110 protein-coding genes are annotated in these 99062 nt (G+C 26.2%); 91 read left to right on the forward strand and 19 right to left on the reverse strand.

The annotated features are described in order from the left end of the window. From D3Z33_RS16575 to D3Z33_RS13525, 3 genes are all read left to right on the forward strand, one after another. A partial coding sequence (locus tag D3Z33_RS16575) for a hypothetical protein (RefSeq protein ID WP_207708354.1) occupies window positions 1–202 on the forward strand: 202 nt, incomplete at its 5' end. Between the two features lie 404 nt (window positions 203–606). Continuing rightward, on the forward strand, window positions 607–1122 hold the full coding sequence (locus tag D3Z33_RS13520) for a hypothetical protein (protein WP_160198311.1): 516 nt from the start codon (window positions 607–609) through the stop codon (window positions 1120–1122). A gap of 109 nt (window positions 1123–1231) precedes the next feature. After that, window positions 1232–1762 carry a hypothetical protein gene (locus D3Z33_RS13525; protein WP_160198312.1) on the forward strand — a complete coding sequence of 177 codons (531 nt, stop codon included), beginning with the start codon at window positions 1232–1234 and terminating at the stop codon, window positions 1760–1762. A gap of 169 nt (window positions 1763–1931) precedes the next feature. On the opposite strand, the gene D3Z33_RS13530 is transcribed toward D3Z33_RS13525, so the two are convergent. Beyond that, on the reverse strand, window positions 1932–2123 hold the full coding sequence (locus tag D3Z33_RS13530; RefSeq protein ID WP_160198313.1) for a hypothetical protein: 192 nt from the start codon (window positions 2121–2123) through the stop codon (window positions 1932–1934). Between the two features lie 358 nt (window positions 2124–2481). On the opposite strand from D3Z33_RS13530, the gene D3Z33_RS13535 reads away from it, so the two are divergent. Beyond that, window positions 2482–3495, forward strand: a complete 1014-nt coding sequence (locus D3Z33_RS13535) for an alpha/beta hydrolase family protein (RefSeq protein WP_160198314.1) — start codon at window positions 2482–2484, stop codon at window positions 3493–3495. A 195-nt stretch (window positions 3496–3690) separates the two neighbouring features. Here the strand turns inward: D3Z33_RS13535 and D3Z33_RS17125 are convergent, their stop codons facing one another. After that, entirely contained in the window at window positions 3691–4161 is a 471-nt protein-coding gene (locus tag D3Z33_RS17125; RefSeq protein WP_431768841.1) for a helix-turn-helix domain-containing protein, read from the reverse strand. Here D3Z33_RS17125 and D3Z33_RS17195 point away from each other — a divergent pair. The 85 genes from D3Z33_RS17195 to D3Z33_RS13960 all read left to right on the forward strand — a co-directional run bounded on the left by D3Z33_RS17195 (window position 4110) and on the right by D3Z33_RS13960 (window position 83878). After that, window positions 4110–4220, forward strand: a complete 111-nt coding sequence (locus D3Z33_RS17195) for an ATP-binding protein (RefSeq protein ID WP_243153517.1) — start codon at window positions 4110–4112, stop codon at window positions 4218–4220. The two genes, D3Z33_RS17125 and D3Z33_RS17195, sit on opposite strands and share 52 nt — an antisense overlap. Window positions 4221–4252: 32 nt before the next feature. Beyond that, window positions 4253–4609, forward strand: coding sequence for a hypothetical protein (locus D3Z33_RS16805; protein WP_347561282.1), 357 nt, complete (start codon window positions 4253–4255; stop codon window positions 4607–4609). Window positions 4610–4643: 34 nt separating this feature from the next. Next, window positions 4644–5729, forward strand: a complete 1086-nt coding sequence (gene dprA, locus D3Z33_RS13550; protein WP_201750540.1) for a DNA-processing protein DprA — start codon at window positions 4644–4646, stop codon at window positions 5727–5729. 15 nt (window positions 5730–5744) lie between these two features. Then, the gene (gene topA / locus D3Z33_RS13555) at window positions 5745–7817 is read left to right on the forward strand and encodes a type I DNA topoisomerase (RefSeq protein WP_160198316.1); all 2073 of its coding nucleotides are present in this window, start codon (window positions 5745–5747) and stop codon (window positions 7815–7817) included. A gap of 15 nt (window positions 7818–7832) precedes the next feature. Next, a complete protein-coding gene (hslV, locus tag D3Z33_RS13560; RefSeq protein ID WP_160198317.1) occupies window positions 7833–8363 on the forward strand; it encodes an HslVU peptidase proteolytic subunit in 531 nt (176 codons plus the stop codon). Between the two features lie 11 nt (window positions 8364–8374). Next, window positions 8375–9754, forward strand: a complete 1380-nt coding sequence (hslU, locus tag D3Z33_RS13565) for an ATP-dependent protease ATPase subunit HslU (RefSeq protein WP_160198318.1) — start codon at window positions 8375–8377, stop codon at window positions 9752–9754. A 219-nt stretch (window positions 9755–9973) separates the two neighbouring features. Then, a complete protein-coding gene (flgB, locus tag D3Z33_RS13570) occupies window positions 9974–10381 on the forward strand; it encodes a flagellar basal body rod protein FlgB (protein ID WP_243153518.1) in 408 nt (135 codons plus the stop codon). A gap of 2 nt (window positions 10382–10383) precedes the next feature. Next, window positions 10384–10821 (forward strand): flagellar basal body rod protein FlgC, encoded by a 438-nt coding sequence (flgC, locus tag D3Z33_RS13575; RefSeq protein WP_160198319.1) that lies wholly within the window; start codon window positions 10384–10386, stop codon window positions 10819–10821. Between the two features lie 10 nt (window positions 10822–10831). Beyond that, window positions 10832–11122 carry a flagellar hook-basal body complex protein FliE gene (gene fliE, locus D3Z33_RS13580; protein ID WP_160198320.1) on the forward strand — a complete coding sequence of 97 codons (291 nt, stop codon included), beginning with the start codon at window positions 10832–10834 and terminating at the stop codon, window positions 11120–11122. A 26-nt stretch (window positions 11123–11148) separates the two neighbouring features. Then, window positions 11149–12687 carry a flagellar basal-body MS-ring/collar protein FliF gene (gene fliF / locus D3Z33_RS13585; protein ID WP_160198321.1) on the forward strand — a complete coding sequence of 513 codons (1539 nt, stop codon included), beginning with the start codon at window positions 11149–11151 and terminating at the stop codon, window positions 12685–12687. An 11-nt stretch (window positions 12688–12698) separates the two neighbouring features. Beyond that, on the forward strand, window positions 12699–13706 hold the full coding sequence (gene fliG, locus D3Z33_RS13590; RefSeq protein WP_160198322.1) for a flagellar motor switch protein FliG: 1008 nt from the start codon (window positions 12699–12701) through the stop codon (window positions 13704–13706). Further along, complete coding sequence (locus tag D3Z33_RS13595; RefSeq protein ID WP_160198323.1) at window positions 13699–14454, forward strand: FliH/SctL family protein; 756 nt, start codon at window positions 13699–13701, stop codon at window positions 14452–14454. The genes fliG and D3Z33_RS13595 overlap by 8 nt, the downstream gene beginning before the upstream one ends. Window positions 14455–14460: 6 nt before the next feature. Then, entirely contained in the window at window positions 14461–15771 is a 1311-nt protein-coding gene (fliI, locus tag D3Z33_RS13600) for a flagellar protein export ATPase FliI (protein ID WP_160198324.1), read from the forward strand. Window positions 15772–15787: 16 nt separating this feature from the next. Beyond that, the gene (gene fliJ / locus D3Z33_RS13605; RefSeq protein WP_160198325.1) at window positions 15788–16225 is read left to right on the forward strand and encodes a flagellar export protein FliJ; all 438 of its coding nucleotides are present in this window, start codon (window positions 15788–15790) and stop codon (window positions 16223–16225) included. A gap of 11 nt (window positions 16226–16236) precedes the next feature. Continuing rightward, window positions 16237–17400 (forward strand): MotE family protein, encoded by a 1164-nt coding sequence (locus D3Z33_RS13610; protein WP_160198326.1) that lies wholly within the window; start codon window positions 16237–16239, stop codon window positions 17398–17400. Window positions 17401–17418: 18 nt separating this feature from the next. Beyond that, window positions 17419–18693: a flagellar hook-length control protein FliK gene (locus D3Z33_RS17130; RefSeq protein ID WP_160198327.1), complete on the forward strand. Its 1275-nt coding sequence runs from the start codon at window positions 17419–17421 to the stop codon at window positions 18691–18693. 10 nt (window positions 18694–18703) lie between these two features. After that, window positions 18704–19069 carry a flagellar hook assembly protein FlgD gene (locus D3Z33_RS17200; RefSeq protein ID WP_160198328.1) on the forward strand — a complete coding sequence of 122 codons (366 nt, stop codon included), beginning with the start codon at window positions 18704–18706 and terminating at the stop codon, window positions 19067–19069. A 14-nt stretch (window positions 19070–19083) separates the two neighbouring features. Further along, entirely contained in the window at window positions 19084–19440 is a 357-nt protein-coding gene (locus D3Z33_RS13625) for a TIGR02530 family flagellar biosynthesis protein (RefSeq protein ID WP_160198329.1), read from the forward strand. A 75-nt stretch (window positions 19441–19515) separates the two neighbouring features. After that, complete coding sequence (locus D3Z33_RS13630) at window positions 19516–20799, forward strand: flagellar hook protein FlgE (protein ID WP_160198330.1); 1284 nt, start codon at window positions 19516–19518, stop codon at window positions 20797–20799. Between the two features lie 46 nt (window positions 20800–20845). Continuing rightward, a complete protein-coding gene (locus D3Z33_RS13635; protein ID WP_130806982.1) occupies window positions 20846–21034 on the forward strand; it encodes a flagellar FlbD family protein in 189 nt (62 codons plus the stop codon). A 19-nt stretch (window positions 21035–21053) separates the two neighbouring features. Then, window positions 21054–21839: a flagellar motor protein gene (locus D3Z33_RS13640; RefSeq protein ID WP_160198331.1), complete on the forward strand. Its 786-nt coding sequence runs from the start codon at window positions 21054–21056 to the stop codon at window positions 21837–21839. Then, window positions 21839–22561, forward strand: a complete 723-nt coding sequence (locus tag D3Z33_RS13645) for a flagellar motor protein MotB (protein ID WP_160198332.1) — start codon at window positions 21839–21841, stop codon at window positions 22559–22561. The genes D3Z33_RS13640 and D3Z33_RS13645 overlap by 1 nt, the downstream gene beginning before the upstream one ends. A gap of 13 nt (window positions 22562–22574) precedes the next feature. Next, window positions 22575–22988 (forward strand): flagellar basal body-associated FliL family protein, encoded by a 414-nt coding sequence (locus D3Z33_RS13650; protein WP_160198333.1) that lies wholly within the window; start codon window positions 22575–22577, stop codon window positions 22986–22988. 13 nt (window positions 22989–23001) lie between these two features. Then, on the forward strand, window positions 23002–24000 hold the full coding sequence (gene fliM, locus D3Z33_RS13655) for a flagellar motor switch protein FliM (protein WP_160198334.1): 999 nt from the start codon (window positions 23002–23004) through the stop codon (window positions 23998–24000). Continuing rightward, complete coding sequence (gene fliY, locus D3Z33_RS13660) at window positions 23993–25123, forward strand: flagellar motor switch phosphatase FliY (RefSeq protein ID WP_160198335.1); 1131 nt, start codon at window positions 23993–23995, stop codon at window positions 25121–25123. The genes fliM and fliY overlap by 8 nt, the downstream gene beginning before the upstream one ends. A 12-nt stretch (window positions 25124–25135) precedes the next feature. Continuing rightward, window positions 25136–25498 carry a response regulator gene (locus tag D3Z33_RS13665; RefSeq protein ID WP_160198336.1) on the forward strand — a complete coding sequence of 121 codons (363 nt, stop codon included), beginning with the start codon at window positions 25136–25138 and terminating at the stop codon, window positions 25496–25498. 8 nt (window positions 25499–25506) lie between these two features. Next, entirely contained in the window at window positions 25507–25962 is a 456-nt protein-coding gene (locus D3Z33_RS13670) for a flagellar biosynthetic protein FliO (RefSeq protein WP_160198337.1), read from the forward strand. A gap of 3 nt (window positions 25963–25965) precedes the next feature. After that, complete coding sequence (fliP, locus tag D3Z33_RS13675; protein WP_160198338.1) at window positions 25966–26724, forward strand: flagellar type III secretion system pore protein FliP; 759 nt, start codon at window positions 25966–25968, stop codon at window positions 26722–26724. A 10-nt stretch (window positions 26725–26734) separates the two neighbouring features. Beyond that, window positions 26735–27004, forward strand: a complete 270-nt coding sequence (gene fliQ, locus D3Z33_RS13680; RefSeq protein ID WP_130807002.1) for a flagellar biosynthesis protein FliQ — start codon at window positions 26735–26737, stop codon at window positions 27002–27004. 10 nt (window positions 27005–27014) lie between these two features. After that, window positions 27015–27797, forward strand: a complete 783-nt coding sequence (gene fliR / locus D3Z33_RS13685) for a flagellar biosynthetic protein FliR (protein ID WP_160198339.1) — start codon at window positions 27015–27017, stop codon at window positions 27795–27797. A 6-nt stretch (window positions 27798–27803) separates the two neighbouring features. Then, the gene (gene flhB, locus D3Z33_RS13690) at window positions 27804–28901 is read left to right on the forward strand and encodes a flagellar biosynthesis protein FlhB (protein ID WP_160198340.1); all 1098 of its coding nucleotides are present in this window, start codon (window positions 27804–27806) and stop codon (window positions 28899–28901) included. Beyond that, window positions 28901–30934 carry a flagellar biosynthesis protein FlhA gene (flhA, locus tag D3Z33_RS13695; RefSeq protein ID WP_431768840.1) on the forward strand — a complete coding sequence of 678 codons (2034 nt, stop codon included), beginning with the start codon at window positions 28901–28903 and terminating at the stop codon, window positions 30932–30934. Before flhB ends, flhA begins: the two co-directional genes overlap by 1 nt. Beyond that, window positions 30934–32016, forward strand: a complete 1083-nt coding sequence (locus D3Z33_RS13700) for a flagellar biosynthesis protein FlhF (protein WP_160198342.1) — start codon at window positions 30934–30936, stop codon at window positions 32014–32016. Before flhA ends, D3Z33_RS13700 begins: the two co-directional genes overlap by 1 nt. Next, the gene (locus tag D3Z33_RS13705; RefSeq protein ID WP_160198343.1) at window positions 32017–32892 is read left to right on the forward strand and encodes a MinD/ParA family protein; all 876 of its coding nucleotides are present in this window, start codon (window positions 32017–32019) and stop codon (window positions 32890–32892) included. Between the two features lies 1 nt (window position 32893). Beyond that, complete coding sequence (locus tag D3Z33_RS13710; RefSeq protein WP_160198344.1) at window positions 32894–33523, forward strand: flagellar brake protein; 630 nt, start codon at window positions 32894–32896, stop codon at window positions 33521–33523. 2 nt (window positions 33524–33525) lie between these two features. Further along, the gene (locus tag D3Z33_RS13715) at window positions 33526–34569 is read left to right on the forward strand and encodes a protein-glutamate methylesterase/protein-glutamine glutaminase (RefSeq protein WP_160198345.1); all 1044 of its coding nucleotides are present in this window, start codon (window positions 33526–33528) and stop codon (window positions 34567–34569) included. A gap of 1 nt (window position 34570) precedes the next feature. Continuing rightward, window positions 34571–36544 carry a chemotaxis protein CheA gene (locus tag D3Z33_RS13720; protein ID WP_160198346.1) on the forward strand — a complete coding sequence of 658 codons (1974 nt, stop codon included), beginning with the start codon at window positions 34571–34573 and terminating at the stop codon, window positions 36542–36544. A gap of 11 nt (window positions 36545–36555) precedes the next feature. Beyond that, window positions 36556–36993: a chemotaxis protein CheW gene (locus D3Z33_RS13725; RefSeq protein ID WP_160198347.1), complete on the forward strand. Its 438-nt coding sequence runs from the start codon at window positions 36556–36558 to the stop codon at window positions 36991–36993. Then, entirely contained in the window at window positions 36993–37607 is a 615-nt protein-coding gene (locus D3Z33_RS13730; RefSeq protein WP_160198348.1) for a chemotaxis protein CheC, read from the forward strand. Before D3Z33_RS13725 ends, D3Z33_RS13730 begins: the two co-directional genes overlap by 1 nt. Before the next feature lies 1 nt (window position 37608). After that, entirely contained in the window at window positions 37609–38088 is a 480-nt protein-coding gene (locus D3Z33_RS13735; protein ID WP_160198349.1) for a chemotaxis protein CheD, read from the forward strand. Window positions 38089–38113: 25 nt separating this feature from the next. Further along, window positions 38114–38830: a FliA/WhiG family RNA polymerase sigma factor gene (locus D3Z33_RS13740; RefSeq protein ID WP_160198350.1), complete on the forward strand. Its 717-nt coding sequence runs from the start codon at window positions 38114–38116 to the stop codon at window positions 38828–38830. A gap of 22 nt (window positions 38831–38852) precedes the next feature. After that, the gene (locus D3Z33_RS13745) at window positions 38853–40214 is read left to right on the forward strand and encodes a DUF342 domain-containing protein (protein ID WP_160198351.1); all 1362 of its coding nucleotides are present in this window, start codon (window positions 38853–38855) and stop codon (window positions 40212–40214) included. Between the two features lie 19 nt (window positions 40215–40233). Further along, window positions 40234–40629, forward strand: a complete 396-nt coding sequence (locus tag D3Z33_RS13750) for a DUF6115 domain-containing protein (RefSeq protein WP_160198352.1) — start codon at window positions 40234–40236, stop codon at window positions 40627–40629. 142 nt (window positions 40630–40771) lie between these two features. Further along, entirely contained in the window at window positions 40772–41476 is a 705-nt protein-coding gene (rpsB, locus tag D3Z33_RS13755; RefSeq protein ID WP_160198409.1) for a 30S ribosomal protein S2, read from the forward strand. Between the two features lie 86 nt (window positions 41477–41562). Further along, window positions 41563–42210: a translation elongation factor Ts gene (tsf, locus tag D3Z33_RS13760; RefSeq protein ID WP_160198353.1), complete on the forward strand. Its 648-nt coding sequence runs from the start codon at window positions 41563–41565 to the stop codon at window positions 42208–42210. A gap of 104 nt (window positions 42211–42314) precedes the next feature. Further along, a complete protein-coding gene (gene pyrH / locus D3Z33_RS13765) occupies window positions 42315–43031 on the forward strand; it encodes a UMP kinase (protein WP_160198354.1) in 717 nt (238 codons plus the stop codon). 2 nt (window positions 43032–43033) lie between these two features. Continuing rightward, the gene (frr, locus tag D3Z33_RS13770; protein ID WP_160198355.1) at window positions 43034–43591 is read left to right on the forward strand and encodes a ribosome recycling factor; all 558 of its coding nucleotides are present in this window, start codon (window positions 43034–43036) and stop codon (window positions 43589–43591) included. Between the two features lie 3 nt (window positions 43592–43594). Continuing rightward, the gene (locus D3Z33_RS13775; protein WP_160198356.1) at window positions 43595–43783 is read left to right on the forward strand and encodes a hypothetical protein; all 189 of its coding nucleotides are present in this window, start codon (window positions 43595–43597) and stop codon (window positions 43781–43783) included. A gap of 48 nt (window positions 43784–43831) precedes the next feature. Beyond that, window positions 43832–44584: an isoprenyl transferase gene (locus D3Z33_RS13780; protein ID WP_160198357.1), complete on the forward strand. Its 753-nt coding sequence runs from the start codon at window positions 43832–43834 to the stop codon at window positions 44582–44584. 18 nt (window positions 44585–44602) lie between these two features. Beyond that, window positions 44603–45367 carry a phosphatidate cytidylyltransferase gene (locus tag D3Z33_RS13785; protein ID WP_160198358.1) on the forward strand — a complete coding sequence of 255 codons (765 nt, stop codon included), beginning with the start codon at window positions 44603–44605 and terminating at the stop codon, window positions 45365–45367. 38 nt (window positions 45368–45405) lie between these two features. Continuing rightward, window positions 45406–46557 carry a 1-deoxy-D-xylulose-5-phosphate reductoisomerase gene (locus tag D3Z33_RS13790; protein ID WP_160198359.1) on the forward strand — a complete coding sequence of 384 codons (1152 nt, stop codon included), beginning with the start codon at window positions 45406–45408 and terminating at the stop codon, window positions 46555–46557. Window positions 46558–46573: 16 nt separating this feature from the next. Continuing rightward, a complete protein-coding gene (gene rseP, locus D3Z33_RS13795; RefSeq protein WP_160198360.1) occupies window positions 46574–47575 on the forward strand; it encodes an RIP metalloprotease RseP in 1002 nt (333 codons plus the stop codon). 8 nt (window positions 47576–47583) lie between these two features. Continuing rightward, window positions 47584–48633, forward strand: a complete 1050-nt coding sequence (ispG, locus tag D3Z33_RS13800) for a flavodoxin-dependent (E)-4-hydroxy-3-methylbut-2-enyl-diphosphate synthase (protein WP_431768842.1) — start codon at window positions 47584–47586, stop codon at window positions 48631–48633. Window positions 48634–48667: 34 nt separating this feature from the next. Then, on the forward strand, window positions 48668–49315 hold the full coding sequence (locus tag D3Z33_RS13805; protein WP_160198362.1) for an MgtC/SapB family protein: 648 nt from the start codon (window positions 48668–48670) through the stop codon (window positions 49313–49315). Window positions 49316–49334: 19 nt separating this feature from the next. Next, the gene (locus D3Z33_RS13810) at window positions 49335–53618 is read left to right on the forward strand and encodes a PolC-type DNA polymerase III (protein ID WP_160198363.1); all 4284 of its coding nucleotides are present in this window, start codon (window positions 49335–49337) and stop codon (window positions 53616–53618) included. A 148-nt stretch (window positions 53619–53766) separates the two neighbouring features. Then, a complete protein-coding gene (gene rimP, locus D3Z33_RS13815; RefSeq protein WP_160198364.1) occupies window positions 53767–54228 on the forward strand; it encodes a ribosome maturation factor RimP in 462 nt (153 codons plus the stop codon). 15 nt (window positions 54229–54243) lie between these two features. Further along, window positions 54244–55302 (forward strand): transcription termination factor NusA, encoded by a 1059-nt coding sequence (gene nusA, locus D3Z33_RS13820; RefSeq protein ID WP_160198365.1) that lies wholly within the window; start codon window positions 54244–54246, stop codon window positions 55300–55302. A gap of 12 nt (window positions 55303–55314) precedes the next feature. Further along, window positions 55315–55584, forward strand: a complete 270-nt coding sequence (rnpM, locus tag D3Z33_RS13825) for an RNase P modulator RnpM (protein ID WP_160198366.1) — start codon at window positions 55315–55317, stop codon at window positions 55582–55584. Next, window positions 55577–55870, forward strand: coding sequence for a L7Ae/L30e/S12e/Gadd45 family ribosomal protein (locus tag D3Z33_RS13830; RefSeq protein ID WP_160198367.1), 294 nt, complete (start codon window positions 55577–55579; stop codon window positions 55868–55870). Before rnpM ends, D3Z33_RS13830 begins: the two co-directional genes overlap by 8 nt. 35 nt (window positions 55871–55905) lie before the next feature. Continuing rightward, the gene (gene infB / locus D3Z33_RS13835; RefSeq protein ID WP_160198368.1) at window positions 55906–57906 is read left to right on the forward strand and encodes a translation initiation factor IF-2; all 2001 of its coding nucleotides are present in this window, start codon (window positions 55906–55908) and stop codon (window positions 57904–57906) included. Between the two features lie 21 nt (window positions 57907–57927). Continuing rightward, a complete protein-coding gene (gene rbfA, locus D3Z33_RS13840) occupies window positions 57928–58293 on the forward strand; it encodes a 30S ribosome-binding factor RbfA (protein WP_160198369.1) in 366 nt (121 codons plus the stop codon). Then, window positions 58283–59248, forward strand: a complete 966-nt coding sequence (locus tag D3Z33_RS13845; protein WP_160198370.1) for a DHH family phosphoesterase — start codon at window positions 58283–58285, stop codon at window positions 59246–59248. Before rbfA ends, D3Z33_RS13845 begins: the two co-directional genes overlap by 11 nt. Before the next feature lie 5 nt (window positions 59249–59253). After that, window positions 59254–60144, forward strand: coding sequence for a tRNA pseudouridine(55) synthase TruB (gene truB, locus D3Z33_RS13850; protein WP_160198371.1), 891 nt, complete (start codon window positions 59254–59256; stop codon window positions 60142–60144). Window positions 60145–60155: 11 nt separating this feature from the next. Beyond that, a complete protein-coding gene (locus tag D3Z33_RS13855) occupies window positions 60156–61067 on the forward strand; it encodes a bifunctional riboflavin kinase/FAD synthetase (protein WP_160198372.1) in 912 nt (303 codons plus the stop codon). Window positions 61068–61185: 118 nt separating this feature from the next. Next, window positions 61186–61452, forward strand: coding sequence for a 30S ribosomal protein S15 (gene rpsO / locus D3Z33_RS13860; RefSeq protein ID WP_130807050.1), 267 nt, complete (start codon window positions 61186–61188; stop codon window positions 61450–61452). An 80-nt stretch (window positions 61453–61532) separates the two neighbouring features. Beyond that, on the forward strand, window positions 61533–63626 hold the full coding sequence (pnp, locus tag D3Z33_RS13865) for a polyribonucleotide nucleotidyltransferase (protein WP_160198373.1): 2094 nt from the start codon (window positions 61533–61535) through the stop codon (window positions 63624–63626). A 93-nt stretch (window positions 63627–63719) separates the two neighbouring features. Further along, window positions 63720–64427 (forward strand): polysaccharide deacetylase family protein, encoded by a 708-nt coding sequence (locus D3Z33_RS13870; RefSeq protein ID WP_160198374.1) that lies wholly within the window; start codon window positions 63720–63722, stop codon window positions 64425–64427. A 54-nt stretch (window positions 64428–64481) separates the two neighbouring features. After that, the gene (locus tag D3Z33_RS13875; protein ID WP_160198375.1) at window positions 64482–65753 is read left to right on the forward strand and encodes a M16 family metallopeptidase; all 1272 of its coding nucleotides are present in this window, start codon (window positions 64482–64484) and stop codon (window positions 65751–65753) included. A gap of 105 nt (window positions 65754–65858) precedes the next feature. Beyond that, the gene (locus D3Z33_RS13880) at window positions 65859–66131 is read left to right on the forward strand and encodes a YlmC/YmxH family sporulation protein (protein WP_160198376.1); all 273 of its coding nucleotides are present in this window, start codon (window positions 65859–65861) and stop codon (window positions 66129–66131) included. Between the two features lie 87 nt (window positions 66132–66218). Then, complete coding sequence (locus D3Z33_RS13885) at window positions 66219–66905, forward strand: ClpP family protease (protein WP_347561283.1); 687 nt, start codon at window positions 66219–66221, stop codon at window positions 66903–66905. Between the two features lie 94 nt (window positions 66906–66999). Then, window positions 67000–69270 (forward strand): FtsK/SpoIIIE family DNA translocase, encoded by a 2271-nt coding sequence (locus D3Z33_RS13890; protein ID WP_160198377.1) that lies wholly within the window; start codon window positions 67000–67002, stop codon window positions 69268–69270. Between the two features lie 19 nt (window positions 69271–69289). Then, window positions 69290–70336, forward strand: coding sequence for a tRNA 2-selenouridine(34) synthase MnmH (gene mnmH, locus D3Z33_RS13895; protein WP_160198378.1), 1047 nt, complete (start codon window positions 69290–69292; stop codon window positions 70334–70336). Window positions 70337–70341: 5 nt separating this feature from the next. Further along, window positions 70342–71688: a 30S ribosomal protein S12 methylthiotransferase RimO gene (gene rimO / locus D3Z33_RS13900; protein WP_160198379.1), complete on the forward strand. Its 1347-nt coding sequence runs from the start codon at window positions 70342–70344 to the stop codon at window positions 71686–71688. Next, window positions 71672–72217, forward strand: a complete 546-nt coding sequence (pgsA, locus tag D3Z33_RS13905; protein WP_160198380.1) for a CDP-diacylglycerol--glycerol-3-phosphate 3-phosphatidyltransferase — start codon at window positions 71672–71674, stop codon at window positions 72215–72217. Before rimO ends, pgsA begins: the two co-directional genes overlap by 17 nt. Before the next feature lie 11 nt (window positions 72218–72228). Beyond that, entirely contained in the window at window positions 72229–73458 is a 1230-nt protein-coding gene (locus D3Z33_RS13910; RefSeq protein ID WP_160198381.1) for a competence/damage-inducible protein A, read from the forward strand. 92 nt (window positions 73459–73550) lie between these two features. Further along, complete coding sequence (gene recA / locus D3Z33_RS13915; RefSeq protein WP_160198382.1) at window positions 73551–74597, forward strand: recombinase RecA; 1047 nt, start codon at window positions 73551–73553, stop codon at window positions 74595–74597. 71 nt (window positions 74598–74668) lie between these two features. Beyond that, window positions 74669–75658, forward strand: a complete 990-nt coding sequence (locus D3Z33_RS13920) for a metallophosphoesterase family protein (RefSeq protein WP_160198383.1) — start codon at window positions 74669–74671, stop codon at window positions 75656–75658. After that, complete coding sequence (locus D3Z33_RS13925) at window positions 75659–77101, forward strand: AAA family ATPase (protein WP_160198384.1); 1443 nt, start codon at window positions 75659–75661, stop codon at window positions 77099–77101. A 16-nt stretch (window positions 77102–77117) separates the two neighbouring features. Further along, entirely contained in the window at window positions 77118–77375 is a 258-nt protein-coding gene (locus D3Z33_RS13930) for a hypothetical protein (protein ID WP_160198385.1), read from the forward strand. 14 nt (window positions 77376–77389) lie between these two features. After that, a complete protein-coding gene (locus tag D3Z33_RS13935; protein WP_160198386.1) occupies window positions 77390–78037 on the forward strand; it encodes an ATPase in 648 nt (215 codons plus the stop codon). 158 nt (window positions 78038–78195) lie between these two features. Next, entirely contained in the window at window positions 78196–79740 is a 1545-nt protein-coding gene (rny, locus tag D3Z33_RS13940) for a ribonuclease Y (RefSeq protein WP_160198411.1), read from the forward strand. Between the two features lie 103 nt (window positions 79741–79843). Continuing rightward, window positions 79844–80665, forward strand: coding sequence for a PHP domain-containing protein (locus tag D3Z33_RS13945; protein ID WP_160198387.1), 822 nt, complete (start codon window positions 79844–79846; stop codon window positions 80663–80665). A 13-nt stretch (window positions 80666–80678) separates the two neighbouring features. Beyond that, entirely contained in the window at window positions 80679–81050 is a 372-nt protein-coding gene (locus tag D3Z33_RS13950) for a PadR family transcriptional regulator (protein WP_130807067.1), read from the forward strand. 106 nt (window positions 81051–81156) lie between these two features. After that, entirely contained in the window at window positions 81157–82347 is a 1191-nt protein-coding gene (locus D3Z33_RS13955; protein ID WP_160198388.1) for a pyridoxal phosphate-dependent aminotransferase, read from the forward strand. 571 nt (window positions 82348–82918) lie between these two features. Further along, the gene (locus tag D3Z33_RS13960) at window positions 82919–83878 is read left to right on the forward strand and encodes a tyrosine recombinase XerC (protein WP_160198389.1); all 960 of its coding nucleotides are present in this window, start codon (window positions 82919–82921) and stop codon (window positions 83876–83878) included. Here the strand turns inward: D3Z33_RS13960 and D3Z33_RS13965 are convergent. Next, window positions 83875–84174 carry a LysM peptidoglycan-binding domain-containing protein gene (locus tag D3Z33_RS13965; protein ID WP_160198390.1) on the reverse strand — a complete coding sequence of 100 codons (300 nt, stop codon included), beginning with the start codon at window positions 84172–84174 and terminating at the stop codon, window positions 83875–83877. The genes D3Z33_RS13960 and D3Z33_RS13965 overlap by 4 nt on opposite strands. Before the next feature lie 150 nt (window positions 84175–84324). Here D3Z33_RS13965 and lexA point away from each other — a divergent pair, with 150 nt between their 5' ends. Beyond that, entirely contained in the window at window positions 84325–84945 is a 621-nt protein-coding gene (gene lexA, locus D3Z33_RS13970) for a transcriptional repressor LexA (protein ID WP_160198391.1), read from the forward strand. A 20-nt stretch (window positions 84946–84965) separates the two neighbouring features. Here the strand turns inward: lexA and D3Z33_RS13975 are convergent, their stop codons facing one another. From D3Z33_RS13975 to D3Z33_RS14030, 12 genes are all read right to left on the reverse strand, one after another. Continuing rightward, window positions 84966–86252 carry an aminotransferase class I/II-fold pyridoxal phosphate-dependent enzyme gene (locus D3Z33_RS13975; RefSeq protein WP_201750541.1) on the reverse strand — a complete coding sequence of 429 codons (1287 nt, stop codon included), beginning with the start codon at window positions 86250–86252 and terminating at the stop codon, window positions 84966–84968. A gap of 73 nt (window positions 86253–86325) precedes the next feature. Further along, the gene (hfq, locus tag D3Z33_RS13980) at window positions 86326–86553 is read right to left on the reverse strand and encodes an RNA chaperone Hfq (protein ID WP_278044697.1); all 228 of its coding nucleotides are present in this window, start codon (window positions 86551–86553) and stop codon (window positions 86326–86328) included. Then, window positions 86553–87497, reverse strand: coding sequence for a tRNA (adenosine(37)-N6)-dimethylallyltransferase MiaA (gene miaA / locus D3Z33_RS13985; RefSeq protein WP_160198392.1), 945 nt, complete (start codon window positions 87495–87497; stop codon window positions 86553–86555). Before miaA ends, hfq begins: the two co-directional genes overlap by 1 nt. Window positions 87498–87512: 15 nt before the next feature. Next, window positions 87513–89336, reverse strand: a complete 1824-nt coding sequence (mutL, locus tag D3Z33_RS13990) for a DNA mismatch repair endonuclease MutL (RefSeq protein ID WP_160198393.1) — start codon at window positions 89334–89336, stop codon at window positions 87513–87515. 12 nt (window positions 89337–89348) lie between these two features. After that, window positions 89349–91979 (reverse strand): DNA mismatch repair protein MutS, encoded by a 2631-nt coding sequence (gene mutS / locus D3Z33_RS13995; protein ID WP_160198394.1) that lies wholly within the window; start codon window positions 91977–91979, stop codon window positions 89349–89351. Between the two features lie 62 nt (window positions 91980–92041). Continuing rightward, a complete protein-coding gene (locus D3Z33_RS14000; RefSeq protein ID WP_160198395.1) occupies window positions 92042–92410 on the reverse strand; it encodes a YlbF family regulator in 369 nt (122 codons plus the stop codon). Further along, on the reverse strand, window positions 92403–93737 hold the full coding sequence (gene miaB, locus D3Z33_RS14005; RefSeq protein ID WP_160198396.1) for a tRNA (N6-isopentenyl adenosine(37)-C2)-methylthiotransferase MiaB: 1335 nt from the start codon (window positions 93735–93737) through the stop codon (window positions 92403–92405). Before miaB ends, D3Z33_RS14000 begins: the two co-directional genes overlap by 8 nt. A gap of 683 nt (window positions 93738–94420) precedes the next feature. Then, on the reverse strand, window positions 94421–94705 hold the full coding sequence (locus D3Z33_RS14010) for a hypothetical protein (protein ID WP_160198397.1): 285 nt from the start codon (window positions 94703–94705) through the stop codon (window positions 94421–94423). A 2-nt stretch (window positions 94706–94707) separates the two neighbouring features. Further along, window positions 94708–94917 carry a hypothetical protein gene (locus D3Z33_RS14015; RefSeq protein ID WP_160198398.1) on the reverse strand — a complete coding sequence of 70 codons (210 nt, stop codon included), beginning with the start codon at window positions 94915–94917 and terminating at the stop codon, window positions 94708–94710. A 124-nt stretch (window positions 94918–95041) separates the two neighbouring features. Next, a complete protein-coding gene (locus D3Z33_RS14020; protein WP_160198399.1) occupies window positions 95042–95497 on the reverse strand; it encodes a hypothetical protein in 456 nt (151 codons plus the stop codon). A 171-nt stretch (window positions 95498–95668) separates the two neighbouring features. After that, window positions 95669–95848 (reverse strand): hypothetical protein, encoded by a 180-nt coding sequence (locus D3Z33_RS14025; protein ID WP_160198400.1) that lies wholly within the window; start codon window positions 95846–95848, stop codon window positions 95669–95671. A gap of 183 nt (window positions 95849–96031) precedes the next feature. Beyond that, window positions 96032–96238, reverse strand: a complete 207-nt coding sequence (locus D3Z33_RS14030; RefSeq protein ID WP_160198401.1) for a zinc ribbon domain-containing protein — start codon at window positions 96236–96238, stop codon at window positions 96032–96034. A gap of 107 nt (window positions 96239–96345) precedes the next feature. On the opposite strand from D3Z33_RS14030, the gene D3Z33_RS14035 reads away from it, so the two are divergent. After that, window positions 96346–96633, forward strand: coding sequence for an ImmA/IrrE family metallo-endopeptidase (locus tag D3Z33_RS14035; protein ID WP_160198402.1), 288 nt, complete (start codon window positions 96346–96348; stop codon window positions 96631–96633). Window positions 96634–97012: 379 nt separating this feature from the next. Here the strand turns inward: D3Z33_RS14035 and D3Z33_RS14040 are convergent, their stop codons facing one another. The 4 genes from D3Z33_RS14040 to D3Z33_RS14055 all read right to left on the reverse strand — a co-directional run bounded on the left by D3Z33_RS14040 (window position 97013) and on the right by D3Z33_RS14055 (window position 98694). After that, window positions 97013–97363 (reverse strand): hypothetical protein, encoded by a 351-nt coding sequence (locus D3Z33_RS14040; protein ID WP_160198403.1) that lies wholly within the window; start codon window positions 97361–97363, stop codon window positions 97013–97015. 84 nt (window positions 97364–97447) lie between these two features. Further along, a complete protein-coding gene (locus tag D3Z33_RS14045; protein WP_160198404.1) occupies window positions 97448–97603 on the reverse strand; it encodes a hypothetical protein in 156 nt (51 codons plus the stop codon). A 481-nt stretch (window positions 97604–98084) separates the two neighbouring features. After that, entirely contained in the window at window positions 98085–98261 is a 177-nt protein-coding gene (locus tag D3Z33_RS14050; protein WP_160198405.1) for a hypothetical protein, read from the reverse strand. A 175-nt stretch (window positions 98262–98436) separates the two neighbouring features. Next, window positions 98437–98694 (reverse strand): hypothetical protein, encoded by a 258-nt coding sequence (locus D3Z33_RS14055; RefSeq protein WP_160198406.1) that lies wholly within the window; start codon window positions 98692–98694, stop codon window positions 98437–98439. Window positions 98695–99062 lie beyond the last annotated feature (368 nt).

The following is a 99062-nucleotide window of genomic DNA, read 5'->3' on the forward strand; positions in this document are numbered from 1 at the left end:
GAATAGTAAAAATGTAATTGATTTATCTCCTAAGATATTTAGAATAGTGTCTATAATATCTATAATAACGATTTTAATTCATATTATAATAGATATTATATATGTAGGTAATATTAAACACGATGATATTGTTCCATCAGTATTACTTATAATTTTCTGTGAATTTTGTAGAGGGAAGAGCTTAGCCGAAAAAAACAGTTAAGATTCAATATTTCTTTAATAAATCTCATTTGTAGAAGACTATCATTAAAATTATAAATATTTATAATTTCAATGATAGATCAAATAAAAAATTTAAATATGGTATTAATTAAAAAGAAAAGAGGTATAAAGTGGATTTATGGAACAAGCAATGATAATTAGCAATTTAATTATAATCGTGGTCAGCATAATAGCAATAATTTTGCCGAGATATATACCAGAACACCTTTTTATTATAACTAAAACAGAACAAAAATTAAAAACGATGTATTTAGTGAGTGTTTAGATTAACTTAGGTTGATTTGAAGTATATTATATGAATTTAAAATTTTCTAATAGATAATTCTTTGTAAAATCATGTGGTGAAATAAACATTATTTATATAATTTATAAAGGGAGTAAGACATGCGAAAAATATATTTGAATGCTTTCATACTTATTACTATTATTTTTATAACTGCTTGCTCTTCAAGTGATTTAACAAAAGAAATTTCATTAACTACAGGCATAAATTTTTTGGATGGAAGGATATTGAAAAATGTAGATTCTCATGGTGGATTTCATGGTGATGGTACTACTTATATTGAAATTATGTTTTCTGATAAAGAAAACGAAAGTATTATTAGATCAATTGAGAATAATGACAGATGGGGCAAATTACCCTTAACTGACGATTTAAATATTGCTTTATATGGTAAAGGGAGTTCATCACAATTTATAGGTCCACTTGTTACAAATGATGAGGGGAAAGGATTTTTTCCAACTGTAGAAAATGGATACTACTTTTTTATTGATAGATACAGTGAGAGTAAAGATAAAAAGGATGATACAAGTATAATAAATCGAAATTCATTTAATTTTACAATTGCTATCTATGATAAAGATAGTAAAACACTGTATTACTGTGAGTTAGATACATAAGTAAATTAAGTTTACTTTAAACTTATAGCCTTATTTTTTATTATATGGTAAAATATAGATGGCTAAATAGAAAATAATATATTATAAAAAGAAAAAGGGGGATGTATTTATGGAGATGCTATGTTCATTAAAATCTTATTATCAAGAAAACAAGTTAAGTCGTATTTTAGTTAATGTATTTTTCTTTATTATTATTTTAATTTATTTATTCCCATTTTGGGGATTTAAGATATTTGGATTTAATACAGAGGAGGTTATTTTTGATTATCTTTTTAAAATATTTCAATTTGACTTTGTAGTAACAGGAGCACTTACTGTAATATTTATAATGATGTATTCTTATTTAATGTCTAATAGTATCATTATAAAAGCTATATATACTATAATTTTTGTTTTAAATTTATGGTACTCTATTATGGGAATAGGAATGTTTTCAAATCCATTTTCGTATAAAGATTTTTTAGCATTATTACCTCAAATTATCTTATTAATTATTTTTGGATTAATTAATATTAAATTTAAAAAATACAAGTGTGTAGAAGATCATAAGGTAAATGGTTTAACTATATTCTTATCAGTAATTATACCACTATTTTTAATAAATATACTTGGTAGATTAATATTTCATTTTATTTCATAAATGAAACTATGAATACTATACATAAGATATTCTTGTAAAACAATTTATTAAAATATATAGTAGAATAAATTATTTTAAGGCTAGAGGGAAATCTCTAGCCTTATTTTTTATGAATAATTTATCCTTTTACTCAACATATATAATGTTAATGGATTTATATATATTATATTTACTTTCTTTTAATAAATTGACGTATTGAAATAAACGACATAATTAAAATTATAGGTATTATGAAAAGTAAATCAATTCTTATAATTGCTCCAATTTCATCTTTTGCCCATATTGAAACACGATACTCCCATATAATCCAAGAAATAATTAATAATAGAGTTACTATTTGAGTTTTAGTAATTTTTTTCACTTTATCCACCACCTTATTGGTATCATAAATTATGTTAAATTAAATTTTATCATATCTAATAACTTAAATCTAATGTCATTTATATTAAAAAGATATATATAAAGAGTGACCATTGCACCTCAATAAATTAATAAAATATCAATTTAAAAGGGGGTGGAAATGCTTCAAAAAATGCTTTGAAAAACAGGTTTAATATACCTAGCAAGTAGATGCAAGAAATGGGCATAGATAGAGATGAGATAGAAGGTAATATTACTTTTGATAGAGAAAAAATTATTAACTCTAAACTGCTTATGTATAATTAGACAGTAAAAATTCGTACATGATATAATAAATAAAATTGAATTGGAGGATGATAATGAAAAAGAAAATAATTATATTCATTTTAATATCAGTTTTATTTATGCTTATGGTGATTGATAGACTTGAAAATTTTGAAATTGATTACGATGAAGAGATGGAAATTAATTTTGTCAATTCAGGCATAAATCTTTCAGGTTCTTTATATTTACCTGATACACCACCGCCTTATGATCTTGTGTTTTTAATTCATGGTGATGGACCTCAAGATAGGACTTTGAACGGAGGATATGCCTTAATTATGAATCATTTACTAGATCAGGGGATCGCTTGTTTTTCATATGATAAAGCTGGTGTTTCTAAATCTGAGGGGAATTGGCTTGAACAAACAATGAAAGAACGCAGTGATGAAGTTGAATCAGCTCTTAAGATTCTAGAAAATAAGATACCGATAAGAAAGAAAGGCGTATTGGGTTTTTCTCAGGGAGGATGGGTCATATCAGAACTTTCTAAGTCAATGGCACCCATAGATTTTATTGTTATTGTTGGTGGAGCCATTGACTGGATGGATCAACATATATATTATGAAACAAAAGTAGCTGAAAGAACACATTATACAGAAAAGCAAAAAAAAGACTATTTGTCTTATGTAAGAACTTATGATGAATTAATTGTTAAAAATGATTATGAAGGATATGTAGATTTTGTTTTAAATCACGACTATGAAAAACCTATGACTAAAGAGCGATTTCACTTTTCATATTTAAATGCAGAATCCAATGCTATTGAAGGTATAAAAAATATGACAGTTCCTTTTTTAGGTTTATTTGGGGAAGAAGATCAAAATGTAGATGTTTATGAGAGTTATAAAGTATATGATGATACATTTAAAGATATGGGTAAGGAAAACTATGAACTTTATATTTTTTCAGATGCTACTCATGAACTATTAAAAAGCAAGTATCAAGATAATGAAACCCTTCTTTTGATCCATAGCTTTATTATTGGAGATAAAATATATACAAGTGAGTTTTTAGATACTTTAAGCAATTGGATACAAGATCTGCCTTAGAAAGAAGTATTAGTAAAAGAGCATAAAGCTAATAAATAGAGACGATTAAATCAAAATAATACTAAGGGGAACAGTGGGGAGTTTTAGAGGTGAGTACTTTACCTGAATAAACTCTCTTTTTTATGCTCTAAAAAGTTTCTACATTATATAAAGGAATTTGCAACTTAATGTAGAATAATATATTTATGAATTTTTTTACAAAATGTTACATAAGTTATTTAATATATTTTTATTTGTTTTAATTTTACCACTTTCATAATCTGTTAAAGTAGATTGATGAATTCCTAAAAGAGAAGCAAGTTCTCTTTGTGTATAACCTTTTTCAAGTCTAAATTTTTTAATTTTATTATAGTTACAATTATTTAAGTTTAATAAGTACTTATTTGTAGTACATAACATAGTAGAGATTTTATTTATAGTTTTAATAGAAGGATTTTTTATTCTTTCACTTTCAATATTGCAAATAGTATCAGATGAAAGTTTACATTTAGAAGCAAGATCCTTTTGAGTCATGTTTTTTTGTAATCTGACTTTCCTTATACGTTTCCCTAAGGTATTTTCAGAAAGGTCAGAATAGTTGTTTATATACCATTCTATATTTAGTATTTTGTGTTTTGCTAATAAACGCTTGTCCTTGTGGATACTATGGGGATCCTTTACATGAATGCAGTTGTAATCCACGTGATATAGATAGATACTTAAAAAAATTAGTGGACCTTTACTAGATAGAATAGATATACATATAGAAGTTAGTCCGGTGAAATTTGATGATTTAAGAGAAAAAGATATTACTTCTGAATCCTCTGATGAAATTCTAAAAAGGGTAAATAAATGTAGAAATAAACAAATAGAGAGATACTCAGAACAAGATATTTATTCTAATTCAGAACTTGAAGGAAGAAATATAAATAAATATTGTCAAATTAACAAAGATGCACAAGATATATTGAAAACAGCATTTGATAAATTAGGTTTTAGTGCTAGAGCATATAATAAAATATTGAAAGTTGCTAGGACTATTGCAGATTTAGAAAATACTGAAAAAATTGAAAGTACACATATACTTGAGGCTATTCAATATAGAAGTATGGATAGAAAATATTTTTCAATTTAATTATGAAGAATAAATTGAAATTTGGAGGATAAATATGACTAATAGAGATATATTAATATGGCTTAATAGTATAAGTGGTATAGGAAATAAAACTATAAATAAACTATATAATTATTTTGAAAACTTGACAGATTTATGGAACTTAAGTAATAATGATATAATGAAATTAAGTTTTTTAAGAAGCAATGTTAAAAGTAATATAATTAAATTTAAGAATTCAATTTATTATGATGATATTATTAATAAAGCTAATGATAATAATATAGAAATTATAACAATATTAGATAGTAATTATCCATTAAAATTGAAGAATATTTATGATCCACCAAATGTATTATATTGTAAGGGTAATATTGAATTATTAAATAAGCTTTCTATAGCAATAGTTGGTTCTAGAAAAGCTACGTATTATGGCAAATGGGTTGCAGAAAAGTTATCAAAGGAACTTTCTGAATATAGTATTTGTATAGTAAGTGGTATGGCTCTTGGTATTGATGCAATAGCTCATAAAGGTGCTATTGATAAAAATGGTAGTACAATAGCAGTATTAGGTTCTGGAGTAGATAAAGCATACCCTAAAACAAATACTATGCTATATGATAATATTTGTGAAAAAGGACTTGTAATATCAGAGTTTCCCATAGGAATGAAACCAGTTGCAGGAAATTTTCCACTTAGAAATAGAATAATAAGTGGATTGTCTAGTGGAATATTAGTAATAGAAGCAAAAGAGAGAAGTGGTTCATTAATAACAGCTTATCATGCACTAGATCAGGGTAAAGATGTTTTTGCAGTGCCAGGAAATATAAATAGTATATATAGCAAAGGAACAAATCTTTTAATAAAAGATGGTGCAAAAATAATTACATGCTTAGAAGATATATTGGAAGAAATAATTGAAATTAATTCTATATCTAAAGAGAAAAAGATGAATTATGATAATTTAAGTGATAAAGAAATAATGGTTTTAAAATCTATAGAAAATGGACCTATCCATTCTGATATGATAGCATATAATACTGAGATAAATATAATAGAACTTACAAGTATACTTACAATACTAGAGATGAAAAATAAAATAAAGGCTTTACCAGGTAAAATATTTACAGTAGTTAATTAATCGGAGGCGAGTATTTTGGGAAAGACATTAGTAATAGTTGAGTCGCCTGCAAAGGCTAAAACTATAGGAAAATTTTTAGGAAGAAAATATAAAATTAAAGCATCGGTAGGTCACGTTATTGATTTGCCAAAAAGTAAATTGGGAATAGATATTGAAAATGATTTTGAACCAAGATATATAACAATAAGGGGAAAAGGACCTATACTTAGTGAATTAAAAAAAGAGGCTAAAAAGGCAGATAAAGTATATCTTGCTACTGACCCTGATAGAGAAGGGGAAGCTATCTCTTGGCATTTAGCTAAAGCACTTAAATTAGATGACAAAGAAAAGAATAGAATTGAGTTTAATGAAATAACTAAAAACACAATAAAGAATGCAATTAAAAATCCTAGAAGTATTGATATGGATTTAGTAGATGCACAACAAGCTAGAAGAGTTTTAGATAGATTAGTTGGTTATAAAATTAGTCCTTTACTTTGGAAAAAAGTAAGAAAAGGGCTAAGTGCAGGTAGAGTACAGTCTGTCGCTACTAAGTTAATAGTAGATAGAGAAAGAGAAATTGATAAATTTAAACCAGAAGAATATTGGAGTATTGAATTTATATTACTTAAAGATAAAAAAGAGTTTGAATCATTATTAAATGGAAAAGTAATAGATGGCAAGTTAGAAAAAATTAAAATTTCTAACAAAGAAGAATCTGAAGTTATAATTAATGAAATTTCTAACTCAAGTTTGATAGTAGAAAATGTTAAAAGAGGTAAAAAGAAAAGAAAACCATATCCTTCTTACACTACTAGTAGTCTTCAACAGGATGCATCTAATCGTTTAGGTTTTTCTACTAAGAAAACAATGAAGTTAGCACAGGATTTATATCAAGGTATTGATATAAAAGGAGAAGGGACTGTAGGACTTGTAACATATATAAGAACAGATTCTACTAGGATATCTAGTGAAGCTAGAAATAAAGTGGAAAGCTATATTTTAGATAGTTTTGGAGATAAGTATTTATCTAAAAATAAAAATTCTAAAGGTAAAAAAAATATACAAGATGCACATGAAGCAATAAGACCAACAGATGTATTTAAGACCCCTGAAAAAATAAAAGATTCTTTAAGTAAAGATCAATACAAGTTATATAATTTGATATGGCAAAGATTTGTAGCTAGTCAAATGTCAAGTGCAGTATATGACACTTTAACTATAGATATAAAGGCTTCTGATTATAGACTAAGGACTAGTGGTTCTCAAATAAGTTTTGATGGATTTATGAAAGTATATCCTATAAAAAGTAAAGATAAAAATATTAATATACCTGATATGAAAGCAGGAGATATATTAGATATAAAAGATGTTTTGCCAAAACAACATTTTACTCAGCCGCCTGCTAGATTTACAGAAGCTAGTTTAGTTAAAACTATGGAAGAGTTAGGAATAGGAAGACCAGCTACTTATTCACCAACTATAAGCACTATATTAAGTAGAGGATATGTTTTAATCGAAAATAAATCTTTTAAACCTACGGAATTAGGATTTATAGTAACTGATTTATTAATAGAGTATTTTAAAAATATAATAAATGAAGAATTTACAGCAGAAATGGAAAATAAGTTAGATAAAGTTGAAGAAGGTAAAATTATTTGGAAAAATGTAATTTCAGATTTTTATGATGATTTTAAAGGTGTATTGAAAGTAGCAGAAGATGAAATAGAAGAAATTGATATGGATGAAGAAACTGATATTGAATGTGAAAAATGTGGAAGAAATATGGTGATTAAGCATGGTAGATATGGAAGATTTCTTGCTTGTCCTGGTTATCCAGATTGTAAAAACACGAAACCAATACTTAATAAATTAAATATTGATTGTCCTAAATGTAAAGATGGTGAAATTATAGAAAGAAAATCTAAAAAAGGAAGAAAATTTTATGGATGTACTAATTATCCTGAATGTGATTTTGTTTCTTGGGATATGCCAATAAATGAAAAATGTCCTGAATGTAATAATATTCTTACTAAAAAGACTACTAAAAAAGGAACTACTATAAAATGTATAGAATGTGATTACAAAAAAACCACAAAAAATAAATAGGCAGGTGTTTATAAAATGTTAAGAGCTACTACAATTATAGCTGTAAGAAAAGATGGTAAATTAGCATTTGCAGGTGATGGTCAAGTAACAATGGGTGATAAGACTATAATGAAAAGTACTGCAAAGAAAATAAGAAAATTATATAATGATAATGTAATAGTTGGATTTGCAGGTTCAGTAGCAGATGCTATAACATTATCTGATAAATTAGAAGAAAAACTTCAACAATTTAATGGAAATTTGACTAGGGCTGCTGTTGACTTAGCCCAAGAATGGCGTGGGGATAAGGTTTTAAGGAAATTAGAAGCGATGCTAATAGCAGGTGATAGTGAAAATCTTTTGGTTATATCTGGTGGTGGAGAGGTTATAGAACCAGATCAAGGTTTAGTTGCAATAGGATCAGGAGGAAATTATGCATTTGCTGCTGGCAAAGCTTTAATGGATAACACTGACCTTAGTTCAAAAGAAATAGCTTACAAATCTATAAAAATAGCTTCACAAATTTGTGTATTTACTAATGATAATATTATAACAGAAGAGTTTTAGGAGGTAATTATATGAAGGAATATACACCTATTGAGATAGTAGAAAAATTAGATAATTACATTATAGGTCAAAAGAAAGCTAAACGTTCAGTAGCAGTTGCACTTAGAAATAGATATAGAAGAAACAAATTAAATGATGAGTTTAAAGAAGAAGTTAAACCTAAGAATATAATTATGGAAGGACCAACTGGAGTTGGAAAAACTGAAATAGCTAGAAGACTTGCAAAATTAGTAAATGCACCCTTTGTAAAAGTTGAAGCTACTAAATTTACTGAAGTTGGATATGTAGGAAGAGATGTAGAATCTATGGTGAGAGATTTAGTAGAAACATCAATACGACTAGTTAAAAACGAAAAAATTTCTGAAGTATATAATAAAGCAGAAGAATTAGCAGAAAAAAGAATTTTAAAGATATTAATAAATGGTCCTGAAAAAAAGAAGGAAAAAAACCAAAATCCTTTTGAAGCTTTCTTTGGTTCAACTAATGATGAAGAAGATAATGAGATTGATAGAAAAGATGATATAGGAGATAAGAAAACTATAAAAAACAAATTAAAAAATAAAGAAATAGAAGATCAATATGTAGAAATATTAGTGGAAGAGACCCATTCTCAACCTATAGGAATGATGGGAGCAATGGGAATGGATGATATGAATATGAATGATATATTTTCAGGAATATTACCGAAGAAAAAGAAGAATAGAAAAGTAACTATTAAAGAAGCTAGAAAAATTCTTGCTAATGAGGAAGCACAAAAAATGATTGATATAGATGATATTAATTCTATAGCCATAGAAAAAGCAGAAAATAGTGGTATTATATTTATTGATGAAATTGATAAAATTGCAGCTAGAAATGGATCAGGGCCTGATGTTTCTAGAGAAGGAGTCCAAAGGGACATATTGCCAATAATAGAGGGTTCTACTGTTATGAGTAAATATGGACCTATAAAAACGGATCATATTTTATTTATTGCTGCAGGTGCATTTCATGTTTCTAAGGTTACTGATTTAATTCCTGAAATCCAAGGAAGATTCCCTATAAGAGTAAAACTTGATAATCTTACACAAGATAATTTCAAAGAAATATTAACAAAACCTCAAAATGCTTTAATTAAACAATATAAGCATTTATTGAAAACAGAAGGAGTAGATTTAATATTTACTGATGATGGAATTTCAGAGATAGCAAAGATAGCATTCTTAGTAAATGATCAAACAGAAAATATTGGAGCAAGAAGATTGTATACTATACTTGAAGAATTATTAGAAGAAATTTCTTTTGATGCATCTTTATATCAAGGTAAAGAATTTACTATTGATAGAAAATATGTAAATGAAAAATTAAAACATGATATAGAGCAAATTGATTTATCAAAATATATACTATAAAAAGTAGCCTAAAGGCTACTTTTTTAATGTAGGACTTAACTACTATTTTTATGTGTAATCTTTTTACTTTTTGTCATAAAATCTGGTATTTATGCCATTTGCAAAAAAAATATGTCATAGTTATATAATAACCTACAATATAAAACAAGAAAAACTATTTATTTTACACTGGATTTATATTACAATAGTAAAGAAGCATCAAGGTGGGAGGTGAATATTTTGTTAAATGGTGTTTTTAATAATATGAATTTAATGAATACAGCTTTAGATGGATATTCAAAAAGAAATGAAGCCATAAACAATAATATATCTAATGTAAATACTCCTGGATATAAAAAAAACAAAGTGAGTTTTGAAGAAAATTTAAAAGAACAATTAAATATGAGTAATAGTTTAAAATTAAACACAACAAATAGTAGGCATATAGGTTTTAAAAATAAACAAATAAATACAGATATAAAAATAACAAAAGATAATTCTTATTCAACTAGAAATGATGATAACAATGTAAATATTGATGTTGAAATGGCTAATCTTACGAAAAATACTATGTTATATAATGCTATTGCAAGACAAGTTTCAAATGAATCTAAAAAAATTAGAAATATTATAAGAGAGGGGAGATAATAATGAGCTTATTTAGTTCAATAAACATTAGTGCTACTGGTATGACTGCTGAAAGAACTAGAATGGATGTTATATCAGAGAATATTTCAAATGCAAATACTACAAGAACTAGTAGTGGCACTCCTTATAAAAGAAAATTAGTAGTTTTCAGTGAAAGTAAACCTAAATTTTCTGATGTTTTAAATAATACATTGAGTAAATCAAATGAAAGTAATGGAGTTAAAATAACAGCAATAAAAGAGGATGATTCTCCATATAAGGTTGTTTATGAACCAGGTCATCCAGATGCTAACGAAAATGGTTATGTAGAAATGCCAAATGTAGATGTTACTAAAGAGATGGTGGATATGATATCAGCTACACGTGCCTATGAAGCTAATATAACTGCACTAAATTCTTCTAAATCTATGTTTATGAAGGCATTAGATATAGGAAGATAAGGAGGAAGTTATGAAAATACAAGGTTTATCAAACATAGTTAGTCAATCAATTAACAAATTAGATGATAATTCTAAAAATAAAATTAATTTTGGTGAGTTCTTAGATCAACAGTTAAGTAAAGTAAATTCATTGCAAAAACAAGATGAAGATTATAAAAAGATGCTTGCAATTGGAGAAGTTGATAATATACATAATGCTATGATAGCAACAGAAAAAGCGGATTTAGCCTTACAATTAACTCTAAGTATAGAAAATAAGCTTATGGATGCTTATAAAGAAATTATGAGAATGCAAATATAAGTATTTTGGGAATGGAGTGAATTTAATTGGCTGAAACTATAGAAAAAGCCAAAAATCAATTACTAGATTTTTGGTCTAATTTGGAAAAAAAGAATAAATACAAATTAATAATTGGAATACTTTTATTATTAATAGTTTTTACAGGAATAATCTTTTTTATTACAAGAACAGAATATGAAATATTATATAGTGATCTTTCTAAAAAAGATGCAGGTATTATAACAACTAAGTTAGATGAACAATCTATGGATTGGAAATTTGGTGAAAATGAAACTACAATACTTGTTCCTAAAGAGAATAAGTCTAAAATAATGATTGATTTAGCATCAGAAGGATTGCCAAAAGAAGGATATAGTATACTTGATGCTTTGAATGAAACAAGTTGGACTATGACAGAGTATGAGAAAAAAGAAAGAGTAAAGTATGCTGTAGAAAGTCAGATTTCTTCTACTATTTCTCAAATTGAAGGTATTGAAGAATCAAATGTAATTGTAGATATTCCAGAGGATACTAATTTTATGAATGAAAATGAAATATCTACTGCTTCTGTTTTTGTTACATTGACTGATACTACACCATTAAATAACGAAAAAGTTGTAGCAATTCAAACTTTAGTTTCAAGTTCCTTTAAAGATATGACAATTGAAAATGTAAATATAATAGATGATTCTGGTAGATCATATTCAGATACTGAAGAAAATATGGAAAATTATGATGTAACTGATCAACTTGGAATGAAACAAGGGTTTGAAAGTAAATTAAATAATAGTATAACTAGATTTTTAGAAAATCTTTTTGGAAATTCTAATGTTGATGTTAGAGCAAATGTAAATATGAATTTTGATAGTGAAATTACTAATATTGTAGAATTTACCCCACCTATTGAAGATCAAACAGAAGGATTAATTAGAAGTATGGAAAAAATAGAAGAACATACTGTAGGTGGAATTTCTGAAGACCCAGTTGGCACTGAATCTAATGTAGAAGATACTACTGATTATGCGACTGATGATAATGCTTCTTCAAAATATGATAAAGCAAGTGAAGTTATTAACTATGAATTAAATGAAATAAATAGAGAAATAAAAAAATCTCCAGGTAAGGTGGAGTCAGTTACTGTTGCAATACTTATAAACGAAAATGCTATAGATGGTGAGTTGACAGGTGAAAGACAAAAAGAAATAGAAGAATTAATATATGCAGCTACAGGAATTAATACACAAGAAGTTGTAGTTAGCACAGGTGAATTTAATAAACCAGAAGTTGTTAATACTCCTAATTCAAATAATAATCTAGCAAGTTTACCTTCATGGTCATATGTTTTAATTGGTGCTTTAGTTTTAGGTATGATTATTATTGGGATTTTAGTATATAGACGTAGAAATAAAAAAGATTCATTAGAAGAAAGTATGTCTATTGATAGTCAAATTGATAGTAACGAATATATTGAAGATATAGATTTTGAAACAGAAAAGTCACAATATAAATCTAAAATAAATGACTTTGTAAAGAAAAAACCAGATGCTGTTGCTCAATTATTGAGAAGTTGGCTCAATGAAGAATAGAGGTGGTAGATATGAGTCCAAAGCAATATTTATCAGGTAAAGAAAAGGCAGCCATATTATTAATAAGTTTGGGACCTGAAAAATCAGCAGAAATATTTAAACATTTAAATGAAGAAGAAATTGAAGAATTAACATTAGAGATAGCAAATATGAGGAAAGTATCCCCTGAAGATAAAGAGAAAACTGTAGAAGACTTTTATCAAATGTGTTTAGCTCAAGAATATATATCTGAAGGTGGAATTAATTATGCTAAAGATGTTTTAGAAAGAGCACTTGGGGGACAACAAGCGTTAAATATTATAAATAAATTAACAACTTCCCTCCAAGTTAGACCTTTTGAATTTATTAGAAAGGCTGATGCTGGACAACTATTAAATTATATTCAGAATGAGCATCCTCAGACAATAGCTTTGATTCTTTCTTATTTATCTCCAAATCAATCAGGGCAAATATTATCTAATTTAAGTAGTAATAAGCAATCAGAAGTAGCAAAAAGAATTGCACTTATGGATAGAACATCTCCTGAGATTATAAAAGAAGTAGAAAGAATACTTGAAAGTAAGTTTTCTAATATGGTTAGTCAAGATTATACTTCTGCAGGTGGAATAGAGTCAATTGTTTCTATTTTAAATTCTGTTGATAGAGGTACAGAAAAATATATAATGGAAGAATTAGAGTTAGATGATGTAGAGTTGTCTGAAGAAATAAGAAAAAGAATGTTTGTGTTTGAGGATATAGTTAATTTAGATAGTAAATCTATTCAAAGATTTATTAGAGAAATTGATAATAGTGAATGGTCTATAGCTTTAAAAGGTGCTAGTGAAGAAGTGAAAGAAGTTATTTTTGCTAATATGTCTAAAAGGTTAGTTGAAATTATAAAGGAAGATATGGAATTTATGGGTCCTGTAAGACTTAAAGATATAGAAGAATCTCAGCAAAATATTGTTAGTGTAATTAGGAAACTTGAAGATGCGGGAGAAATTATCACTCCAAGGGGAGGAGATGAAGTAATTGTCTAGAATTATAAAATCTCCGTTAGTATCAGAAATTTATAGTCATGGAGCGAATAAAAAAAATACTGAAAATGAAATAAAAGATCTAGAGAATTTCAAGAAAAATATTATAAAAGATACATTACTTAAACAAAAGAACATATTAGAAGAAGCTAATACTAATGCTCAAGATATTATTAATAAAGCTGAAGAACAGTCAAAAAATATATCAGAAGAAAACAATAAAAAAGGAATTCAATTGTTAGAGGATTATAAAAACAAAGGGTATAATGAGGGTTTTGAACAAGGATATAAAGAAGGTTATGAGGAAGGTAATGAACAGTCAAATTTATTGATTCAAGAAGCTTTAGGTATTAAAAACGAAAACTTGAATCGAAGGAAAGAATTATTATCAGATTTGGAAAAAGATATAGTGGACCTTGTAATAGACTCTTGTTATAAAATTGTCAATAGATTATATGATGATGATAAAGAAATTATTTTATCAATTATTCAAAGGGGACTTGATAATCTAACTAATACAAAAAGATTAATAATTAAAACTAGCAGTGATGACTTTGATTTCTTAGATATGTATAAGGAAAAGATTCTTTCTATGGCACACAATGTAGAAGAAATTGATATTGTATTAGACAAGAATTTAGAAAAAGGTGGTATGATTTTAGAAACCTTGAATGGGAGTGTAGATGTAAGTATAGATACACAGCTAGAAAAATTAAAGTTAATTTTAAAAGATCTATTAGATAGTGAGTGATGTTTTATGATAAATCTTGAAAAGTATAAAAGAGAAATACATAGAAGTGAATTTATAAAATATAGAGGTGAAGTAACTAAAATTACTGGTCTTACTGTTGAGGCTAATGGGCCTTTATCTAAAATTGGTGAGCTATGTTATATTTACCCTTATAATAAAACTATACCAATAATGAGTGAAGTTGTAGGGTTTAAAGAAGAGAGGATATTATTAATGCCTCTTGGGGAAATGGAAGGTATTGGACCAGGAAGTACTGTAGTTGCTACTGGAGATTCATTAAAAGTTGGAGTATCTTATGAGTTAGTTGGAAGAGTATTAGATGGGATGGGTAACCCAATAGATGGTAAAGGTCCATTAAAAATTAAAACTAAATATCCAGTTTCAAATCTTCCTCCTAATCCATTAGATAGGAACAAAATAACTGAAGTATTACCTTTAGGAATAAAGGCAATAGATGGAATGTTAACTTGTGGTAAAGGTCAAAGGATAGGGATATTTGCAGGTAGTGGAGTTGGAAAGAGTACTTTAATGGGAATGATTGCAAGAAATGCTTCATCTGATGTGAATGTTATAGGTTTAATTGGTGAAAGAGGAAGAGAAGTAAGAGAGTTTATTGAGAATGATTTAAAGGAAGAAGGATTAGAAAGAACAGTATTAGTAGTAGCAACATCTGATCAACCTGCTTTAGTAAGGATGAAGGGTGCTCTTTTAACAACTGCTATTGCTGAATACTTTAGAGATAATGGTGAAAATGTAATGTTGCTAATGGATTCTCTTACAAGATTTGCTATGGCACAAAGGGAAGTTGGACTAGCTATAGGAGAACCTCCAGTAACTAGAGGATTTACTCCTTCAGTTTTTGCTGTATTACCTAGATTACTTGAAAGAGCAGGAAATTCTGATAAAGGGACAATTACAGCTTTATATACTGTGTTAGTAGATGGAGATGATATGAACGAACCTATAACAGATACTGTAAGGGGTATATTAGATGGACATATTGTACTTTCACGAGACTTCGCAAATAAAAATCATTATCCAGCAATAGATGTATTAGCAAGTATAAGTAGGGTTATGCCTAATATTGTCAATGAAGATCATAAAAATATTTCTAATGAATTAAAAGATATATTGGCAACTTATAAATCATCGGAAGATTTAATAAATATAGGTGCTTATAAATCAGGTTCAAATGGGAAAATTGATAGATCTATAAAATTAATAGACAATATAAATTCGTTTTTAAAGCAGGATGTTATGGAGAATTGTTCTTATGATTATGTTATAGATATGATGAGAAATATTATAAATGAGTAAAGTAGGTGACTAAAATATGGGGAATTATAATTATAAGTTGCAAACTGTTTTAGATTTTAAGTCTTCTATACAAGATCAAATGATGTTAAAGTATAGTAATGCTAAAAAAGAGCTAGAAAATTCTGAGAAAAGATTAAACGAATTTCTAGAAGATAAAAGGAAAATTGAAAACGAAAAAGATGATTTGAATTATATTAAGACTATAAAAGATTTGAAAAATTATAATTCATATATAGAACAATCAAATTATAAAATAAATAATCAAAAGAAAATGATCAATGAAGTAAAAAAGGAAGTAAATGAAGCAAAAGATAATTTAATAACGGCATCAAAAGATAAGAAGGTTTTTGAGAAATTAAAGGAGAATGATTATAAAAAACATTTAAATTTAATGAAAAAAAAGGAATCTATTACAGTTGATGAAATTGTAACGTTTATTAGTTGTAATAATTAATGGGTGATTATATGAAAAATGAAGGTATAAAAAAAGGATTTAAAATATTAATAGTTATAGTTATTGTTTTTATAGTTATACCTATTACATCATTAGCAATTTTATATAGCACTAATAGAGATTTTAAGATGGAAGCTAATAAATATCTAAGAATAATCCCTGGACCTATAGGCAATTATTTTAATCAATATCCTACCACAGCTGAAGCTAATGACAAAGTTTTTTATATTGCAGAATACTACAATGCAATCAGTGAAGAAAGTGCTGCAGACAAATTGTTTATAATAAAAAAAGATAATGAAGAACTATATTATCAAATAGTTCAAGCTATGAATAAAATTTCACCAGAAAAAACAGAAGAAACTATAAAGAAAGTTAGAAATATTGAATTAAGAAAAGATCCTTTAATATCTGTCTATGATGAAATAGACTCTGAAAAAAAAGATGAATTAAAAGAAGATATTAAAAAGATTGAAAGTAAAGAGTTACTAGTTGCTAAAAAGATAATATTAGAGTATTATAATGATCAAAATTTTCAAAGGGTAAATGATATATTTGAAAATATTTCAACATCTAAAACCATAGATTTATTATATTATTTTAATGAAGATATTTATGATTATGTACTTAACAACTTAGAAAAAAATAAAGCTATAGAAGTGAATATTGGATTGACAGAGAAAGAGTTAGAATATGAAAAATTACTTAGACAAAGTGAAATTTATCAGGTAAACAAAGTAAGTGATACAATCAAGGAAATTGGAAATGATGATAACTATAATTTAAATCAACTAGCTATTATTTATTTGAATCTTACTATTGATAAAGCAGCTAACGTACTTGTAGAAATAGATGATGATGAGTTTCAAAAGGAACTTTTTACAGAAATGAGAAATATTGAATTGCTTAATGAGGAATTAGATTCAAGAATTGTGAAATTGGCTAGTAAGATTGAAGATATTAAAAAGTATAAAACTAAAATTGAAGATTTAGTTAAAGTATATCAAAAAATGGATAGTGAATCTCTTTCTGTAATAATTGAAGATTTATTTAAAGAAAATAGTAAATTAGTAGTTGATGTATTAGATAAAATGAATGAGAAAAAGGTGGCTGAAATACTTAGTTTTATTGATTCAGATACTGCAAATCAGATATCTAAACAATTAACTACATAATTAATATATTGAAAGGGGGTGAATAGAATAGAGGGTGTTAATTTAATTCCAAATAAAAATTTAGTAAGAACTGATGGAGGTAAACAAAAAAAATCAGAAGAAAAGGATTCTAATTTTTATAACTTATTAAATGATCAAGTAGATCCTAAAGAAAATAATAAATTTAAAAAATATGAATTCAAACTTGATGAGAAAAAGAATAATAAAGAAAAAGATGAAATTAAAAATACAGATATCTTTTTTGTTACTAATTTTAATGCTCAGAAAGAAGATTTTTTAGAATTTAATTTTCAAAGTGAAGACAAAGTGATTGTACCAAAGGAAATATTAGAAGAAATTAATATGTTAATGGAAAACTTAAATTTAAAAGAAACTAACAACGATAAAATGAATATCATAAAAAAAATAAAAGAGTTAGTTTCTAATATGGAAACAATTAATCTTGATGATACTTCGATTTCTAAAGAAATAAAATCACTTTTAAAACAATTAGATGGAAAAATATCAGTAACAGAAGAATCAAATGATGCTTTATTTATTGAAAGTGAATTAAATAAAATATTAAAAGAATTAAATACTAAATTCAACTTAGAACAAAATAAAATTAATAAAAGAGAAGAAAGTGTTAAAAGAGAAGTTGAAAATTATAATTTAGTAAATAATGAACTTAATGAAAAAGAGCAGCCAAAATCTAATACTTATTCTTTTGAAAAAGAGATAAACTTAGATGAGCAACCTAAAGTTCAAAAAGATATTATCGATGAAAATATTGTTTTGAAACAAGACAATATTGATCTAAACAAAAATATTATGAATGTAACTAAGGTTATAAACAAAGATACTTTTTCATCTAACATTATGGAAAAATATAATATACTAGAACAGATTAATTCAAATATTAAATTCATTGATAATGAAGGTGTCAAAATAGCAAAAATAAGTTTGAATCCAGAATCATTAGGAAAAATAATGATAAAATTAGATATGGATGAAGGTAATATTATAGGGAAAATATTAGTTGAGAATACAGATGTTAAAAATTTATTAGAAAATAATATAGATAGTTTAAAAGAAACTTTTTCTTCAAAAGGTATCTTATTAAAAGAAATGAATGTGACAGTTGGACAAGAAAGTTTTTCTAATGGAGATCAACAGAATTTTTTCAAAAAATATTACTCTAAAAGAAAAAACAAATCTAATTTGGAGAAAGATGAAAGTGAGTATGAAGAATTAATATTTAATAATTATGGTAGAGATTATATTGTAAATGGTTCTTTAGATATAAAAGCATAAGGAGGAAATCATGAGTGTAAATAGTACAAACAATTATGTAAACAATACAAGTAATTATAGTAACAATACTAAAAATGCTAAAAATACTTTAAATAATAGTAGTATGTTGGGAAAAGATTCTTTTTTACAACTATTAGTTACACAAATTAAGAATCAAGATCCTTTAAAACCATTGGAAGATAAAGAATTTATAGCACAGATGGCTCAATTTAGTGCTTTAGAACAAACACAGAATTTAAATATAACAATGCAACATTCACAAAATAATATTATTCAAGAAATCAAAGAAATAAAAGAAGCATTAGAAGAAATAAAAGATGGATATGAAAATGTAGATGAAGATGTAGATGGAGACGGAGATGAAGATACCATCTAATATGGAGTGAAAAAATGAAAACATACAATATACATCATGTTAATCAAAAAGTTCATCAAAAAAATAATAAAAATTTTAAAAGTAATATTTCTTTTGGTGATGTATTAGATAATATAAACAACATAAAATTTTCAAAACATGCTATGAAAAGAATAGATGATAGAAATATATCTATAGATAAGAAAGATGTAGAAAAAATTAATACTGCTATAAATAATGCAAGAGAAAAAGGTATAGATCAAGCTTTGATTTTAATGGATAATAAAGCATTTATAGCTAGTGTTACTAAAAATACAATAATTACAACTATTAATAGAGATAATTTAAAAGATAATGTTTTTACAAATATTGATGGAGCCGTGATTATATAGCTGGACCTTAAAGGAAGCTAATAATATCTGATATATGGAGGATGTTACACGGATAAAAAAGGAGGAAGTTTTAAAATGATGAGTTCAATGTATTCAGGTGTATCAGGTTTAAAGATGCATCAGAAAAAAATGGATGTTATAGGAAATAATATTGCAAATGTAAATACTTTAGGATATAAAAAAGGACAAGTTACTTTCAAAGAAGTATTTAGTCAAACAGTAAAAGGAGCAGGTGGTGCTCAAGGTGGAAAAGGTGGTACAAATCCTCAACAAGTTGGATTAGGAGGTCAGTTAGGGTCTATTAATACAATACATACCCAAGGTGCAGTACAAAGAACTGATAATCCTACAGATTTAATGATAGATCGTGATGGCTATTTTATTATTTCTGATGATGCAAGTTTAAATAATAAATATTATACAAGAGCAGGAAACTTTGATGTAGATTATAATGGAAATCTTGTCACTTCAGATGGCTTTAAGGTATTAGGATATGATAATGGTGAATTATCTCCTATACAAATTAATCTTACTGAAACTGTAGAACCAAAAGCATCAAGTTATATAGAAATAATAGGGAATTTAGATTCTAGACAAGAAATAAGCACTGGCACAGATCCAGATAATGATGAAATTTACTATACTGATACAATTATAAAAGATAGTTTAGGAAATTCTTACAAGGTTAATATGGAATTTAGTAAAGAGAGTGATAATAACTGGAGCTTAAATATAAAAGGTGTAGAAAATATTGACAGTGGAGATATGGTACCTATATCAAATGATGTAAGTGATATAAAGTTGAACTTTGATAATAATGGTAAACTAACATCAGCTGATAGTTTTGATATTGAATTTGATAATGCTAATGGAATCATATTTGGTACACCAGGTGACAATAAAGTGTCTATTGATTTATCAGGAATAAATCAATATGCAAATGAAAACTCTGCTAAAGGATTTGATGGAGGTAAAGATGGAAGTTTAGCTGGATATTCATCTGGAGTTCTAAAGGGGTTTTCAATTGATAACTTTGGTATTATCACAGGAACATTTACAAATGGTATAAATAAAAGTTTAGCTCAAATTGGACTAGCAAAATTCGACAATAATGCTGGTCTTGAGAAAATTGGTAATAACGCCTATAAAACTACTGCAAATTCTGGAGAAGCTCAAATTGGTACAGCTTCTAGTAATGGTTTTGGTTCAATTAATGCTGGAGCTCTAGAAATGTCAAATGTAGATTTATCTTTAGAATTTACTGAAATGATAACTACACAAAGAGGATTTCAAGCTAATTCTAGAATAATAACTACTTCTGATGAAATGCTTCAAGAATTGGTTAATCTTAAAAGATAATATATTGGCCTAGATTAATTTCTAGGCCAAATAAAAGAGGTGAAGTATGATAGAGTTATCTAGAATAAATGGAGAGATCATTTTTATTAACATTGATCTTATTGAAATAGTTGAAGAAACTCCAAATACAGTTATTAAGTTAACAAATGGAAATAAATACATAGTTAGAGAAAGTGGAAAAGAAATCATAAATAAGATAATAGCTTTTAAACAAAAGGTTAAAAAGTTATTATAAGTAAAGTGAGGTGTTAAATTTGGATTTAGGAACAGCTATTGGATTTATACTAGGAATTGCATTTATTATATATGGAATATTACTTTCAGGAGATATAATTACATTTTTAAATCTTGCATCTATATTGATTGTTTTAGGTGGTACCATAGCAGCTACTTTTATAAGTTTTCCTTTAAAAAAGGTAACAGCATCTATTAAAGTTGTTAAAAATGCTTTTACAGATAAAAAAAGTGAGCAAGTAGAAATAATAAAGGAAATAATTAATTTAGCAAATATTGCAAGAAAAGAGGGATTACTTGCTTTAGAGGACGCCAGTGAAGATTTATCAGATGACTTCTTGAAAAAGGGTATTCTTTTAATAATTGATGGTACAGATCCAGAACTCGTTAAAAATATTTTGGAGACTGAATTAATATTCATAGAGGATAGACATTTAGAAGGACAAAACATATTTGAAACTATGGCAACTTTTTCACCAGCATTTGGTATGATAGGTACACTTATTGGGCTAATAAACATGTTACAAGAACTTGATGATCCATCAACTGTAGGACCAAATATGGCAGTTGCACTTATTACAACTTTTTATGGTACAGTTTTAGCGAATCTTATATTTCAACCTATAGCTAATAAGTTAAAAGGTAGAAGTAAAAAAGAATTAGCTATAAAAGAAATGATAATTGAAGGACTATTGTCTATTCAAGCAGGAGAAAATCCACGTATTATTGAAGAAAAATTAAATACATTTATAGCCCCAAATATGAGAAAGAATATTAATGAATTAGGTGAAAGTGAGGTTGCATAATGAGAAGGAGAAATAAAAGTTCTTCTAATGGTTCTAATTGGCTTGCAACTTATTCTGATCTTGTAACATTATTGTTATGTTTTTTTGTATTATTGTTTAGTTTTTCAACTGTAGATGCTAAGAAGTTTAGAGAAATAATGAATTCATTTCAAGGTAGTACAGGAGTATTAAACGGAGGTCAAACATTAGAAGAAATGGATTATGATAATCCTCAAGCTGATGAACTAGAATCTGAAAATGAAGAATTAAAAGAAATAAAAGAATATCTTGAAGATTATACAACTGATAATAACCTAAAGGGTAAAGTTACTATGACTCTTAATGAAAGAGGGTTATTAATTAGGACAATGGATAATGTGCTTTTTGATTCAGGTAAAGCAGAAATCAAGCCTGAATCAAAAGAAATACTAATATTTATTGGCGATTTATTAAATAAGGAAGAGTTAAGGGAAAAACAAGTTAAGGTTGAAGGGCATACAGATGATGTAATAATAAATTCAGAAAAATTCCCTTCTAATTGGGAACTCTCAGTAATAAGAGCAACTAATGTATTAAGACTTTTCGTGGAACAAATTGGAATTTCACCTGATAGGATATCTGCTTCAGGATATGGCCCTAATAGACCTATTGTTAAGAATCACAGTACACTTAATAGATCTAGAAATAGAAGAGTGGATATAATAATTTTAAAGTCAAAAGAAAATAAATTAGAACCAAAGTAAAAGGTGGGATAAAATGTCTTTTAAAAAAATATTAATTATAGTAATTATTGTTTTTATGTTATTAATCATTGTATCTGGTACGGTTTTTGGAATATTGTTTATGAAAAGTGATGATGAATCTAAAGCATCAGAAGAGTATTATTTTAATGTAGGAGAGATTTATAGTAATATAGCAGATTCTAGGAGAATAATGAAACTAAACTTAACTATTTCAGTTACAGATGAAAAGTTAATAGAGGAATTTAATGAAAAATCTTTTTTGATAAAAGATGAGTTATATAAAATATTAACAAATAAGAAAATAAATGATATACAAGGAAAAGAAAGTCAAGCTTTATTAAAGAAAGAGATTATGGAAAATCTTGAAAAAAAATTTGCAACTGATAAAATATCAAATATTTATTTTGATGAAATAATTGTACAATAAGGGGGTAGATAGTTTGTCAGAAGTATTATCCCAAAATGAAATTGATGCACTATTGAATGCGTTAGATACTGGAGAAGTAGATGTATCTGATATGAAAGAAGATACAAGTGAAAAAAAGGTTAAAGTATATGATTTTAGGAATCCAAAAAAAATTGCAAAAGATCAGCTTAGAACATTAGAAATAATAAATGAAAACTTTGGGAGATTATTCCAAACTTTTTTATCAGGTCATTTAAGGTCACCTGTGCAAATATCTGTTTTAACAGTAGATCAATATGCCTATAGTGAATTTAGCAATGCAATAGTTAATCCTGCATTTTTATCCATCATTGATTTTAATCCACTACCAGGAGAAATAATAATTGACATTTCATCTAATATAGCATTTACTGTAGTAGATAGACTTTTAGGTGGGGTTGGAGAAAAAGTAGATGAAAAAAGAAACTTCACTGAGATAGAACAAACATTATTACAAAATTTAATGTCTAAAAGCATGAGTTTATTATCTAAAGCATGGGAAAATGTAATAGAAATAAATCCTATTTTTAAAAAAATAGAAACAAATCCTCAATTTGCACAAATTGTATCGCCAAATGAAACAATTGCTCTTATAACTCTTAGTATAAGCATTGGTAAAGTTGAAGGTATGATAAATTTTTGTATTCCTCATGTAGTCTTAGAACCTATTTTAGAAAAACTTAGTACTAAATTATGGTTTTCTAGAAATGAAAGAAAAGGTACAGATAATAATAATATTAATTTGATAGAAAAAAGTTTGAAATCTGCTAAAGTAGAATTAAAAGCTGAAATTGGAAAATCAATTTTGAGTGTTGCAGAAATTCAAGGGTTATCTCAAGGTGATGTAATTGAATTAGATAATTTCGATGGTAACAATTCTAGAATAAAAATTGGAACAAATTTAAAGTTTTATTGTGAACCTGGAAGTATTGGTAATAATATAGCAGTTAAAATAACATCAGTAAAAAGAGAGGGTGACGAAGAAGATGAATAACAATATGCTTTCTCAAGAAGAAATAGATGCATTATTAAATGGTAATTCAGATAATGATGTGTCAGATTCACAAATAGATGAAAGTAACAATAACAATATTATGTTAACTGAAGAAGAAGTAGATGCTTTGGGGGAAATTGGAAATATAAGCATGGGGACTGCTGCTACAACACTTTTTACCTTATTAGGTCAAAGAGTCACCATAACTACACCAAAGGTATCTACTACTAATATGAAAGAGTTAGCTAAGAATTATCCTAGTCCATATATAGCTGTAGATGTGAAATATAAAGTAGGATTAGAAGGTTCTAATTTACTTATATTAAAGACTAATGATGTTAAAGTTATAACAGACTTAATGATGGGTGGAGACGGAAAAAATGTTAATAGAGAATTAAATGATATGGACTTTAGTGCAATAAGTGAAGCAATGAATCAAATGGTAGGCTCATCTAGTACTTCTTTATCAGAGATGTTTAATCAAAAAATAGATATTGATCCTCCAAGAGCATTCAAAATTGAATTTGATAAAGATGTAGATGGTATTGAAACATTAAGTAAAGAAACACAACTAGTGAAAATATCTTTCAGAATGATAATAGGAGATATTATTGACAGTGAAATAATGCAATTATTACCATTGAATTTTGCAAAAGATCTGTTTACGTCTTTATTTGATAAGGATATAGAAGAAAGTGAATCATTAGAATATAATAATCAAGAAAATGCAGGGTATGATGTAAATATTAAAACAGAATATGATACTTATAAGAATGATAATGTAATGGAAGTAAAAAGTAATGATAAAGTGGAAGTTGAAAAATTTAACTTTAAAAACTTTGAATCAAACAATGATAAAAGATATAATGAAAGTATTGATTTAATACAAGATATACCAATAGAAATAACTGTAGAGTTAGGGAGGACTATAAAAAAGATTAGTGAAGTTTTAGAATATGGTCCTGGAACTATAATTGAGTTGGACAAGTTAGTTGGAGAACCATTAGATATAAAAGCTAATGGTCGTATAATAGCAAAAGGTGAAGTTGTTGTTATTGATGATAATTTTGGTATTAGAGTTACTGATATATTAAGTTCATCTAAAACAATAAAAAAATTATAGGGAGGAAATAAAATGTCAAAAAGAATTTTAATAGTTGATGATGCTGCATTTATGAGAATGATGATAAAAGATATATTAAGTAAAAATGGTTATGAAATAGTTGGTGAGGCTGATAATGGTCAAAAAGCAATTGAGAAATTTAAAGAATTAAATCCTGATTTAGTTATAATGGATATAACTATGCCAGAAGTTGATGGAATTCAGGCAGTTAAAGAAATAAAAAAAATAGATAATAATTCAAAGATTGTAATGTGTTCTGCTATGGGACAACAAGCTATGGTAATAGAAGCAATACAAGCAGGTGCTAAAGATTTTATTGTAAAACCATTTCAAGCTGATAGAGTTATTGAAGCTGTAAATAAAGCAATAGGATAGTGTAAAAAATGAATGATTTTATAAATATATTATTTGCAATATTTTCTTTTGGAGTAATTTTAGTACTTGCTTATTTTACAACTAAAATGGTAGCAATGAAAAGCACAAATATGAATAATGGAAAGAATATGGAAATAATTGATGTTTTAAATTTAGGTAATCATAAGAAAATATTATTGGTGAAAATATTAGGTAAGATATATATTATTGGCACTTCAAATAATGGTGGTTTTAATAAAATAGATGAAATTCAAGATGAAAAAATAATTAATAATGTATCTGAATCTGATTATTATAAATCAGATTTTGATAATTTACTAAAAAGTAAATTATCTTTTATTAATTCAAAAAAAGATTCAAGTGAAGAGCTGTCATATAATAATCTTAATAAGCTAGATAAATTAAGAGATAAACTAAAAGAACTAAAATCAAGCAATAGTTTTGATACAACAAAGGATGAGTAGCAAATGAAGATAAAAACTGTATTTCTCTTAGTAATTTTAATTATATTTCTAACTGGAAATGTTTATGCTGAACCTGAAATATCTTTATTTGGAAAAGATATAAGTATAAATGATAGTGAAAATCCAGAGGATTATGTTGTAGGTTTGCAAATATTACTTGTATTAGCAGTACTTACATTAGCCCCTGCTATACTTATAATGATGAGTAGCTTTACTAGGATCATAATAGTTTTATCATTTATAAGAAATGCATTGGGAACACAACAAACGCCACCTAATCAAGTCTTATTAGGACTAGCCTTGTTTTTAACTTTTTTTGTTATGGCTCCCATAGCAAGTGATATAAATGAAAATTCACTTCAACCATATTTAAATGAGGAAATAGAGCAGTCTGAAGCAATTCAAAAAGCTATAAATCCTTTGAGAAGTTTCATGTATAATCAAACTAGAGACAAAGATTTAGCTCTTTTTATGGAACTTTCAAATTTAGATAGTGAAGACATATCTGGAAAATCAGACATACCTACTACAACATTGATTCCTGCATTTATAATAAGTGAATTGAAAACTGCTTTTCAAATTAGTTTCATATTATTCATACCATTTTTAATAATTGATATGGTTGTAGCAAGTACTCTTATGTCTATGGGGATGATGATGCTTCCACCAGTTATGATATCTTTACCATTTAAAATTCTGTTATTTATAATGGTAGATGGTTGGAATCTTGTTATTAGATCATTAATAAGTGGGTTTAATTAGGAGTGATTAAATGAGTCAAGGAGATGTGATTAAGTTAGCTCAAGATGCTATGTTTTCAATATTAATATTATCTGCACCAATGCTAGGATTTGGGTTATTAGTAGGTTTATTAGTTAGTATATTTCAAGCTACTACTCAAATTCAAGAAGCAACACTTGCATTTATACCTAAAATTATAGCAGTATTAGTTGCTTTTATAGTATTTGGACCTTGGATACTTACATATATAGTAGAGTTTACTGAAGATCTTTTTAATAATATAAATGTTTATATAAAATAGGATGATATATATGGATTCAACACAATTAATTTTTTCTGAATACAATTTATTTTTATTAATATTTGTAAGGATGACAGGGATATTTATAATAACTCCTATATTTAGTAGAAATAATATACCAAAAATATTAAAAGTTTCATTTGCATTTATTGTATCATTAATAGCATTTAATACTTTAGTTCAACAAGGTATAGAAGTAGATAACAGCATAAGTTTTATTATTCAAATTGCTAAAGAATTGAGTATAGGATTAATAATAGGGTTTATTTCCTATCTGTTTTTTATCTCACTATTTATAGCTGGTCAAATAATTGATACTCAAGTAGGTTTTGGAATGGTGAATGTATTTGATCCAGCACATAATACTCAAGTTCCTATTACTGGAAACTTTTATTATATATTAGCATTATTGGTTTTCTTTACTATAAATGGACATCATTGGTTTTTAGAAGCTATAGTTAAGTCTTATTCAATATTGCCACTAGGAAGTATTAATATGACAAAAGATATATTATATCAAATAATAGATATTTTTACTGAAATATTTAATATTGGATTTAAAATAAGTAGTCCTATACTTGCAACTGTATTTTTAATAAATGTATTATTAGGAGTCCTAGCAAAAACTGTTCCGCAGATGAATGTTTTTGTTGTTGGTATGCCTCTTAAAATATTGATAGGTATTATTACAATATTTCTTACTTTACCTATTTACTTAATTGCATTAGAACATATTTTTGATAATATGTCAGGAGAAATTTTTAATTTTTTTAAATTACTTAAGAGAGGTTAATTTTCTATGAAAGAATATAAATTAGATTTACAGCTGTTTTCTTCAGAAGAAAAAACTGAAAAACCTACTCCTAAAAAGAGAAAAGAAGCTCGTGAAAAAGGACAAGTATTACAGAGTAAAGAGTTAAGTACTGCAATATTATTATTAGTCGCATTTTTAGGTTTGAAAATTTTTGGAGAATATATACTTGAACAATTAACAATATTTTCAACAAAAATTTTTTCTGATCTTAGTATACATGAAAATCTTTATAAACAAGATAATTTATCAATATTTTTTATGGAGATTATATCAATAACTGCTAAAATTGTAATACCATTATTGGCAACAATATTTTTGACAGCTTTAATAGTTAGTTATATGCAAGTTGGATTTTTATTTACTACAAAGACCTTAAGCTTTAAATTAAACAGGTTGAATCCTATAGAGGGATTCAAAAAAATATTTTCCACAAAATCCCTTGTAGAATTAGTGAAATCTAGTGTGAAGATTTTTATAATAGGGTATGTGGTTGCAAAGTATATTTATGACAATTTTAATATAATTTATGAATTGTTTAATTTAAATGTGATGGAGATAACAAAAAGTATATCTTCATTATCATTTGGAATAGTAATTAGAGCTGGAGGCATTTTACTTTTGTTAGCTGCTTTTGATTATTGGTACCAATGGTTTCAACATGAAAAGAACTTAAAGATGTCAAAACAAGAAGTTAAACAAGAAAGCAAACAGTCAGATGGAGATCCACTTATTAAATCTAAAATTAAAGAAAAACAGAGACAAATGGCTATGAGTAGAATGATGCAAGATATTCCTGAAGCAGATGTTATCATAACTAACCCTACTCATTATGCAATTGCTTTAAAATATGATAAAAATAAGTATGAAGCTCCATATGTTTTAGCAAAAGGTAAGGATTTAATAGCAAAAAAGATAAAAGAAATAGCATATGAAGTAGAAGTTCCTACAATAGAAAACAAACCTCTTGCTAGAAGCTTGTTTTCATCTTGTGAAATTGGAGATTGTGTTCCTGAAGAATTGTATCAAGCTGTAGCTGAAGTACTTGCATATGTGTATAATTTAAATAACGTTGGAAGGAGTTAATGATGAAATTCGGAGATATAATTGTAGCATTAGGTGTAATTGCAATCATAATTATTATAATAATTCCAGTAAATGAAAGTATATTAGATATATTATTAAGTTTAAATATCTCATTAGCTTTATTAATACTACTTATTGCAATGTATATTGATAATACATTAAGTTTCTCAATATTTCCTTCTCTACTATTGATTACAACTATGTTTAGACTGTCCCTTAATATATCAAGTACTAGAATGATACTTTCAAAGGGAGATGCAGGAAGTGTTATTGAGTCTTTCGGTGGTATAGTAATACAGGGAAATCCTGTTGTAGGTTTTATAATATTTTTAATTATTGTTATAATACAATTTATTGTAATAACAAAAGGTTCTGAGAGAGTTGCTGAAGTAGCTGCTAGATTTACACTTGATGCAATGCCAGGTAAACAAATGGCAATCGATGCAGACTTAAATTCAGGGTTAATTAATGATATAGAAGCTAGAGATAGAAGAAAAAATATTCAAAAAGAAGCAGATTTTTATGGTGCTATGGATGGAGCAAGTAAATTTGTCAAAGGAGATGCAATAGCAGGTATTATAATTACTGTATTAAACATAGCAGCTGGCTTTGCTATAGGAATGATAACATTAGATTTAACACTAACAGAATCCCTTGCAAAATTTACTACTTTAACTGTTGGCGATGGGCTTGTAAGTCAAATACCTGCATTATTGATTTCAACAGCTACAGGTATTGTAGTTACTCGAGCAGCATCTGATTCTAATTTAGGAAATGATATAATAAGCCAATTATTTTCATCACATCCTAGAGTAATGTTTTTAGTATCTGGTGTCCTATATTTTTTCGGGTTAGTAGGTCTTCCAACTATTCCATTTTTCTTATTAGGAACAGTCTTTTTAGTATTAGGACTTGTTATGAGAAAAAATATTAAAAATGCTTTGGAATTAGAGGACGAACAAGAAGAAGAGATAGATCAAGAAGAAATAAGAAAGCCTGAAAATGTAAAATCATTATTAAAGGTTGAAGACATAGAACTAGAATTTGGATATGGAATAATACCATTAGCTGATTCAAATCAAGGAGGAGATCTTCTTGATAGAGTAGTAATGATTAGAAGACAAATTGCTCTTGAACTTGGTATTGTGGTACCAATGATAAGATTAAGAGATAATATACAATTAAATCCAAATCAATATGCAATAAAAATAAAAGGAGTAGAAGTGTCTAATGGGGAGTTAATGTTTGATCACTATCTTGCTATGAATCCAGGAACAGCAAGTGGAGAAATAGATGGTATAGACACAGTTGAACCTGCATTTGGTCTTCCTGCTAAGTGGATAAATCAAGAACAAAAAGAGAGAGCTGAAATTTTAGGTTATACTGTAGTTGATCCGCCTTCAGTAATATCTACCCACCTAACTGAGATTATCAAGCAAAATATTGATGAATTATTAGGTCGCCAAGATGTAAAAAATTTAGTTGATAATATAAAAGAAGAACATCCCGCATTAGTTGAGGAAGTTATACCTAATATTATGACTATAGGAGAAATACAAAAGGTATTATCTAATTTACTTAAAGAGCAACTTTCAATTAGAGACATGGTAACAATATTAGAAACATTAGCTGACTATGGAACAATAACTAAAGATACTGATATGCTTACAGAATATGTTAGACAAAGATTTTCTAGATATATTACAAAAAAATATGTTGATGGCAAGAATCTAAATGTAATTACTTTAGATTCTCAACTTGAGCAACTGATAATGGATTCTATAAATCAAACTAACACTGGTTCTTATTTATCATTAGAGCCACAAATGATTCAAAAAATACTTAATAATTTATCAAATAATATAAAGAAGTTAACATCAATTGGAGAGCAACCAATAATACTTACTGCACCTATTGTAAGATTATACTTTAAACAATTAACAGAACAAATTACTAATGATTTCATTGTTTTATCTTACAATGAGATTGATCCTTCTATTGAGATAAAGTCATTAGGGATGGTGAAATTATAATGAATATAAAGAGATATATTGGTAAAACCAACTATGAAGCTATGACTAAATTAAAAAGCGAACTAGGTAATGATGCTGTAATTCTTCATACAAGAAGAATTAAATCTAAAGGAATATTAGGTTTTTTCAAAAAGCCTCTTATAGAAATTGTAGCTGCTAAAGAAGAAAATGTAGATTTTAAAAAGGAGATTAAGAAAAAACAAAGTTATAATAATGAAATATCAAAACTAAATATTGAAATCTCTAAACTAAGGGAAACCGTAGAAAATAATTTAGTTCTATCAAATGAAAATAAAAATACTAATAATGGTGAATTAGAATATGTAAAAAAAATATTAACTAATAATGGTGTTTTGGAGCAATATGCAATAAAAATATTAGAAGATATATCTAACAATTTTAATTTGAAAAATAAATCTAAAAAAGAAATAATAGATATATTAAAGAAAAACATTAAAGTTATTTTAGGTGAACCTAAACCAATAGAAATTGAGAATAAGTCAAAAGTTTTCTTTGTTGGAACTACTGGAGTTGGAAAAACAACAACTCTTGCGAAAATAGCTGCTGACTTATCCTTAAATAAAAATAAAAGTATAGGGTTAGTGACATCTGATACTTATAGAATAGCAGCAGTGGAACAATTAAAAGTATATAGTGAAATACTTAACTTACCATTAGAAATAATATATAATCCTGAAGATATTTATGATTCAATGTCAAGATTTAAAGACAAAGATATAATTCTGGTTGATACAGCTGGCAGAAGTCATAAAGATAATGAGAAAATATCAGAGTTAGAAGGAATGATTGATACTGTAAATAATAAAGAAACATTTTTAGTTTTAAGTGTAAATACAGAATTTAATTCTCTAAAGGCTATTATTGATAAATATAGTAAGATAGATAATATTAAAATTATTTTCACAAAATTAGATGAAACTGAAAAAATAGGAAATATATTAAACATAAGATTGTATACTAAATATCCAATATCATATTTAACAACAGGTCAAAATGTACCGGAAGATATACAAACATTCAATAATGAGGATATTACTAATATGATAGTTGGTGAAAATTAAATGAATGATCAAGCAGAGATGTTAAGGAAATTAATTATTAATAAAAATAAAAAAGAAGATTTAAATACTAAGATATTAACCGTTACCAGTGGTAAAGGAGGAGTTGGAAAAACTAATTTCACTATTAACTTAGCGTTATCATTATCTAAATTAGGAAAAAAAGTAGTTATATTGGATGCTGATATAGGCTTTGCAAACGTAGATATATTATTAGGACTTGTCCCAAAATATACATTATTAGATCTTTTATATAAAGATAAGGAAATAATAGACTTATTAGTTGAAGGTCCTTATGGTTTGAAAGTTATAGCTGGTGGTACAGGTTTAAATGATATAATGTATCTAAGTGATCAAGAAACAAATAAATTAATTGATAAATTTTTAAAGCTAGAAGAAATAGCTGACTTTATTATAATAGATACAGGTGCAGGCATATCTGAAATGTCTTTAAATTTTATTCGTTCTTCAGATGAAATTATATTAATTACAACCCCTGAGCCTACATCTATTACTGATGGATATTCAATGCTTAAAGTAATTAATAACTATGTTGATATAGATAAGATTCACATACTAATCAACAGAGTAATAAAACAAGAAGAATATATACAATCTTTTAATAAATTAAGTAATGTTTCTAGAAAATTTTTAAATTTAGAATTAAATAATTTAGGTGTTTTATATGAGTCAAAGTTATTAGTAGATTCTGTTAGAAATCAAAATCCTTTTGTTATAGCTTATCCTAAATCTGATATAAGTAAAAAAGTTAATATTATTGCATCAAATTTAATTAATTATGATAGTTATAATCAATCTGATGGAATAAAAAAATTTATTAATAAAGTTAAAATTTTTTTTAATAGAGGTGGTTATTAAATTGAAAAAAAATAAATCCACTCTTAAAGTAGGAGATAAAATAGAGATACATATAGCAAACCAAAAGTATGTAAGTCAAGTTATTAACGTTATAAATGAAAATACCTATATTATATTAGGACCAATTAAATTTGGTAGTATTATTAAAATTCCTAATGGTAAAGAAATTAAAATAATGTATTCTTTAAAAAATAAAGGTAGAATGTGGTTTGAAAGCATAGTCGAAAAAAATTCTAATAATAATATTTATAAGCTACTTATAAGGAAAACTAGTGATGTTAATAAAGTTCAACAGAGACAATATTTTAGATTAAAAAAGATAATTGATGTTTACATCACTAATGAAGTTAATAAGCCAATAAAGGGCTTTGCAGAAGATATTAGTGGAAAAGGAATGAAAATAGTTACAAAAGAAAAACTAAAATTAGATGATAAACTTAATATTGAACTTAATATAAATGGTAAAAGTTTATCTATTACATCTAATATTGTTAGAAAAGTTTTTGACAGTAGAACAGGAAATTATTATTATGGTATTTATTTTGAAGAAATACATAAAGGATGTAAAGAAGATATTATTAAATTTATATTTGAAGAACAACGTATATTGAGGAAAAAAGGATTGGAATAAAAATGAAAAACATACTTGTTGTAGATGATTCTGCATTTATGAGAAAAATAATAACTGATATAATAGAAAAAGATAAGGAATTAAATGTAATTGATACTGCGAGAAATGGTATAGAAGCAATTGATAAGCTAGAAAATTTAAATGTAGATTTAGTTACTCTTGATATTGAAATGCCTATATTAAATGGTATAGAAACATTAAAGAAAATCAAGGACAAGCATAAAAAATTACCCGTTTTAATGGTAAGTAATTTAACTAAGCAAGGAGCAGAACTAACATTAAAAGCATTAGAAATTGGAGCAGTAGATTTTATAACTAAGCCTAACAATATCTTTAAAGTAAACTCAGAAGAAAAAAGCAAAGAAATTGTTAATAAAATTAAAGCTATAATATATTCAAAACCAAATATTAATATTAAATTAAACAAAAAAAATGTTTGTTGTCAGCAAAATAATGTTTATAAATATAATAAAGTGAAAAACATTGTTGGAATTGGATGTTCTACAGGAGGGCCGAGGGCTCTTCAGGAAATAATTTCTCAAATAAATTCTAATATAAATGCTGCTATATTAATTGTTCAACATATGCCCAAAGGTTTTACTAAATCTTTAGCAGACAGATTAAACAATATATCAAATATATGTGTGAAAGAAGCTGAAAATGGTGAATATCTCCAAAATGGATATTGCTATATAGCTCCAGGAGATAAACATTTAGTAGTAATTAACTCTAATGATAAGATTGAAATACGATTAAAAGATGGTGGTCCAGTAAGTGGACATAAGCCTTCTGTTGATAAGTTAATTAGCTCTATTGCTGATTTAAAAGATATTAAAAAAATAGGTGTTATGCTAACAGGTATGGGTTCTGATGGAGCAAAAGGATTTAAAAAATTATCTGAATCAGGATCTTACAATATAGGACAAAATGAAGAAACTTGTATAGTATATGGAATGCCTAAATCAGCATATAAAATTGGAGCTATTGATATAGAATTGCCTTTACATAATATTGTAAATGAAATAGAAAAAAAATTGGAGGGTTAAAATGGAGATTAACCAATATACAGACATATTTATAGAAGAATCTAATGAACATTTACAAAGTATGAATGATTGTTTATTAAAGCTTGAAAGTGAGCCAGAAAATATTGAATTATTAAATGAGATATTTAGAGTATCACATACATTAAAGGGTATGGCAGCTACTATGGGCTTTGAACAAATGTCAAAACTTACACATCAAATGGAAAATTTATTACAAGAGTTAAGAAGTGAAAAAATCAGTATCGATACTAAAATTGTAGATATCTTGTTTGAATGTTTAGATAACCTTGAAAATTACATAAAAAATATTTCTGAATTAGGAAATGAAGGTGATTTAGAAACTGAATTTTTAGTTGATAAAATTAATAATATACTATTTAAAGATGAAAAAGATAATACACCAAAAACTAAAAATGAAGATGATAATTATTATATAAATAATATATTAATGCAAGCAAAAAAAGATGGACTAAATGCATTTAATATAACAATAACAATAGATGATAACTGTATGTTAAAAGCAGCTAGAGCATTTATTGTTTTTAATGCTTTAGAAGATTATGGTGAAATAATAAAATCAATACCTTCCTCAGAAGATATTGAAGATGAGAAATTTGATAATGAATTTGAAGTTTTATTAGTAACTAATAATGATAATAAAACAATATATGAAGAACTCACTTCTATATCTGAAGTTTCAAGTGTTATAATTAAATCAGTAATTGATGATAAGTTAGAAAAAGAAAAAAGCAAAAAAGAAAATGTATCTAACAATAAATCAAGTGATATAATCAAAGGCAAGAATACTAAAAATAATATATCAAATAAAAAAATAGGAAAAACTGTAAGAGTAGATATTGAAAGATTAGATAATTTAATGAATTTAGTTAGTGAACTTATTATTATAAAGACCCGTATGGAAGATATAGATAATACAAATAGTAAGGAAAGTATGAGTGAAGCTACAGAATATCTTGAAAGAATAACTACAAATTTACATGATGCTGTAATGAAAGTTAGAATGGTACCTATAGAAAGAGTATTCAATAGATTCCCTAGAATGGTTAGAGATTTATCCAAAGATTTAGGAAAAGAAATAGAACTTAAAATGATAGGTGAAGAAACAGAGGTTGATAGAACTGTTATTGATGAGATTGGTGATCCTTTAATACATCTAATAAGAAACTCTATAGATCATGGTATAGAGACTCCAAGTGAAAGAAAGAAAAATAAAAAAGCTCCTAAAGGTACTTTACTTTTAAAGGCATTTCCTGATGGAAACAATGTTGTGATAGAAGTTCAAGATGATGGAAATGGTATAGACATTGAGCGAGTAAAAGAAAAAGCAATAAATAATAGTATTATTTCTACTGAGGCTGCTAATCAAATGGATGATAATGAAGTTCCAGAATTATTATTTATGCCAGGTTTTAGTACTACTGATGAAATAACAGACATATCCGGTAGAGGAGTAGGTCTAGATGTAGTAAAATCTAAAATTAATTCTATAGGCGGAATAGTAGAAATAGAAACAGAAGAAAAAAAATACACAAAATTTACAATAAGAATACCTTTAACTCTAGCAATAATACAAGCTTTATTAATAAAATTAAAGGAAGAAATTTATGCTATACCTCTTAGTTCTATAAAAGAAATTACAACTATAGAATCAAATAATATTAGGAAAATTCAAAATAAAGAAGTTATTTTATATAGAAATAAAACGTTACCTATTGTTAGGTTAAATAAAGTACTTGATATAGAATCAGAAGAAGATAAAAAGGAATTAATAATAGTTATAGTAAAAAAAGGTGAAAAAGAAGCGGGAGTTGTAGTAGATCAATTAATAGGGCAACAAGAAATAGTAATAAAATCCTTAGGAAAATATTTAGCAAAAATAAAACATCTTGCAGGAGCTACAATATTAGGAAATGGAAGTATTTCTTTAATAATAGATACTAATTCATTATTTTAAAGGAGGAAATTATGAAAGAATATAATCAATACGTTATTTTTAAACTTCAAAAAGAAAATTATGCTATAGATATAGCTTTAGTAAAAACAATTGAACGTGTAACACATTTTACACGAGTACCAAATTCAGAAGAATATATTACTGGAGTAATAAATTTAAGAGGTGAAGTAATACCTATTATAAATTTAAGAAAAAAATTTGGACTACAAGATAATTTAAATATTGAAGAATCTAGAATAATAATAACTTACAGTAATGATATAAGTGTAGGGTTACTTGTAGACTCATCTTCTGAAGTAATTGATTTAGATTTAAATGAAATTGATAATCCTCCAAATTTAAATAATGATGATAATTATGATTATATAAAAGGTATAGGCAAAAAAAATGAAGAATTGTATTTAATTTTAGATTTAGATAAAATATTAGATTTAGAGAGAGAAGAATAATGAATTTAGATATTAATAATTTGAATAATATATTATTAGATGTATTGAAAGAATTAGGTAATATTGGAGCAGGAAATGCGGCTACAGCTTTAGCACAAATGCTTAATAATAAAGTAGATATGGATGTACCACAAGTAAGATTATTAAATTTCTCAGAAGTTGATAGTTTAATTGGTGGTGCAGAAAACCCTGTTGTAGGAATTTATTTTTGCATCAATGGAGATATAGTAGGAAATATAATGTTTATATTAGATTTAGAATCTTCTAAAAATTTAATTGAAATATTATTAAATAAGAAAAAACCAGATTATGATTTAAATGAATTTGAGATATCTGCATTATCAGAAGTAGGTAATATTTTAGCATCATCATATATAAATTGTTTAGCTAAAATGACTAATCTTAACTTGAAAACTTCAATACCTTCTATTTCAATAGATATGGCAGGAGCTATTTTAAGTGTACCTGCTATACAATTTAGCTATGTATCCGATAAGATACTTTTTATAGAAACAGAATTTAGTGAAAATAATAAATCAATAACTGGTAATTTATTGTTAATTCCAGATATTGATTCTTTTGAAATACTATTAGAAAATTTAGGTGTGTCATAATATGAATTCAATTAAAGTAGGTATGGCTGATTTAAATATAGTAAAAGAAGGTACATTGGTAACATTAGGCTTGGGATCATGTGTAGGAATTGCAATATATGATAAGAGGAAAAAAATTGCTGGTTTAGCTCATATAATGCTTCCATCAAGTAAAGAAATAAAAAATAATTCTAATAAAGCTAAATTTGCGGATTCAGGGATTGAATTATTAATCGATAAAATGGAGTCTGTTGGAGGAAATAAGATTAATATGGTGGCAAAATTAGCTGGTGGAGCTCAAATGTTTAAATTTAATAATAATAATGATATTCTTAAAATTGGAGAACGAAATATTATAGCATCTAAATCGAAGTTAAAAGAACTGGGTATAAGACTTATATCTGAAGATACAGGTGGAAACTTTGGAAGAACTATTGAATTTAGTAGTTATGATGGAAGTTTGAAAATTAAAACAATTGGTTTTGGTATGAAAATTATATAATTAACACTCCGATAGGAGGGATATTATGATAAGAGATGAAATATGGAAAGTATATAAATCTAATCAGGATTTAAAGAGTAAAAATGCATTAATTGAAAAATATGCATATATGATAAAAATTGTTGCCAGTAGAATGTATAACTTTTATGGAGGTAATGTTGAGTTTGATGACTTAGTTGGCTATGGATCCTTAGGTTTAATAGATGCTATAGAAAAGTTTGATATTAAAAGAGAAGTTAAATTTGAGACTTATGCTCAACTAAGAATTAGAGGTGCTATTATTGATAATTTAAGAAAAAATGATTGGGTACCTAGGACACTTAGGAACAAAGCTAAGTTGATTCAAAATACTATAAATGAATTAGAAAATCAAACGGGATCAATAGTATCAAATAAAGATATTTCAAAAAAATTAGATATTTCGATAGATGAAGTGGAAAAAATAATAAATGAAATTCATCTATTTAACATTACATCTCTTGATGAAACTATTTATAAAACTGGTAAAGAGCCTTTGGACACGTCAGAAAGTCCAGAGATGAAAATGGAAGAAAAGGAATTTCTAAATAAATTAACTCATTCAATTGAAAAGCTTTCTAAAAAAGAAAAAAAAGTAATAACACTTTACTATTATGAAGAATTAAATTATAAAGAAATAGGAAGTATTTTAAATCTATCTGAGTCTAGAATTTCTCAGATTCATAGTAAAGCTATTAAGGATTTAAAAAATAAGCTTATATAATAACAATAAAAAGGATGATTTAATGGAAGGAATTAATTTAATTATTGATAAAAGGAATATGAATGCATCTATAGAACTTATAAAAATTGATGATAAAGCTAAATTTTTAAATTATGAAGAGATTCTAGATAAAATTGAAGAGAAAATAAAGTTTGGACTAGATAAATTTAAATTAAAAGATATAATTGAAAATCATGTATATGGTAAAACAATATGTATAGCTAAAGGAAAAGAACCTATAAATGGTGAAGATGGATATTTAAAATATAAATTTAATATAAAAAATAAGTTGAAGCCTTCTATGTTAAACAATGGCAAAGTAGATTTTAGAGATTTAGGTTTTTTTGATAATGTTAAAAAAGGTCAGATATTAGCTGAAATAATAAGGCCTAGTAAAGGACAAGATGGGGTTAATATTTTAGGAGAAAAAGTTTCTTCACTTAGTGGAAAGGAAGCAAAAATAAAATTAGGTAAGAATGCTGTAAAATTTGAAGAAAAGATAGTTTCAAAAATAGATGGACAAGTAAAACTTACTAATGGAAAAATAGAAGTCTTAAATACGTATACAATTAATAGTGATATAAATAATGAAACTGGTAATATTGAATATAATGGAACATTGAAAATAATGGGTTCTATAAATCCAGATTTTAAAGTTAAAACTTTAGGAGATATATATATTGGTGGGGTAGTTGAAGATTCGAAGATTGAAAGTGAGGGAGATATTTATATTTCTAAGGGTATAACTGGAAAAAACAAAACATTCTTACAAACTGAAGGGAAACTAGTGACTAAATATATAGAAAATTCTACTGTTATAGCTAAAAATGATATTTTGTCAGATGATATTTTACATAGTAAAGTACATTCTCATGGAAGTATAATTGTTGATGGTAGAAAAGGTTTGATTGTAGGAGGAGAATGTAAAGCAGAATTAAGTATTCAAGCAAAAGTTGTAGGCTCTTATATGGGGACTTATACTTTATTAGAAATAGGCAATAATCCAAAAATAAAAGAAGAATTAGAGTTAATAAAAGATAAAATAAATAGTGTGGATAATAATATTGAGCAAATATTAAAATCGATTAATTTACTTAAAAAGAAGTATAAAAATAACAACTTATCACCTAAAAAAATGAATTTATTTAAACAACTATTAAACACATACCCAACTTTAAAAGACCAAAAAGAAAAATTAGTTAATAAATATAACTTAAAAAAAGATAAATCAAATTCTTTGTCTGAAGGTAGTATTAAAATAATTGATAGAATTTATCCTAGAACTAAGATAATTATTGGGAATTATGAAATGAATATTAAAAATATAATAAAAAATAGTGAATTTTTAGTAAAAGATGGAGAAATAAAAGTTTCAAAACTTTAAAAAATAAAGGAGAAAATATATGATATTAAGTCTACTTATATTGGGTATATTATTAATAATAATATCGATACTATTATTAATAAAGTTTAAAAATGAAGAAGATATCAAATATAATAGAATAAATAAGATTTATAATGAAATAAATGAATATAATGATACATTAGATGATATTATTTTAAGTTTAGATTTCTTAATTAATAATAATGATATTAAATCTACTTCTAAAGAAAAAGAATCAAAACAAGCAGTGAATTTAGATAACCATAAATCAAGTAAGGTCAGTACAGATACTAAGAGAAAAATTTATTCTTTATATGATAAAGGGAATACTATTGATGAGATTGCTAAATTATTGAATAAAGGAAAACGTGAAGTTGAAATTATATTAAAATTAAATAATTTAAATAAATTTTAAAAAAACAGTTGAAATTAGTCATGGTTTCGTGGTATACTATCAGAGGTGAAAATACACACACTCATTAATTCTTTTAGGTGTGCCTTAGATGGTTCTAAAAGAAAATGATGTGAGTGGAGGAAAAAACAAAGGAGGTGTAGTAATGTCAGTTATAAGTATGAAACAACTTCTTGAAGCAGGTGTTCATTTCGGACATCAAACAAGAAGATGGAATCCAAAAATGGCTGAATATATATTTACTGAAAGGAATGGGATCTATATAATAGATCTTCAAAAAACAGTAAAGAAGGTAGAACAAGCTTATAATATTATAAGAGATGTCGCTGCAGAAGGTGGAGAAATACTTTTTGTAGGAACAAAGAAGCAAGCACAGGAATCAATAGAAAGTGAAGCAAAAAGAAGTGGTATGCATTATGTAAGTCAAAGATGGCTTGGAGGAATGCTTACTAATTTCAAGACTATTAATAAAAGAATTAATAGACTTCATGAACTTAAAAAAATGGAAGAAGAAGGAACATACGATTTACTTCCTAAAAAAGAAGTTATACAATTAAAACATGAAGAAGAAAGACTTGAAAAGTTTCTTGGTGGAATTAAAGACATGAAGAAATTACCAGATGTATTATTCGTAGTCGACCCTAGAAAAGAAAAAATTGCTGTTAGAGAAGCAAAAATTTTAGGAATTCCTGTAATTGCAATAGTTGATACTAATTGTGATCCAGATGAAGTAGATTATGTAATACCAGGAAACGATGATGCTATTAGAGCAGTTAAGCTACTTACTGAAACTATGGCAAATGCTGTGTTAGAAGGTAAGCAAGGCGAACAAATAGAAGATAATGAGTAATCTAAATGGTAAGGGCATATAAGGGATTTTTCCCTTACTACTCTTGCCATTTATTAATATTAACTAGAAAATGAGGAGGAGTCCAAATGGCAATAACAGCGGCAATGGTAAAAGATTTAAGAGAAAAAACTGGTGCAGGTATGATGGATTGTAAAAAAGTTTTAGTAGAAACTGATGGAAACATTGATGAGGCTATAGAGTTATTAAGAGAAAAAGGACTTTCAAAAGCTGCAAAAAAGGCTGATAGAGTAGCAGCTGAAGGAATAATTGAATCATATATTCACGGTGGAAGAATAGGTGTAATGGTAGAAGTTAATAGTGAGACAGATTTTGTTGCTAAAAATGAAGGATTTAAAGATTTTGCTAGAGATGTTGCTATGCAAATTGCAGCTCAAAATCCAGAGTTTGTTTCAAAAGAAGAAGTACCAGCAGATAAAGTTGAAGCTGAAAAGAAAATTTTGAGACAACAAGCATTAAATGAAGGCAAACCTGAAAAAATAGTTGATAAAATGGTTGAAGGTAGAATTGAAAAATATTATAAAGAAGTATGTTTATTAGAACAACCTTTTATAAAAGATCCTGATAAAACTATAAAGGATTTATTAAATGAAAAAATAGCTAAATTAGGAGAAAACTTAAAAATTAGAAGATTTACTCGTTATGAAGTTGGCGAAGGTATAGAGAAAAAAGAAGAAAACTTTGCTGATGAAGTAGCTAAGCAAATGGGAAAATAATTACTTATTTAAATGGAGAACATTAAATGTTCTCCTTTTAAATAAGTAAAATAAAAAAGGTATTTTTATATTTATGTAGAATAATATAATTTAGGAGTGTTTATATGGATAAACCTATATATAAAAGAGTAGTATTAAAATTAAGTGGAGAAGCTTTAAGTGGAGATAAAAAATTTGGCTTAGATGAAAATACAATAATAAAAATTGCAAAACAAGTAAAAAATCTTCAACAATCAGGAGTGGAAGTAGCTATTATTGTTGGAGGAGGTAATTTTTGGAGAGGTAGAAGTAGCAAAGAAATGGATAGAAGTACTGCGGATTACATGGGAATGCTTGCTACTGTTATAAACTCTCTTGCTATGCAAGATGCTCTTGAAAATATAGGAGTATTAACTAGAGTACAGACTGCTATTGAAATGAGGCAGATTGCAGAACCTTATATTAAAAGAAAAGCAGTAAGACATTTAGAAAAAGGAAGAGTGGTTATATTTGCTGCAGGAACTGGTAATCCATATTTTACAACTGATACTACTGCTGCTTTGAGAGCTGCTGAAATTGAATCTGAAGTTATTTTATTAGCAAAAAAAGGGGTAGATGGAGTATATGATTCAGACCCTCAAGAAAATCCAGATGCTAAAAAATTTGATAAATTAAAGTATAAAGAAATATTAAATTTAGAGCTTAAAGTAATGGACTCCACTGCTGCATCATTATGTAAAGATAACAATATACCAATAATAGTTTTTAGTATTGAAGAACCAGAAAATATAACAAAAGTTGTATTTGGTGCTGAAATTGGTACAAAATTAAAGGAGGATTAATTATGTATTTAGATGTTCACAAAAATGTAGAGAATAAAATGAAGAAAACTGTAAAAGCTTTTAATGAAGAACTTAAAACAATAAGAGCAGGAAGGGCAAATCCATCATTATTAGACAAGATAATGGTAAATTATTATGGAGCAGCAACACCATTAAATCAAATTGCAAATATTTCAGTTCCTGAAGCAAGACAATTATTGATATCTCCATGGGATGCAAATTCTCTTACAGAAATTGAAAAGGCTATACAAAAAAGTGATTTAGGATTAAATCCTTCAAGTGATGGCAAAACTATTAGACTCATAATTCCACAATTAACTGAAGAAACTAGACGTGATATGATTAAGACACTAGGTAAAATTGCAGAAGCATCTAAGGTAGCTATTAGAAATGAAAGAAGAAATGGAAATGATGAATTGAAAAAACTAAATAAAAATAGTGAATTATCTGATGATGAGTTAGTAAAATCAGAGGATAAAGTTCAGGAATTAACTGATACTTATATAAAAGAAATAGATAGATTAGCAAAGGAGAAAGAATCTGAATTAATGGAGGTTTAAACTTTGGATAATCTTGATATTATTGGCTTGCCATTAGAAGAAGCATTCAATTTAATAGATAATGATATTTCTATTAATATAGTAGAAACAAAAGGAACTAATAAAAAATTCGTAGATAATCTAGAACATTTACGCGTGATTAAATTTGACATAAAAGAAAATTCAATTAAAATTATAGTATGTGCATTTTAATCCCCTTCTTTTAGAAGGGGTTTTAATCATTATAGTGGAGGTATTAAATTGGATATATTTAAAAATAATAATAATATAATTTTTAAAGAGGAAATCAAAAAAAAAGAATTACCTAATCATATAGCTATAATAATGGATGGTAATGGAAGATGGGCTAAAAAAAGATTTCTTCCTAGAACGGCAGGTCATAGAGAGGGAGTAAAAAGAGTTATGGATACAGTAGAAGAATGTGGTAATTTGGGTATAAAATATTTAACTCTATATGCTTTTTCAACAGAAAATTGGAGTAGGCCAAAAGATGAAATAGATTATTTAATGAAGTTATTAGTTGAATTTTTAAGGAAAAAGTTACAAAAAATTCATAACAACAATGTGAGAATAAATATATTAGGAGATATTTCTAGATTAGATAAGAATATTGTAGAAGAAATAGAATATGCTATAGATCTAACCAAAAACAATACTAAATTAGAATTAAATATAGCATTAAATTACGGTGGTAGAGATGAAATATTAAGAGCTAGTAAATTATTATATGAAGATATTAAAAACAATAGAGTATCAATAAATGATATAAATGAAGAAGAATTTAAAAAATATTTATATACTGGAAATCAACCAGATCCAGATATATTAATAAGAACAAGTGGTGAGAAAAGATTAAGTAACTTTTTAAACTATCAAATTGCTTATACTGAATTTTTCTTTATTGATGAGAATTGGCCTGAATTTTATCCTGATAAATTACATAGGGTAATATATGACTTTCAAAACAGAAATAGAAGATTTGGAGGAATTTAATTATGAGGTGGTTTAAAAATGAAAACAAGAATAATTAGTGGTTTATTAGGTAGTATAATTTTACTTTTAACAGTTATAACTGGAGGAATTGTTTTAAAATTTGGTGTGTTAGTAATTAGTTTAATAGGTATAAAAGAGTTTATACAAGCATTTAAACATATAGAAATAAAAATTACAAAATATTTATACTTATATGCTATTTCTTTATTTATAATATCAATATTTGGTTCTTTTCAAATAATTAATTTTACTATTATAATTAATTTTTTAATACTTATGTTTATATATGTGTTTAATAAGGATTATAATATTTATGAAATAGCTTTAAGTTTACTTTGTAGTATTTATATACCTTATTCATTGGTTCATATATCATTTTTAAGTGAAAATATATTGGTTTGGTTAATATTTATAATTGCTTTTGCAACGGATACTTTTGCATATTTTACAGGTAGATTAATTGGAAAGCGAAAATTAGCACCAATACTTAGTCCTAAAAAAACCATTGAAGGAGCAGTTGGTGGGTTATTAGGATCTATAATTACAACTTTAATTTTTGTGAAATTTATAGGAATGACTAATATATATATATATATATTACTTGCTTTAATTTGTTCTATAGCTTCTATTATAGGAGATTTATCAGCATCTAAAATTAAAAGATATATAAAAATTAAAGACTATGGAAATATTATGCCTGGTCATGGAGGAATATTAGATAGATTTGATAGTATACTATTTATTGCTCCTTTAGTGTTTTATTTTATTAATTATTTTATATAAGTTATAATAGTTATACAGATTAAGTTAGGAGTGGTTTTTTGAAAAATATTGGAATTCTTGGTTCTACTGGTTCTATTGGAACTCAAGCTTTAGATATTATAAGAGAAAATAAATCTTTATTTAATATAACAGCATTAAGTGGAAATAATAATATTGATTTATTAGAGAAACAAGCACTTGAATTCAAACCTGAAATCATTGCAGTTTTCAATAAATATAATGCTGATGTATTAAAAACAAAATTAAAACCTTATAATATAAAAGTTTATAGTGGATTAGAAGGATTAATAAAGTTAAGTGAATATGAAAATATAGATATTTTAATTACTTCAGTTGTAGGTATGATAGGATTAAAGCCAACACTTGCTGCAATAGAAAGTGGAAAAACTATTGCATTAGCTAACAAAGAAACTTTAGTAACTGCAGGAAATATAGTAATGGAAAAAATCAAAAAAAATAAAGGTTCTTTATTACCTGTAGATAGCGAACACTCTGCTATTTTTCAATCTTTAACATCAAAGAAAAAAAATGAAATAAATAAAATTATTTTAACAGCTTCAGGAGGACCTTTTAGGGGTAAAAATAAAGAAGATTTGATAAATATAAACTATAAAGATGCTCTTAAACATCCAAATTGGGATATGGGAAGAAAAATTTCAATTGATTCATCTACTTTAATGAATAAAGGATTAGAAGTTATAGAGGCTAAATGGTTATTTGATGTAGATGTAGAAGATATAGAAGTTGTAGTACATTCTCAAAGCATAATTCATTCAATGGTTGAATATATTGATGGTAGTGTTATAGCACAACTTGGAGTTTCAGATATGCGTATACCAATACAATATGCTTTAACATATCCTGATAGAATTAATAATAATTTAGAAAAATTAAATTTAACTGATGTATATAAATTAACTTTTGAAAGTCCTGATTTAGAAACATTCCCTTCTTTATCTCTTGCATATAGAGCTTTAAGAGAAAATGGAACTATGCCTTCTGTTTTAAATGCATCTAATGAAGTATTAGTAGATTTATTCTTAAAAGAAAAAATTAAGTTTTATGATATACCAAATACAATAGAGAACATACTAGATATTCATAAGAATATAAAAAACCCAACTATTGATGATGTATTATATAGTGATGATTGGGCAAGAAGAAAAGTAAAAGAATTACTAAAACTTTAATATAGGAGTGAAGTATATGACTACAGCAATTACAGCGATTATAATATTCTTTATCGTAGTATTGGTACATGAGTTTGGACATTTTGCTACTGCAAAATTAGTAGGTATAAAGGTTCAAGAATTTTCTATAGGTATGGGACCTAGAATTACAAAATTTAATAAGGGAGAGACAGAATATTCACTACGTATACTTCCTATAGGTGGCTATGTTAAAATGGAAGGTGAGGATGAAAAATCAGATGATGAAAGAAGTTTTAGTAATAAATCTCCTATTTCTAGAATTTTAGTTTTAGCTTCTGGTGCTATAATGAATTTCTTATTAGCTTTAATTATATTTTTTGTAATATCAATAGTAATAGGTTCACCAACTACTATTATTGATAAAGTAACTGAAAATGGTCCAGCAGATACTGTTGGCATTAAAAGTGGAGATGAAATTGTATCAATTAATAATGAAAAAATTGAAAACTGGCAAGAAAGTAAAGATATAATAACTAATGCAGAAGATGAAATTAATATTACTGTTTTAAGAGATGAGAAAAGTTTAAGTTTCTCTTTAACTCCTGAGAAAGATGAAAATGATAATAAATTAATTGGAATAAGCTCAAAGACTAGACCATCTTTTATAGGTTCTATTAAATATGCTTTTAATAATCTTATATTTATAATATCTCTAATGTTTGATTTTATTAAAATGGCACTTACTGGTAATGTTAGTACTTCAGATGTTGCTGGTCCTATTGGAGTAGTTCAATTGATTGGTGAGACTACAAAATATGGTTTTTTAAGTGTATTAAATCTAGCAGCATTTATAAATATCAATTTAGGATTTTTTAATTTGCTTCCAATTCCAGCATTAGATGGAAGTAGAATATTATTTATACTTATAGAGTTATTAAGAGGAAAACCACTAGATCCTGAAAAAGAAGGGATGATTCATTTTATTGGTTTTGCACTATTAATGGCTTTAATGATATTTATATCTTATAATGATTTAAGTAGATTAAATATTTTTTAGGGGTGTTAATAATGAGAAATAAGACAAAAAATTTTTACTATGGTAATGTTGGCATAGGCAGTGATTTTCCAGTTACTGTACAATCTATGACAAATACAGATACAAGGGATATAAAAGAAACCGTATCACAGATTAAACTTTTAGAAGAGGTTGGTTGTGATATTATAAGGCTTGCTGTTCCTGATATGGAGGCTGCTTTAGCTTTAGAAAAAATTAAAAAACAGGTTAATATCCCTATTATTGCAGATATTCACTTTGATTATAAATTAGCATTACAAGCAATAGAAGGTGGAGTTAATGGACTGAGGATTAATCCAGGTAATATTGGTGATAAACAAAGAGTTAAGGAAATAGTGAATAGATGTAAAGAAAAAGATATTCCTATAAGAATAGGTGTTAATTCTGGATCTATAAAGAAAGAATTTTTAGAGAAATATGGTGGTGTGAATGTAAACTCCATGGTAGAAAGTGCAATGGAACATGTAAGAATATTAGAAGAAATGAATTTTAAGAAAATTGTATTATCTGTAAAGTCTACTGATATTCATATGACAATAGAATCATATGAAAAACTATCTCAAATTGTAGATTATCCACTTCATATTGGAATAACTGAATCAGGATCACTTTGGAAGGGTACTATTAAATCTTCTATAGGTATTGGTTCATTACTTGCTAAAGGTATTGGTGATACTATAAGGGTATCTCTTACTGGCAGCCCTATAGAAGAAGTAAAGGTAGGAAAACAAATTTTAAGATCCCTAGGCTTACTAAATGATAGGATTGAAGTAATCTCATGTCCTACATGTGGAAGAACACGTATTGCCTTAGAAAAAATAGTTAGTGAAGTTGAACAAAAAATAGAACATATGAATAAATCTATTAAAGTAGCTATTATGGGATGTGAAGTAAATGGTCCTGGTGAAGCTAAGGAAGCTGATATTGGAATTGCAGGTGGTAATGGATTAGGGTTAATATTTAAAAAAGGGAAAGTAATAAAAAAAGTTGAAGAAAATAAACTTATTGATGAATTAGTAAAAGAAATTGAAAAATTATGATTCTAGTATAGCGAGGTAGATTAAAATAGATTATATGGAAATAGCTCTTAAATTAGTCATATCTATAATTTTATCTGGAATAATAGGAATAGAAAGAGAAAGTATAAAAAGACCAGCTGGATTTAGGACACATATTTTAGTATGTGTAGGTTCAACTTTAGTAATGATTGTAGGACTATATATATCAGATGATCTTAGATATTCAAATGTAGATCCTACAAGAATTGGAGCACAAGTAATAAGTGGTATTGGCTTTCTTGGAGCTGGTACAATAATAAAAGAAGGTGTTTCTGTAAAAGGTTTAACTACTGCTGCAAGTTTATGGGCTGTTGCATGTGTTGGACTGGCTATTGGTGCCGGATTTTATTTTGGAGCAATTTTAGTTACTTTTTTGATATTTATAACTTTGTTGTTATTTTCTAGTGTTGAGAATAAATTTTTAAGAAATGACAAATATCTAAAAATAAGGTTAGTAACAATAAATAAGCCAGGTCAACTGGGTAAAATTGGTCAAGTTACTGGAAATCTAGATTTAACAATAGTATCAATTGATTTTAACAATATAGAAGATAATAAAATTATAGTTAATTTATTACTTAAAAGTAATAAAAAAACTGATAATGTTGAAGTTATAAGTGAATTATCTCAGATTAAAGATGTAATTAAAATAACCCACAAGTAATGTTTAGGGGGAATAAAAAATGCATTATAAAAAAATAGATTCATTAATTAGTAAATACAATATTAAATGTAGCGATAATATAAAAGATTGTTCTATTGAAAGAGTATACTTAGATAAAAGTAAAAAAATAGTCACAATAAAGCTTATAAGCGATAAAATTATAAAATATAATGAAGTTGAAACGTTTAAAAGTTCATTTAAAGAAATTATAAATGGTTTAAAAAGAGTAAATATATATATGAAATATAATTTTGAATTTAATAATATAGGTTTCATAATAGATGATTATTGGCCTAATATTGAATATATTATAAAAAAATACTTACCTTCAAGCTCTGGTTTAGTTAATAAAATAATAAAAAAAATAGAGAATAATAGTCTTGTTTTAATTGTAGATGATGAATTATTTATGCATAGAATTATAGAAAAGAAAATTCATAAAATCATAAAAGATAAGTTAAAACAAGAATTTAATATAGATATAGATATACAAATATATGCTAATAAAGAACAGAGTAACAATTATAATGATCATTATGAACAAAAAAAGATTGTGGAAAAGAAAATGATTGAAAAAATAAATGTAAACTCTCAATCACATTATTCTCAAAAAAATAAAAATAATAAATCTAATTCTAAAAATAATTTTGTATATGGAAAAAGAGTTGATGAAGATATAGTATCTATGGACAGTATAAATACGAATTCTGGAACTGTAACAATAAAAGGTGAAATATTCGATATACAAACCAAAGATATAAAAAATGATAAAAAAATATATATGATTGGTATTACTGATTTTACTGGTTCTATACAAGTTAAGATATTTGCCAATAAAAAACAGCAACCTCAAATAGATGAGGACTTAAGTATAGGAGAAGCTTATATTATAACTGGTGGTATAATGTATGATACTTTTTCAAGAGAATTAGTAATGATGGGTAAAGGAATTAAAAAGTCATATTTGACTAAACGAAAAGATAACTATAAAGAGAAAAGAGTAGAGCTTCATCTTCATACACAAATGAGTGATATGGATGGGATGACAAATATAGAAGAATATATGAAAAGAGCACAAGAGTGGGGGCATAAAGCAATAGGAATTACAGATCATGGTGTTGTACAAGGGTTTCCAGAAGCAATGAATGCATCAAAAAAATATGGTGTTAAGGCGCTTTATGGTGTAGAAGGTTATCTTGTAAATGATTCTAAGCAAATAGTGATAAATTCAAGAGAACAAAATATAGATTGTGAATATATTGTATTTGATATTGAAACTACGGGTTTTTCTCCTGTAAATGATGGTATAACAGAAATAGGAGCTGTTAGAATAAAAAATGGTGAGATTTTAGATACTTTTAGTGAACTTGTTAATCCAGAAAAGGAAATTCCACAAAAAGTAATTGAACTTACTGGAATTACTAATGATATGGTAAAAGATAAAGAAACAATTGATAAAATACTTCCAAAATTTCAAGATTTTATAGGTGAAGCTGTATTAGTTGCACATAATGCATCCTTTGATATGGGATTTATAAATAAAAAGTTTGAGAAAATAAATGTAACTTTATCTAATCCAGTATTGGATACTTTACAGTTTTCTAGAGAGTTATATTCTCATTTAAAAAGTCATAAATTAAATAAAATAGCTAAATATTTAAATATTAGCTTAGAAAATCATCATAGAGCAGTAGATGATTCAAAAGCTACAGCTGAGATACTATTAAAGATGATTGAAGATGTAAAACAAAGAGGAGTAAAAAAATTAGAAGATATAAACACAACATTTAGTAATACTGTGAATTTTAAATCACAGGATTCTTTTCATGTGACAATATATGCTCAAAACTATATAGGATTAAAAAACCTTTATAAAATTATATCATATAGTCATTTAGACTATTTTTATAGAAAACCTAGAATTCCTAAATCTTTAATGAATAAATATAGGGAAGGACTTATAATAGGTACTGCTTGTGAAGCAGGAGAACTATATAGAGCAATACTTAGAAATAAATCACAAAATGAAATTAGAGATATTATAAATTTCTATGACTATTTAGAAATACAGCCTATTGGGAATAATAAATTCTTAATAGAAAAGGGTATGGTTAAAGATGAAGAAGAAATTCAAAATATTAATAAGAAAATTTATTATTTAGGTAAAAAATATAATAAATTAGTTGTGGCTACTGGTGATAGTCATTTTCTTGATCCTCATGAAGAGGTCTATAGAAGAATACTAATGAGTGGAAAGGGATTCTCTGATGCTGACAATCAAGCTCCTTTATACTTTAAAACTACTGATGAAATGATTGAAGAGTTTTCATATTTAGGTAAAAAAATTGCAGAAGAAGTAGTAATCAAAAATCCAAATTTAATAGCTGATAGCATAGAAGAAATTTTACCTATACCAGATGGAACTTTTCCTCCAGTTATAGAAGGATCAGATAAAGATTTGAAAGATATGACCTATAAAAAAGCAAAAAGTATTTATGGAGATCCTATGCCGGAAATTGTCCAAGAACGATTAGATAGAGAGTTAAATTCTATTATTAGTAATGGGTATGCTGTTTTATATATTATATCTCATAAAATAGTAAAAAAATCTTTAGAAGATGGATATTTAGTAGGTTCAAGAGGCTCTGTTGGTTCATCATTTGTTGCTACTATGAGTGATATAACAGAAGTTAATCCATTACCACCACATTATGTATGTCCAAATTGTAAAAATAATGAGTTCATAATGGATGGGTCAGTAGGCTCTGGTGTTGATATGCCAGATAAAATATGCCCTAAATGTAAAACAGAATATAATAAAGATGGATTTGATATACCTTTTGAAGTGTTTTTAGGTTTTGAAGGAGATAAAGAACCAGACATTGATCTTAACTTTGCAAGTGAAGAGCAAACTGTTGCAATGCAATATACTGAAGAGTTATTTGGAAAAGGTCATGTATATAGAGCTGGAACTATAGGAACTATTGCTGATAAAACTGCATATGGGTTTATTAGAAAATATCATGAAGAAAGAGAATTATTATTAAATAGAACAGAAACTAATAGACTTATAAAAGGTTGTACAGGTATAAAAAGGACGTCCGGACAGCACCCTGGAGGTGTAATGGTAGTCCCTCAAGATAAAGATATATATGATTTCACTCCTATACAATACCCTGCTAATAATTCTGATTCTGGTGTCATAACTACTCACTTTGATTATCACTCTATAAGTGGTAGAATATTGAAGCTAGATTTATTAGGACATGATACACCAACTATTATAAGAATGCTTGAGGATTTAACAGGGGTAGATGCTCAAAAAATTAGTTTAGATGATAATGATACTATGGCAATATTTACATCTTTAGATACATTAAATATTAAAGTAGATGATTTTAACTATAAAACAGGTTCTCTGGGTATTCCTGAATTTGGAACAAAATTTGTAATACAAATGTTATTAGATACAAGTCCAACAACTTTTGCAGAATTAGTAAGGATTAGTGGACTTTCACATGGTACAGACGTTTGGTTAAATAATGCACAAGAATTAGTTGCGAATGGTATTACTACATTGAAAGAAGTTATATCTACAAGAGATGATATAATGATGTATCTTATATATAATAGTTTAGATAAGAAACGTTCTTTCAAAATAATGGAAAAGGTTAGGAAAGGTAAAGGATTAACAGAAGAAGAAGAAAAATATATGAGAGATAATGATATACCAGAATGGTATATAGAGTCATGTAAAAAAATAAAATATATGTTTCCTAAAGCACATGCTGTTGCATATGTTATGATGTCATTTAGAATAGCATATTTTAAGGTTCATTACCCCGAAGCTTTTTATTCAACCTATTTCACTATGAAGGCAACTGATTTTGATGCTGAATTAATTGTAAAAGGTATAGAGTCTGTAAAAGAAAAAATAAAAGAATTAGAAGAAATAGGAAATGATAAAACAGCTAAAGAAAAGAATCTTTTGACAGTATTAGAAGTAGCCTTTGAAATGTATGCAAGAGGATTTAATTTTAAAAAAGTAGACTTATATAAGTCTGATAGTGATATTTTTATTATTGAAAAAGATGGAATATTACCTCCTCTAAAATCCCTCCAAGGTGTAGGAGAAAATGCTGCTAAAAGTATAGTAGAAGCTAGAGATAAAGGTAAATTTTTATCTATAGAAGATATTACTAAGAGAGCTAAAGTAAGTAAGACAGTTATAGAAGCATTAAAAATTCATGGATGTTTAAAAGGAATGAGTGAAAGTAATCAATTAGACTTATTCAGTATTTGATTTTTATTAATCTATATGATATATTATAGTTAATATAAGATTGTTGGGAGAGGAGTGGGTTTAGAACCCACTCTTTACTTTTAGCTTAATTGTATTATTTAATGGATATTTACGTAAAATATAGTTAAATAATTTGGAGGTGAAAGTTATGAATAAAAAAGAGGTTGAAAAACAGGTATATAATATTATATATCCTATTTCACAAGAAATGGATTTTGAATTAGTTGATTTAGAGTATGTGAAGGAAGGACCATATAAATATTTGAGAGTATTTATAGATAAACCAGGTGGAGTAAGTATAGATGATTGCCAAAATTTCAGTAAAAATATAAGCGAAAAAGTTGATGAGCAAGATCCTATAAAAGAAAATTATTTTTTAGAAGTCTCTTCTCCAGGTATCGATAGACCATTTAAGGATGATAAAGATTTTAAAAGAGCTTTAAATAAAGAAGTGGAAGTTAATTTGTATAAAAAAATTAACAATTCTAAAACCTTTGTTGGTGAATTAATCGATTTTGATGAGAATATCATAATTATAAATAATAATAAAGAAGATATAAAAATAAATAGAACTGATATAGCAAAAATTAACATTGCTATTAAATTTTAAGGAGGTAAAATGGGGATGAAAGCTGATTTTATACAGGCCCTTGATGAAATTGGAAAGGAAAAAGGTATTTCTAAAGAAATACTAATAGAAGCTATTGAAGCTGCATTGATATCTGCATATAAGAGAAATTTTGGTTCTTCACAAAATGTGGAAGTGGTAATAGATAATACTACAGGAGATGTAAAAGTTTATGCACAAAAAGACGTTGTTGAACAAGTTGAAGATGAACTTTTAGAGATATCATTAGAAGATACAAAGGAAATAGATAATAGATATTCTATAGGGGATGTAATAAATATTGAAGTTACGCCTAAGAATTTTGGAAGAATAGCAGCACAAACAGCAAAACAAGTTGTTGTACAAAGAATTCGAGAAGCTGAAAGAGATATTATTTATGGAGACTTCATTAACAGAGAGAATGAAATAGTAACAGGGATAATTCAAAAGTTAAATAATAATGTATTAGTAGATTTAGGTAAAACTGAAGGGATATTATTACCGGCAGAACAAATACCAAATGAAACGTATAACCATAATAATAGAATAAAAGCATATATTGTTGAGGTTAAAAAGACTTCAAAAGGTCCACAGATTTTATTATCTAGAAGTCATCCTGGTTTAGTTAAAAGGCTTTTTGAGTTAGAAGTTCCAGAGATACAAGAAGGAATTGTAGATATTTTTAGTATATCTAGAGAAGCAGGTTCTAGAACTAAAATTGCTGTATATTCTAATAATGAAAATGTTGATCCAGTTGGGGCTTGTGTAGGACAAAATGGAACTAGAGTAAAAGCAGTGGTAGATGAGTTAAATGGTGAAAAAATTGATATAGTAAATTGGAGTAAAGACCCATCAGTATTTATAGCTAATAGCTTAAGTCCAGCAAAAGTTTTAGATGTTCAAATAAATGAAGATGAAAAAAGTGCATCTATAATTGTTCCTGATTATCAATTGTCATTAGCAATTGGGAAAGAAGGTCAGAATGCGAGGCTTGCTGCTAAATTAACAGGTTGGAAAATAGATATTAAAAGCGAGACACAATATAATGATGAATCAAGTGAAGAAATAGAAGAATAGGAGTGAATATAAATGAAAAACAAAAAAATTCCTCTTAGAAAATGTATTATATGTGGAGAAAGAAAAGAAAAAAAAGATTTGATAAGAATTGTTAAAAATAAACAAGGAGATATTTTTATTGATGATAAAGGAAAAGCAAATGGCAGAGGTGCATATATTTGCAAGAATTCTGAGTGCATAAATAAATCATTTAAAAATAAATCTTTAAATAAAGCTTTTAAATCAAATATTTCTTCTGAAATTTATGAAGAATTAAAGAAAGAAATAGATCAAGATGAATGATAGTTTATCGTTTATTGGTATAGGACAAAAAGCTAATATAATAAGAACAGGAGAATATAAATCCTTAGAAGCTATAAAATTTAACAAATGTTATTTAATAGTTTTAGCTAATGATTCTTCTGAAAATACTAAAAAGAAATTTGAGAACTTAAGTAAAAAATATAATATTGAGATAATATATTTTAGTGATAAGCTGGCATTAGGAAATGCTTTAGGAAAAGAGTATATATCTGTTTTTGCAGTGACAGATAAAAAGTTTTCAGATACATTGAAACAAAAGTTATAAATGTATCACCTAATATTCTAGGGGGTGAATGTAATATGGCAAAAAAAAGAGTTTATGAGTTGGCAAAGGAACTTGAGATTAGTAGTAAAGAATTAATTAATAAAATGAAGGAATTAAATATAGAGGTAAGTAGTCACATGAGTACTATAGATGATGAAGAGGCTAAAATTTTAAAAGAATTATTTGATAAAAAGCCTAATGAATTAAAATCAAATTCCAATAAATATGAAGGAGAAAATAATATCGATAATAATATAAATCAAGATAATGTAAATGAAGAGAAACAAGAAAAGTTAATAGAGCTAGAGGGTAAAGTAACAGTAAAGGAATTAGCAAATAAATTAGATATTTCTACTAATGAATTGATTGGAAAGTTAATTGGTATAGGTATAATGGCTAATATTAATCAAGAGTTAGATGAAGATACTACAGAATTAATAGCATCCGAATATGGTTTTGAAATAAGAGAAGCTAAAACATTGGAAGAAAGACAAGAAGAAGAATTAGATTTTGAAGATAGTGAAGAAAATCTTGTTTTAAGACCACCTGTAGTAACAGTAATGGGTCATGTTGATCATGGTAAAACATCATTATTAGATTCCATAAGAGAAAGTCATGTTACTCAAAGAGAAGCTGGAGGAATTACACAACACATAGGAGCATCTACAGTCAATATAAATGGTAATAAAATAGTATTTTTAGATACACCAGGCCATGAAGCATTTACTTCTATGAGAGCTAGGGGTGCACAAGTCACTGACGTTGCAATTTTAGTTGTTGCTGCAGATGATGGTGTAATGCCACAAACAATAGAGGCAATAAATCATGCTAAAGCAGCTAATGTACCTATAATAGTAGCAATTAATAAAATGGATAAACCAGAGGCTAACCCTGATAGAGTTAAGCAAGAATTGACTGAACATGGTTTAGTTCCAGAAGATTGGGGTGGAGATGTTATAACCGTTCCAGTTTCAGCTATTAAAAAAGAAGGATTAGATGAACTTTTAGAAATGATACTGTTAGTATCGGAAATGAGTGAATTAAAAGCTAACCCTAACAGAAAAGCAGTTGGAACAATAATAGAGGCTGAACTTGATAAAGGCAGAGGTCCTGTTGCAACAGTATTAATCCAAAAAGGAACATTACGAATAGGTGATTCCATAATAGCAGGCACTGCAAGTGGTAGAGTTAGAGCAATGATTGACAGTTATGGCAAAAGAGTTAAAAAAGCAAGTCCATCTACTGCAGTAGAAATCTTAGGTTTGTCAGAAGTTCCTCAAGCAGGAGATAAACTATTTGCTGCAAAAGATGATAAAAAAGCCAGAGAACTTGCAGATCAGAGAAAAGAACAGATAAAAAGAGATCAAATTAAATCAAAACAAAATATTTCTTTAGATGATTTATTTGATCAGATAAAAACTGGAGAAGTTAAGGATCTTAATATAATAATAAAAGCTGATGTTCAAGGTTCTATTGAAGCTGTGAAAGATGCTTTAGTTAAGTTAAGCAATGAAGAAGTTAAAGTAAACCCTATTCATGGAGGAGTAGGTGCTATTACTGAGAGTGATATAATGCTTGCTACTGCTTCTAATGCAATAGTTATTGGTTTTAATGTTAGACCTACAACATCTGCTACTAATTTAGCAGAAAGAGAATTAGTGGATGTTAGAACGTATAGAATTATATATAAAGCTATAGAAGATATTGAAAACGCAATTAAAGGTATGCTTGAACCTGAATATAAAGAGGTTGTTCAAGGTAGAGCTGAAGTAAGGGCAACATTTAAAGTGCCTAATGCAGGAGTAATTGCTGGTGTATATATTCTTAACGGAAAAGTGACAAGAAATTCAAGTGCAAGATTATTAAGAGATAATATTGTTATACATGAAGGTGAAATCTCTTCTTTAAGAAGATTTAAAGATGATGTTAAAGAAATAGCTACAGGGTATGAAGGTGGTATAGGTATAGAAAATTACAATGATATTAAAGAAGGAGATATTATTGAAGCCTTTGTGATGGAAGAAATAGAAAGGTAATAATTTAGGAAGGTGAACTAAATGAGTTCGAAAAGAACAGCAAGAATATCTGAAGAAATTAAAAAAATAGTTAGTTCAATGATGTTAAAACAACTTAAAGATCCAAGAATAGCTACTATGACAACTATAACGGATGTAGAAGTTACTAATGACCTTAGATATGTTAAGATATTTATTTCCGTATTAGGAAGTGCTAAAGAAAAAAAAGATACATTGGAAGCATTAAAAAGTGCTTCAGGTTATATAAGAAAAGAAATTGGAAAAAAAATGAAGCTACGCTATATCCCAGAGCCTATATTCAATACTGATAATTCTATCGAAAATGGTATTTACATTTCAAAACTTATTGATAGTATTAAAGAAGATGAGGATAAGAATGAAGAGTGATATATTAAAAGAACTAGATAGATCAAGCAAAATCTATCTAGTTTCTCATATCAATCCAGATGGTGATAGCATAGGTTCCTTATTGGCTTTTGGTAAATCTTTAAAACATAAATATGGGGAAAAAGTAATATTATTAAAATCAGATAAAATTCCAGATACTTTTAAGTTTCTAAATAATATGAACTATTTATCAGATTTACAAATTTTAAAGGCTATTGATGACAATTCTACATTAATAACATTAGATTGTGGTGATTTAAATAGGATAGGAGCTGTTAATGATTCTATTAAAAATTTTAAAAGTATTATTAATATAGATCATCATAAATCTAATAATCTTTTTGGGAAAATTAACATTGTAGATTCAGATGCAAGCTCAACATCTGAAATTATATTCAAATTATTAAAAGATAATAGTTTACTTATAGATAAAGATATTGCTGAAGCACTATATACAGGTATATCTTCAGATACTGGTAGTTTTAAATATGAAAGTACAGATGCTAATACACATAGAATAGCTTCTGAATTACTAGAATACAACATTGACAAATCAAAAATTATATTTTATTTATATCAAAACAGATCTATTGAAACAACAAATATATTTATAGAAGCTATCAAAAAGATAGAGTTTCATTATCATAATAAAATTGGAATAACTATTATTACTAAAAATATGATGAAAGAAGCAAATGCTTCAGTCAGTGATATAGATGGTATAGTGGAGTTTATTAGAGATACTGAGAATATTGAAATTGCATGCGTAATTAAAGAGATAGATATTAATAAATATAAAGTTAGTTTAAGGTCAAAATCGTATTTAGATGTATCACAGATTGCAACTCATTTTAATGGTGGAGGTCATAAAAAAGCTGCAGGAATGGTTGTAGAAGGTAATGTAGAAAAAATAAAATATAAATTATTACAATTAATAAATAAAAAATTAAGGTGATATATATGAATGGTATAATTAATGTATTAAAACCATCTGCTATGACATCACATGATGTTGTAAATTTTATAAGAAAAACTTTGAATATGAAAAAGGTAGGTCATACTGGTACATTAGATCCAAATGCTGCTGGAGTTTTACCAATTTGTATTGGTAAATCAACAAAATTAATAGAGTATATTCAATATGAAAATAAAAAATATAGAACAGAATTAACTTTAGGATTTTCTACAGATACACAGGACAAGTATGGTAAAATATTAGATAAATCAAAAAAAAATGTATCAAAAGATACAATAATAGAAGTTATTAATAGTTTTGTAGGCAAAACAACTCAAATTCCCCCAATGTATTCAGCGTTAAAACACAATGGTAAAAGACTTTATGAACTAGCTAGAAAAGGAAAAAGTGTAGAAAGAAAATCTAGAGAAATATATATAGAAAGCATAGATATTGTAACTATTAAAAATAATAAGATAATTTTTGATGTTACTTGTTCTAAAGGGACTTATGTTAGGACATTATGTAATGATATAGGAGAGAAACTTGGTACATTTGGCCATATGTCTTTTTTAGAAAGATTAAAGGTAGGAGATTTTGAAGTCAAATTTTCTCATACATTAGAAAGTATTTCTAGAAAAGTTGAAAGTAATGATTTTAGCTTTATATTACCTATGGATTTTGCTGTAAAATCTATGGAAAAATTTATTATTGATAAAAAATTTTATAAGCATATATCAAATGGATTAAATATTGATACTGAAAGATTAAGAATATACAAATTTAAACTTGATACTGAATATAAAATTTATTGTGATGAAACTTTTATAGGGATAGGATCAATTGTTTTTAAAAATAATTGTACTGTTTTGAAGATGAACAAAGTTTTAATTTGAAGGTGAATAAAATGAAAATAATCAAAAATATTAATGAAAAAATAAAAGAAAATACTGTTATTTGTTTAGGTAGTTTTGATGGACTACATATTGGTCATCAAACTTTAATTGAAAATGTTATAAAAGAATCTAAAGAAGAAAATTTGAAAAGTGTATTATTTACATTTAGCAATCATCCTGCTAGCATAATACCTAATAAAGAAGAGCCCAAATTAATAATTACTAATGATGAAAAGGTTGAAACTCTTAAAAAAACAGGTATAGATTATCTTGTTATGGTTGCATTTAGCAAAAAGTTCATGAGAATGGATCCAGAAGATTTTGTTAAAGATATACTTGTTGATAATTTAAATGTTAAGAAAATAGTAGTGGGTTTTAATTATAGGTTTGGTTATAAAGGTAAAGGAGATACTAATTTACTAAAAAAATTGAGTGATTTATATGATTTTAAGGTAGATATAGTGTCTCCTATAAAAAATAATGGAGAAGTTGTAAGTAGTAGTTTAATTAGAAAATTGATATTAGAAGGAAATATTAAGAAGGCTAATAAATATTTAGGGAGATTATTTTCTATAGAAGGAGAAGTTATTCATGGGAAAAAGCGAGGTAAAAACTTAGGTTTTCCTACAGCAAATATTTATCTTAATAATAATTATATTGTTCCAAAGACTGGTTTATATAAAACAAATACTATTTATAAATCAAATAGATATAATAGTTTAACAAATGTTGGGTTTAATCCAACATTTGAAAGAAATCGAAATATTTCCATTGAGACATATATTTTAAATTTTAATAAAGACATATATAATGAAGAAATAAAAGTTGAATTTTTAGAGTTTCTTAGAGATGAAAAAAAATTTAATAGCAAAGAAGAGTTAATTGAACAAATGAATTCTGATATAAGATCTATATCAGAATAATGTTTACAACATTATATTATTATGGTAAAATTAACTTATGAGCCTTATTCTATGGATATTGTTACCTCGGCTTTATCCTTGGGATCAGGATTAATATAAAATATTAGGAGGTACTTACATGATAAGTAAAGAAGAAAAGACAAATATTATTGAAGAGTATAAAACTCACGAAGGAGACACTGGTTCTCCAGAAGTACAAATTGCAATTTTAACTCATAGAATAAATGAGTTAAATGATCATTTAAAGGAACATAAAAAAGATCATCATTCAAGAAGAGGTCTTTTAAAAATGGTTGGTAAAAGAAGAGGTCTTTTAAATTATTTAATGAAAAAAGATGTAAATAGATATCGTGAATTGATTGAAAGACTTGGATTAAGGAAATAATAAGAGCGGGGTTTACCCGCTCTATTATTTTTAGAATAAAAATAGTGTTAAATGTGTAAATTAAATTTAGGAGGCATAACATGGAAAAAAATTTTGAGTATACTCTTGCTGGAAAAAAGTTAAGTGTAACTGTAGGTAAGGTTGCTGAACAAGCAAATGGTGCTTGTCTTATACAATATGGAGATACTGTAGTACTAGCTACAGCTACAGCTTCTAAAGCTCCAAAGGAAGGTATAGACTTTTTCCCTTTAAGTGTAGATTTTCAAGAAAAACTATATTCTGTAGGAAAAATACCCGGTGGTTTTATAAAGAGAGAAGGAAGGCCAAGTGAGAAAGCAATTCTTACTTCAAGATTAATTGATAGACCAATTAGGCCTTTATTTCCAAAAGGTTATAGAAATGATGTTCAAGTTATAACTACAGTTTTATCTGTAGACCAAGATCATACACCTGATATAGTAGCAATGATTGGTTCATCTATAGCTTTAAGTATTTCAGATATTCCTTTTGATGGTCCAACAGGTTCTGTTTCCGTAGGATTAGTAGATGGAGATTTAATAATAAATCCAGATAGTAAGGAAAGAGATGAATCTGACCTTAATTTAATAGTATCTGGTACTAGAGAAGCAATTATGATGGTTGAAGCAGGAGCAAATATAGTTTCTGAAGAAACTATGCTAAATGCAATACTTACAGCACATGATGAAATAAAAGGAATCTGTGAATTTATAAGTGAAATTAAAGAAGAAGTTGGAAAAGAAAAATCAGAATTTGAAGTGTTTTTACCTGATGTGGATATTTCAGAAGAAGTAAATAATTTCGCTATAGAAAAAATGATAAATGCTATAAAGACAGAAGATAAATTAGAAAGAAAAGAGAATATAGAGAAAGTTAAAGAAGAAACCGTATTATATTTTGAAGAAATTTATCCTGATAATATTAAAGATATTGAAGATACATTACAAGCTATATTAAAAAGTCAAGTAAGAAAAATGATAAGTGAAGATGGAATAAGACCAGATAATAGAAAAATTGACGAAATTAGACCTATATCATGTGAAGTAGGATTACTTCCTAGAACTCATGGTTCAGGATTATTTACAAGAGGTCAAACTCAAGCATTAACTGTAGCAACATTAGGAGCTGCTGGAGATGTTCAAGTTATAGATGGCTTAGGAGAAGAAGAATCTAAAAGATATATGCATCACTATAATTTCCCACCATATAGTACAGGTGAAGCTAAGTTTTTAAGAGGTCCTGGAAGAAGAGAAATTGGGCATGGTGCATTAGCGGAAAGAGCACTTGAAGTTGTCATACCTTCTGTAGATGAGTTCCCTTATACTATAAGATTAGTATCTGAAGTTTTAAGTTCTAACGGATCATCTTCACAAGCAAGTGTATGTGGAAGTACCCTTGCACTTTTAGATGCTGGAGTTCCTATTAAGTCAAATGTAGCTGGTATTGCTATGGGACTTATAAAAGAAAATGATAATGTAACTGTATTAAGTGATATACAAGGAATGGAAGACTTTTTAGGAGATATGGACTTTAAAGTTGCTGGAACAGAAGAAGGAATAACAGCAATACAAATGGATATTAAAATATCAGGAATCAATAGGGAAATATTGACTGAAGCATTAAGGCGTGCAAAAGAGGGAAGACTATATATTCTTGATAAAATGAATAGCGTTATATCTACACATAGAAAAGAATTATCTCCTTATGCTCCAAGAATTCTTACTATGGAAGTTAATCCTGATAAGATTAGGGATATAATAGGTCCTGGAGGAAAAATTATAAATAAAATAATAGATGAAACTGGAGTTAAAATTGATATAGAGGATAGTGGAAAAGTTCTTATAGCATCAGAAAATATGGAAGCTGGAAATAAAGCTATTGACATGATAAACAATATAGTAAAAGAAGTAGAAGTAGGAGAAATCTATTTAGGAAAAGTTGTTAAAATAATGCCTTTTGGTGCTTTTGTAGAAGTATTACCTGGTAAAGAAGGCCTAGTTCATATTTCTAATATTGCTAAGGAAAGAGTAGAAAAAGTAGAAGATGTTTTATCTAAAGATGATGAAGTATTAGTAAAAGTAACTAATATTGATAAACAAGGTAGAATTAATCTATCTAGAAAAGATGCATTACCTGAAACTGAAGAAGATAATTAAACATAAAACTTTAATAAAGTTTTATGTTTTTTTGATTATAAATTTAATAATTATGAATATTAATATATTATATAGATTATTAGGAGGTATATTATGAAAATATTTTATATAAAGTATAAAATAATATATATAATTTTAATATTTATGATTATATTATCACTATTTATTTATTTGTATTTTAGGAATCAATCAATACATACATTTAACAATAGTAATATATATTATGAAGGCAACAGTAATAAGAATGCTGTATCATTTGCATGTAATGTTGATTGGGGTGAAGAGTTAATATCTGATATGTTAAAAATCTTTGATGATAGCAATATAAAAATCACTTTTTTTGTGACAGGAAAGTGGGCAGAAAAAAACCCTGAAATGCTTAGAGAAATGTATAAAAATGGACATGAAATAGGAAGTCATGGGTATATGCATAGAAATTATGGAGATTTGAGTTATACTTTAAATCTGGAAGAGATTAAAAAGGCAGATACAATAATAGCTAAAATAATTGGAAAAAAGCCAAAATTATTTGCTCCACCTTCAGGTAGTTTTAATGATTCTACTATTCAAGCTGCTAAAGAAGAAAATCACAATGTCATAATGTGGACAGTTGATACAATAGATTGGAGAAAAGATAGTACAAAAGATATAATAATAGATAGAGTAATATCAAAGACAAATAGAAATTCTATAATTTTAATGCATCCTAAAGAAGAAACAATTAAAGCATTACCAATAATTATTGAAAAACTGAAAGATAAAGGGTTTTCCATAGAAAAAATATCAGATATATTGAATTAATACATATACTTTAATATAATGAATAAATAAGTTTAATTTTAGGAGAGAAAATCATTGTATAATAAAACAAAATTGTCAAATGGAATTAGAATAATAACTGAAAACATACCATATGTAAATTCTATATCAATTGGATTATGGGTTGAATCGGGCTCAAGGTATGAAAATAAAGATAATAATGGAGTTTCCCACTTTATTGAACATATTTTATTTAAAGGTACTAAAAATAGAACTGCCAGAGATATTGCAGAACAGATTGATTCAGTTGGAGGACAGATGAATGCCTTTACTAGTAAAGAATGTACTTGTTTTTACATAAAAATACTAGACAATCACATTGATTTAGCAATAGATATTTTACAAGACATGTTATTCAATTCAACTTTTGATGAAAATGAAATAGATAAAGAAAAAAATGTAATAATTGAAGAAATTAATATGTATGAAGATGCTCCAGAAGAAATAGTACATGACCTTTTATCAAATACTGTATTTAAAAAACACCCATTATCATTACCAATTTTAGGGAATAAGGAATCTATAAACAATTTAACTAAAGAGTCAATGGTAGATTATTTCAAAAAATATTATATTCCAGAAAATATTGTGATTTCTATTGTTGGAAATATAGATGAAGAAAATATTTTAAAAACTTTAGAAAAAAACTTTGGAGTGTGGAAATCTAATAAAAAAAAGTTAGCAAATAAATTCGTAAGTCCTACAATAAAAAGAAATATTATATATAAAGATAAAGATACTGAACAACTTCATCTTTGTTTAGGATTAGAGGGGCTAAAGCAATCCTCTAAAAATATATATTCTTTATTAGTATTGAATAATATATTTGGAGGTAGTATGAGTTCTAGGCTATTTCAAAAAGTAAGAGAAGACTTAGGTATAGCATATTCTATTTATTCATACCCATCAACTTATAAAGATACTGGAATATTTACTATTTATGCAGGTTTAAATCCTAAACATTTAATTGATTTATCAAAAATAATTATTAATGAAATAAAGGAAATAAAAGCGAACATTTTTTCAGAAGAAGAAATATTTAAATCTAAAGAACAATTAAAAGGGAACTTCATATTAGGCTTAGAAAATACTTCTAGTAGAATGAGTTCCTATGGAAAGTCGGAATTATTAAATAATAAAATAGAAACACCTAATGAAATTATAAATAGTATAAATAAAGTAAATAAAAATTCTATTAGAGAAGTAATAGATAATATTTTCAATATTGATAATATTAATATTGCATATGTGGGAAGATTAAATAATAAAAATATTGAGTCAGACTTAATTAATATATACAAGAAATAGATAGATCTATCTATTTCTTGTATATATTATCATAAATAATGTCATCATAATTGATAAAGAAATATTATAAAAAATAAAACATATAATCTAATAGGAGGGGAAAAAATGAAAATATACGATATAGGAAACAAAAAAAATGTTACACTTAGTGAATTAGGAGGGAAAGAAATTGTAAATTTAAATGATGGAGGAAGGCTTGGAATAATAGCAGATTCAGACATATTAATTGATGAAAACACAGGTAATATAGAGGCTCTATTAGTTCCAGACTCAAGAGGTCAATTTAAGTTTTTTGGTGAAAAAAGAGAAATTACTATCCCTTGGAAAAGCATTAGAAAAATTGGTGAGGACATGATTATAATAGAATTAAATTATTAAATAAATTATTAAATAAATTATTAAAGTATAAACAACTTATTTAAAGACAAAAATATCATTATAAAAATAAAAAAGGATGGTATTTTTGTGGATAAAAATAAAAACTCAAAAAATGATGAAAATAAAATTATAGAATCAATTAAAACATTAGGCGTAAGTAATATACCAACTAGTAAAGGAGATATCCATTTTACATCAATAATAGGAGAAATAGAAGGACATAATATTTCACCTCCTCAAAAAAAATCTACAAAGTATGAACACATAATCCCCCAACTCATTTCTGTTCAAAGAAGTGAAGATATAAAAGGATTACTAGTTATTTTAAATACATTAGGAGGAGATGTTGAAGCAGGACTTGCAATATCTGAAATGATTAAAAGTATAGATAAACCAACAGTATCTCTTGTTCTAGGTGGTAGTCATAGTATAGGGATACCTCTTGCTACTGCTACTGATTATTCATTTATTACACCTACTGCTACCATGACTCTACATCCAATAAGAATGACAGGACTTGTAATAGGTGTTCCGCAAACATTTAGATATCTTCAAAAGATGCAAGAAAGAATTTCTAGTTTTATATTAAGAAGTACTAATATTTCATTAGAAAATTTACAAAAACTTATGTACGATACAGATGAAATAGCTAATGATGTAGGTACTATATTAGTGGGAGAAGAGGCTGTAGATTATGGATTAATAAATCAAGTAGGAGGATTAAATTCTGCTATTAAAAAATTAGAATCGTTAATAAATCAAAACATAACATAAAAAAATAGTATAATTTTTTATATTATGTTATAATTAATGACATAACAAGGCTACTCCTTTCCAAAGGAGTAGCCTTATAATGAGAGGTGAAAAGATGAGTACAAAGTCAAAAAAAAACAAAAGAAATAGAAAATCTCATAATACTCAAATTAATAAAGAAGTTATAGGAATATTAATAATATCTTTTTCTATATTACTATTATATAGCATGAATACTAATTCAAAAGGTATAATTGCTAAATTTATTGGAAATAAAACTTGGCAACTTATAGGCTCAGGTGGTTACATATTCCCTTATTTAATTATGATTATAGGAGTATTATATTTAATAAACAAATTAGAAATTTATAAAACCCAAAAAAATATATTTATAATTATTGCATTTATAACCTTAATTACATTATTTGATATAAAATTTTTACCAACAATAGAAGGATTAAATATATCTGATAGAATTAAAGTCTCTATAGAAGGTTCCATGTTACCCTTTCATAGAAGCGGAGGAATTATTGGATCTATATTTGCCTATTTATTCCTAAAATTATTTGGAAAAATTGGATCATATTTAATATTATTTACACTATTAATAATATTTGTACTTAGTATTACTAATATAAGTATAGTTGAATTATTATATAAAGTAATAGGATTTAGTAAAAGTAATATTGAAAAATTAGTTCAAAAGTTAACGAAATATAAAAATAACAAAAAAAATAATAATAAAACTAAATCGAAACATAAACCTAAAGTTATAAATGATAATAAAATAGATACTAAAAAAGAAAAAAATATAAATAACAAAATAAAGATACTAGATTATACAAAAAATGAATACAAAAAAGAAAAAAATATTAATGACTCACCTAAAACTAAAGATGATAATAAATCTATAAAAGATGATACTAATAGTGAAAATCCTACTAATAATATAAAAATATCTGACACTCAATATAATGAGTATGATTTTCCATCATTAAATATTTTGAAAAAAAGTAATATAATACAAGATAAAAAAGAAAATAAAGCTGTTCTAAATAATGCTAAGAAATTAGAAAATATTTTAGGTAATTTTGGGATTTCTGCAGAAGTTACACAAATAAGCAAAGGTCCCACTATAACTAGATATGAACTACAACCCGCACCTGGAATAAAAGTAAGTAGAATTGTTAATTTATCTGATGATTTAGCTTTAGGATTAGCTTCTTCTGATATTAGAATAGAAGCTCCTATACCTGGAAAAGCTGCTATAGGAATTGAAGTACCTAATAACGATAAATCTAATGTTAACTTAAGAGATGTACTAGAATCAAATGAATATAAAAATATTAATACTAAATTAGCATTTGCATTAGGAAAAGATATTGCAGGTAAACCCATTGTAGCAAATATAGAAAAAATGCCACATTTACTTATAGCAGGGGCCACAGGCTCTGGTAAGTCTGTTTGTATAAATACTCTAATAACTAGCATACTTTATAAATCAAAGCCCGATGAAGTAAAATTATTGATGATAGATCCTAAAGTAGTTGAACTGAGTATATATAATGGTATACCACATCTTCTTATACCAGTTGTTACAGATCCTAAAAAAGCATCTTTTGCTTTGAACTGGGCTGTTCAAGAAATGAATAAAAGATATAGCTTATTTGCCGAAAATAGCGTTAGAGATATAAAAAGTTATAATGAAAAAACTAAAGAAAATGAAAATATTAATAAATTGCCACAAATAGTAGTTATAATTGATGAATTAGCTGATTTAATGATGGTTTCACCTGGTGAAGTAGAAGATAGTATATGTAGATTAGCTCAAATGGCTAGAGCTGCAGGAATCCACTTAATTGTAGCTACTCAAAGACCTTCCGTAGATATTATCACTGGGACAATAAAAGCAAATATTCCTTCTAGAATATCATTTGCTGTTTCATCTCAAGCTGATTCAAGAACTATACTAGACATGGGTGGAGCAGAAAAATTATTAGGAAAAGGAGATATGCTCTTTTATCCTGTAGGTGCATCTAAACCAAAAAGATTACAAGGTGCATATATTGATGAAAAAGAAGTGGAAAATATTGTAACTTTCTTAAAGAAAGAAAATAAAACAGATTATCAAGAGGAAATAATTGATAATATTGAAAAAGATGTAAATACTATATTTGATGATTCTGATGAATTATTACCTGCTGCTATTGATTTAGTAATAGATGAAGGACAGGCTTCTATTTCATACTTACAAAGAAAATTAAAAATTGGTTATTCTAGGGCTGCTAGAATTGTTGATGAAATGGAAGAAAGAGGTATTGTTGGCCCTCATGAAGGGAGTAAGCCAAGAAAAGTATTAGTTACAAAAGAGGATATAGAAAGTTAATATAAGAGTAGGGGTTAATATGATAAAAAGAATAAATTATAAGGATATTAAAAATGATAATAATATAGTATATATAGATGTAAGAAGTCCAAAAGAATATGAAGAAGATACTATTCCAAATTCTATTAATATACCAATTTTAAATAATAAGGAAAGAGAAGAAATAGGATATATTTATACTCAAGTTAATAAAGATAAAGCTAGAAGATTGGGATTAAAATATGCTTCTAAGAAACTAATAAATTACTATGATGAAATCAACAAAATAATAGATTTAAATAAAAAAGCAGTATTATTTTGTTATAGAGGTGGAATGAGAAGCAGCTCTATAGCTAAAGTTTTAGATGTTTTAAGTATGCCTATATATGTTATAGATGGAGGATATAAAGAATATAGAAATTATGTTATAAACAACTTAAATTCTTATGATAAAAAATTTAAGTTTATAGTACTTCATGGATATACTGGTGTAGGTAAAACAGAAGCTTTAAAAACCCTTGAATTAAAAGGACACGAAGTGCTAGACTTAGAAAATATTGCACAAAACAGTGGATCTGTTTTTGGAAATATTTTTTATAAAAATAAATCTAGTAACCAAAAAAAATTTGAATCCTTATTATTAAATAAGTTTTTAAATTTTAAGGATACCTTTATATTTGTTGAAAGTGAAAGTAAAAGAATTGGCAATTCTATTATGCCTGATTTTTTATATAATAATATTCAAAATGGATATCACATTTTAATACAAACAAATTTAAATAATAGAATAAAAACTATAGAAAATGATTATTTAAATAATAAAAAAAATAATAAGGATTTAGTTGTAAAAGCAATCAGAAACTTAAAAAAGCGCTTAGGTAAAAAAACAACTTTAGAATTAGAAAAACAATTCATTAATGGTAACTATAAATATGTAATAAAAGAATTAATGTTAAATTATTATGATCCACTTTACAATCATTCCATAAATAAAATAACTGAATATGATATGGTTATTAATTATGATGATATAAATGAATTAACAAAAGAATTAATAGATTTTAAATCTAAATTAAAGGAGAGATAATTTTAATGTCAAAAAATATAGCAATTATATCCCTAGGTTGTTCAAAGAATTTAGTGGACTCAGAACTAATAATAGGTTCATTGAATGAGGAAGGATACAGTATTGTTAATGAACTAGAGAATGCAAATATTATTATAGTTAATACTTGTGGATTTATCGATGCTGCTAAAGAAGAATCAATAGACACAATTTTAGAGATGGCTGAATATAAAAAACATGGTAAATGCAATATGTTAATTGTAGCGGGATGTTTAAGTGAAAGATATAAAAAAATACTCATTGATGAAATACCAGAGATTGATGCTTTAGTAGGTACTGGAAATATAAAAGATATTTCATATATTATAAAAAATTATAATGACAAAAAAATAATTAAAGTAGGGAATATTGATAACAAGTACTTAGAAGAAAATCCAAGAATACCTTTAGAGCCTGGCGTAACATCCTATATAAAAATATCAGAAGGATGTGATAATTATTGTACTTATTGTATTATTCCAAAACTAAGAGGAAAATATAAAAGTAGAAAAATGGATTCAGTAATAAAAGAAGCAAAAGAATTAGTAAAAAGGGGTACAAGAGAGATAATATTAATTGCTCAAGATACTACTAAATATGGAATTGATTTATATGGTAAATATAAATTACCTGAGTTATTAGATGAATTAAATAAAATTGAAAACTTAAAATGGATAAGAATATTATATATGTATCCTGAAACTTTTTCTAATGACCTAATAAACTCAATAAATAATAATGAGAAAGTTTTAAAATATGTTGATATTCCTATTCAACACATAAGTAATAATATTTTAAAAAGAATGAATAGAAATACAGATAAAGAGTCTATTAAACAACTGATAAATAATTTAAGAACAAAAATTCCTAAGATAGTAATTAGAACTACATTAATGGTAGGTTTTCCAGGTGAAACTAAAGATGACTTTAATGAACTATATGATTTTGTCAAAAATATAAAAATTGATCGTTTAGGAGTATTTACATACTCTGACCAAGAAGGAACTGCAGCAAATAATTTTAAAGATCAAATAGATGAATCAGTAAAACTTGAAAGAAAAAATATTTTAATGGAACTGCAGCAACAAATATCTCAAAAATTATTACATGAAAAAATAAATAAAAATTATGAAGTATTGATAGAAGAAAATTTAGAAAATGAAAATCTTCTTATAGGTAGAACATATATGGATACTCCAGAAATAGATGGATGTGTATATATAACTTCAGACCCTCAAAAAAACATTGATATAGGAGAATTTGTAAGAGTTAATATAAAAGATAGTTTTGAATATGATTTAAAAGGAGAGATTTTAGATGAATTTAGCAAATAAACTTACATTGTTTAGAATTTTTTTAGTACCAGTCTTTATGATATTTTTATTAGGTGATAACATTCCAAATGGTAGGATCATATCAGCATTCATATTTATTGTTGCTGCATTAACAGATATGTTAGATGGACATATAGCAAGAAGTAGAAATTTAATTACAAAATTTGGAAAATTCATGGACCCTCTTGCAGATAAGCTCTTAGTTTCCTCTGCTTTAATATCTTTAACCGAGTTAGGAATTATACCTGCTTGGATGGTAATAGTTATAATTGCACGAGAGTTTGCTATAACAGGACTAAGAACCCTTGGTGCATCAGAAGGGATTACTATTGCAGCTAGTAAGTGGGGTAAAGTAAAAACTATAACACAACTAATTGCTATAACAAGTATTTTAATAGAAAATTTCCCTTTTAATTATTTAAATTTTCCTTTTGATAAAATAATGTTATATTTAGCTGTAATATTCACTATAATTTCTGGTATAGATTATATTTACAAAAATATTAATTTGTTGAAAATACAAAATTAAAAGGAGATCTTATGGATTCTATTATTATAAATATAGGCGATGAAATACTAGATGGTGATATATTAAATACAAATGCTCAATATATATCTAGAAACTTAAAAGATATAAATATATCAGTAAAAAGAAATCACGTTATTAAAGATGAGATTAGTTCAATTGTTGAGATAACTAAAAAATCATTAAAAGATTCTGATATAGTAATCATAACAGGAGGCTTAGGCCCAACTGATGATGATATTACTAGAGAAGCTGTTTCAAAAGCTTTAAATTATAATTTATATTTAGATAAAATTCTATTACAAGATTTAGAATTAATATTTAGCAAAAATAACTATATCATGACAAAAAACAACATAAAACAAGCTTACAGAATTGAAAATGCTACTATAATCCCAAATGAAAAAGGTACTGCACCTGGTATGTTTATTAAAAAAAATAATAAATATATTTTTTTACTACCTGGGCCACCTAAAGAATTAAAACCTATGTTTGATAGAATAGTTGAGAAATATTTGCAAAACTTATCTAAGAAAAAAATATATAGTAAAATTATTAAAACAATAGGAATTGGAGAATCTCAATTAGAAGAAAAAATAAAACCCTATTTTAACGATAATATTAAAATAGGAACATATGCATATAATGGTATCGTTGATATAAAAGTTACATCGTATAACAACATACTGTCTAATGCCAAAGAAAATGTAGACAAATTTGTAGAGAATATAAATATTGAAAAATTTATATGGGGATATAATGATGATACTTTAGAAAAGATAGTTTTTAATTTATTAAAAAAACATAAATTAAAAATTGGGTTTGCTGAGTCATTAACAGGAGGATTAATAAGTAGTAATCTTACAAAATTATCAGGAATATCAGAAGTATTTCCTTTAAGCTTAATAACTTATAGTAATGAATCTAAAATCAACTTATTAGATGTAAAAAAATTAACTTTACAAAACCATGGTGCTGTAAGTGAAAAAGTAGCTTTAGAAATGTGTACAGGATTAATAAATAAATATGGACTAGATATTTCTCTTTCAGTTACTGGCATAGCAGGTCCTACTGGTAATACAAAAAATAAACCTATAGGACTTGTATACATAGGTATTGCTGATAAAAATAATGATATTTGCAAAAAAATTATTTTAAATGGAGATAGAATTCATATACAAAATAAGACTAGCTTATATGCATTCAATGAATTAAGAAAATTTCTAATAAAAAAATATGAATAATATTTGACTAATAATATTAATTCATATATAATTTTATTAGAACATCCGTTCGTAAATTGAAAGGTAGGTGAACCAGTTATACTGGGGATAATATGATGGAAAAAAAGAAAGCTTTAGAAATGGCAATTAATCAAATTGAAAAGCAATTTGGAAAAGGATCAATTATGATGTTAGGAGAAGAGGCTAACCTTAATATTGAATCTATTTCTACTGGTTCTTTAGAACTAGATATAGCATTAGGTATAGGAGGATTACCTAAAGGAAGAGTAATCGAAATATATGGTCCTGAATCTTCTGGTAAAACTACAGTTGCATTACATGCTGTGGCTGAGGCACAAAAAAAAGGAGGTACAGCTGCATTTATAGATGCTGAACATGCTTTAGATCCTGCTTATGCTAAAAATTTAGGAGTAGATGTGGAAAATTTAATTGTTTCACAACCAGATACAGGAGAACAAGCGCTTGAGATAGCAGAAGCATTAGTAAGAAGTGGAGCTGTTGATATAGTTGTTGTGGATTCTGTTGCTGCACTAGTTCCTAAGGCAGAGATAGAAGGAGAAATGGGTGCTAGTCATGTAGGGCTACAAGCTAGACTTATGTCTCAAGCTCTAAGAAAGTTGGCTGGAGCAATAAAAAAATCAAATACTATTGCTATATTTATAAATCAATTAAGGGAAAAGGTAGGAGTTATGTTTGGAAATCCTGAAACAACTCCTGGAGGTAGAGCACTTAAGTTCTATGCATCTGTTAGATTAGATGTTAGAAGAATCGAAACATTAAAACAAGGCGATAATATGATCGGTAACAGAACAAGAGTAAAAATAGTAAAAAACAAAGTTGCTCCACCTTTTAAAAAAGCTGAATTTGATATTATGTATGGTGAAGGAATATCTAAAGAAGGAAATATTTTAGATGTTGCTGTATCTGCTGACATTATTAATAAAGCTGGTTCTTGGTATAGTTATGGAGATCAAAGACTAGGTCAAGGTAGAGAAAATGCAAAAGATTATCTAAAAGAAAACCCTGAAACATCGGAAGAAATTGAAAAAAGAGTACGTGAATACTATGGTTTAATTGAAGATAATTCTGAAGAAGTAGATAAAGAAAAAGATAAAGATAAAAAAACTAAGAAAAAATAATAAAAAGACTTCTTCGGAAGTCTTTTTATTAATGATATGTTATAATAAAAATAATGAATTGAGGTGATTATTTGAAAATTTTATATTTTACTGATACCCATATAAGAGGTACTACACCTAAAAATAGAAAAGATAACTTTTTAGATACATTAGAAAATAAATTTAATGAATTAGTAAAGGTCATTGAAGATAACGACATAGATTATGTTTTACATGGTGGTGATTTATTTGATAGACCAGATATATCTCCTTCTATTGTAAGAAAGTTTGCAATGATATTAAATAAAATAAAGATTCCAATATATTCCATCGCAGGTAACCATGATATATATGGTCATAATCCAAACACTATAAATAGGACTATGTTAGGCTTGTTTGATGGCATAGGAATTCTAAATCTTATAAATGAAAATGATAGCATAGTTATTGAAAAAAATAACCTTAAAGTTCAAATTACTGGTAGTCCATATAAATATGGGATAGATTCAAGTGATGATAAATCTATGTATTTATTAGATAAAAGAAATGAGTCTGTAGATTTTGCAATACATTTAACTCATGGAATGCTATTAGATAAACCTTTTATTAAAGGAGTTCCTCATACATTAATTGATGATATTATACATACCAAAGCAGATATCACTTTATGTGCTCATTATCATTCCGGGTTTGGAATAAAGGAGTATGATAATAAATACTTTATCAATCCAGGAAGTCTTGTAAGGATAACTAATAGCTTAAAAGAAATAGATAGAATGCCTAGAGCAGTTATAATTGATCTAAATAATAAAACTATAAATTTAGATTTTTATTATTTAGAAACAGCTCAAAAGGGTGAAGATGTATTAGATAGAAGTATTGTTGAGAAAAATATTTTTAGAAGTGAAAAGATAGTACAATTTAAACAATCAATAGATTCTTCTCAAGATTTTGATAAATTAAATATAAACCATATATTAGATAATCTAATGAACACAGAAAATATTGATGAAAACATAAAAAAAGAAGCAATAAAAAGAATTGAATATGCTCAAATAGAACTAAGTGGAGAAGATGATTAAATGAAATATATAACTAATATAGAAATAAATAATTTTCAATCCCATAAAAATACCAATATTAATCTTGAAAATGGTTTGAATGTAATAGTAGGTCCATCAGACCAAGGTAAAACTGCAATAATAAGATCTATAAAATGGGCACTATATAATGAGCCTCTTGGAACTTTTTTTATAAGACATAAGGAAAAAGAAGCATCTGTAACATTAACATTTAATACTGGTGAAAAAATTAAACGTCTTAGATCAGATACTAAAAATATATATGTATATATAGATTCTGAAAATAATCGGGAAGTTTATGAAGGTTTTGGACATAGTGTACCTATTGACATAAAAGAAAAAATAAATATAAAGAAGATATATTTAAATGATAAAGAATCAAATGCTATAAATATAGGAGAACAATTAGAAGGACCCTTTCTAATATCTGAAAAAAACTCTACAAGAGCAAATGCTATTGGAAGATTAGTAGGAGTTCATGTAGTAGATAAAGCAGTAAAAAACACTATGAAAGATGCTAGAAATTTAACTATAAAACGTAAATCTTTAAAAGAGGATATAGAAATATTAGAACAAAAACTAAATGAATATTCTTATTTAGATGAGTTAGAAAGTAATTTAATTAAATTAGAAACTTTAAAGGATATAATTCAGTATAAGCAAAATTTATTAGACAAGTTAAAAGATATAAATGATAAATACAAAAAATACAATGAATTAATAACTAAATATAAAAGTATATTGTCCAATTTAAATAATTTAGATAAATTAGACAATTTATTAAATGAACTCAATAAATATTTTTTTAATTTTAAAATTCTTTCCAAATTAAAAGAAAAGCATAAAAATATTAATATGGATATATTTAAAAATAAATCTATTTTAGACAATTTACAGCATATAAATATATCTATGGACTTATTGAATAGTTTAGATATGAAAATAATTAAGTATAATAAATTACTAAACTTAAATAGAAAATATAACTTATTAGTAGATAATATAAACAAATCACAAGTTTTAATAATAAAATTTCAAGATATAGATTATTTATTTAGTTTATGTGAAGAAATTAAATTAATAAATAATAGTTTAACATTATTAAATAATTTAAAAACATCATATAATAAAGTAGTTAATAGTATTAATAAAGGAGAAAAGTATACTAATAAATTTAATGATATAGAATTAGTAAATAGTATATATGAAAAAATATATGAAAAACAAAAAGAATTTTCATATATGCAAACTATCTCAAAAAAAATAAATAAGTTAAGTATAGAAAAAAGAAATGCTAGTTTAGAAATCAAAAATGAAACACATAAAATAAATATATTATTGGATAAATATAAAACTTTACTCAAACACATTGAAAAATGTCCACTTTGTTTTAGTTCAATTACAAATGAAGATTTAAATAAAATAATTGAAAATTTATCTTAACAAGGAGCCGATATAAATGGAAAATAATGAAAAGAAACTATCTGAATTAAAAAATGACTTAGAAAGAGCAAAAAATTTAAAATATAAAGCTGAAGCTAGACTTGAAAATTTGAATAAACAACAAGAAGAATTAATATCAGAACTTAAAGAACTAGATGTAAATCCTGATGAACTAGACAATGAAATTCAAAACTTAGAACAAGAAATAAATAATCTTTTTAAAAAAGCTAATGAACTTTTACCAAAAGATATTTTAAATTCAAATTTAAAATAATAAGGAATGATACTATGTTATCTATGATAGAGCTTGATAATAATATAAAAAAATTAAGAGATATCTATTCTTCTGAAAAAGGAAAAAAAGATGCAATAGAACAAGAAATACTAGATAAAACAACTAAAATAAGTACACTAGATAATGATATAGATGTATTAGAAAAAACTAATATATTGCTACAAAGAACTAGTGAATATGCTCGTGAACAATCTAAATATCAAATAGAAAATTTAGTAACTAATTGTTTACAGTATATCTTTGACGAAAATATGGAATTTAAAATAGAAATTAATGAAGCTTATGGTAAACCTAATGCAGAATTTTATGTTATAACAAATGGAGTAGAAACCATAAAAACGAAACCAGAAGATTCAAGAGGTGGTGGGATAATAGATATAATTTCTCTCGCTTTAAGAATCTCTTTTTTACAAATTCATAATCCTAAAGTATTTGGGCCTTTAATATTAGATGAGCCTGCAAAACATGTTAGCGAAGAATTTATTTTTAATGTTTCAGAATTCTTAAAGCAAATATCTGAAATGTTTAATAGACAAATAATAATGGTAACTCATAATAATCATTTAGCATCTATAGCTGATTTAGCCTATAGAGTAGAGTTAAATGGGATAACAAGTGTTGTAGAAAAAGTAGAAAATTAATTGAGAATTATTTTCAATTAATTTTTATCAACTTGACATATATATGAAAAAATAATAAAATAAAGTCGGGCGATATTAAATTATACATTATTTTTTGATATTATTTAATGAAATTGTAACGAAACTTGAAAAATTAATAGGAAAAGGAGGTGCTTCCAATTTTAGAAGGGATAATCCCAGTAATTATAGCTATTATTACACTTATTATTGGTGTTTTTATTGGTATATATATACGAAAAGTAATTGCTGAAGGAAAAATTAGAACTGCTGAAGAAGAAGCAAAGAAAATAATTGAAGAAGGTTTAAAAACAGCTGAAACAGCTAAAAAAGAATATCTTATTGAAGCAAAAGAAGAAGTTCATAGAATGAGAAGTGAAATAGAAAAGGATAATAGAGAAAGAAGAAATGAAATTCAGAGACATGAAAAAAGATTAGTTAATAAAGAAGAAATTTTAGATAAAAAAAGTGATTCATTAGAAAAGAAAGAAGAATACTTTAATAGAAAATTAAAAAATGTAGAACAAAAAGAAAAAGAAATTAATCAAATTCATGAAAAACAAATATCTGAATTAGAACGATTATCAGGTTTGACATCTGAGCAAGCTAAAGAACTACTATTAAGTGATATTAGAAAAGAAATAAATCACGAAGCAGCAATAATGATAAAAGATATTGAAAATAAAGCTAAACAAGAAGCAGAAAAAAAATCCAGAGAGATTTTATCGTATGCAATTCAAAAATGTGCTGCAGATCATGTAGCTGAAACAACAGTTTCTGTAGTAACCTTACCTAATGATGATATGAAAGGTAGAATTATAGGAAGAGAAGGGCGAAATATAAGAACCTTAGAAACGCTTACTGGAATAGATCTTATAATAGATGATACGCCAGAAGCTGTAATACTATCAGGTTTTGACCCTATAAGAAGAGAAATTGCTAGAATAGCATTAGAAAAATTAATATCAGATGGTAGAATACATCCTGCTAGAATAGAAGAAATGGTTGAAAAAGCAAAAAAAGAAGTTGACAATCATATTAAAGAGGTAGGCGAACAAGCTACTTTTGATACTGGAATACATGGTCTTCATCCTGAAATACTTAGGTTACTAGGTAGACTTAAATATAGAACAAGTTATGGTCAAAACGTCTTAAAACATTCTATAGAAGTATCTCACTTAGCCGGTATAATGGCTGCGGAAATTGGAGCAGATGTAAGAGTTGCTAAAAGAGCAGGATTACTCCATGATATTGGAAAAGCTGTTGATCATGAGGTAGAAGGACCGCATGTAGCTATAGGAGTAGACATCCTTAAAAGATTTAAGGAAAACAAAGATGTTATTCATGCTGTTGAGGCACATCATGATGATGTAGAAGCATCTAGTGTAGAAGCAATATTAATTCAAGCTGCTGATGCTATATCTGCTGCTAGACCTGGAGCTAGAAGAGAAACTTTAGAATCTTATATAAAAAGGTTAGAAAAACTAGAAGAAATATCAAACTCATTTGAGGGTGTAGAAAAATCATTTGCCATTCAAGCTGGTAGAGAAGTAAGAATAATTGTAGATTCTAACTTAGTTAGTGATTTAGATATAGTTCATATAGCTCGTGATATAGTAAAGAGAGTTGAAAGTGAATTAGACTATCCAGGACAAATTAAAGTAAATGTAATAAGAGAATCAAGAGCAATAGATTATGCTAAATAAAAAGAAGGGGTTTTCCCTTCTTTTTTTATTATATTTATTATGATAAGCTGTATACTATAAGGGTATAATACTATATTATAATAGTATATAATGGAGGAGTAATATGAAAAAAGCAGACTTACATATTCATACTACTAAATCAGATGGCAAATTAACACCAAGTCAAGTAGTTGATGAGGCTATAAAAAATGATATTAATGTAATAGCTATAACTGATCATGATACAATAACAGGTATAGATGAAGCAATTGAAAGAAGTAAATTTTATACTAATATTAAAGTTATTCCAGGAATAGAATTCAGTACTATATATAAAGATAAAGAAATTCATTTATTAGGCTATTTTATTAATTATAAATATGATAAACTAGTAGATTTAACAAATAAAATAAAACAACATAGGTTTGAAAGAGCAAAGAAAATAGTAGATAAATTAAATGATTTAAATATTAATATTACTATAGATGAAGTAGTTAAAGAATCTCAAGGAAAGAACATTGGGAGACCTCACATTGCAAGGGTTATGATTAAAAAAGGTTATATAAATCATATATCAGAAGCCTTTGATAAATATATTGGTAAAAACAAAAAAGCTTTTATAGAGAGATATAAACTAAGTCTAAAAGATGCAATAGATATTATTCATGAGTGTAATGGTATAGCAGTTTTGGCACATCCTATATTATTAAAAATTCCTGTAAAAGAATTATTAGATGATTTTAATATAGATGGTATAGAAGTATATCATTCAAAACAAACAAAAAGTGATTCTAAAATGTATTTAAAAATTGCTGATAACTATAATTTATTCATTACAGGTGGCTCTGATTTCCATCACCTTGATAATGATGATAACATTATTATTGGTAGTAGTTATATAGATATAAATGATATTAAAGAAATATTAAGTAAATACAATTATTAAGGAGATTTTAAAAATGACAAAAACAAGAAATAGACAATTTCCTTCTAAGTTAAGTACTACACAATTTGTCAAGTTATATATACTTCATTTACTTAATGAAAAAAGTTATTATGGAAATGAAATAATAGATGAAATTAAAAGACGTTTAAAAAACAATTGGGAACCTTCTCCAGGAATGATTTATCCACTTTTAAGAGATTTAGAAGAGAAAAATCAAATAAGTGGATGGTGGGAAGAACCTGATAAACGTTCAATAAGACATTACAAATTGACTGATGAAGGTTATAAACACTATAATAAAATAAAATTATTATATAAGGATAGTTTGATAGATTCTTTGACAATTATAGAGTCAGCATTAAGCGATATTTATAATGAAAGTTAAGTTTTATTAATTATTAAATATAAAAAAAGGATTTTTAAAATAATAATAGAATCTTTTATATGTAGAAACATTAATTATTATAATAAAATTAACATGGAGGGTTATAATGAATTTAAAATTATCAGAAAAAATATCTAGTATTTCACCATCAGTTACATTGGAAATAACAGCAAAAGCAAAACAAATGAAATCAGAAGGTATTGATGTGATTGGCTTCGGAGCAGGAGAACCAGATTTTAAAACTCCAGAAAATATTAGAAAAGCTGGGATAGAAGCAATAAAAGAAGGGAAAACGGGTTATACTGCAGCATCAGGATTAAAGGAACTTAAAGATGCTATATGCTATAAACTTAAAAGAGATAACAATTTAAGTTATAGTGCTGAAAATATAATAATATCTGACGGAGCTAAACATTCACTTTTTAATGCTCTTTCATCTATACTAAATCCAGGTGATGAAGTTATAATTCCTATTCCTTATTGGGTAAGTTATCCTGAACTAGTAAAATTAGCAGATGGAATACCTGTAGAAGTAAATACTCCAGAAGAAAATGATTTTAAATATGATATAGATATTTTAAATAATGCATTAACAAATAAAACAAAAGCACTGATCTTAAATAGTCCAAGCAATCCTACAGGTACAATTTATTCTAAGGATGAATTAGAAAAAATTTCGAAATGGGCAATTGAAAATAATATATTTATAATTTCTGATGAAATATATGAAAAGTTAGTTTATGATAATAACACTCATATAAGTATAGCTCAATTAAATGAAGACATAAAAAAACAAACGATTGTTATAAATGGTATGTCTAAGGCTTATGCTATGACTGGTTGGAGAATTGGATACGCAGCAGCTCATAAAGATATTATCAAATTAATGAGTAATTTACAAAGTCATTCAACTTCAAATCCTCCTTCTATGAGTCAATATGCAAGTATAGAAGCTTTAAGAGGAGATGAAAAAGCTATACATGAAATGAAGAAACATTTTACTGAAAGAAGAAATTATATGGTTGAAAAAATTAATTCAATTAAATATCTAAGTTGCAAAAGTCCAAAAGGTGCTTTTTATGTAATGGCAAACATATCTAAATTAAAAGGAAAAACAATAAAAGGTAAGAATATAGATAGTTCTATACAATTAGCAAATATGTTATTAGATGAGGCTCATGTAGCAGTAGTTCCTGGCTTGGCTTTTGGAAATGATGATTATATAAGACTATCTTATGCAACTTCTCTTGATAATATAAAAGAAGGTCTAAATAGAATAGAAGAATATATAAAATAATATTAGTAAAAAAATAATATAAAAATAAAAACAAGTTTACATAATTAAATTATGTAAACTTGTTTTTATTTTGTTATAATTTAAAATATCGGAATGAGGTTATAAAGGTATCAACGGAGAAATAATAAAGTTTTATGCAAGATATAGAATAATTTATAATGGTTTAATTAATATATAAAAGCACCATCTAGTTTAAAATAAAAATATATTAATAATTAGAATTGGATGATTTATAAAAAAGTATTAAAATAAATATGTTAAAAGCATTATAAGAACATATAAGCTAATTTAAATGTCTAACTATGTAATTGTATGTAGAACTTATTTATATTCTTTAAAAGAGAATATAAAAGCTCGAATTATGGAGGTATATAATTTTATGTTGAATTATATACATTAAGAGCAGAATATCGACATGAAATTATTATAATGAAAATTCATACTAAAAAATAAAAAAATAGACCATAAATACTATATTAATCTATATTCTAATGTCACAAAATTATCATTTTGTGACATTAGGTTGAAAAAATGAACTGAAAAATGTATAATTGATTGAGGAGGTTTAAAAATGGATGACATACCAATTATATTAGAAGATTTCTTAAACTATTTAGATACAATCAAAGGAAAATCACAAAATACAATTAAAGAATATTATTATGACTTAAGGACATTTTTAAGATTTATAAAAAAAAGATATAGATTAGTTAACAAAGATGTTCCGTTTAACGATATAGAAATTGAAGATTTAGATATAGATATAATAAAAAAAATAAATTTACAAGATTTATTTGCCTTTCTTTCTTTTATAAATAAAAATAGAGATAATTCAACAAATACACGAGCTAGAAAAGTTGCTAGCATAAGATCTTTTTTTAAATATTTACATAATATAGTAGAGTTAATAGATACAAACCCTACCCTTAACTTAGAAACACCAAAATTAACAAAAAGACACCCATCATACCTTACTCTAGATGAATCCCTTACACTAATAAATAGTATTCAAGGCGAATTCAAAGTTAGAGATTATGCAATAATAATGATATTCTTAAATTGTGGTCTTAGACTATCTGAATTAGTTAGTATTGATATTGATAGAATAAAAGATGATACTCTTACGGTTATAGGAAAAGGCGATAAAGAAAGAACCATATATTTAAATGAAAGTACTTTAGAAGCAATAAAAAAGTATTTAGAAATAAGACCTACAAAAAACATTAAAGATAAAAAAGCTTTATTTTTAAGTAAAAGAAAAAACAGGTTAAGTGTTAGAGCTGTACAACACTTAGTAAAAAAACATTTAAACAACGCAGGTTTAGATCCTGATAAACTTTCAACTCATAAACTAAGACATACTGCAGCTACTCTTATGTATAAACATGGAAATGTGGATATAAGAGCTTTACAACAAATACTTGGTCACTCTAGTGTTTCAACTACACAAATATATACTCACTTAGACGATGAAAAACTAAGACAAGCTGTAAAAAGTAATCCTTTATCTAAAAATACCAAGAAAAATTAATTTCTTGGTATTTTTAGAATATCTCCAGCTTCTATCCATTCATTACTTATATTATTTATTTTTTTTATTTTATAAACCACTTCCCTTACATCATCACCTTCAGGGTTATTCGATTTAGCTATACACCATATAGTGTCCCCTTCTTTTACATGTATTTGTTTGTATTCAGAATCTGTATTACTAGCAACTACTACACTTAATAAGTTATTTAATAATAAAGCAAATAATAAAATTAATACTAATAAAAATGTTACAAATCTAAACTTATTTACTATTACCAATCTTTTATTATACATTTTTTCAACCTCCTCAAACTCGAACGTTAGTTCCTTAATTTAAGTATAGCAGAACGCACGTTCCTTGTCAACGAAAAATCGAACGAATGTTTGATAAATTTATTTTTATATGATATAATAAATTAAAATTGTCATTGTGAGGTGCGAGATATGTATGAAGAGTTAACATCAAAGCAAAGTAATATACTTAAATTTATAAAAAAAGAAATTTTACAAAAGGGTTATCCCCCTTCAGTTAGGGAAATATGTAAAGCGGTAGGATTAAAATCAACATCAACTGTACATGGACATTTATCTAGATTAGAAAAAAAGGGATATATAAGAAGAGATGCTACAAAACCTAGAGCAATTGAAATTTTAGACAGCAATAATGAAAATATTTTTAGTAGAAAAGAAATTGCAGAGGTTCCCATTATAGGAAAAGTTACTGCTGGTTTACCAATATTAGCAACAGAAAACATTGAAGATACCTTTCCTTTACCTGTTGATATTGTAAACAATGATACTGTTTTTATGCTTTCTGTAAGTGGTGAAAGTATGAAAGATGCAGGTATTTTAGACGGCGATTATGTTTTAGTTAAACAACAGAACACTGCTGAAAATGGAGAGATGATAGTTGCATTAATAGACGATGAAGCTACTGTCAAAAGATATTTTGTAGAAAAAGATCATATAAGACTTCAACCAGAAAATGCCTCTATGGAACCAATTATAGTAACTGATATTAAAATTTTAGGAAAAATAAAAGGTGTATTTAGAACAATAGATTAAAGGCCCTAAGGCCTTTTTTACTATAAAAATTTTTTATTATGAAATTTAGATAAAATTTCAATCAATGCATATTTGCTATGATAATAATTTAAACCCCCTTGGAAATAAACTATGTAAGGTTCCCTTATAGGAGCATCTGCACTTAATTCTATTGAAGAACCTTCTATAAAAGCTCCAGATGCCATAATTACTGGATCATCATAACCAGGCATATCCCATGGCTCTGGACTTACATAAGAGTCAACAGGCGAAGAAGATTGAATAGATTTGCAAAATTCAATAACTTTTTCTTTACTTTTCATTTTTATAGCTTGTATTATATCTCCCCTATTATCTTCTACTTTAGGTGTTATTTCATACCCTAAATCTTTAAAAACTTGTGCAAAAAGCAATGCGCTTTTTAAAGATTCTTTTACAATCATAGGTGCTAAAAATAACCCTTGTAAAGTACTTCTTGTAGTCCCAAAAGTAAGACCACAATCCTTACCAATTCCAGGAGCTGTAAGTCTATTGGAAATTCTTTGAACTAGATTTTTTTTACCTACTATATAACCACCAGTCAATGCCAATCCACCACCAGGATTTTTAATTAAAGATCCTGCCATTATATCTGCCCCAACATCTGTTGGTTCATATACATCCACAAATTCACCATAACAGTTATCTATCATGCAAATAATATCTTCTCTAACTAGTTTTATTTTTTTTATTACTTCCCTTATTTCTTCTATAGATAATGCCCTTCTAAAGCTATATCCAGTAGATCTTTGAATTAATATAACTTTAGTATTAGATGTTATACTATTAATTAAAGATGATGTATCTATTGTATTGTCTGGCTTTAATTTAACTTCTTTATACTTAATCCCTCCTTCTAACAATGTTCCAGGTTCACTTCCCTTCACTCCAATGACCTTTAATAAAGTGTCATAAGGGCTACCTGCCGCCGAAATTAATTCATCTCCTGATGATAATAATGCTGATAATGTTAAATATAGAGCATGAGTCCCTGAAACTATAGTAGGTCTAACTAAAGCATCTTCTGTAGAGAATACTCTCTTATAAATAGATTCTACCTTATCTCTCCCCATATCACCATAACCATAACCAGTAGTCCAATTAAAATTTGTTGAATCTAATCTTTCTTCTCTCATTGCATCTAATACCTTAATTTGATTATATTCACTATTATTCTCAATCTCTTGAAATCTATCTTTTAGTTTCTCTTCTGCTTCCGTAATTTTTTTAATCAATTTATCATCAATGCCTTTTTGTTTACATAATAATTTTATTGTCAAGTTATTCAATTATTTTTCCTTCTTTCGTTTTTTAAGGACAAAAAGTATTCTCTATTTACAAGAAAACTTTTTGTCCTTAAAATTATTTTTCTGTTAAATCTATATTTTTGGCAGGAATCATAGTAGATATTGCATGCTTGTAAATCATATTTTGATTCCCTTCATTTTCTAATGAAATAGTATAATTATCAAAACCTCTTACTAATCCTTTCAACTGAAAGCCATTCATTAAATATATAGTAACAGGAATTTCTGCTCTTCTCAACTTATTTAAAAATATATCCTGTAAATTAATATTGCTTTTCATTATTATTCACCCCCTAATTTATCATTTATTATAGAAGTCATTTTTTCGACTAAATCTTCTTCCTTTTCAAAATCCCCCTTATTAAACCATATAATTCTATCATCCCTTCTAAACCAAGTAAGTTGTCTTTTTGCAAATCTTCTGGTATCTCTTTTTAATAGCTCTATAGCTTTTTCTAAGCTATAACTTCCTTCGAGATAACCTATAATTTCTTTATACCCTAATCCCTGCATAGATACTAAAGATTTTTCATATCCTTTATCTAATAAATCTTTGACTTCATCTACAAGTCCTTCTTTTATCATCATATCAACTCTTAAATTTATTCTTTTATAAAGTTTTTCTCTATCCATATATAATCCTAAAATTATTAAATTGAAATCAGGATTAGGTTTTCTAAAGTTATTATACCCTTCACTCATAGGTTTACCTGTTTCATAATAAATTTCAAGAGCTCTAACAATTCTTTTAGCATCATTTTCGTGAATCCTATTATATGATTTTTCATCTACTTCTTTAAGTAGATTATGAATATATTTATTTCCATATTTATCAGCTAAAGCATAATATTTATCTCTTAGCTCTTGATTTGAAATGGCATTTGTAAAATCTAAATCATATACTAATGAATTTATATACAAACCAGTACCTCCAACCACAAGAGGTAGCTTATTTTTACTATAAATATCATCAATATAAGAATAAGCATTATCCTTAAAATCAGATACACTATATTCTTCATCAGGATATACCTCATCTATCATGTAATGATTAATTAAATCCATTTCACATTTATTAATTTTAGCAGTACCAATATTCATATATTTATATATTTGCATAGAATCTGCTGATATTATTTCTGCATTTATTTTTTTAGCTAATTTAATAGATACTGAAGTTTTTCCAGAAGCTGTAGGGCCAATTAAAAGTATTAAATCTCTCTTCATTAAATCCTCCTTAAATCACTGTATTCTTTTAAACATTTTTTCAATTTCATATTTAGTTATTTTAATAGTAATAGGTCTTCCATGAGGACAAGTAAAAGGGTTTTCACATTTTTTCAAATCATTCATTAAACTTTTTATCTCAATATGCCCCATAGAATCTCCTGCTTTTATAGCATTTGTACAAGACATTTTGATTATCTTTTCTGCTCTCAAATCATATTTATTGCTTATATTTTCATTTAAATTATCTAATATATCCATAAATAAATTATTATTGTCTGGAAGACCAAATAACATTGGAACTCCCCTTATAGAGATACTATTTCTCCCAAAATCTTCAATATCAAATCCTAATTCATTGAAAAGTTCTATATTATTTAATATCAATTCATAGTCATAGTGACTCAAATTAATTGTTCTTGGTACAATCAATGGTTGAATAACAACACTCTCTTTTTCATATTGTAATCTAAACTTTTCATACATTATCCTCTCATGAGCAGCATGTTGATCTATCATATACATAGTATTACTAATACTATCTTCTCCAATTATATAAGTATTAAAAACTCTACCTATAATATTTAGTTCTGGAAAAACTCTGGAAGAATCATTATCTTGTATTGACTTTTTATTTTCTCTTACTGAAGATTTATCCAACGTTTCTATTTTATCTTCTTTAACAAAATTTATTTGTTCAATATCTTCAACTTCGTACTCTTTTTTTAATAAAGGTTTATTATAATTGTTCTTGTTTATTTCAGTATTTTTAGGTTTATCATCTAAAATATCAATAATTTCTTCAGTTTTTTGTTTGTTTTTATTCTCTAAAGTAATATTTGGAACTAAATTAAATTCAAAAAGTCTGTTTTTCACTATATCAGTAACCTTAGGAATTAATTTTAAATCATCATTAAATCTTATTTCAACTTTAGACGGATGAACATTCACATCAATATTCTTAGGATCAACTTTTATATATAAATATACAACAGGATATCTATTAATAGTAATTAAAGTTTTATACGCCTCTTCTATAGCTTTAGATAATAGTTTGCTATTTACATATCTCCCGTTAACAAAAAATAATTCATAATTTCTATTACCTCTATTAAATAATGGTTTAGATATGTAACCATTTATAGAAAATAAGTCACTTGAATAGTTTATTGAAATTAAAGATTCAGTATGTTCTTTTCCATATATACTAAAAATCGTGGATTTCAAATCTCCATTGCCAGGTGTTTTAATCATATTTTTATTATCTTTTATATAATTAAAGGATATATCTGTATTAGATAATGCTAGCTTATTAATTATATTTGTTATATTAGCAGATTCAGCAGAATCAGATCTCAAGAATTTTTTTCTTACAGGAGTATTATAAAATATATTCCTAACTATAATAGTAGTTCCCTTAGGAGAACCAACCTCACTTTCCTGCTGAAGTATACCTCCATGTATTTCTACCATTATGCCAGTTTCTTCATCAATAGTTTTACTTATTAATTCAACCATAGAAATTGAAGAAATACTTGCGAGAGCTTCACCTCTAAATCCTAAAGAATGTACCTTTAATAAATCTTCTGATTTAGATATTTTGCTTGTAGAATGTCTTAAAAAAGCTAATTGTATATCATCTTTATATATGCCATCTCCATCATCTGTAATTCTAATGTAATTTTTACCACCATCTTTTATTTCAATAGTTATATTTCTAGCATTAGCATCTATGGAATTTTCTATTAATTCTTTCACTATAGAAGAAGGTCTTTCAATGACCTCTCCTGCTGCTATTTTATTTATTGTATTATCATCTAAAACATTAATCTTTTTCACAGTATAAACCACCTAAATTTCTTTAGTTTTATCGATTAGTTCATTTAATAAATTCATCGATTCCAAAGGAGTTAAATTAATTAAATCTATACTCTTTATCAATTCTATTATTTCATTTTCTTTCATCTTAAATATATCAATTTGACTTTCAGATTTATTTTCTTTTATATCTCCATTTGAAGAAATATTATTACTATAATTTATATCATTTTCTTCTAAATCTCTTAATATATTTTTTGCTCTAGAAGTTACTTCTGAAGGAACACCTGCTAAATTTGCTACTTCTATTCCGTAACTTTTATCGGCTTCTCCTCTTACTACTTTTCTTAAAAAAATAATATCTTCACCAGCTTCTTTAACTGTTATTTTATAATTTTTTATACCCTCTATTTTTCCCTCTAATTCAGTCAATTCATGATAATGGGTAGAGAAAAGAGTTTTAGCTCCAATCTTGCTTTTATCACTTATATATTCAATAACAGCCCACGCAATACTAAGTCCATCGTAAGTACTTGTTCCTCGGCCTATTTCATCTAATATTATTAAACTGTTTTTAGAACTATTATTTAAAATATTTGCAACTTCATTCATTTCAACCATAAAAGTACTTTGTCCTTGTGATAAATCATCACTAGCTCCAACTCTAGTAAATATTCTATCTACCAAACAAATATCTGCATATTCAGCAGGAACAAAGCTTCCGATTTGTGCCATCAAAGTTATAATAGCTACTTGCCTCATATAAGTAGATTTACCAGCCATATTAGGTCCAGTAATGATATTTAATCTATTGTCTTCATTATCTAAAAAAGTATCATTTGGAATAAACATTTCATTCTTTAATACCTTTTCAACTACAGGATGTCTTCCTTTTTTAATATTAATAATCTTTTCTGAATTTATTTTAGGTTTAATATAATTATTTTTATAAGAAACTAGAGACAATGAATTTAAGCAATCAATTGTAGCAATTATTTTAGCAGTAGACTGCATTCTTTCAATCTTAGCTTTCAATTTATCTCTTATTTCAACAAATATATTATACTCTAATATTACACTTTTCTCTTCAGCTCCAAGGATTTTTGATTCCATTTCTTTTAATTCAGGTGTAATATATCTTTCCGAATTAGATAAAGTTTGCTTTCTTATATAATTGTCTGGTACTAATTTTATATTAGATTTTCTTACTTCAATATAGTAACCAAAAACTTTATTAAAACCTATTTTCAAGCTTTTTATTCCTGTTCTATTCTTTTCATTAGCTTCAAGCTTATTTAACCAATTTTTACCTTCAATTGAAGCATTAAGTAACTCATCTAATTTTTCATCATAATTCTTTTTAATTATTCCACCTTCACGAGTTTGTATAGGAGGATCTTCTACAATAGCTTCATGAATAAGTGCATGTACATCTTCTAATAAATCAATATCACGAGCAAGTTGTTTTAAAAACTCAGACTTTGAATTAATTAGCAACTCTTTTATATCAGGCAATATTTTAATAGAATTTTTAAGAGCTATTAAATCCCTAGCGTTACAACTTCCATAAACTATTTTCCCAATAAGTCTTTCAATATCATAGACTTTATTTAATTTTTGTTTTATCTCATCCATTAATATGATATCTTCATACAAATTTTCTATTGCATTTAAACGTTTTTGTATTAAGTCTATATTTAACAAAGGTTCTTCTAACCATTTTCTTAACATTCTTGCTCCCATAGCAGTAGATGTTTTATCTAAAATCCAAAGCAAGGATCCTTTTTTAGTCTTATCTCTTATAGTTTCAGTAATTTCTAAATTTTTTCTTGTATTTATATCTATCAACATAAAATTTTCTATATTATACTTATATATATTATTAATATGACTTAAAGAATTTTTCTGAGTTTCATTTAAATAACTTAATAAAGAACCAACGCTTTTTATTGAGTAATTATCATTTGATATCCCAAAACCTTCTAAATTTAAAATGTTAAAATGTCTTTTTATTATCTTTTTATTTTCTTCAATATTAAATAACCAATCATCAGTTTTATCAATAACAATATCTATCTTCTTTTCTATTTCATCAGATATTTTATTTTCAAATATATATTTATTTGCAATTATTTCTTTTGGTTTTATTTTTGCCAGCTCATCTATCAAAGCTTTAAAACCCTCTTTAGAATTATTGGTAACTTTTTGAGTAGTATAAAACTCTCCAGTAGTTATATCTGCATAAGAAATACCAACTCCATTTTGATCCATGAATATACTTGACAAATAGTTGTTATTTTTCTCATCTAACATTTTAGTATCTGTTACAGTACCTCTAGATATTATCCTAACAACGTCCCTTTTAACTATACCTTTTGCTTCGTTTGGGTTCTCTATCTGCTCACAAATAGCAACTTTATATCCTTTATCTACTAATTTGGATATATAACCATCAGCAGAATGAAATGGAACTCCACACATAGGAGCTTTTTCTTTTTGACCACATTCTCTTCCAGTTAATGTTATTTCAAGTTCTTTTGATGCTATCAGAGCATCATCAAAAAACATTTCATAAAAATCTCCTAGTCGGAAAAATAATATGGAGTCTTTATTTTTATTTTTAATTTTCATATATTGTTCCATCATAGGTGTTAACTTTGACACATAATTCCCTCCTAGTAAAACTAAAATAAATAGACTAAGATGTACTTAGTCTATTTATTTTATCATTTTTTACAACCATTACATCCTTTGCTATTACTTATACCCGTATAATACTCTAATATATTATCAACGTTTTTTATTGTTTTTTCAACTTTAGATTTGCATTTAATGTAATTTGTATATTTTTTTTCCTTTAAAAGTTTTTTATTTAATTCCTTAATTTCTAAGCTAATATTTTTTATATCTGTTTTTTGTCCCTCTACTAATAATTTATTATATAACTTTGTTTTTTCATCTAATTTAGATTTTAATTTCATAGTATTGCTATCATTATAGTATTCTTCTTGTGATTTAATATACTCTATATATTCTTCAGAATCTTGGATTGTTTTTCCTAATTCCCTTGCAATATCTAATGTAGAATTACTCAATAATTTCACCTTCTAGTGTCCAAGTTTTTGCAGTATTAACCTTTACATTTACTATACTTCCGATTAAGCTTTCATTACCTTCAAAGTGAATTAATTTATTAGTATCAGTTCTACCAGATAATTTGGTAGAATCATTTTTACTAATTTCTTCTACGAGTACTTTAACTTCTTTTCCTATTAAGTTTTTATTTCTTTCTAAGCTTATTTCTTTTAAAACTTCTAATAATCTATTAAATCTTGTATGTTTTATATCATCAGGTATTTGGTCTTTATCTTTAGCTGCAGGAGTACCTTCTCTAATTGAATATAAAAATGTAAAAGCTGAATCAAACTTTGAATGTTTAACTACTTCTATTGTATCTTCAAAATCTTCTTCTGTTTCTCCTGGAAAACCAACAATAATATCTGTGGTAATTGCTATATCAGGAATAGCTTTTCTTATTTTATCTACTAAAGTTAAATATTGTCTTTTTGTATATTTTCTATTCATCTTTTTTAATATCCTATCACTACCTGATTGAAATGGTAAGTGAAGATGATTACAAACCTTATCACAATTTGTCATCTCATCAATAAGATCTTCAGATAAATCCTTAGGATGAGAAGTCATAAACCTTATTCTTTCTATCCCCTCAACATCATTAAGCATATATAGTAGTTCTGCAAAGCTTACTTTTTCTTCTAAATTTTTACCATATGAGTTAACATTTTGGCCTAATAAGGTTATCTCCTTATATCCTTGTTCACTTAATCTTTTAGCTTCTTTTAATATATCTTTTGGTTCTCTACTTTTTTCTCGCCCTCTAGTATAAGGAACTATACAATAAGTACAAAAATTATTACAACCATACATAATATTAATAAAAGCTTTAAAATCATATTTTCTTTTAGTAGGTAAATCTTCTATTATTTCTTTACTATCATTCCAAACATCTACTAACATATTCATTTTTTGATCATGATCCTCTATTAACTCTGGTAATTTATGAATATTATGTGTTCCAAATATTATATCAACATGAGAGTACTTTTCTTTTATAACTTTTCTCACATCTTCTTTCTGCATCATACATCCACATACGGCAATTATTAGATTTGGATTTTCTCTTTTTATTCTTTTTAATTCTCCTAAATTACCATATACTTTTAATTCTGCATTTTCTCTTACTAAACACGTATTATATATTATTAAATCAGCTTCTTCTTTATCAGAAGTTGAAATATATCCTAATGATTCCAAAATTCCTTCTATTTTTTCTGAGTCATGTTCATTCATCTGACATCCCCAAGTTACTACAAGATACTTTTTTTGATTAGTATTATTCATGATATTTCCTCCTTACTTTTTCATTCTATATTATATCATAACAATAATCAATAAAAAAAGCAGTAGTTAGCAACTTTTAGCCACTGCCTTTTTTACTGATTACCATTAACATTTTTCTAAAATTATTATAAACTTATTTTATTAATCTATCTTCATACCAACAAAATACAACTATCTTTCCGTTATCTTCCCATATTGCATTTCTATGATTTTGGATTTTATCTGTAAAATGTAGTACCTGTGCATATTCAAAAAAGGTGCTACTAGTCCTCTCTTACAATCAATAGATGCTGATAAGTTTACTACAGAATTACTATTAAATGATAGTTTAAGTGAAAGCTATCCTACTTTTACATTAGAACAAATAGCTGCAGCTGAAAATGTTCCATTAAAATTAGTTAAGTTAAAGCTTAGCAATATTTTTTTATCTTAACTAACGAACGTATATTCTGTGTTGTGAAACTATATACCACTAGAAATTAACTTAAAAGTTATTTGTCATAATATTGATATAAATAAAATTATGACAAATCAAAAGAAAGATAATGAAAAAGCATAGAGTAACTTTTAAACTCTATGCTTTTAATATCAATAGTTATATAGTTTTTTATTAGTTTCTTATAATGTATATTAAGACAAATTAGATATTATAAGTTTAAAAATCAAATCATAATATTATTAAATTAAAATAAATTTAGATACTCTCCCAATATGGACAGTAAATATAATATAGGAACAATTAGAAGTATATAGTTAAACACTAACTTATGAGTTTCATTTTCTTTTTTTACACTATTCTTCAAATCTTTAACTATAATCCAAATTAATGAAAGTGAAAGTATTGACATCACTATAGGTTCTATACGCATAAAAATTTCTGTATGGCCATAATTATTATATAAAAGTCCAAGTATCAATGCATAAATTATTGCCAATATAATAACAAGCCAGTCAGGAAGTTTATACATTCCTATATACCACCATGGGCAATTAATTGATTAGCCAATAGTATTGCAATAAAATTAGATTCTCGTCTCTCTTTTATTGCTAAATCCCAACCATTTTCAACTACTACATTCCAATCTGAAAGATTATAAATAGAATACTCTCCATCATATTTCCAACAACAGATTTCTTTAGCGTATTCTTCATTCAAAGTCGTTAATATATAATTACTCATGTTAAGTTCCCCCTTGAATTGTGTGTCGTATTTTTCTACTAACACGTCATTATAAACTTCTATATAAAGTATTAAATTTCCTTTAATTAAATATCTATGATTTACCATATGTGATATTTCTTAATCATGACCCAAAAGGTAAATTCTCTGATAAAACATTAATGATTTTATCACAATCTTCTTTTTTAAAATAATAAGAATCTTTTCTCGAATAAGTATTTAAAAATGATACTCTTACATTGTCATTATTACTAGGATAGACTTCTACATAATTTATCTTGTTCCAGTTATGAAATCTTGATAAACCTAGTGTAGAATTAAAACCTTTTTTAGTAATTCCTCTTTTAATCCATACTGAAATTATTTCAACTATTAAGAGAATACCAACTAAATAGTGACTCCAAATTTTACCGTACCAAAAAGTAATAATTAATATTATTAATGCTACAGCTACTACAGAAACAATCTCTATTTTTCGTTTCTTTGTTGGGATAATTAAACTTCCTATTTCTTTAACATTAAATATTATTAATACACTAAAAAACAGAAGAATCATAATGTCTATCTGTTCCATAAACATATTTCCCACCCTTTTCATTAACAATTATTAGAGAAGGTAATAGCTTTATAATTATGCTAATGTCTGACTGAAATATACCTAAATACAAGTAAATAATAAGTAAAGTAGAACTTATAATTACTCCTATAATTTTTCATTTAGAAATCATAATTTCCAATCTCCTCTTTATAGTTATTTTTTGATTAATCCTATGATAATAAAAAAAATTATAACTACTATAATAAAAATTTTTCTATAGTTAAATTTCACTTGCTTATTATAAGATTTCTCATAAGTATATATACCTAAATATGCAAATGCTATTATCATACCAAATATGGCTATAGCAGATTGAATATCGTAATAATCCATTAATAATAACTCCCTTAAATATCTAGTATTCTAAGGCTTTCAACCTTTGGAAACACTTACTTTAATAATAAGATTTTGTTTAATCCTCGCTCAATTCTTATTAAGAAAAACTTAGATCTATATGTATTAACAAGTCTCTTTATTTCTCATTGACTTATGTCTATATATTAGACACAGGTCAAATTATCCTCCAAAAAACAGGTCTAATAAATTTGAAGCAGTAGAGGTTTCTCTATTATATAGCTCTGAATATCCACATTCTTTACAATATACTACTAAAAACTTATTGTTTTGTAGGTCAAACATTTTTGAAAGACCAGATCCAGTAGTTGATATTTCTTTAGTTGCAGCATTTTTACTACCACATTTAATGCAACCCTCATTATCCATATTAATCACTCCTTTAATAACTTTATACTCATTATAATTGTATCATATTTATCACAAAAATAAAGATTATGAGGTGACCAAATAAAAAAGTACAAATAAGTGAAGCAATGTATCAAAGAAATTATTTTGATGAAGAGATAGTTTTTGCAAGAGATGATCTAGAATATCAATATGAAAAGCTTATTTTAGCACATGAACTTGTACATGCACTATTACATACTAAAACATATCAAGCTGCATATAATAAGGATTTAATTAATAAAGGAAAATTGGAAAAACAAGCAGACTATTTTGCTCTTAGGCTCCTTCAAATTGAAATAGATAGTATAGGCTCTACAATAGAACAAATTGCAAGTTCTTTATATGTAACAGAAGAAAGTCTATCTTCATTATAGGTAGATTTTTTTTATTATAAGTTTAATAGGTATAATAGTAAAAACAAAAAAAGGAAGCAAGCAATATAGTAAAGCTCTTAATCTTTCAGTTTCTTTTACACCAATTATCAAAAAAAAGAAAATTAAAAGAGTTAAACTACTAAAAAATCCTACTATGGGAAGAAAATTTATATATTTTATAAAATTTTTTTATAATCATTAACATATTTCATATTATTCACTCCATTCTTAATATCTTATTTAATAAATTTTCTTAATTCCTTCTTTTCTTTATCTCCTGACAATCTTCTTTCTTCTAATCCTTTATTAAAATATTAGATATCAGATTAAAAAATAATATATTTTAATTGTGTAAGTTGATATAAAAACATATTTTTAACTAATTATATTTTTTTTGATTTATTATTGATTTATAGATAATATCTAATATAACACTAACTATAAGTATAATAAAAAACCATAGAAGATAATTTTTTATATCTTTAAAATCATAGTTATGAAAAATTATTAGATTACTTAATAAAAAAATAATTTTAATTTCAATTATTTTTTTATTAAGTTTTATTTCTTTATCTTTTATCCATTTAGGTATTAAAACAACATTTATAAAGTAAATTAAAAACAATAATGTAAAACTACCCTCTAAATTAAATATAAATTGCGATAGCAAAATACTACCAAATACTATAATTAATATAATTAAATTATATTTCATTTGACTATTTTCCATAATCCCCCTCCTGAATTTTTAAAAAACTTATTAAATTCTATCTTCGTCTAAAGATTTATTAAAATCTTATTTAAATTCACTAAGTTATTTAGGACTAAGTGACTGTATTTCATTATAAGCATAATCAATATTTATTAACTCATCATTATTTGATTGTGCATAAGTAGCTATAGGCATAGCTTGAATTAAAATAGAAAATGCTAATCCTAGAATACCAATTCTTTTATAATTTTTCTTCATACAAACACCTCTTAATATATTTTATAAAATATATCATAACAAGTATTTTTAGCTTAATTTTTAATATGTATTAAACTTATACCAACAAAATAAATTAAAATAATAGAGCTATAAAATCCTATCCACATTAATAACATTAGATTCAAAATTTCCATACTAAGAATACCATTAAAACCTAATGCAAATATTGTAGGATATATTAATGCTAAAATCATTATAATTAATTTTTAAAAAATGCTATCTTGAATTGAGTTTTTTAAAGAGTTTATATTTTCTATAATAATCATATTAATTAGCATCTCCTATACACTTTTGAGATAATCTAATTATAAATAATTCTACTTTTGAATTTACTTCTATTTAATTTAATACCTATAATTTACTATATATAATACTTCTTAACTATGATTTAAATGAGTTTGTTATATTTAATATTAAGTAAACTCAATTTTACGTTTTCATACTACGTAGTTTATAAAAATCATGACTTATTATTTTTCTTCTGTGATTGTATTATAAAATAAATTATTAATATAATAATGACAATTATGCTTTTAACAATTGTAGTATTTACTCCAAATAAATCTAAAATAATTGATAATACAAAATAAGTTATAAAACCAATTATAAAACTCTTTATTGTATCTTTCTTGAACATAAAATTCACCCTCCTAGATGCAAATTCAATTCTATTAAATATAAACTTTCTAAAATCATCAAACTTGAGTCATGATATTCTACTACCATGTCATTATAAAATTCTATAAAAATTTACCAAATCCTTTATTTAAATATGTATTTTACTTTCTTTAAACTAGATTATTTATATTAACTTAAAAAATTTTATTAATATATGATGCTGTATGAATTATATTTTCAATTGTCACAAATAACATTACAATCAATAAAAAACCTATAAATACAATCTGCATTATCTCTAGCAGCGTTCTTTTTTGTGGCTCTTTAAATGTGCCTTTTATAAGCATTATGCCCTTTAATGTTATATAGATGCTGAAAGTTATATGTATAACTCTAAAAGTTATATATGCGTAAGGAATATTTTTTATTTTTGCATTATTATTTAAAGCCATAAGTAAAATTAGAAAAATAGTGTATATTAATACTGAACTGATAATGGGCTTCTTTCCTCTTTATCAAATAAACTGGCCATTTCATACACCTCCAAGAGATTGAGTTTATGACGCATAATTCTACTACTACGTCATTATAAAATCCTATAAAAAAGTATAAAATTTTTTATAGGATTTTATATTTAATTTATTATATATATTTTGTCATATACAATAATCTATCACTTTAAAAATGCGTTGATTTATCTTAATGGATATTAAGTAAACTCAAATATTTGTATTGGAGAATAAAAAATACTATTTATAATTTCTTATAAATAATCAATCCATAAGTAATAGAAGCAATCATCATAAAAATTAGTGCAGAT

It is taken from the genome of Senegalia massiliensis, assembly GCF_009911265.1.
Taxonomy (GTDB): domain Bacteria; phylum Bacillota; class Clostridia; order Tissierellales; family SIT17; genus Anaeromonas; species Anaeromonas massiliensis_A.

Excerpts from the sequence above, each read along its gene's own strand:
- D3Z33_RS13725 (WP_160198347.1), top strand. The coding sequence starts at position 36,556 with ATGAAAGAATATAATCAATACGTTATTTTTAAACTTCAAAAAGAAAAT.
- truB (WP_160198371.1), top strand. The coding sequence starts at position 59,254 with ATGAATGGTATAATTAATGTATTAAAACCATCTGCTATGACATCACAT.
- rimP (WP_160198364.1), top strand. The coding sequence starts at position 53,767 with ATGAATAAAAAAGAGGTTGAAAAACAGGTATATAATATTATATATCCT.
- D3Z33_RS13750 (WP_160198352.1), top strand. The coding sequence starts at position 40,234 with ATGATATTAAGTCTACTTATATTGGGTATATTATTAATAATAATATCG.
- pyrH (WP_160198354.1), top strand. The coding sequence starts at position 42,315 with ATGGATAAACCTATATATAAAAGAGTAGTATTAAAATTAAGTGGAGAA.
- D3Z33_RS13700 (WP_160198342.1), top strand. The coding sequence starts at position 30,934 with ATGAATATAAAGAGATATATTGGTAAAACCAACTATGAAGCTATGACT.
- D3Z33_RS13950 (WP_130807067.1), top strand. The coding sequence starts at position 80,679 with ATGACAAAAACAAGAAATAGACAATTTCCTTCTAAGTTAAGTACTACA.
- D3Z33_RS13625 (WP_160198329.1), top strand. The coding sequence starts at position 19,084 with ATGAAAACATACAATATACATCATGTTAATCAAAAAGTTCATCAAAAA.
- D3Z33_RS14025 (WP_160198400.1), bottom strand. The coding sequence starts at position 95,848 with ATGGATTATTACGATATTCAATCTGCTATAGCCATATTTGGTATGATA.
- D3Z33_RS14030 (WP_160198401.1), bottom strand. The coding sequence starts at position 96,238 with ATGGATAATGAGGGTTGCATTAAATGTGGTAGTAAAAATGCTGCAACT.
- rpsB (WP_160198409.1), top strand. The coding sequence starts at position 40,772 with ATGTCAGTTATAAGTATGAAACAACTTCTTGAAGCAGGTGTTCATTTC.
- flgC (WP_160198319.1), top strand. The coding sequence starts at position 10,384 with ATGAGCTTATTTAGTTCAATAAACATTAGTGCTACTGGTATGACTGCT.
- D3Z33_RS13935 (WP_160198386.1), top strand. The coding sequence starts at position 77,390 with ATGTTATCTATGATAGAGCTTGATAATAATATAAAAAAATTAAGAGAT.
- rpsO (WP_130807050.1), top strand. The coding sequence starts at position 61,186 with ATGATAAGTAAAGAAGAAAAGACAAATATTATTGAAGAGTATAAAACT.
- D3Z33_RS13635 (WP_130806982.1), top strand. The coding sequence starts at position 20,846 with ATGATAGAGTTATCTAGAATAAATGGAGAGATCATTTTTATTAACATT.
- D3Z33_RS14015 (WP_160198398.1), bottom strand. The coding sequence starts at position 94,917 with ATGAGTAATTATATATTAACGACTTTGAATGAAGAATACGCTAAAGAA.
- fliG (WP_160198322.1), top strand. The coding sequence starts at position 12,699 with ATGAGTCCAAAGCAATATTTATCAGGTAAAGAAAAGGCAGCCATATTA.
- fliR (WP_160198339.1), top strand. The coding sequence starts at position 27,015 with ATGGATTCAACACAATTAATTTTTTCTGAATACAATTTATTTTTATTA.
- D3Z33_RS13735 (WP_160198349.1), top strand. The coding sequence starts at position 37,609 with ATGAATTCAATTAAAGTAGGTATGGCTGATTTAAATATAGTAAAAGAA.
- D3Z33_RS17200 (WP_160198328.1), top strand. The coding sequence starts at position 18,704 with ATGAGTGTAAATAGTACAAACAATTATGTAAACAATACAAGTAATTAT.
- D3Z33_RS13745 (WP_160198351.1), top strand. The coding sequence starts at position 38,853 with ATGGAAGGAATTAATTTAATTATTGATAAAAGGAATATGAATGCATCT.
- D3Z33_RS13945 (WP_160198387.1), top strand. The coding sequence starts at position 79,844 with ATGAAAAAAGCAGACTTACATATTCATACTACTAAATCAGATGGCAAA.
- rbfA (WP_160198369.1), top strand. The coding sequence starts at position 57,928 with ATGAGTTCGAAAAGAACAGCAAGAATATCTGAAGAAATTAAAAAAATA.
- D3Z33_RS14040 (WP_160198403.1), bottom strand. The coding sequence starts at position 97,363 with ATGGAAAATAGTCAAATGAAATATAATTTAATTATATTAATTATAGTA.
- D3Z33_RS13955 (WP_160198388.1), top strand. The coding sequence starts at position 81,157 with ATGAATTTAAAATTATCAGAAAAAATATCTAGTATTTCACCATCAGTT.
- D3Z33_RS13525 (WP_160198312.1), top strand. The coding sequence starts at position 1,232 with ATGGAGATGCTATGTTCATTAAAATCTTATTATCAAGAAAACAAGTTA.
- D3Z33_RS13705 (WP_160198343.1), top strand. The coding sequence starts at position 32,017 with ATGAATGATCAAGCAGAGATGTTAAGGAAATTAATTATTAATAAAAAT.
- fliE (WP_160198320.1), top strand. The coding sequence starts at position 10,832 with ATGAAAATACAAGGTTTATCAAACATAGTTAGTCAATCAATTAACAAA.
- hslU (WP_160198318.1), top strand. The coding sequence starts at position 8,375 with ATGAAGGAATATACACCTATTGAGATAGTAGAAAAATTAGATAATTAC.
- D3Z33_RS13930 (WP_160198385.1), top strand. The coding sequence starts at position 77,118 with ATGGAAAATAATGAAAAGAAACTATCTGAATTAAAAAATGACTTAGAA.
- flhA (WP_431768840.1), top strand. The coding sequence starts at position 28,901 with ATGATGAAATTCGGAGATATAATTGTAGCATTAGGTGTAATTGCAATC.
- rseP (WP_160198360.1), top strand. The coding sequence starts at position 46,574 with ATGACTACAGCAATTACAGCGATTATAATATTCTTTATCGTAGTATTG.
- D3Z33_RS13830 (WP_160198367.1), top strand. The coding sequence starts at position 55,577 with ATGAATGATAGTTTATCGTTTATTGGTATAGGACAAAAAGCTAATATA.
- frr (WP_160198355.1), top strand. The coding sequence starts at position 43,034 with ATGTATTTAGATGTTCACAAAAATGTAGAGAATAAAATGAAGAAAACT.
- D3Z33_RS13810 (WP_160198363.1), top strand. The coding sequence starts at position 49,335 with ATGCATTATAAAAAAATAGATTCATTAATTAGTAAATACAATATTAAA.
- D3Z33_RS13730 (WP_160198348.1), top strand. The coding sequence starts at position 36,993 with ATGAATTTAGATATTAATAATTTGAATAATATATTATTAGATGTATTG.
- D3Z33_RS13630 (WP_160198330.1), top strand. The coding sequence starts at position 19,516 with ATGATGAGTTCAATGTATTCAGGTGTATCAGGTTTAAAGATGCATCAG.
- D3Z33_RS13610 (WP_160198326.1), top strand. The coding sequence starts at position 16,237 with ATGAAAAATGAAGGTATAAAAAAAGGATTTAAAATATTAATAGTTATA.
- D3Z33_RS13855 (WP_160198372.1), top strand. The coding sequence starts at position 60,156 with ATGAAAATAATCAAAAATATTAATGAAAAAATAAAAGAAAATACTGTT.
- D3Z33_RS13535 (WP_160198314.1), top strand. The coding sequence starts at position 2,482 with ATGAAAAAGAAAATAATTATATTCATTTTAATATCAGTTTTATTTATG.
- D3Z33_RS13785 (WP_160198358.1), top strand. The coding sequence starts at position 44,603 with ATGAAAACAAGAATAATTAGTGGTTTATTAGGTAGTATAATTTTACTT.
- D3Z33_RS13870 (WP_160198374.1), top strand. The coding sequence starts at position 63,720 with ATGAAAATATTTTATATAAAGTATAAAATAATATATATAATTTTAATA.
- hslV (WP_160198317.1), top strand. The coding sequence starts at position 7,833 with ATGTTAAGAGCTACTACAATTATAGCTGTAAGAAAAGATGGTAAATTA.
- recA (WP_160198382.1), top strand. The coding sequence starts at position 73,551 with ATGATGGAAAAAAAGAAAGCTTTAGAAATGGCAATTAATCAAATTGAA.
- fliQ (WP_130807002.1), top strand. The coding sequence starts at position 26,735 with ATGAGTCAAGGAGATGTGATTAAGTTAGCTCAAGATGCTATGTTTTCA.
- rnpM (WP_160198366.1), top strand. The coding sequence starts at position 55,315 with ATGAAAAACAAAAAAATTCCTCTTAGAAAATGTATTATATGTGGAGAA.
- fliI (WP_160198324.1), top strand. The coding sequence starts at position 14,461 with ATGATAAATCTTGAAAAGTATAAAAGAGAAATACATAGAAGTGAATTT.
- pgsA (WP_160198380.1), top strand. The coding sequence starts at position 71,672 with ATGAATTTAGCAAATAAACTTACATTGTTTAGAATTTTTTTAGTACCA.
- D3Z33_RS13715 (WP_160198345.1), top strand. The coding sequence starts at position 33,526 with ATGAAAAACATACTTGTTGTAGATGATTCTGCATTTATGAGAAAAATA.
- D3Z33_RS14035 (WP_160198402.1), top strand. The coding sequence starts at position 96,346 with ATGTATCAAAGAAATTATTTTGATGAAGAGATAGTTTTTGCAAGAGAT.
- D3Z33_RS13925 (WP_160198384.1), top strand. The coding sequence starts at position 75,659 with ATGAAATATATAACTAATATAGAAATAAATAATTTTCAATCCCATAAA.
- D3Z33_RS13665 (WP_160198336.1), top strand. The coding sequence starts at position 25,136 with ATGTCAAAAAGAATTTTAATAGTTGATGATGCTGCATTTATGAGAATG.
- D3Z33_RS13670 (WP_160198337.1), top strand. The coding sequence starts at position 25,507 with ATGAATGATTTTATAAATATATTATTTGCAATATTTTCTTTTGGAGTA.
- miaA (WP_160198392.1), bottom strand. The coding sequence starts at position 87,497 with ATGAAGAGAGATTTAATACTTTTAATTGGCCCTACAGCTTCTGGAAAA.
- D3Z33_RS13520 (WP_160198311.1), top strand. The coding sequence starts at position 607 with ATGCGAAAAATATATTTGAATGCTTTCATACTTATTACTATTATTTTT.
- fliJ (WP_160198325.1), top strand. The coding sequence starts at position 15,788 with ATGGGGAATTATAATTATAAGTTGCAAACTGTTTTAGATTTTAAGTCT.
- dprA (WP_201750540.1), top strand. The coding sequence starts at position 4,644 with ATGACTAATAGAGATATATTAATATGGCTTAATAGTATAAGTGGTATA.
- D3Z33_RS14045 (WP_160198404.1), bottom strand. The coding sequence starts at position 97,603 with ATGAAGAAAAATTATAAAAGAATTGGTATTCTAGGATTAGCATTTTCT.
- D3Z33_RS13720 (WP_160198346.1), top strand. The coding sequence starts at position 34,571 with ATGGAGATTAACCAATATACAGACATATTTATAGAAGAATCTAATGAA.
- D3Z33_RS13880 (WP_160198376.1), top strand. The coding sequence starts at position 65,859 with ATGAAAATATACGATATAGGAAACAAAAAAAATGTTACACTTAGTGAA.
- D3Z33_RS14020 (WP_160198399.1), bottom strand. The coding sequence starts at position 95,497 with ATGTTTATGGAACAGATAGACATTATGATTCTTCTGTTTTTTAGTGTA.
- D3Z33_RS13890 (WP_160198377.1), top strand. The coding sequence starts at position 67,000 with ATGAGTACAAAGTCAAAAAAAAACAAAAGAAATAGAAAATCTCATAAT.
- D3Z33_RS13845 (WP_160198370.1), top strand. The coding sequence starts at position 58,283 with ATGAAGAGTGATATATTAAAAGAACTAGATAGATCAAGCAAAATCTAT.
- tsf (WP_160198353.1), top strand. The coding sequence starts at position 41,563 with ATGGCAATAACAGCGGCAATGGTAAAAGATTTAAGAGAAAAAACTGGT.
- D3Z33_RS13805 (WP_160198362.1), top strand. The coding sequence starts at position 48,668 with ATGGAAATAGCTCTTAAATTAGTCATATCTATAATTTTATCTGGAATA.
- fliY (WP_160198335.1), top strand. The coding sequence starts at position 23,993 with ATGAATAACAATATGCTTTCTCAAGAAGAAATAGATGCATTATTAAAT.
- pnp (WP_160198373.1), top strand. The coding sequence starts at position 61,533 with ATGGAAAAAAATTTTGAGTATACTCTTGCTGGAAAAAAGTTAAGTGTA.
- lexA (WP_160198391.1), top strand. The coding sequence starts at position 84,325 with ATGTATGAAGAGTTAACATCAAAGCAAAGTAATATACTTAAATTTATA.
- D3Z33_RS13740 (WP_160198350.1), top strand. The coding sequence starts at position 38,114 with ATGATAAGAGATGAAATATGGAAAGTATATAAATCTAATCAGGATTTA.
- D3Z33_RS13960 (WP_160198389.1), top strand. The coding sequence starts at position 82,919 with ATGGATGACATACCAATTATATTAGAAGATTTCTTAAACTATTTAGAT.
- D3Z33_RS14055 (WP_160198406.1), bottom strand. The coding sequence starts at position 98,694 with ATGGCTTTAAATAATAATGCAAAAATAAAAAATATTCCTTACGCATAT.
- mnmH (WP_160198378.1), top strand. The coding sequence starts at position 69,290 with ATGATAAAAAGAATAAATTATAAGGATATTAAAAATGATAATAATATA.
- D3Z33_RS13965 (WP_160198390.1), bottom strand. The coding sequence starts at position 84,174 with ATGTATAATAAAAGATTGGTAATAGTAAATAAGTTTAGATTTGTAACA.
- D3Z33_RS13645 (WP_160198332.1), top strand. The coding sequence starts at position 21,839 with ATGAGAAGGAGAAATAAAAGTTCTTCTAATGGTTCTAATTGGCTTGCA.
- rimO (WP_160198379.1), top strand. The coding sequence starts at position 70,342 with ATGTCAAAAAATATAGCAATTATATCCCTAGGTTGTTCAAAGAATTTA.
- nusA (WP_160198365.1), top strand. The coding sequence starts at position 54,244 with ATGAAAGCTGATTTTATACAGGCCCTTGATGAAATTGGAAAGGAAAAA.
- D3Z33_RS13910 (WP_160198381.1), top strand. The coding sequence starts at position 72,229 with ATGGATTCTATTATTATAAATATAGGCGATGAAATACTAGATGGTGAT.
- D3Z33_RS13650 (WP_160198333.1), top strand. The coding sequence starts at position 22,575 with ATGTCTTTTAAAAAAATATTAATTATAGTAATTATTGTTTTTATGTTA.
- flhB (WP_160198340.1), top strand. The coding sequence starts at position 27,804 with ATGAAAGAATATAAATTAGATTTACAGCTGTTTTCTTCAGAAGAAAAA.
- miaB (WP_160198396.1), bottom strand. The coding sequence starts at position 93,737 with ATGAATAATACTAATCAAAAAAAGTATCTTGTAGTAACTTGGGGATGT.
- fliP (WP_160198338.1), top strand. The coding sequence starts at position 25,966 with ATGAAGATAAAAACTGTATTTCTCTTAGTAATTTTAATTATATTTCTA.
- D3Z33_RS14010 (WP_160198397.1), bottom strand. The coding sequence starts at position 94,705 with ATGTATAAACTTCCTGACTGGCTTGTTATTATATTGGCAATAATTTAT.
- infB (WP_160198368.1), top strand. The coding sequence starts at position 55,906 with ATGGCAAAAAAAAGAGTTTATGAGTTGGCAAAGGAACTTGAGATTAGT.
- D3Z33_RS14050 (WP_160198405.1), bottom strand. The coding sequence starts at position 98,261 with ATGTTCAAGAAAGATACAATAAAGAGTTTTATAATTGGTTTTATAACT.